Source organism: Sphingobium aromaticiconvertens (assembly GCF_037154075.1).
Classification (GTDB): Bacteria; Pseudomonadota; Alphaproteobacteria; order Sphingomonadales; family Sphingomonadaceae; genus Sphingobium; species Sphingobium aromaticiconvertens.
In genome coordinates, this window is sequence record NZ_JBANRJ010000001.1 from 1,469,894 (window position 1) to 1,585,236 (window position 115,343).

Annotated in this window: 104 protein-coding genes and 3 pseudogenes (1 of these 107 cut by a window edge); 71 read left to right on the top strand and 36 right to left on the bottom strand. The window is 60.8% G+C overall.

The window, feature by feature from the left end; genetic code table 11:
• The 7 genes in view from WFR25_RS06990 to WFR25_RS07020 are tightly spaced (at most 58 nt apart) and all read left to right on the top strand, a layout consistent with a single transcriptional unit that may run on beyond the window.
• Window positions 1-941, top strand: the 3' portion of a protein-coding gene (locus WFR25_RS06990) for an efflux RND transporter periplasmic adaptor subunit (RefSeq protein WP_336969716.1). Its footprint begins 235 nt before the window's first position; 941 of the gene's 1,176 nt are visible here — the last part of the coding sequence; its start codon lies off the left edge, out of view; its stop codon occupies window positions 939-941.
• 4 nt (window positions 942-945) lie between these two features.
• A complete protein-coding gene (locus tag WFR25_RS06995; RefSeq protein WP_043150805.1) occupies window positions 946-4,170 on the top strand; it encodes an efflux RND transporter permease subunit in 3,225 nt (1,074 codons plus the stop codon).
• A 58-nt stretch (window positions 4,171-4,228) separates the two neighbouring features.
• Window positions 4,229-4,723: an SRPBCC domain-containing protein gene (locus WFR25_RS07000; RefSeq protein WP_161774252.1), complete on the top strand. Its 495-nt coding sequence runs from the start codon at window positions 4,229-4,231 to the stop codon at window positions 4,721-4,723.
• A 44-nt stretch (window positions 4,724-4,767) separates the two neighbouring features.
• Window positions 4,768-5,100 carry a hypothetical protein gene (locus WFR25_RS07005; protein ID WP_336969718.1) on the top strand — a complete coding sequence of 111 codons (333 nt, stop codon included), beginning with the start codon at window positions 4,768-4,770 and terminating at the stop codon, window positions 5,098-5,100.
• A 31-nt stretch (window positions 5,101-5,131) separates the two neighbouring features.
• Window positions 5,132-5,815, top strand: coding sequence for a ZIP family metal transporter (locus tag WFR25_RS07010; RefSeq protein ID WP_043150809.1), 684 nt, complete (start codon window positions 5,132-5,134; stop codon window positions 5,813-5,815).
• Window positions 5,812-6,417: a cation efflux transmembrane domain-containing protein gene (locus WFR25_RS07015; RefSeq protein ID WP_043150811.1), complete on the top strand. Its 606-nt coding sequence runs from the start codon at window positions 5,812-5,814 to the stop codon at window positions 6,415-6,417. The genes WFR25_RS07010 and WFR25_RS07015 overlap by 4 nt, the downstream gene beginning before the upstream one ends.
• Window positions 6,414-8,942 (top strand): heavy metal translocating P-type ATPase, encoded by a 2,529-nt coding sequence (locus tag WFR25_RS07020; RefSeq protein WP_043150812.1) that lies wholly within the window; start codon window positions 6,414-6,416, stop codon window positions 8,940-8,942. Before WFR25_RS07015 ends, WFR25_RS07020 begins: the two co-directional genes overlap by 4 nt.
• Window positions 8,943-9,068: 126 nt before the next feature.
• On the opposite strand, the gene WFR25_RS07025 is transcribed toward WFR25_RS07020, so the two are convergent.
• The 7 genes from WFR25_RS07025 to WFR25_RS07055 form a co-directional block, all read right to left on the bottom strand.
• A complete protein-coding gene (locus tag WFR25_RS07025) occupies window positions 9,069-9,332 on the bottom strand; it encodes a zincin-like metallopeptidase domain-containing protein (RefSeq protein WP_336969720.1) in 264 nt (87 codons plus the stop codon).
• Window positions 9,333-9,658: 326 nt separating this feature from the next.
• Window positions 9,659-10,525 (bottom strand): ArdC family protein, encoded by an 867-nt coding sequence (locus tag WFR25_RS07030; protein ID WP_336969721.1) that lies wholly within the window; start codon window positions 10,523-10,525, stop codon window positions 9,659-9,661.
• Window positions 10,526-10,694: 169 nt separating this feature from the next.
• Window positions 10,695-12,857: an integrase gene (locus tag WFR25_RS07035; protein WP_336969722.1), complete on the bottom strand. Its 2,163-nt coding sequence runs from the start codon at window positions 12,855-12,857 to the stop codon at window positions 10,695-10,697.
• Window positions 12,854-14,641, bottom strand: a complete 1,788-nt coding sequence (locus WFR25_RS07040; protein WP_087573768.1) for a hypothetical protein — start codon at window positions 14,639-14,641, stop codon at window positions 12,854-12,856. The genes WFR25_RS07035 and WFR25_RS07040 overlap by 4 nt, the downstream gene beginning before the upstream one ends.
• Window positions 14,638-15,987 (bottom strand): tyrosine-type recombinase/integrase, encoded by a 1,350-nt coding sequence (locus WFR25_RS07045; protein ID WP_087573767.1) that lies wholly within the window; start codon window positions 15,985-15,987, stop codon window positions 14,638-14,640. The genes WFR25_RS07040 and WFR25_RS07045 overlap by 4 nt, the downstream gene beginning before the upstream one ends.
• A gap of 157 nt (window positions 15,988-16,144) precedes the next feature.
• Window positions 16,145-16,909: an ArdC family protein gene (locus tag WFR25_RS07050; RefSeq protein WP_336969725.1), complete on the bottom strand. Its 765-nt coding sequence runs from the start codon at window positions 16,907-16,909 to the stop codon at window positions 16,145-16,147.
• Between the two features lie 600 nt (window positions 16,910-17,509).
• Window positions 17,510-17,782 carry a type II toxin-antitoxin system RelB/DinJ family antitoxin gene (locus WFR25_RS07055; protein WP_043150816.1) on the bottom strand — a complete coding sequence of 91 codons (273 nt, stop codon included), beginning with the start codon at window positions 17,780-17,782 and terminating at the stop codon, window positions 17,510-17,512.
• A 394-nt stretch (window positions 17,783-18,176) separates the two neighbouring features.
• On the opposite strand from WFR25_RS07055, the gene WFR25_RS07060 reads away from it, so the two are divergent.
• A complete protein-coding gene (locus tag WFR25_RS07060) occupies window positions 18,177-18,794 on the top strand; it encodes a hypothetical protein (RefSeq protein ID WP_051519918.1) in 618 nt (205 codons plus the stop codon).
• Window positions 18,791-19,063, top strand: a complete 273-nt coding sequence (locus WFR25_RS07065) for a type II toxin-antitoxin system YafQ family toxin (RefSeq protein WP_043150818.1) — start codon at window positions 18,791-18,793, stop codon at window positions 19,061-19,063. Before WFR25_RS07060 ends, WFR25_RS07065 begins: the two co-directional genes overlap by 4 nt.
• A gap of 88 nt (window positions 19,064-19,151) precedes the next feature.
• Here WFR25_RS07065 and WFR25_RS07070 read toward each other — a convergent pair whose 3' ends face one another.
• Window positions 19,152-19,712: a recombinase family protein gene (locus tag WFR25_RS07070; RefSeq protein WP_004213255.1), complete on the bottom strand. Its 561-nt coding sequence runs from the start codon at window positions 19,710-19,712 to the stop codon at window positions 19,152-19,154.
• A gap of 170 nt (window positions 19,713-19,882) precedes the next feature.
• Entirely contained in the window at window positions 19,883-20,305 is a 423-nt protein-coding gene (locus tag WFR25_RS07075) for a MerR family transcriptional regulator (RefSeq protein ID WP_014072603.1), read from the bottom strand.
• A 76-nt stretch (window positions 20,306-20,381) separates the two neighbouring features.
• On the opposite strand from WFR25_RS07075, the gene WFR25_RS07080 reads away from it, so the two are divergent.
• From WFR25_RS07080 to WFR25_RS07095, 4 genes are all read left to right on the top strand, one after another.
• Complete coding sequence (locus WFR25_RS07080) at window positions 20,382-20,777, top strand: mercuric transporter MerT family protein (protein WP_014072602.1); 396 nt, start codon at window positions 20,382-20,384, stop codon at window positions 20,775-20,777.
• 12 nt (window positions 20,778-20,789) lie between these two features.
• Window positions 20,790-21,119, top strand: a complete 330-nt coding sequence (locus WFR25_RS07085) for a heavy-metal-associated domain-containing protein (RefSeq protein ID WP_004213249.1) — start codon at window positions 20,790-20,792, stop codon at window positions 21,117-21,119.
• 37 nt (window positions 21,120-21,156) lie between these two features.
• Window positions 21,157-22,575, top strand: a complete 1,419-nt coding sequence (merA, locus tag WFR25_RS07090; protein WP_004213247.1) for a mercury(II) reductase — start codon at window positions 21,157-21,159, stop codon at window positions 22,573-22,575.
• A gap of 91 nt (window positions 22,576-22,666) precedes the next feature.
• Window positions 22,667-25,636 (top strand): Tn3 family transposase, encoded by a 2,970-nt coding sequence (locus WFR25_RS07095; protein WP_014072601.1) that lies wholly within the window; start codon window positions 22,667-22,669, stop codon window positions 25,634-25,636.
• Window positions 25,637-25,726: 90 nt separating this feature from the next.
• On the opposite strand, the gene WFR25_RS07100 is transcribed toward WFR25_RS07095, so the two are convergent.
• On the bottom strand, window positions 25,727-27,151 hold the full coding sequence (locus WFR25_RS07100; protein ID WP_066488601.1) for an ISKra4 family transposase: 1,425 nt from the start codon (window positions 27,149-27,151) through the stop codon (window positions 25,727-25,729).
• A 172-nt stretch (window positions 27,152-27,323) separates the two neighbouring features.
• On the opposite strand from WFR25_RS07100, the gene WFR25_RS07105 reads away from it, so the two are divergent.
• Window positions 27,324-27,920, top strand: a complete 597-nt coding sequence (locus tag WFR25_RS07105; protein WP_061772305.1) for a recombinase family protein — start codon at window positions 27,324-27,326, stop codon at window positions 27,918-27,920.
• A gap of 3 nt (window positions 27,921-27,923) precedes the next feature.
• Here the strand turns inward: WFR25_RS07105 and WFR25_RS07110 are convergent, their stop codons facing one another.
• The 4 genes from WFR25_RS07110 to WFR25_RS07125 form a co-directional block, all read right to left on the bottom strand.
• On the bottom strand, window positions 27,924-28,616 hold the full coding sequence (locus WFR25_RS07110) for a plasmid pRiA4b ORF-3 family protein (RefSeq protein ID WP_066969391.1): 693 nt from the start codon (window positions 28,614-28,616) through the stop codon (window positions 27,924-27,926).
• A gap of 10 nt (window positions 28,617-28,626) precedes the next feature.
• Window positions 28,627-29,025 carry a PRC-barrel domain containing protein gene (locus tag WFR25_RS07115; RefSeq protein WP_336969731.1) on the bottom strand — a complete coding sequence of 133 codons (399 nt, stop codon included), beginning with the start codon at window positions 29,023-29,025 and terminating at the stop codon, window positions 28,627-28,629.
• A gap of 612 nt (window positions 29,026-29,637) precedes the next feature.
• Window positions 29,638-30,207, bottom strand: coding sequence for a Crp/Fnr family transcriptional regulator (locus tag WFR25_RS07120; RefSeq protein ID WP_336969733.1), 570 nt, complete (start codon window positions 30,205-30,207; stop codon window positions 29,638-29,640).
• A 141-nt stretch (window positions 30,208-30,348) separates the two neighbouring features.
• Window positions 30,349-31,109, bottom strand: a protein-coding gene (locus WFR25_RS07125) for an IS5 family transposase (RefSeq protein WP_156028742.1) whose coding sequence is annotated in 2 segments (ribosomal slippage) — window positions 30,349-30,776 and window positions 30,776-31,109 — 762 coding nt in all. Because the reading frame shifts where the segments join, the coding sequence is not laid out codon by codon here.
• Between the two features lie 483 nt (window positions 31,110-31,592).
• On the opposite strand from WFR25_RS07125, the gene WFR25_RS07130 reads away from it, so the two are divergent.
• Entirely contained in the window at window positions 31,593-32,414 is an 822-nt protein-coding gene (locus WFR25_RS07130; protein ID WP_336969734.1) for an IS5 family transposase, read from the top strand.
• Between the two features lie 95 nt (window positions 32,415-32,509).
• Here WFR25_RS07130 and WFR25_RS07135 read toward each other — a convergent pair whose 3' ends face one another.
• Window positions 32,510-32,686 (bottom strand): DUF3606 domain-containing protein, encoded by a 177-nt coding sequence (locus WFR25_RS07135; protein ID WP_336969736.1) that lies wholly within the window; start codon window positions 32,684-32,686, stop codon window positions 32,510-32,512.
• Between the two features lie 171 nt (window positions 32,687-32,857).
• Here WFR25_RS07135 and ligD (WFR25_RS07140) point away from each other — a divergent pair, with 171 nt between their 5' ends.
• The 8 genes from ligD (WFR25_RS07140) to WFR25_RS07170 all read left to right on the top strand — a co-directional run bounded on the left by ligD (WFR25_RS07140) (window position 32,858) and on the right by WFR25_RS07170 (window position 37,370).
• A complete protein-coding gene (ligD, locus tag WFR25_RS07140; RefSeq protein ID WP_336969738.1) occupies window positions 32,858-33,685 on the top strand; it encodes a non-homologous end-joining DNA ligase in 828 nt (275 codons plus the stop codon).
• The gene (gene ligD, locus WFR25_RS07145; RefSeq protein ID WP_336969740.1) at window positions 33,682-34,737 is read left to right on the top strand and encodes a non-homologous end-joining DNA ligase; all 1,056 of its coding nucleotides are present in this window, start codon (window positions 33,682-33,684) and stop codon (window positions 34,735-34,737) included. The genes ligD (WFR25_RS07140) and ligD (WFR25_RS07145) overlap by 4 nt, the downstream gene beginning before the upstream one ends.
• Window positions 34,734-35,543, top strand: coding sequence for an exodeoxyribonuclease III (gene xth, locus WFR25_RS07150; protein ID WP_336969741.1), 810 nt, complete (start codon window positions 34,734-34,736; stop codon window positions 35,541-35,543). The genes ligD (WFR25_RS07145) and xth overlap by 4 nt, the downstream gene beginning before the upstream one ends.
• A complete protein-coding gene (locus WFR25_RS07155) occupies window positions 35,540-36,040 on the top strand; it encodes a cupin domain-containing protein (RefSeq protein ID WP_336969744.1) in 501 nt (166 codons plus the stop codon). Before xth ends, WFR25_RS07155 begins: the two co-directional genes overlap by 4 nt.
• Window positions 36,037-36,495: a GFA family protein gene (locus WFR25_RS07160; protein WP_336969746.1), complete on the top strand. Its 459-nt coding sequence runs from the start codon at window positions 36,037-36,039 to the stop codon at window positions 36,493-36,495. The genes WFR25_RS07155 and WFR25_RS07160 overlap by 4 nt, the downstream gene beginning before the upstream one ends.
• A 256-nt stretch (window positions 36,496-36,751) precedes the next feature.
• The gene (locus WFR25_RS26590; protein ID WP_419723149.1) at window positions 36,752-36,880 is read left to right on the top strand and encodes a type II toxin-antitoxin system ParD family antitoxin; all 129 of its coding nucleotides are present in this window, start codon (window positions 36,752-36,754) and stop codon (window positions 36,878-36,880) included.
• A 53-nt stretch (window positions 36,881-36,933) separates the two neighbouring features.
• Window positions 36,934-37,092, top strand: a complete 159-nt coding sequence (locus WFR25_RS07165) for a hypothetical protein (protein WP_336969748.1) — start codon at window positions 36,934-36,936, stop codon at window positions 37,090-37,092.
• Between the two features lie 110 nt (window positions 37,093-37,202).
• Window positions 37,203-37,370, top strand: coding sequence for a hypothetical protein (locus WFR25_RS07170; RefSeq protein ID WP_336969749.1), 168 nt, complete (start codon window positions 37,203-37,205; stop codon window positions 37,368-37,370).
• Between the two features lie 94 nt (window positions 37,371-37,464).
• Here the strand turns inward: WFR25_RS07170 and WFR25_RS07175 are convergent.
• Together WFR25_RS07175 and WFR25_RS07180 are read right to left on the bottom strand one after the other, a co-directional pair.
• Window positions 37,465-38,535, bottom strand: a pseudogene (locus tag WFR25_RS07175) (IS5 family transposase).
• A 123-nt stretch (window positions 38,536-38,658) separates the two neighbouring features.
• Complete coding sequence (locus WFR25_RS07180; protein ID WP_336969750.1) at window positions 38,659-39,297, bottom strand: TetR/AcrR family transcriptional regulator; 639 nt, start codon at window positions 39,295-39,297, stop codon at window positions 38,659-38,661.
• Window positions 39,298-39,656: 359 nt separating this feature from the next.
• Here WFR25_RS07180 and WFR25_RS07185 point away from each other — a divergent pair, with 359 nt between their 5' ends.
• The 9 genes from WFR25_RS07185 to WFR25_RS07225 all read left to right on the top strand — a co-directional run bounded on the left by WFR25_RS07185 (window position 39,657) and on the right by WFR25_RS07225 (window position 48,693).
• The gene (locus tag WFR25_RS07185) at window positions 39,657-42,080 is read left to right on the top strand and encodes a TonB-dependent receptor (RefSeq protein ID WP_336969752.1); all 2,424 of its coding nucleotides are present in this window, start codon (window positions 39,657-39,659) and stop codon (window positions 42,078-42,080) included.
• A gap of 63 nt (window positions 42,081-42,143) precedes the next feature.
• Window positions 42,144-43,319, top strand: a complete 1,176-nt coding sequence (locus tag WFR25_RS07190; protein ID WP_336969754.1) for an acyl-CoA dehydrogenase family protein — start codon at window positions 42,144-42,146, stop codon at window positions 43,317-43,319.
• A 15-nt stretch (window positions 43,320-43,334) separates the two neighbouring features.
• Window positions 43,335-44,117 carry an SDR family NAD(P)-dependent oxidoreductase gene (locus WFR25_RS07195; RefSeq protein ID WP_336969757.1) on the top strand — a complete coding sequence of 261 codons (783 nt, stop codon included), beginning with the start codon at window positions 43,335-43,337 and terminating at the stop codon, window positions 44,115-44,117.
• Window positions 44,118-44,141: 24 nt separating this feature from the next.
• Complete coding sequence (locus WFR25_RS07200; RefSeq protein WP_336969759.1) at window positions 44,142-45,347, top strand: acetyl-CoA C-acetyltransferase; 1,206 nt, start codon at window positions 44,142-44,144, stop codon at window positions 45,345-45,347.
• 8 nt (window positions 45,348-45,355) lie between these two features.
• Window positions 45,356-46,309: an enoyl-CoA hydratase/isomerase family protein gene (locus tag WFR25_RS07205; RefSeq protein ID WP_336969761.1), complete on the top strand. Its 954-nt coding sequence runs from the start codon at window positions 45,356-45,358 to the stop codon at window positions 46,307-46,309.
• Window positions 46,296-46,613, top strand: coding sequence for a 2Fe-2S iron-sulfur cluster-binding protein (locus WFR25_RS07210; RefSeq protein WP_336969762.1), 318 nt, complete (start codon window positions 46,296-46,298; stop codon window positions 46,611-46,613). Before WFR25_RS07205 ends, WFR25_RS07210 begins: the two co-directional genes overlap by 14 nt.
• Window positions 46,614-46,615: 2 nt before the next feature.
• Window positions 46,616-47,332: a PaaI family thioesterase gene (locus WFR25_RS07215; RefSeq protein ID WP_336969763.1), complete on the top strand. Its 717-nt coding sequence runs from the start codon at window positions 46,616-46,618 to the stop codon at window positions 47,330-47,332.
• On the top strand, window positions 47,325-47,858 hold the full coding sequence (locus WFR25_RS07220) for a flavin reductase family protein (protein WP_336969764.1): 534 nt from the start codon (window positions 47,325-47,327) through the stop codon (window positions 47,856-47,858). The genes WFR25_RS07215 and WFR25_RS07220 overlap by 8 nt, the downstream gene beginning before the upstream one ends.
• 37 nt (window positions 47,859-47,895) lie before the next feature.
• Window positions 47,896-48,693, top strand: coding sequence for an enoyl-CoA hydratase/isomerase family protein (locus tag WFR25_RS07225; RefSeq protein ID WP_336969765.1), 798 nt, complete (start codon window positions 47,896-47,898; stop codon window positions 48,691-48,693).
• Between the two features lie 31 nt (window positions 48,694-48,724).
• Here the strand turns inward: WFR25_RS07225 and WFR25_RS07230 are convergent, their stop codons facing one another.
• The 3 genes from WFR25_RS07230 to WFR25_RS07240 are packed head-to-tail and all read right to left on the bottom strand — an operon-like array spanning window position 48,725 to window position 52,350.
• Window positions 48,725-49,459 carry an SDR family NAD(P)-dependent oxidoreductase gene (locus tag WFR25_RS07230; RefSeq protein ID WP_336969767.1) on the bottom strand — a complete coding sequence of 245 codons (735 nt, stop codon included), beginning with the start codon at window positions 49,457-49,459 and terminating at the stop codon, window positions 48,725-48,727.
• Window positions 49,460-49,483: 24 nt separating this feature from the next.
• Window positions 49,484-51,211: a thiolase C-terminal domain-containing protein gene (locus tag WFR25_RS07235; RefSeq protein ID WP_336969769.1), complete on the bottom strand. Its 1,728-nt coding sequence runs from the start codon at window positions 51,209-51,211 to the stop codon at window positions 49,484-49,486.
• Window positions 51,118-52,350 (bottom strand): cytochrome P450, encoded by a 1,233-nt coding sequence (locus WFR25_RS07240; protein WP_336969771.1) that lies wholly within the window; start codon window positions 52,348-52,350, stop codon window positions 51,118-51,120. The genes WFR25_RS07235 and WFR25_RS07240 overlap by 94 nt, the downstream gene beginning before the upstream one ends.
• A gap of 167 nt (window positions 52,351-52,517) precedes the next feature.
• Here WFR25_RS07240 and WFR25_RS07245 point away from each other — a divergent pair, with 167 nt between their 5' ends.
• The 4 genes from WFR25_RS07245 to WFR25_RS07260 are packed head-to-tail and all read left to right on the top strand — an operon-like array spanning window position 52,518 to window position 56,592.
• Window positions 52,518-54,038: a class I adenylate-forming enzyme family protein gene (locus WFR25_RS07245; RefSeq protein ID WP_336969772.1), complete on the top strand. Its 1,521-nt coding sequence runs from the start codon at window positions 52,518-52,520 to the stop codon at window positions 54,036-54,038.
• Window positions 54,039-54,064: 26 nt separating this feature from the next.
• Window positions 54,065-55,129: an LLM class flavin-dependent oxidoreductase gene (locus WFR25_RS07250; RefSeq protein WP_336969774.1), complete on the top strand. Its 1,065-nt coding sequence runs from the start codon at window positions 54,065-54,067 to the stop codon at window positions 55,127-55,129.
• Between the two features lie 48 nt (window positions 55,130-55,177).
• Window positions 55,178-56,296 carry an Rv3169 family protein gene (locus WFR25_RS07255; RefSeq protein WP_473829106.1) on the top strand — a complete coding sequence of 373 codons (1,119 nt, stop codon included), beginning with the start codon at window positions 55,178-55,180 and terminating at the stop codon, window positions 56,294-56,296.
• Entirely contained in the window at window positions 56,296-56,592 is a 297-nt protein-coding gene (locus tag WFR25_RS07260; RefSeq protein ID WP_336969778.1) for a hypothetical protein, read from the top strand. Before WFR25_RS07255 ends, WFR25_RS07260 begins: the two co-directional genes overlap by 1 nt.
• A 35-nt stretch (window positions 56,593-56,627) precedes the next feature.
• On the opposite strand, the gene WFR25_RS07265 is transcribed toward WFR25_RS07260, so the two are convergent.
• Window positions 56,628-57,991 (bottom strand): IS3 family transposase gene (locus WFR25_RS07265; RefSeq protein WP_336967452.1). Its coding sequence is split into 2 segments (ribosomal slippage): window positions 56,628-57,641 and window positions 57,644-57,991, totalling 1,362 coding nucleotides; the frame shifts between segments, so codons are not numbered across the junction.
• A gap of 88 nt (window positions 57,992-58,079) precedes the next feature.
• Between WFR25_RS07265 and WFR25_RS07270 the strand changes: the two genes are divergently transcribed.
• Both WFR25_RS07270 and ribB read left to right on the top strand, forming a co-directional pair.
• Window positions 58,080-58,667, top strand: a complete 588-nt coding sequence (locus WFR25_RS07270) for an SMP-30/gluconolactonase/LRE family protein (RefSeq protein WP_336969780.1) — start codon at window positions 58,080-58,082, stop codon at window positions 58,665-58,667.
• A gap of 27 nt (window positions 58,668-58,694) precedes the next feature.
• Window positions 58,695-59,867 carry a 3,4-dihydroxy-2-butanone-4-phosphate synthase gene (gene ribB / locus WFR25_RS07275; protein ID WP_336969782.1) on the top strand — a complete coding sequence of 391 codons (1,173 nt, stop codon included), beginning with the start codon at window positions 58,695-58,697 and terminating at the stop codon, window positions 59,865-59,867.
• 209 nt (window positions 59,868-60,076) lie between these two features.
• On the opposite strand, the gene WFR25_RS07280 is transcribed toward ribB, so the two are convergent.
• Window positions 60,077-61,108 carry an IS110 family RNA-guided transposase gene (locus WFR25_RS07280; RefSeq protein ID WP_006952422.1) on the bottom strand — a complete coding sequence of 344 codons (1,032 nt, stop codon included), beginning with the start codon at window positions 61,106-61,108 and terminating at the stop codon, window positions 60,077-60,079.
• A gap of 180 nt (window positions 61,109-61,288) precedes the next feature.
• Between WFR25_RS07280 and WFR25_RS07285 the strand changes: the two are divergent.
• Window positions 61,289-62,392, top strand: a pseudogene (locus WFR25_RS07285) (IS256 family transposase); the annotation flags it as partial.
• 261 nt (window positions 62,393-62,653) lie between these two features.
• Here WFR25_RS07285 and WFR25_RS07290 read toward each other — a convergent pair.
• The gene (locus WFR25_RS07290) at window positions 62,654-63,688 is read right to left on the bottom strand and encodes an IS110 family RNA-guided transposase (protein WP_336969784.1); all 1,035 of its coding nucleotides are present in this window, start codon (window positions 63,686-63,688) and stop codon (window positions 62,654-62,656) included.
• Between the two features lie 33 nt (window positions 63,689-63,721).
• Here WFR25_RS07290 and WFR25_RS07295 point away from each other — a divergent pair, with 33 nt between their 5' ends.
• The 7 genes from WFR25_RS07295 (at window position 63,722) to WFR25_RS07325 (ending at window position 69,191) form a co-directional block, all read left to right on the top strand.
• On the top strand, window positions 63,722-63,847 hold the full coding sequence (locus WFR25_RS07295; protein ID WP_336969786.1) for a hypothetical protein: 126 nt from the start codon (window positions 63,722-63,724) through the stop codon (window positions 63,845-63,847).
• Window positions 63,848-63,987: 140 nt separating this feature from the next.
• The gene (locus WFR25_RS07300) at window positions 63,988-65,019 is read left to right on the top strand and encodes an IS110 family RNA-guided transposase (protein WP_006952422.1); all 1,032 of its coding nucleotides are present in this window, start codon (window positions 63,988-63,990) and stop codon (window positions 65,017-65,019) included.
• Window positions 65,020-65,648: 629 nt separating this feature from the next.
• Complete coding sequence (locus tag WFR25_RS07305) at window positions 65,649-66,779, top strand: integrase (protein WP_336974751.1); 1,131 nt, start codon at window positions 65,649-65,651, stop codon at window positions 66,777-66,779.
• 109 nt (window positions 66,780-66,888) lie between these two features.
• The gene (locus WFR25_RS07310; RefSeq protein WP_336969787.1) at window positions 66,889-67,068 is read left to right on the top strand and encodes a hypothetical protein; all 180 of its coding nucleotides are present in this window, start codon (window positions 66,889-66,891) and stop codon (window positions 67,066-67,068) included.
• A gap of 52 nt (window positions 67,069-67,120) precedes the next feature.
• Entirely contained in the window at window positions 67,121-67,702 is a 582-nt protein-coding gene (locus tag WFR25_RS07315; RefSeq protein WP_336974753.1) for a recombinase family protein, read from the top strand.
• A 323-nt stretch (window positions 67,703-68,025) separates the two neighbouring features.
• Window positions 68,026-68,640, top strand: coding sequence for a uracil-DNA glycosylase family protein (locus WFR25_RS07320; protein WP_336969789.1), 615 nt, complete (start codon window positions 68,026-68,028; stop codon window positions 68,638-68,640).
• Window positions 68,637-69,191: a DUF488 domain-containing protein gene (locus tag WFR25_RS07325; RefSeq protein WP_336969790.1), complete on the top strand. Its 555-nt coding sequence runs from the start codon at window positions 68,637-68,639 to the stop codon at window positions 69,189-69,191. The genes WFR25_RS07320 and WFR25_RS07325 overlap by 4 nt, the downstream gene beginning before the upstream one ends.
• Before the next feature lie 150 nt (window positions 69,192-69,341).
• On the opposite strand, the gene WFR25_RS07330 is transcribed toward WFR25_RS07325, so the two are convergent.
• Window positions 69,342-70,076 (bottom strand): hypothetical protein, encoded by a 735-nt coding sequence (locus WFR25_RS07330; RefSeq protein WP_336969791.1) that lies wholly within the window; start codon window positions 70,074-70,076, stop codon window positions 69,342-69,344.
• A gap of 24 nt (window positions 70,077-70,100) precedes the next feature.
• Here WFR25_RS07330 and WFR25_RS07335 point away from each other — a divergent pair, with 24 nt between their 5' ends.
• Both WFR25_RS07335 and WFR25_RS07340 read left to right on the top strand, forming a co-directional pair.
• The gene (locus tag WFR25_RS07335; protein WP_336969793.1) at window positions 70,101-70,289 is read left to right on the top strand and encodes a hypothetical protein; all 189 of its coding nucleotides are present in this window, start codon (window positions 70,101-70,103) and stop codon (window positions 70,287-70,289) included.
• 91 nt (window positions 70,290-70,380) lie between these two features.
• Window positions 70,381-71,145: a hypothetical protein gene (locus WFR25_RS07340; protein ID WP_336969795.1), complete on the top strand. Its 765-nt coding sequence runs from the start codon at window positions 70,381-70,383 to the stop codon at window positions 71,143-71,145.
• Between the two features lie 77 nt (window positions 71,146-71,222).
• On the opposite strand, the gene WFR25_RS07345 is transcribed toward WFR25_RS07340, so the two are convergent.
• Both WFR25_RS07345 and WFR25_RS07350 read right to left on the bottom strand, forming a co-directional pair.
• Window positions 71,223-71,558, bottom strand: a complete 336-nt coding sequence (locus WFR25_RS07345) for a hypothetical protein (RefSeq protein ID WP_336969796.1) — start codon at window positions 71,556-71,558, stop codon at window positions 71,223-71,225.
• A 1,063-nt stretch (window positions 71,559-72,621) separates the two neighbouring features.
• Window positions 72,622-73,068, bottom strand: a complete 447-nt coding sequence (locus tag WFR25_RS07350) for a response regulator (RefSeq protein WP_336969798.1) — start codon at window positions 73,066-73,068, stop codon at window positions 72,622-72,624.
• Between the two features lie 537 nt (window positions 73,069-73,605).
• Here WFR25_RS07350 and pgaA point away from each other — a divergent pair.
• From pgaA to WFR25_RS07375, 5 genes are all read left to right on the top strand, one after another.
• Window positions 73,606-76,134 (top strand): poly-beta-1,6 N-acetyl-D-glucosamine export porin PgaA, encoded by a 2,529-nt coding sequence (gene pgaA, locus WFR25_RS07355; protein ID WP_336969800.1) that lies wholly within the window; start codon window positions 73,606-73,608, stop codon window positions 76,132-76,134.
• Window positions 76,135-76,143: 9 nt separating this feature from the next.
• Window positions 76,144-78,156 carry a poly-beta-1,6-N-acetyl-D-glucosamine N-deacetylase PgaB gene (pgaB, locus tag WFR25_RS07360; RefSeq protein ID WP_336969801.1) on the top strand — a complete coding sequence of 671 codons (2,013 nt, stop codon included), beginning with the start codon at window positions 76,144-76,146 and terminating at the stop codon, window positions 78,154-78,156.
• Window positions 78,153-79,472: a poly-beta-1,6-N-acetyl-D-glucosamine synthase gene (gene pgaC / locus WFR25_RS07365; RefSeq protein ID WP_336969803.1), complete on the top strand. Its 1,320-nt coding sequence runs from the start codon at window positions 78,153-78,155 to the stop codon at window positions 79,470-79,472. The genes pgaB and pgaC overlap by 4 nt, the downstream gene beginning before the upstream one ends.
• The gene (gene pgaD, locus WFR25_RS07370) at window positions 79,469-79,963 is read left to right on the top strand and encodes a poly-beta-1,6-N-acetyl-D-glucosamine biosynthesis protein PgaD (protein WP_336969804.1); all 495 of its coding nucleotides are present in this window, start codon (window positions 79,469-79,471) and stop codon (window positions 79,961-79,963) included. Before pgaC ends, pgaD begins: the two co-directional genes overlap by 4 nt.
• Before the next feature lie 108 nt (window positions 79,964-80,071).
• The gene (locus WFR25_RS07375; RefSeq protein ID WP_336969806.1) at window positions 80,072-80,518 is read left to right on the top strand and encodes a DUF4136 domain-containing protein; all 447 of its coding nucleotides are present in this window, start codon (window positions 80,072-80,074) and stop codon (window positions 80,516-80,518) included.
• On the opposite strand, the gene WFR25_RS07380 is transcribed toward WFR25_RS07375, so the two are convergent.
• On the bottom strand, window positions 80,484-81,986 hold the full coding sequence (locus WFR25_RS07380) for a sensor histidine kinase (protein ID WP_336969808.1): 1,503 nt from the start codon (window positions 81,984-81,986) through the stop codon (window positions 80,484-80,486). The genes WFR25_RS07375 and WFR25_RS07380 overlap by 35 nt on opposite strands.
• On the opposite strand from WFR25_RS07380, the gene WFR25_RS07385 reads away from it, so the two are divergent.
• Together WFR25_RS07385 and WFR25_RS07390 are read left to right on the top strand one after the other, a co-directional pair.
• A protein-coding gene (locus WFR25_RS07385) for an IS3 family transposase (RefSeq protein ID WP_336967452.1) occupies window positions 81,950-83,313 on the top strand; the annotation gives its coding sequence in 2 pieces (ribosomal slippage) (window positions 81,950-82,297 and window positions 82,300-83,313; 1,362 coding nt in all). The genes WFR25_RS07380 and WFR25_RS07385 overlap by 37 nt on opposite strands.
• Before the next feature lie 75 nt (window positions 83,314-83,388).
• Window positions 83,389-85,248 (top strand): acyl-CoA dehydrogenase, encoded by a 1,860-nt coding sequence (locus tag WFR25_RS07390; protein WP_336969809.1) that lies wholly within the window; start codon window positions 83,389-83,391, stop codon window positions 85,246-85,248.
• 198 nt (window positions 85,249-85,446) lie between these two features.
• Here the strand turns inward: WFR25_RS07390 and WFR25_RS07395 are convergent, their stop codons facing one another.
• Both WFR25_RS07395 and WFR25_RS07400 read right to left on the bottom strand, forming a co-directional pair.
• Window positions 85,447-85,905: a PA2169 family four-helix-bundle protein gene (locus WFR25_RS07395; RefSeq protein ID WP_336969811.1), complete on the bottom strand. Its 459-nt coding sequence runs from the start codon at window positions 85,903-85,905 to the stop codon at window positions 85,447-85,449.
• 143 nt (window positions 85,906-86,048) lie between these two features.
• Window positions 86,049-86,900: an SDR family oxidoreductase gene (locus WFR25_RS07400; protein WP_336969812.1), complete on the bottom strand. Its 852-nt coding sequence runs from the start codon at window positions 86,898-86,900 to the stop codon at window positions 86,049-86,051.
• Window positions 86,901-87,026: 126 nt separating this feature from the next.
• Between WFR25_RS07400 and WFR25_RS07405 the strand changes: the two genes are divergently transcribed.
• The 4 genes from WFR25_RS07405 to WFR25_RS07420 all read left to right on the top strand — a co-directional run bounded on the left by WFR25_RS07405 (window position 87,027) and on the right by WFR25_RS07420 (window position 91,013).
• Window positions 87,027-87,632, top strand: coding sequence for a flavodoxin family protein (locus tag WFR25_RS07405; RefSeq protein ID WP_336969813.1), 606 nt, complete (start codon window positions 87,027-87,029; stop codon window positions 87,630-87,632).
• Window positions 87,633-87,663: 31 nt separating this feature from the next.
• A complete protein-coding gene (locus WFR25_RS07410) occupies window positions 87,664-88,911 on the top strand; it encodes an NAD(P)/FAD-dependent oxidoreductase (protein WP_336969815.1) in 1,248 nt (415 codons plus the stop codon).
• A 433-nt stretch (window positions 88,912-89,344) separates the two neighbouring features.
• A complete protein-coding gene (locus tag WFR25_RS07415; RefSeq protein ID WP_336969817.1) occupies window positions 89,345-90,109 on the top strand; it encodes a histidine phosphatase family protein in 765 nt (254 codons plus the stop codon).
• Between the two features lie 4 nt (window positions 90,110-90,113).
• Window positions 90,114-91,013 carry an NAD(P)H-hydrate dehydratase gene (locus tag WFR25_RS07420; protein WP_336969818.1) on the top strand — a complete coding sequence of 300 codons (900 nt, stop codon included), beginning with the start codon at window positions 90,114-90,116 and terminating at the stop codon, window positions 91,011-91,013.
• 409 nt (window positions 91,014-91,422) lie between these two features.
• Here WFR25_RS07420 and WFR25_RS07425 read toward each other — a convergent pair whose 3' ends face one another.
• Complete coding sequence (locus tag WFR25_RS07425; protein ID WP_336969820.1) at window positions 91,423-92,373, bottom strand: LysR family transcriptional regulator; 951 nt, start codon at window positions 92,371-92,373, stop codon at window positions 91,423-91,425.
• Between the two features lie 85 nt (window positions 92,374-92,458).
• Here WFR25_RS07425 and WFR25_RS07430 point away from each other — a divergent pair, with 85 nt between their 5' ends.
• Together WFR25_RS07430 and WFR25_RS07435 are read left to right on the top strand one after the other, a co-directional pair.
• Window positions 92,459-93,481 (top strand): NAD(P)H-binding protein, encoded by a 1,023-nt coding sequence (locus tag WFR25_RS07430; RefSeq protein ID WP_336969822.1) that lies wholly within the window; start codon window positions 92,459-92,461, stop codon window positions 93,479-93,481.
• A gap of 23 nt (window positions 93,482-93,504) precedes the next feature.
• Window positions 93,505-93,993: a hypothetical protein gene (locus tag WFR25_RS07435; protein ID WP_336969824.1), complete on the top strand. Its 489-nt coding sequence runs from the start codon at window positions 93,505-93,507 to the stop codon at window positions 93,991-93,993.
• A gap of 593 nt (window positions 93,994-94,586) precedes the next feature.
• On the opposite strand, the gene WFR25_RS07440 is transcribed toward WFR25_RS07435, so the two are convergent.
• Both WFR25_RS07440 and WFR25_RS07445 read right to left on the bottom strand, forming a co-directional pair.
• Window positions 94,587-94,937 carry a DUF2200 domain-containing protein gene (locus tag WFR25_RS07440; protein WP_336969825.1) on the bottom strand — a complete coding sequence of 117 codons (351 nt, stop codon included), beginning with the start codon at window positions 94,935-94,937 and terminating at the stop codon, window positions 94,587-94,589.
• Window positions 94,934-95,314, bottom strand: a complete 381-nt coding sequence (locus WFR25_RS07445) for a hypothetical protein (protein WP_336969827.1) — start codon at window positions 95,312-95,314, stop codon at window positions 94,934-94,936. The genes WFR25_RS07440 and WFR25_RS07445 overlap by 4 nt, the downstream gene beginning before the upstream one ends.
• Before the next feature lie 668 nt (window positions 95,315-95,982).
• Between WFR25_RS07445 and WFR25_RS07450 the strand changes: the two genes are divergently transcribed.
• Window positions 95,983-96,417 carry a sulfatase-like hydrolase/transferase gene (locus WFR25_RS07450; protein WP_336969829.1) on the top strand — a complete coding sequence of 145 codons (435 nt, stop codon included), beginning with the start codon at window positions 95,983-95,985 and terminating at the stop codon, window positions 96,415-96,417.
• A 56-nt stretch (window positions 96,418-96,473) separates the two neighbouring features.
• On the opposite strand, the gene WFR25_RS07455 is transcribed toward WFR25_RS07450, so the two are convergent.
• The gene (locus tag WFR25_RS07455; protein ID WP_336969830.1) at window positions 96,474-97,037 is read right to left on the bottom strand and encodes a hypothetical protein; all 564 of its coding nucleotides are present in this window, start codon (window positions 97,035-97,037) and stop codon (window positions 96,474-96,476) included.
• A 5-nt stretch (window positions 97,038-97,042) separates the two neighbouring features.
• On the bottom strand, window positions 97,043-99,124 hold the full coding sequence (locus WFR25_RS07460; RefSeq protein WP_336969831.1) for a TonB-dependent siderophore receptor: 2,082 nt from the start codon (window positions 99,122-99,124) through the stop codon (window positions 97,043-97,045).
• A 181-nt stretch (window positions 99,125-99,305) separates the two neighbouring features.
• On the opposite strand from WFR25_RS07460, the gene WFR25_RS07465 reads away from it, so the two are divergent.
• The 7 genes and pseudogenes from WFR25_RS07465 to WFR25_RS07495 all read left to right on the top strand — a co-directional run bounded on the left by WFR25_RS07465 (window position 99,306) and on the right by WFR25_RS07495 (window position 107,190).
• Window positions 99,306-100,043, top strand: coding sequence for an ABC transporter ATP-binding protein (locus tag WFR25_RS07465; RefSeq protein WP_336969832.1), 738 nt, complete (start codon window positions 99,306-99,308; stop codon window positions 100,041-100,043).
• Window positions 100,040-101,497: an ABC transporter permease gene (locus WFR25_RS07470; RefSeq protein WP_336969834.1), complete on the top strand. Its 1,458-nt coding sequence runs from the start codon at window positions 100,040-100,042 to the stop codon at window positions 101,495-101,497. Before WFR25_RS07465 ends, WFR25_RS07470 begins: the two co-directional genes overlap by 4 nt.
• The gene (locus WFR25_RS07475; protein WP_336969836.1) at window positions 101,494-102,747 is read left to right on the top strand and encodes an ABC transporter permease; all 1,254 of its coding nucleotides are present in this window, start codon (window positions 101,494-101,496) and stop codon (window positions 102,745-102,747) included. Before WFR25_RS07470 ends, WFR25_RS07475 begins: the two co-directional genes overlap by 4 nt.
• A 91-nt stretch (window positions 102,748-102,838) precedes the next feature.
• Window positions 102,839-103,634 (top strand): annotated as a pseudogene (locus tag WFR25_RS07480) (UdgX family uracil-DNA binding protein); the annotation flags it as partial.
• Window positions 103,635-103,765: 131 nt separating this feature from the next.
• Entirely contained in the window at window positions 103,766-104,704 is a 939-nt protein-coding gene (gene kdgD, locus WFR25_RS07485) for a 5-dehydro-4-deoxyglucarate dehydratase (RefSeq protein WP_336969838.1), read from the top strand.
• Between the two features lie 42 nt (window positions 104,705-104,746).
• Window positions 104,747-105,640 (top strand): LysR family transcriptional regulator, encoded by an 894-nt coding sequence (locus tag WFR25_RS07490; RefSeq protein ID WP_336969840.1) that lies wholly within the window; start codon window positions 104,747-104,749, stop codon window positions 105,638-105,640.
• Entirely contained in the window at window positions 105,637-107,190 is a 1,554-nt protein-coding gene (locus tag WFR25_RS07495; protein WP_336969842.1) for a carboxylesterase/lipase family protein, read from the top strand. The genes WFR25_RS07490 and WFR25_RS07495 overlap by 4 nt, the downstream gene beginning before the upstream one ends.
• Before the next feature lie 3 nt (window positions 107,191-107,193).
• On the opposite strand, the gene WFR25_RS07500 is transcribed toward WFR25_RS07495, so the two are convergent.
• Window positions 107,194-109,026 carry a DUF8034 domain-containing protein gene (locus WFR25_RS07500; protein ID WP_336969843.1) on the bottom strand — a complete coding sequence of 611 codons (1,833 nt, stop codon included), beginning with the start codon at window positions 109,024-109,026 and terminating at the stop codon, window positions 107,194-107,196.
• Window positions 109,026-110,366 (bottom strand): MFS transporter, encoded by a 1,341-nt coding sequence (locus WFR25_RS07505; protein ID WP_336969845.1) that lies wholly within the window; start codon window positions 110,364-110,366, stop codon window positions 109,026-109,028. The genes WFR25_RS07500 and WFR25_RS07505 overlap by 1 nt, the downstream gene beginning before the upstream one ends.
• A gap of 288 nt (window positions 110,367-110,654) precedes the next feature.
• Here WFR25_RS07505 and WFR25_RS07510 point away from each other — a divergent pair, with 288 nt between their 5' ends.
• Window positions 110,655-113,459 (top strand): TonB-dependent receptor, encoded by a 2,805-nt coding sequence (locus tag WFR25_RS07510; RefSeq protein WP_336969847.1) that lies wholly within the window; start codon window positions 110,655-110,657, stop codon window positions 113,457-113,459.
• Window positions 113,460-114,393: 934 nt separating this feature from the next.
• Window positions 114,394-115,263, top strand: a complete 870-nt coding sequence (locus tag WFR25_RS07515; protein WP_336969849.1) for an OmpA family protein — start codon at window positions 114,394-114,396, stop codon at window positions 115,261-115,263.
• The last annotated feature ends 80 nt before the right edge of the window (window positions 115,264-115,343 follow it).

Genomic DNA, 115,343 nt, shown 5'->3' on the forward strand with positions numbered 1-115,343 from the left:
TCGAACTCCCTGCGACTATCGAAGGCGACCCGCAGGGCACGCAGGTCGTTTCGGCCGCGATCGGTGGCCGCATTGTGGCATTGACCCGCAATCTGGGCCAGTCGGTTGGCAGAGGGGAGACCATCGCGGTCATCGAAAGCCGGGAAGCCGCTCAGCTCAAGGGTGAAGTCGAAGCGTCGCGCGCCAGGCTGGCACTCGCCAATTCCAACCTTGCGCGTGAACAGCGCCTGTTCGCACAGCGCGTGTCACCCGAACAGGACCTGATAGCGGCACGAACGGCTGCAACCGAAGCACGGATTGCCTACCGCCAGGCCCAAAGTCAGGTCGCGGCCGCCGGCGGCGGCGCAGGCGGGGGCGGCCTCAACCGCCTCGGCATTACCGCCCCTATCGCCGGCCAGATCATCTCGCGTCCGATCGTGCTGGGCCAGACGGTCACTGCTGACGCGGAGCTTTACCGTATCGCCAATCTTGGCCGGGTATCGCTGGCGCTGAACCTCAAGCCCGAAGATGCGGGCAGGGTGAAGCCCGGCAACGTGGTGACGGTGACGGCGCCAGGCAGGCAGACGAGCGCCCGCATAACCTTCGTATCGCCCGCGCTTGATCCCCAGACCCGGCAGGTGCCGGTCATCGCAACGCTCGACAATCGCGGCGCGCAGTGGCGTGTCGGCGAGCCCGTCACTGCGGCGGTGCAGCTCAGCGGCAATGCCGGAAGCTCTGCGGTCCGCGTCCCGACGACGGCCATTCAGACCGTCGAAGGCAAATCGGTCGTCTTTGTCCGCACGGCCAAGGGCTTCCAGGCGACCCCGGTCACGCTGGGCGACGCTGCCGGCGATACCGTCATCGTCCGTTCTGGCCTCACCGGCCGCGAACAGATCGCCACTACAGGCAGCTTCACGCTCAAGGCCGAACTCGGCAAGGGCGAAGCGGCGCACGAGGATTGATGCCATGATCGCCCGTATCGTCACATGGGCGGTCGAGAAGCGCTGGCTCGTCCTGCTCCTCACCGCCGTCGCCACCGCCATCGGTGCCTATTCCCTCTATCGGCTCCCGATCGACGCGGTGCCGGACATCACCAATAATCAGGTCCAGATCAATGTCCGCGCCTCGGCGCTCTCGCCCGAGCTGGTAGAGAAGCAGGTCTCGTTTCCGATCGAGACCGCGCTTGCCGGCATTCCCGGCCTTGAAAACACACGCTCGCTCAGCCGCAATGGGTTCGCGCAGATAACTGCGGTCTTCGACGAGTCCACCGACATCTATTTCGCTCGCCAACAGGTTGGCGAGCGCCTGGCGGGCGTCGCGGAGAACCTGCCCGATGGCGTAAACCCCGAAATGGGGCCGATCGCAACGGGACTGGGCGAGGTCTATATGTGGACTGTCCGGCTTGATCATCGACAAGATGACAAGCACCGACCCGGCGAGCCGGGTCAGCAGCCCGACGGCAGTTACATCACGCCGGAAGGCGAACGGCTGACGAGCGAAGAAGACAAGGCAACCTATCTGCGCACCGCGCAGGACTGGATCGTCACGCCGCTCCTGAAGAATACGCCGGGTCTTGCCGGCGTCGACTCCATCGGCGGCTATGCCAAGCAGTATCTGGTCATCCCCGACGTCCAGAAGCTCGCTTCCCTGAACATCACGCTCACCGAGCTTGGCACCGCACTCGAGAAGAACAACACCAGCGTGGGCGGCGGCTTCGTCAACCGCAACGGAGAGGGTCTGGCGGTCCGTTCCGACGCGCTGGTGCGCAACGCGGCCGAACTGGCGCGCACCGTCATCGCAACCCGCGAAGGGGTGCCGATCACCCTCGACCAGGTTGCAACCGTTCGCACGGGTCAGGCGATCCGCATGGGCTCGGCCTCGGAGAACGGCACCGAAGTGGTCGTGGGCACCGCGATCATGCGGATTGGCGAGAACAGCCGCAACGTCGCCACGGCGGTCGCTGATCGGCTGAAGGAGATCAATGCCTCGCTGCCGCCCGATGTCGTGGTTCAACCCGTTCTGGACCGGACCGCGCTGGTCAATTCGACGATCAAGACGGTCGCCAAGAACCTCTCCGAAGGCGCGTTGCTCGTCATCGTCGTGCTGTTCCTTCTGCTCGGCAATTTCCGCGCCGCGCTCATTGCGGCGGCGGTGATCCCGGTGACAATGATGCTCACCGGGTTCGGCATGCTGCGTCTGGGTGTCTCGGCAAATCTGATGAGCCTGGGGGCGCTCGACTTTGGTCTCATCGTCGATGGCGCTGTCATCATCGTCGAGAACGCGCTGCGCCGCCTCGCGGAGCAACAGCACCATGAAGGCCGGCTGCTCAGCATGAAGGAGCGCCTCGAAGCCGTTGCCACGGCGGCGCGCGAGATGATCCGGCCCTCGGTCTACGGGCAGGCGATCATCATCCTTGTCTATGTGCCGCTGCTCACGCTCACGGGCGTGGAGGGCAAGACGTTCGTGCCGATGGCGCTGACGGTCATCATCGCCCTGCTTTTCGCCTTTGCCTTGTCGCTGACTTTCGTGCCGGCGGCGATTGCCATCTGGCTGTCCAAGCGGGTCGAGGAGAAGGATGGGCGCATCATCTCGTGGCTGAAAGCCCGTTACGAACCGGGTCTCGAGAAGGCCATGAAGCGCCCGTCGCTCACGATCGGCGCAAGCGTTGTGAGTCTCGTCGCGGCGGCGCTGGCTTTCACCACGCTGGGGCAAGTCTTCCTGCCCCAGCTCGATGAGGGCGATCTGCTCATCCAGGCGCTGCGTATCCCGGCGACCTCGGTTCAGCAGAGCCAGGCCATGCAGGTGCCGATCGAGCGTATTGTCGCCAAGCAGCCCGAGGTGCGCTTCGTCTTTTCCAAGACAGGTACGGCCGAGCTGGCATCGGACCCGATGCCGCCCAATGCGACCGATATGTTCGTCATCCTCAAGCCCCGCGATGAATGGCCTGATCCCAAGCTAGCAAAGGAGGAACTGGTCGAGCGACTGGAAGGCCTGCTCGGCAAGATTCCGGGCAACGCCTACGAGATCACGCAGCCGATCCAGATGCGGTTCAACGAGCTGATCGCCGGCGTGCGCGGCGACATCGCGGTCAAGGTGTTTGGCGACGACTTCGTTGCCATGAACCGCACCGCCGAACAGATCGCCGGTGTTCTGCGCAAGACGCAAGGGGCTGCGGACGTGAAGGTCGAGCAGACCACGGGTCTTCCAATGCTCGATATTCGCGTCAATCGCGACGCGATGGCGCGGGTCGGTGTCACCGCGCAGGACGTGCAGGACACGATAACCGCCACCATCGGCGGCCGCGAGTCCGGCATGATCTTTGAGGGTGATCGCCGGTTCCCGGTGGTCATCCGCTTGTCGGACGCGCAGCGCGCGGATCTGCGTCAGCTCGAACAGGTGCAGGTGCCGATTGCCGGGGGCGGCTATGTGCCGCTGTCCAGCGTCGCCAGTATCGGCGTCGTCGATGGGCCGAACCAGATCAGTCGCGAGAACGGCAAGCGCCGTGTCGTCGTGCAGGCCAATGTGCGTGGACGTGACGTCGGCAGCGTGGTTGCGGACGCACAGGCGGCCGTCGGGCAAAATGTGCGCTTGCCCGCTGGCAGCTATCTTGAATGGGGCGGGCAATTCGAAAATCTGGAGTCCGCCAGTCAGCGGCTTCAGCTCGTGATCCCGGCCTGCTTCATCTTAATCCTGCTGCTGCTCTACGGGGCATTGGGATCGGCGCGGGATGCCGCGATTGTGTTCACCGGCGTGCCCTTCGCCTTGGTCGGCGGCGTGCTGCTGCTGTTTGCCCGGGGTATGGACTTCTCGATCTCGGCTGCGGTGGGCTTCATCGCGCTGTCGGGTATCGCGGTCCTCAACGGCCTCGTCATGGTCAGTTCGGTGCAGGACCTGATCCGGTCCGGCATGGACCGGGCAGAAGCTGCACGGACAGGGGCGATCCAGCGGCTCCGTCCTGTGGTGATGACGGCCTTGGTCGCCAGTCTCGGCTTCGTGCCGATGGCGTTTGCGAGCGGGGCCGGCGCGGAAGTGCAAAAGCCGCTCGCGACCGTCGTCATCGGCGGTCTCATCTCCGCGACCTTTTTGACGCTGTTCGTGCTTCCCACGCTCTACGCGCGTTTCGGCCAGCAGGCGGTGAAGGGTGACGAGGGTGACGAGAGGGAAGAGGCTGCCCCGCCGCAGCATGCATGACCGCAAAGGGGAGGGCGAAACTTCGCCCTCCTCACCACGTTCAGAAAGGAGGCATCAGGTGTCAGTGATCGAAAATGTGATCAGCCTTAAGGCATCGCCGCTGCGCATCTGGTCGGTGCTCACCGACTTTCCAGCGCATTCCCGGTGGAACCCCTTCATTCGACTTTCCGGCGCTGCGGTCCAGGGCGGCGAGGCCGCCTACATTTTCCGCATCGGCAGGCTCGATAAGGAGCTGACCGCCAAGGCGAACATCATCCGCGCCGATAAGCCGCGCATGTTCACCTGGACCGCTGGCGTTCCCAAACTCCTAATGTTTGAGGAAAATTATACTCTTGAGAGCGAGGCCACGGGAACGCGTGTGCGGCATAGCCTGCGCTTCTCGGGCCTCCTTGGCGCGCCTCTGGCGGCGATGATGCGCCGCAAAATTCACGCCAGTCTCGCCCAGTCGGATGCCGGTCTGGAACGGCATCTGCGGCGGCTGTCGGCCCAACCGGCTGCGAAGGGGCGCACCTTGCCGGCTCGCAACGGCTTCAGAAGCAATCGGAGGCCATGATGGCATTCCCATATTCGCGCACGCTGGCCATCGCCGCTGCGCCAATGGCATTGGCTGCATGTTCGGAGCAGCCGACGACAAAGGCGCCGACAGAACAGGAAATCCACGCGAATGACAGCGCGGACGCAAGCGGCACTCCTGGCCGCCATCCGTATGAGTGCGACGACAAGCGCACGCTTCTCATCGACTTCAAAAACGAAGGGCTGACCCTTGAGATCCGGCGCAATGCCGATGCGGCACCCATCATCCTGACCGCACCAGCACAGGGCCTCCAATATGTTGGCGATACGGCCAGTGCGACCTTCCGAGGTAACGAGATCAGGATCGAAGAGACCGGAAAGCCAACTGCCGTGTGCACGAAGGCAACGAACCTGTGACCAATCCCCGCATCATCATGGAGCGCTGACGATGGCCGCGCTCAAATTCGCGCTCATTCCGATGGCTGCGATCATGTTCGGGGCGCTCATCGCCGGGTGGCGGTCCCCCGGCGAAAAGCTGGTCGCGGCCATGCAGCATCTGGCAGCCGGCGTCGTGTTCGCAGCCGCTGCCACAGAAATCCTGCCACTGGTTAAGCATGGCGGTTCCCCGACCGCGACGCTGATCGGCGGCGCACTCGGCGTCGCCGTCATGCTGAGCCTCAAGGCGGCGGAGAGCCGGTTCAAGGGACCTGTCGCGCTTCTCGCGGCGATAGGACTCGACCTTGCCATAGACGGCCTGGTTCTGGGGCTCGCTTTCATCGCCGGCGAAAAGGCAGGGGCGCTCCTCGCCGTCGCGCTGACGCTCGAGGTGCTGTTCCTTGCGCTTACCCTCACCAACGACCTTGCCGGCAAATATCGCAAGGCCAAGGCGATCGGCCTGACCTGCGCGCTGGCGTTGCTTTTGCCCTTCGGCGCCCTCGTCGCGCAGCCAGTGGCGTTGCTGACGCCGGTATGGATCACCGGGTTCCTGAGTTTCGGGCTCATGGCACTGCTCTACCTCGTGACCGAGGAACTGCTGGTCGAAGCCCATGAGAAGCCGGACTCACCGCTCATCAGCGCCATGTTCTTTGTCGGGTTTCTCGCGCTGCTGCTTATCGAGGAGATCATGGTATGACGCCCTCAGACCCACAGGCGCCAGATGAGCGCCGGACGTTATGGATAGTGCTGCTGCTCAACGCAGCGATTGCGATCGGCTTCTTCGCCTCCGGACTGATCGGTGATTCCAGCGCGCTGATCGCCAATGGCGTCGACAATCTTTCCGATACGGCCGTTTATGGGTTGAGCCTTGTTGCGTTAAGCCGCGGACAGACCTGGAAAACGCGAGCGGCGCGGGCATCGGGCGTGATGCTGCTGATCTTCGCGGGCGGCATTCTCCTCGATGTCGGACGCCGCTATCTTCAGGGCAGCGAGCCGATCGGACCCACGATGATGGTAATGTCGGCGGTCGCTGCGGTCGTGAACTATATCTGCCTGCGGATGCTCCAGCGTCTAAAGCAGAAGGACGTGAACCTTCGCGCCGCCACGACCTTCAGCTTCAACGACTTCATCTCCAACGGCGGCATCCTGATCGCCGGGGCATTGGTATTGTGGCTGGGGACGAATTGGCCCGATCTAATCGTCGGCCTGGCGACCGCGCTCATCGCGATCAAGGGCGGCATGGAAATCCTGCGCGATGCTCGTGCAGAAGCGAAAAACAGCGCGGAGACGGTGCGATGACCGACAAGCTCAAACTCGATATTCCCGTCCTGTTGCCGCAGATCCCTGACGCGGCCGATGCTTGCGTTGGCCGGCTTGTCGCGACACTCAAGGCGAAACCCGGCGTCGAAGAGGCGCATGTCCTTCCCGCCGATGGCGAGACCCCCGCAAAGCTGTGCATCCATTTCGATAGCGCGGCATTGCCGATGTCGCGTGTGCGCGAAATGGTGCGCGCAGCCGGCGCCGAGATCAGCGGACGATACGGTCATGCCAGGTGGCAGGTCGAGCGTATCGGCCACGAGCGCCGCGCGCGCACCATTAGCGAAACCCTGTGCCGGATGCCCGGCGTGCTGCAGGCCGACGCCAGCGCCTCGGGCAGCATCCGTGTCGAATATGACAAGGAGCGGGTCGACGAGGCGTTCATCCTCGCGGCGCTCGGCAAGCTCAAGGTCAGGCCGGTACAGCGGACTGGCTCGGAGCACGTCGGACACGGCCACAGCACCGGTGACCATACAGGCCACGACCATGGCGACGCCAGTCATGGTGAGGGCGCTGAGAAACATGGGCCGGGTGACGGGCATGATCACGCCCATGCCAATTTTCTTGGCCCCAATACCGAATTGATCTTTGCGCTCGCGTGCGGCGCACTGCTGGCGATCGGCTTCGCGGTCGAAAAGCTGGTAGCGGGCACGCCCGAATGGCTACCGACCGCCTTCTATGTGGGTGCCTATGGTTTTGGCGGATTCTTCACGCTGCGCGAGGCGATCGACAATCTGAAGCTCAGGAAATTCGAGATCGACACGCTGATGCTCGTGGCAGCCGCTGGCGCCGCGGCGCTCGGTGCCTGGGCGGAAGGCGCGCTCCTGCTGTTCCTGTTCAGCCTCGGCCATGCGCTCGAGCATTATGCGATGGGGCGCGCCAGGCGGGCCATCGAAGCGCTCGCCGAACTCGCGCCCGACAAGGCCACAGTGCGCCGCGACGGACAGACCACGGAGCTTGCCGTCGAGGAGCTGGTGATCGGTGATGTGGTGATTGTGCGCCCCAACGAGCGCCTGCCTGCTGACGGCTTCGTCATCAAGGGTTCGAGCGCGATCAACCAGGCCCCCGTGACTGGCGAGAGCATCCCGGTCGACAAGGAGCCTGTGGCCGACATCGAGGCGGCACGCGCGAAGCCCGATGCAGTCGAAGCGACGTCCCGGGTGTTCGCCGGTACGATCAACGGCGGTGCCGCGATCGAGATCGAGGTGACGCGGCGTTCCAACGAAAGCGCGCTCGCCAAGGTCGTGAAGATGGTGAGCGAAGCGGAGACGCAGAAGTCGCCGACGCAGCGTTTTACCGATCGGTTTGAGCGCATCTTCGTGCCGGCGGTCCTGGCCCTTTCGTTCATCCTCCTGTTCGCGTGGGTCGTGATCGACGAGCCATTCCGCGACAGCTTCTATCGGGCGATGGCGGTGCTGGTCGCCGCCAGCCCCTGTGCGCTCGCCATCGCGACCCCCAGCGCCGTGCTTTCGGGCGTTGCGCGCGCGGCACGCGGCGGCGTGCTGGTGAAGGGCGGTGCTCCGCTCGAAAACCTCGGTTCGTTGAAGGCGATCGCGTTCGACAAGACGGGCACCCTGACGGAAGGCCGCCCGCGCATCACCGATGTCGTGCCGGTGGACGGCGCGAGCGAGGAAGATCTGTTGACGCTCGCGGTCGCGGTCGAGGGTTTGAGCGATCACCCCTTGGCGCAGGCGATCGTCAAGGATGGGCGCGAACGCCTGGGCGGACGCCACCTTCCGACGGCGACCGACCTCAAGAGCCTGACCGGACGCGGCGTCACTGCGACCGTTGGTGGCGAGACGGTGTGGATCGGGAAGGCCGAGATGTTCGGCGTGGAGGGTATCCCTACGCTGAATGCGGCCGCTACTGACGCCATCGCGGCCCTGCGTGACGGGGGGCGCACCACGATGGTGGTGCGCAAGGGCGATCGGGACATCGGTGCGATCGGGCTGATGGACACGCCGCGCGAGGCGGCCAAGGTCGCGCTCAAACGCCTGCGGGACATGGGTATCACCCGAATGATCATGATCTCGGGCGATCACCAGAAGGTTGCCGACGCCGTCGCCAGGGATGTCGGGCTTGACGAGGCATGGGGCGACCTGATGCCGGAGGACAAGGTCGCCGCGATCAAGAAGCTCGCGGGTGAGGACAAGGTCGCGATGGTCGGCGACGGGGTCAATGATGCACCGGCAATGGCATCGGCGACCGTTGGCATTGCGATGGGCGCTGCCGGCTCGGATGTGGCGCTGGAGACGGCCGACGTGGCGTTAATGGCCGACGATCTGGCCCATCTCCCGTTCGCGGTGGGCCTAAGCCGCCACACACGCGGCATCATCCGGCAGAATGTGTTCGTCAGCCTGGGTGTCGTTGCATTGCTTGTGCCAGCAACGATCCTTGGCCTTGGCATCGGTCCGGCAGTTGCGATGCACGAAGGCTCCACGCTTCTTGTCGTCTTCAATGCACTGCGCCTGCTCGCCTATCGCGATGTGGTGAAGCAAACAGCATGACCTGCTGATCGGCGGCAACGATCTTGCACAAACGACGGCGCCTCGTCCGCTCGCGAGCGGGCGAGGCGCGATTTTCTTACCGGAACCAGCCCCGCGCCTACTCAGAGCGGGGGCTGGTCTGGCCGTTCAGACGCTCTCTTCCAGCGTGGAGGGGCTTTCCGCGCCCATCCGGCTCAGCAGCCAGTCGGCTGCATCCTGCGCTTGGCGCGCGGCGGTGAAGATGCACCGCTTGTCATTGCGAAGGGCAGACAGCCAGCTTGCCAGATAGGCCGCATGATCCTCGCGGTCGTGGAGTTTGATGCCGATCGCGCCGCTGACGAACGCGGCCCCTAGCTCGGCGCAATATCCTGACAGTCCAGCGAAAAATGGCGGTTGGAAGGTGAAAACCATCGGTGCCTCGAGCACTGCCCAAAAACCCCATGGCTCCCCCGAGGCGGGGGTGGGCGGCGAGAACGACCGGAGAGGCCCGCGCAAGCGGCGGGCCGCACCCGGAGGGGCGAAATGAAATGGAGCAGCTCGGCGAAGCCGGGCTTGCGGCGCGCCGTGGCGGGCCTAGCAGGGAGCGCCGACCAGACCCGCATCGAGGGAGCCCGAAAAATCAGCGCCGCCGCGCCAGCGGCGTCCGCTGGTGAGCGGGCGAAGCCCGCGCATCGCCATGCGCGACGAAGCGGCCGAGCCCGCGAGGGATCGGCCGCTCAGCGTTGGTCGCTGCTGGATCATGGCTGCCGGGTGTGCATCCAGTCGGCCGCCGCCTGCGCCTTGCTCGCCGCGGTGAAGATCGCCCGGGGCTCGTCCTTGAGCAGTTGCAGCCAGGAGGCGATGTAGGCCGCGTGATCGGGTCGCGGTTCGTGCGCGATCCCGAGATCGGCGAGCAGGAACGATGCGGTCAGCTCGGCGGTCGCTTCCTCCATGGCGAGCGCGTGCTTGGTCCACTTGGTGCTGAAACCCCGGTCGAGCCGATGGGCTGCGCCACTGGCATGAGCTGCCTCGTGAATATGGGTGGCGTAGAAGCCGTGGGCGTCGTGGAAGGCGCTGAAATCCGGCATGTGGATGCGGTCTTCGGCGATGTGATAATAGGCGCTGGCCGAGCCGTAGACGGTATCGATGCCGAGCGCGGCGATGAAGGCTTCGGCGGCGGCGAGGCGTTCGCTCTCGGGCAGGACCGGCCCCGGTTCGGGCGCATAGCCATCGATCTGATCGGCGTTGAACAGGCTGAACGCCTTGGCGAAAAGCCGTCGGTGGTCGCCATCATCGTCGCTGGCTTCGTCACCCTTCGCGCGAAACTCCTTCCAGAGGACGCCGAGGCTGGCGTGCTCGCCCTTGCGGACCTGCGCGCCGAGCGCCTGCCACTGGCGATAGGTGCCCCAGACCCCGCTCGCATAGCCGCTGCCATAGGCGGCCGCCCAGAGCGAGACCGTATTTATGCCGCGATAGGGCTTGCCGCTGGCGACGTTGGTCGGGCGGGTGACGTCGGCGCCGGAATGATGCCACGGCATGCGCCAGGTGCCGGTGCCGGCTTCGATGGCGTCGACGATCGCTTGCGTGACGCGAGCGTAGACGTCTGAGCGTGGTGAGGCTGACATGATCTGTTCTCCGTTCTCGCGCCGGGGACCATCCCCGGCGGCGGAGGCCCGTTCGCGCCGGGCACAGGGGGGCTCGCGCACCCGTCAGGGCCGCAGCGAAGCGAAGGACGGCGAAGCCGTTGCGCGGGCGCGCCGACCGGCGCAGGACTCCGCCAACAGCCGGGGTGGTCTACGGCGCGGGAGGATCGATCCCGGCAATCACCGCGGTCAGGCGATCGAGCTCGCGCTGGAGAGCTTGACGCTGGAGATCGGAGATGCGCCGTTCGCGTAGATGCGCCCTGGCATCGGCCGCCGCGCGTTCCCAGGCCGGCCTGTGGCGGACGGTGATGCAGGCGTTGGGACAGCGGGTCGGCTCGCACAGGGCGGTGAGTGGCTGCGCGGGATCGGGGGTCGTCACGCGCTTGAGGCAGAGCGCGGTCGCGGGATCGAAGAAGCAATCCGCGAGCGGGCCGACATGGAAGGTGCGCGCGACGCTGGCGAGCATGACGCGCAGGCGGGCGCGATCGGCGATCATGGCGGGCAATGGCCCGAGTTGAACGGCGGCATCGTCGAGCGTCCGCCCGATACGCGGTCCCGCCGGCCCTCCAAGCGATGCGCCGCCCTGACGCCGGTCGAAATAGTCCAGCAGGTCATCAGTCCGACCGAGCCGGCGCTGCGCCTCGACCTCGGCGCGAAACCCCGAAGCGCTGGTCCCGGCATAGCCTTCGAACGCGGCGACCGAGGCGTGCTTGTACTGGATCATGCCGGCGATGGTGCCGAACGGACGGTTGGCGATGTGCCACGCGATCGTGCGCCGGAACTGCCGCGTCGTGATGCGCCACGGCTTGCCATCGGGACCGGGCGGGATGACCGGCATATCGGGGCTGCCGAAGGCGGTGTTGAGGTGATCGCGGAAGGTGTTGAGCTGACGGACCACCTCGCTCGACAGATGCGTCTTGGAGACGGCGCTCGCGCGCAGCACCGGCCAGAGCGTATCGCTGCCGCTGGCGCGCGCCGGTCCTGCCGACAGGCGTTCGAGCACCGTGATCGCATCGGCGACCGGCTCGATCGTCACCCAGCTCGCCGCCTCGCCCACGGCCGCCCGGCGCTTGTAGATGGTCGATCGGATGCGATGCCGCTCGATCAGGCCGTCCTCACTGCGCGCGATAGAGAGACACCCGCGCCGCATCGCCTGCACCTCGCAGTCGCGCATGCCGGTCAGGTAGGCGCACACGATATAGGCGGCGGCCTGGAGCACCCGTTCCTCGTGTGCGAGAGTCTTCGCGTCGAAGCGCTCGCGCCATGGCCGACCGCTCTCGGGATCGATCGAGATCGGCGTGTCCATGCCGCCGACCTCTACCCCCAGCTCGGCCGCCACTGCGTCGATCAACCTCGCTTCACCGCCGGTCAGCAGGAGATGCGCGCCTGGCTCGGCCTGCACGTCGATCCCGGCATGGAGATGCAGGAGATGGGCGTTGATCGGTGGGGTCACGGCGCCGGTGTTGGGGTCGACGCGCAGCTTGCCGTTATGAGCGGTGCCCCAGATCGGTGCGCCGCGCCCCTCGCGGCGTCGGCGACCGAAATAGGCCTTCAGGCGGGTGCGGCGACGTTGCCGGCGATCAGCGTCCGGGAGGCCGGAGTCGGCGGCGACGAGACGATCCCGGCGCGCTTCGAGCCGATCAAGCTCGCGACGGGCTGCGAGAATGTCGTCAGCGAAGACGGTGACGTAGCGCAACGACCATGCGAGCAGCGCGGCGATGACCTCTTCCGGGAACCGCGGCGTGCGGTTCTCCCGGACATGCCGGTAGCCCGCGACGCGGGCGGGCGCCTGTCCGGCCCAGGGCTCGAATGCAAGGCCTCCGCCAGCGAGGTGGTCACGATAGTGATAGAGATCGGGGACCACTTCGAGGAGGTGGCCGACGATGACGGGTCGCCGGGCCGGATCGGCACGAAGGTGCCGGGCATAGGCATCGACCAATGCCTGATCGATACGGGAAACGTCGAGCCGTCCGAGCCGCTCACGGGCGAAAGCGAAGAACCGGCGGGCACGGTTGAATGCCTGGCGAATGCTCGCCGGCGGCAGCTTCGGGCGGTAGCCGGGAAGATCGACGTTGAGACGGGCGTAGAGATAGGCGCGCATCGCCGCCTGCACATCGGCATGTTCGAGCACGTCGAAATGCACGGTGACGTGGCAGCGCCGGGCGTTCTCGCGGAATACGGCGAGACCGAGATCCCAGCTCGGGTCGCCGACGCGAGACAGCTCCTCGCGGGCGTGGCCCTCCTTGAGCGGCGCGCTCGCCAGCACGGGGCGATCGTCGAAGGCAGGCTCTTGGGCATGGGCGGGTATGGTCATGCGCGTGCCTCCGGCGGCAGATAAAGCCGCTCGCTCTCCATCTGCCGGCGCGCATCGGCGATGACGGCATCGGAGAAGGCCGGCACGACCTGGGCGGTGATGCGGGCATGGACGCGGCCGAACTTGGCCGCCCAGTCGGTCGCGGGCAGGCTCAGCCGCTGCTCTTCGACGAAGACGAGGAAAGCCAGGATCGCGGGGAGCTTGCGCGCGGTGATGACGGCGTTAGGGCAATCAAGGCAGCCCCAGAAGGGCTGCGCACAGGGCGAACCGGCCTCGGCGAAGGGACTGTTATGGAAGCCCGCGCAGGCGGCGAGCCAGACATCCTGTTCGCCGTCGAGCAACGGACCCACGGTAGCCAGCGGCATCAGCGGCTCGGCCTGATCGGGCGCTTTGCGCAACGCCTGCTCGGCGGTGGGCGGAAGCACGGTCGGCATCGCGGCGGCGACCGCTGCGCGGAAGGCGTCGGCGACGGCCGTCTCGTGCAGGGGCCGGAGCGACGGCAGATCAGCATAGTGGCGCGCCGCTACCTCGCGCGAGTGGCCGACCGCGAAGCGGGCCATATGCCCCTCGGTCTTGGTGTACCATAGCGCCTTGTGGGTCTTGCGGAGCCGGGAGAGCAGCAGGTGGAGCGGCTTGCCGTCGTCATCGACAATATCGTTCTGCGCCACCCAGGCATCGATCCGTTCCGTCGGGTGGCGGATACCTGCCCGCAGGCCGCCAGCGTTGTGATAAACCCAAATACGATCGTCGTTTAGATGCGTGCGGGCAGTCGCCGTGACCTCGATCAGGCGACGAATAAGACCGCCAGGCGTGCCACCACCGCCGTCGCGGACGCGCATGCTCTTATGCTCGGCGCCGCGAGCGCGGCGCTTGAGATAGCGCAGCTCCACCGTGCCGGCATGGGGGTTGGTGAGACAATCCACGGTCAGCGTCTTCAGGCACTCGGGCTCGAGGCCGGTATCGAGCGTGAGCAACACGAGCAGCGCCGGCAGATCGCGCGCAAGCAGGTGATGGCGGCCATGCAGGTCGTCGATGAGCGTGCTGATCGGCAATGCGCGCCGCATGCGCATGAAATAGAGGCTCTTCAGCGCGGGCTGGTCTGCGACGATAAAGCCCTGCCGCGCGATGATCGCTTCGACATCGGCGCGCGCGCTGGCGATGACCGGGTCGCCCTCATCGGTCCGGTCGTCGGCGCCGAGACGGCGGAACATCGCTTCGACATCGGTCCTCGCGGCGTCGCGCAACGCGCGGGCGACGAAGGGGCTATAAGCATCGCGCGGGGTCGAGCGGCCCGCCGATGTGGCCAGCGTGTAGCGCAGCCGCTCATGCAGGTCGGACGCGATCCGATCGGGCCGGTCTGCCTCGATCGCGCGCAATGTGTTGATGATCTTGCCGACCGTTATGTGCCGGTGGATCGCGCCCATCCCGCGCTGTTCGAGCGCGGAGGCGAACCCATCGATATGGACTGCGCGCAGGTCGCTGACGCCAGCCACGTTCAGCGCGTCATCGCCAAGCCAGGCGAAGAACAGGCGGTAGGCATTTACATACTGCTTGATGACGCTGGCCGCACCGATGGGGCCGCCGAGCGCCGCTGACCGACGTAGCGCGCCCGCGAAGGCGATGGCGAGTGGGCGAGGAACGAGCCCAGTCATATCGATCAGGACCGTTCCGCCATGCCGTGCCTCGATCGTGAACTTGAGGCCGAGCACAGGATCGGGCTGCACGGACTCCGGCGTGATCGGCGCGAAAGCGACAGGCCGGCCCTTGCGGGGATGCCCGCTCATGCGCCCTGCGGTCCCGGCAGCAGCGCGAGCAGCTCCTCGACGGCCGCGTCCACCGTATCGGCGCGCGTCGCGATATGATCGAGGTAGATATAGGTGGTGGTGAGGCTCGCGTGGCCGAGCAGGCGTTGCACCTGTTGCAGCGGGTCGCCGAGGATCAGCCGATAGCTCTCCGCCGGCCCCGCCGGCAATGCCGCTTCGCGCAGTCGCTGCTGGATCAACAAGGCGAGCATATGAACTGCGAATGTGTGGCGAAGCTGGTGTGGGCTGATCGACAGCGGCAAACCGTTCTCTGCGCACCGGTTGCAGGCACGGGTGAAGATCACCTCCCACGAGTTGGGGCGAACCGGCTGCCCGACCTCGGTCAGCCATAGCGCCGCCGGCTCGTGGGGCGGTCCATCCTCGTCGCACAGGATCAGGCGGCATCGTTCCTCCGGGGTGCAGACATCGCGCATGCGGTCGAGACCAGCACGGGTAACAGGGATAGGTCGTTCGAGCTTGGTCGCGCCGTCGCGCACGGCGAACTTGGCCACGCCCGCCGCGCGCTCGACGGCGACATAGGCGGCGATCTGACGAAGCAGCCGACGCGGGATCAGAACGCTCCGTCCTCGGTCGCCCTTGGTGAGCGGCGGCGGAAGAGGCAGCCAAAGCTGTCGGGCCTCGCCGTCCTCGCGGTCGATCGCCGCGAGCTCGGCAGCGAGCAGGCCCGACGCCTCTTCGAGGCGCAGGCCGGTGGTGACGAGAAGATCGGCGAACAGCGCGTTGCGCAGCCCGTTGCGATCGCGAGCGCCGGGGCGCTCAGTGCCGTCAGGGGTGAGCCCGCGCAGGCCGACCTCGCGAAAAATGCGATAGTCGTCCATCGTGACGAACCGAACATCCGATCGCCTGGCAACACGTTCATAGGCGTCGTTGCGCGCCGCGATCATGCCGCGACCGCCGCCCTGCGCCGGTTGCCACACGGCGCGGCGGCTGAACGGCGCATCGGCGATCCACCCTTGCTGCTCGCCCCAGCGGTAGAGGCGATCGAGGCTGGCGACGGCGCGGTTCCAGCTTGCCGCTGTGATCCGGTGATCGGCCTCATCGCGGCGTCGCTCACGGTGATAGGCGTCTACATCGTCGCGGGTCGCGGCCCACACGGTCTTGCCGCAGGCATCGAGAAAGCGAAGCCAGACTACGACATCATAGGCATAGGCGCGAAGCGAGTGCCGCGATCGAACACCCGACAGCGGCAGGTCGAGAAAGAAGCGATCCAGATCGGGATCATAGAGCGCATCGTCCCGCAGGATCAGCGGCACATGCGCATCGAGGCCCTTGGCCTCGCGGCGCTCGCAAACAGTAATGATCGACACCGGCGCGAAACCCTCCCCCCGGACCCCCCACCCGGAAGCTGACCTTCACACCGGTGCGCCTGATGGCCCGGCAGCAATCAGGCTGGCCTCCGCCAGCTCTTGGGTCAGCGCTACGGCCAGCCTGATTACTGCCTACCGTGGGCGTCCATCGCCGACCTTACTGCAATGTTGCGGGCGGCGCAGACTGTCCAGATAAGGCCACCAGCTCTTCACGCGCATAGTCTTCGCGCTTGGTGGAAATGAGGGTGGGACGGGCAAGCCGATCCACATGGCCGCTGGCGTGACAAAGTTCGTGTGCAAGGGTCGAATAATAATCGTCGCTGGTATGGAAGTCGACGAATGCCGGCATGACGACCTGATCGCCGGTCGGCTGATAATAGGGCTGCGAACCATGAGGGCGCACGGTAACAGGCACCCGGCCAAAGAGCGTATCCAGCTCGGCGTCCCGGTCGTGGGGATTGGTGGCGGTGATGATCGGTTCGGGCATGGGATATTGCGTCTCGATGCCGTCGATCTGCTCCGAATTGAAAACCGTGTAGCGTTTCAGGAACGCGACCTGCCGCCTGCCGTCCTCGCTCTGTTCGTTGCTCGCTTCGCCGCCCTTGCCGTCGCCCACCACGATCTTGTTGGCATAGACCACGGTTGATCCCTTCTCGCCCTTGCGGACACATCCGCCCAGCGCCAGCGCCTGTTTGAAGGTCAGCCAATGCGGGGAGGCATAGCCCTTGGTCATGGAGGCCACCCACAAGGTCAGGACGTTGATGCCGCGATAAGGAACCCCGGTGGAGCGCAGCGGGATATTGGGAGCCGTGCTGCCGTTCCATGATTTGGACCAAGGCCGGGTGCCAGCCTCGATCATGACAATCATCTGGTCGGTGATCTCCTGATAGACGTCGGCCCGGTTGTCGGTGATGCGTCCCATGATTTCGTCCTTTCCTCTTGAGGCTGAAAGCCGCTTGCTCTGCGGCATGCGGCTCTGCCTTTCCGGCGAGGAACGGGACGGGGAGGGAGGGCGAGAATCTTGCTCCTGGCGCGGGCGAGCCGCCCTAGCGCGGCCGATGCCTTCAGGGCGTCGGGTGCCGCGCTTGGCGGATTACACGGGGGGCATGATTGTCGTTCGGGGACGAAAGGGCAGTAGCCCTTGGTGTTCCCCTAAGCGCGCGGGCCTGCGGGGGAGGGCCGCAAGCGCCCTATGAAGGCAATACCGCGCCATGGTGCGGCAACAGGGGTGCGCCACGTGGCACACCCCTTACGCGAGGATCGTCACCCGAATGGGATGAGACGCCCACGGCGGCTCGGTCGGCGCTGTAAGGGACGATAGAGCCGTGCCCGCGAGGGCCGCGCCCTGTGGGATGCTCCTACGCTCGAAGCGATCCCGGTGAGATAAGAGAAGGTCCCTCTGCACCCTGAAACACGAAGGCCGCCCCTTGCTGCCAGAGCGACAGCGGGAACGGCCATGATGTTTTTTCACTTTTACGCATGAACCCACCGCAGCTCGCGGCGCTGGTTCAGTGCAACGAACCTAGTCCTCGTCATCGTCCTCATTGAGCGCGCCCATCAGATCCGCAACGGTAGCGAACCGCTCCACCCGGCCTTCGGACGCATCGCGCATCGCGGCCTGGGTGGCGGCGTTGGGAACGCGGATGTCAAAAGGCAGGTTCTTGTCAGAGGCAACGCGCACCAGCATCAGCCGAATGGCATCGGACACAGACAGGCCCATCCCCGCAAGAATTGCGCTGGCTTCTTTCTTCAGGTCGGAATCAATCCGAGCACGGACTACGTCTGCCGCTGCCACTTCACTTACCCCATATAATCATCCGAGCCACAATGTAGCTACAAATCCTAAATGGTCTCCTAACACCGGGGTGTCAATAGCACTACCCCTCTCTGCACTCTCCCGGGAGCACGTGAAGCACATGCAGCACGTGGGAGTACCATAAGCACCCATGAGCACAGTGGAGTCAGGTCATAACCACCTGAAAACACGCCAAAAAATGCGATCTGAAAAAAACATATGTTGCACAACCAAGTTTCAGTTGCAGCATATCGGGTGATTTCGCATGGTCTAAGTGCAACGAGCGCACATCCGATGTTGCGCGAGTAAACACCTACATCATTGAAATATAACGATAAATCTAGCATAACCTGTTTGTCGCCGCGATCAGGCGGCGACATGAGGAGTTAAATACATGACGACGATCAGGGAGGCGAGTGCAATCACGAAAAAGCAGCTTGCCCTGCGCGAGCTGCATTGGCCGGGCAAGGAGGACATGCTGTGGCATCGCCTCGCCAACAAGGGGTTCGCAACGATCCCCAAGACGATGCCTATGATCCTCAAGATCATGGACGACATGACCAAGGGGGCGCCGGTGTCCTCTACCTATCTGACGTTGTGGTGCCACACGTGGGACAACTCATTCGTCGTGCTGAACAAGCACGGCGACATGTCGACCGCGTCAGGCTTCGGCGGACAGCGCGGCGAACACACCTGGGCTAACCGGATGAAGAAACTTCAGGAACTGAAGTTCATCGACATCAAGCCGGGCAAGTCCGGGGCGATGGGCAATGCGATCATCTGGAATCCGCACCTCGTTTTGCGGTGGCACAATTCGATTAAGACGCCGGGCCTGACGCAGACAAGCTATGCAGCGCTGGTAGAAATGGCGTTGGAAATCGGCGCAAAGGACATGCTCGACCCGTGGACGCCGGCGCCACCTGACGCCCCGGCTCCGCCCCCCCCGCCGCCACCTCCGGCTCCTGCAGCCCCAGCGCCGCAAGCGACGCCAGCCACGGGAGAGCCAAAATGAGACCAGTAGAGATCACGGGTCGTTTCAAGCGCGATTACAAGCGTGAGAAGCGATCCGACGCGACCCTCGATGCCATTTTCCAGCCGGTCATCGACATGCTGGTGATGGATGAAGTGCTGCCGCCCAATCTGTCCGATCATTCGCTGACCGGCGAGTGGAAGGGATACCGGGATTGCCACATCAAGCCCGACCTGGTGCTGATCTACCGCAAGACCGAAGAAGCACTCGTCCTGGCCCGTATCGGTTCGCACAGCGAACTGTTCGGATGACCCGAGCGCCGATCCGGGGCGAAGGCGGCGTCACCTCAAGCTTTGTACGCTGAACAACGATTTTCCGGACATAATGTGAACATTGGTGTCAGGCAGCGGCGCGAAGGTACTGGTAGAGGGTTTCGCGGCTGATGCCCATGTCGCGCGCTATGGTCGCCTTGCGTTCACCGGCGGCAACGCGGCGGTGCAGATCGGCAATCATCTCATCCGAGAGCGACCGTTTCCGCCCCCGATAGGCGCCGCGCTGCCGAGCGATCGCAATGCCTTCGCGTTGCCGTTCGCGGATCAGAGCGCGCTCGAACTCAGCAAACGCACCCATGACCGAGAGCATCAGATTGGCCATCGGGGAGTCCTCCCCCGAGAAGGACAGGCTTTCCTTCTCAAACTCGATCCGGATACCTCGCTTGGTGAGGCCCTGGACCAGCTTGCGCAGGTCATCCAGATTGCGGGCCAACCGATCCATGCTGTGGACGACGACGGTATCGCCTTCGCGGGCGAAAGTGAGCAGAGCCTCAAGCTGGGGGCGGTTGACGTCCTTGCCCGATGCCTTGTCGGTGAAGGTCCGATCGAGCGACTGACCTTCCAATTGGCGATCCACATTCTGATCGAACGTGCTGACCCGGACATAGCCGATCCGTTGCCCCTTCACTGCGCACTCTCTCCATCAAAATGTCAGGTTGAAATCTATGATACGTAACGAAATTCGTCAACAAATTCCGTTTATCACCCTAATCTGACAGAAACCGCAGTACCGCCCTGACGTCCAGTTAGGCTATACTCCAAGCTGACATCACGAAATCAAATCCCTCAAAGATGGCGTCAATTGCCTTGATGGGGTAAAAACTGGAGTGCTTCCAGGATGGGACATTCGGCAACGTCATCTCCAGTGCATCTGGCTAACGTGGTCGCCAGCGTCACCTCTATCTTCTGCAAATCTGCAATGCGGCGGCGGACATCTTCAAGGTGGAGTTCGGTTCTCGCCATAACCTCCGCGCAGGTTTGTGCACCGGTATCGGTGAGCGACAACAATGACCGTATCTCATCCATTGCATAGCCAAGGTCGCGCGCGCGCAGGATGAACTGCAACCTTTGCACCAGTTCCGGCGAATAGACGCGGTAGCCGTTGGAACTGCGAGGCGGCCCCGGCAGCAATCCCACCTTCTCGTAATAGCGGATGGTTTCGAGATTGCAGCCTGTTTTCCGGGCAAGCTGGGCACGCAAGATGCCGACCTGTTGCTCCATGAAAATACCTCTTGAGTCTGTAGTGGCTACAGAGCCTACACTGCGAATCACTCAGTTGGAACAAGGGATTCAAGCCATGGTCTCAACGCCGGAAGCGGGACAGCCAGCCCTCACCGAAAACCACGAGCCGAAGCAGGCAAACTGGGTTGCGGCGGGCGCATTGATCGGCGCGGGGCTCGCCTCGGCTTGCTGCGTCGTCCCGCTACTGTTGGTTATGCTCGGAATTTCCGGCGCGTGGATCGCCAACCTGACGGCGCTCGAACCTTACAAGCCCTATGTCGCAGGCGTAACGCTCGCGCTGCTCGGCTACGGCTTCTGGCATGTCTATTTCAAGCCGAAACCGCCCTGTGAAGACGGTTCCTACTGCGCTCGTCCACAATCGGCTTGGACCACCAAGGCGGTGCTGTGGCTGGGCCTTGCCGTCGCCATCCTGGCGCTCACCATCGACTGGTGGGCACCCTGGTTCTATTGAAAGGAAATACCCATGAAAAAGACAGTATGTATCGCTATGGCCGTGCTGGCTATGGCTGGCGGCGGGGTCGCCTATGCAGTTAGTGGCACGGCGCAAGATCGCCCCGCGGCTACCGCAACCGCTCAGAAGCAAACCACCTTTGCCATAGAGAACATGACCTGCGCCACCTGCCCGATCACCGTGAAGAAGGCGATGGAAGGCGTCGCCGGGGTAACGGCGGTCACGGTCGATTTCGCAGCCAAGACCGCGCGCGCAACCTATAACCCGCGCCGCACCAATGCTGCTGCGATTGCCGCTGCATCAACCAACGCGGGTTATCCGGCGCGCGCTATTCAAAACTGAGCGGGGCGCCGCCAGCGCCTCAAGAAAGCGATAAGCAATGAACGACTGTTGCAACCGCCCCGGGCAGGAAGGATTTGACGTGGCCGTCATCGGCGCGGGTTCTGCCGGGTTCTCCGCCGCGATCGCCGCTGCCGATCTGGGCGCGAAAGTGGCGCTCGTCGGTCACGGCACGATTGGCGGCACCTGTGTCAATGTTGGCTGCGTTCCTTCCAAGACGCTGATCCGCGCCGCCGAAGCGGTGCATGGTGGGCTTGCCGCCGCGCGCTTTCCCGGCCTTGGGGGCGCTGTCCAGATGGATGACTGGTCCGTATTGGCGGCGTCGAAGGACGATCTTGTCACGACGCTGCGCCAAAAAAAATATGTCGATCTGCTGCCCGCCTATGACGGTGTGAGCTATATCGAGGGCAAGGCACGCTTTGCCGATGGTGCGCTGATTGTCGGCGATGCGCCCATGAAGGTCGGCAAGGTCATATTGGCGATGGGTGCGCACGCCGCCGTGCCGCCGATTCCGGGGATGGACAGCGTGCCCTACCTAACCAGCACATCGGCGCTGGCGCTGGATCGCTTGCCCAAATCGCTGCTGGTGATCGGTGGCGGGGTGATCGGGGTAGAACTGGGACAGATGTTTTCGCGTCTGGGCGTTGATGTCACCATCTGCTGCCGAAGCCGCCTGCTCCCCGAAATGGACCCGGAAGTGAGTGCCGCGCTGAAAAACTATTTGGAAGCCGAGGGCGTGCGGGTTTGCGCAGGTGTCGGCTATCAGCGTATCGCCCAAACACAGAGCGGGGTCGAATTGACCTGCGAGGGGCATTGTGACACCGTCGCGGCGGAACAGGTGCTCATCGCCACCGGACGCCGACCCAATAGCGACGGGCTTGGGCTGGAGGAGCGCGGCATAGTGCTTGCCCGTAATGGTGGAATCGTCGTCGATGACCACCTCGAAACGTCGGTTCCAGGCATTTACGCGGCGGGCGATGTAACGGGACGGGACCAGTTCGTCTACATGGCCGCCTATGGCGCAAAACTGGCCGCGCGCAACGCGGTGACGGGCAACCAATACCGCTACGACAATTCCTCCATGCCATCCGTCGTCTTCACCGACCCGCAAGTCGCCAGCGCCGGCCTCACTGAAACGACAGCACGGGCGCAAGGCCTGGACATCAAGGTTTCGCTGCTCCCGCTCGATGCTGTGCCAAGGGCACTGGCAGCACGCGATACGCGGGGTCTCATCAAACTGATTGCCGACAAGGCGAACGACCGTTTGCTGGGCGGCCAGATCATGGCACCCGAAGGCGCGGATTCGATCCAGACACTGGTGCTGGCGATCAAACACGGCATGACCACCCTGGAATTGGGTGCAACGATATTTCCTTACCTGACCACTGTGGAAGGCCTCAAACTGGCGGCCCAAACGTTTGATAAGGATGTCGCCAAACTGTCTTGCTGCGCCGGGTGATTGTTCGGGGATCAACCGGCAACGAATGGCCTCCCTCCAGTGCAAGCCGCTTTGGTGTCAATTTTGTTATTCGCCTCAGCGGGAGAGCAAAATGGCACGACGCCGACTTCTGACCGGAGACGAGCGCCGGCGCCTGTTCGATCCTCCTGTCCAAGAAACCGCGATCATTGGGCATTATACCCTTTCTGCGGAAGATGTTGAATTGGTTGGGCGCCGCTATGGTCCAGCAAATCGCCTCGGTCTGGCTGCACAAATCGCTTTGATGCGACATCCCGGCTTTGGTCTGCAACCCGAGATCGGGCTTCCCGACGTCATTCTTCAGTACCTCGCGGCACAGTTATTCGTCGATCCTTCCTCCTTCTCTGCATATGGTCAGCGCGCGCAAACCCGTACCGATCATGCCGATCTCGTGGCGCGTTATCTTGGCATACGCCCGTTTCGACGCGGCGACCTGGCACTTGCCCTGAATCTTGCCGCGCAAGCCGCCGAGTATACAGACAGAGGTGAACCGATTGTTCGCGCCCTCATGGTTGGCCTGAAGGGTGAGCGGTTCATTCTTCCGTCAGGCGACACACTGGAACGCGCCGGTCTTGCTGGCCGGGCACGCGCACGCAAAGCTGCCGCAGCCGCAATCGTCGAAGGCCTCAGCTCTGCTGAACTGACACGGCTAGACGAACTCGTAATCAACAACCCGGATTTCGGCATGACACCGCTGGCGTGGTTGCGTAATTTCGAAGAAGCCCCGACTGCGGCCAATATCAATGGCTTGCTTGAGCGCCTGCGCTATGTTCGCGGCATAGGTATCCACCCGGTAGTTGGGGGCGCCATTCCGGAATTCCGCTTTGCCCAATTTGTCCGCGAGGGCGGCGTGGCACCGGCATTCCTGCTTTCGGATTACAGCGTCAATCGCAGGCGGGCGACGTTGACGGCCGCAGTGATCGACCTTGAGGCCAGACTTGCCGATGCCGCGATCCAAATGTTTGACCGACTTATCGGCGGCATGTTCACGCGCGCGCGGCGTGGGCGCGAGCGTCGCTACCAAGATAGTATTCAGTCGGTGGGGCAACTCATGCGGCTGTTTGGCGCCACGATTACAGCACTTGATGAGGCTGTCCAGAATGGCGGCGATCCGCTCGAATTGATTGACGAAGCGGTGGGCTGGCACCGGCTTGTTGCGGCAAAGGCCCAAGTAGATGCCCTTGCTGATCTTGCCGGCGAGGACGCACTGGTAACGGCAACCGAGCGTTACGCCACGCTACGGCGTTTCAGCCCGGCATTTCTGGACGCCTTCACCTTCAAGGCGTCTGGAACAGGGACGGCACTGATCAAAGCCATCGATGTCATTCGCGATGCGAACACACGAAAGTCGCGCGACCTTCCCGATGGCGTTCCACTGCCATTCCCCAATCGGCAGTGGAAGCGTCTCATCACCGAAAGCGGCCGTATCGACCGCCGACGTTATGAAATTGCGATCATGGCAACCTTGCGTGATCGTTTGCGCGCCGGTGATGTATGGATCGAGGGAACCCGCAACTATCAGCGCTTCGATGCCTATTTGCTGGGTCGGCGCGACGCCGCCAAAGTGGCGGATGTGCTTCCGTTCGATTCAAATGCTGCATCCTACCTCGCTGACCGGGCACGAAATCTTGACTGGCGGCTGCGCCGATTTGCCAAGCAGTTGAAAACAAACAAGCTTGAGGGAGTGTCGCTCGAACGAGACCGGCTCAAGCTTCAGCAAATGCCGCCTGTCACCCCACCGGAAGCTGAAGCCCTCGATCGCAAGCTCGATACCCTGCTTCCCCGCGTGCGCATCACCGAGCTGCTGCTTGAAGTCGCCGAACGCACTGGTTTTTTGAACGCATTCCGTGACCTGCGCTCAGGCAAGGAGCACGACAACCCCAGCACGGTACTCGCCGCAATTCTGGCTGATGGCACCAACCTCGGGCTGGAGCGGATGGCCAATGCCAGCGAAGGCGTCAGCTATGCCCAACTCGCATGGACCCACAACTGGTATCTTTCACCCGAGAACTATCAGGCCGCGCTGGCCATGATCATCTCAGCCCATCACGAATTACCCTTCGCGCGGCATTGGGGCGCTGGCACCAGTTCGTCGTCCGATGGCCAGTTCTTCCGGTCGGGGCGGAGCCGTTCAGGGGCGGCGGACGTCAATGCCAAATATGGCGCCGAACCTGGCGTGAAAATCTATTCTCACCTTTCCGATCACTTCGCATCATTCGGATCACGGATCATGTCCGCGACGGCAGGTGAAGCGCCTTACGTGCTCGACGGGCTTGTCCTGGGCGCCGGCAACCTTCCGTTGCATGAGCACTATACCGATACCGGCGGCGCCACCGATCATGTTTTCGCACTCTGCCACCTACTCGGGTTCCGCTTCGCGCCCCGGCTGCGCGATATTGGCGACCGCAAGCTGGGTTCGATCGCTGCGCCATCGACATACAAGGGCATCGAAAATCTGATGGGCCGCACCATCAAAACGGCAGCGATCGAGGCCGATTGGGATGACATCGTCAGGATTGTCGCCTCAATCAAGGATGGCACGGTGGCGCCGTCAGTAATCTTGCGAAAACTTGCCGCCTACAAACGCCAGAACAGGCTGGATTTTGCATTGGCTGAACTGGGCCGTATCGAGCGCACTTTGTTCACGCTCGATTGGCTTGAACAACCGGAACTGCGACGTGCCTGTCAGGCCGGTCTCAACAAAGGCGAGGCGAGGCACACGCTTGCCGCCGCCATCTATACCAACCGGCAGGGTCGGTTCACCGATCGCTCGCTGGAAAATCAGGAATTTCGCGCATCTGGGCTGAACCTGCTGATTGCGGCGATTTCCTACTGGAACACGGTCTATCTCGACCGGGCCGCCCAGCACCTCAACGCTGTCGGCACGACGTTCGATGCGGCACTGCTTGCGCACCTTTCTCCGATGGGCTGGGCGCACATCAGTCTGACCGGCGATTACCTCTGGGAGCAGGCCAGGCGACTTCCAGCAGGTGAATTCCACCCACTCAACGAGCCAATGGCGCGGTTGAAGCGTGTAGCGTAGCCCATGTTCCGCTTATGTCCGAGAAATCGTTGTCTGGCGAACAAACCTTGAGGTGACGCCATGAGGTGGGGAGCATGAGAAAGTTGGGGGTCATGCCGCCTTCCGTTCGTCCCTCCACCTCTGAAAGTCATTGGCCAACGTGCCATCAAGGGTACGGACGCGGAGTTGCACAAGCAGATGCACCCCTCTGGGCGTCCACTGCATCTGTTGCTTCTTTGCGAAGCGCTTTGCGACGACCTGGTTGACGGTCGATTCCACGAAGGCGGTCGAGACTGCTTCGCCATATCGTCGTCGCTCGCCATAGTTCGGGATCATGCTGGCATTGGCGCTGATATAGCTTTCGAACTCCCGCAAATGCTTGAGGAGATTGCGAGCTTGCGGCGAGACCTGTGGGTGGCTCATCGGCTCGTCGGTGACATCCGGATCTGTCGCACCAAGCATTCTGGTCTCGACGTCGCCGATTAGGTCGAGAGCACGGCGCCAGTTGCCGTGCCAGAGGAAGTGCCGAACTCGCTCGAGAGTGGCGACGGCCACGTCTTTATCCGTCTCGGATGGGGGCGGCAATCCGCGCGCGATCTGCTGCATGACCGTCACCCGCATGGCGATGTGGAAATAGTCGAGGACATGCTCGGCGTTCGGCCGCATGTCCCATTGAAGATTGCGGACGTTCCTGCCACCATCGGACATGAAGGTGATCTCACGGTCCATCCCGACGCCTTGCTCCAGCAGCAATTCATGAAGGCGACGACGCGGCCTGTCGTCATGTCCGACCACGAAGCCGAACCGGCGCGTTGGCTCGCTAATTTCGCCATCCTCGCCCGGATCGACGACGGACTTACCCACGATCACCTCGAAATTGTTCGGCCGATCGTACCATGATCGTACATAGCCTCCATCGATCCCGACAGTGACAGGCGGTCCTGGCAGCGGACCATCGGTCCAGTCCGCCTCGCAGCCTTCGATGAAACAGCGTCGCTCGGTGCCAAGCTCGGCTTCCAAACGCTCCGCGACGCGTAGGGTGTCCTGCCGGATCGTCGTCGCGTTGATCGCGTCACCGATCGGAAGGACGTCGGCAAGGCGTTCCGCGGTGATGCCGTAGGACGCGAGCGAAGCCCAGCGCGCCTCTAGCTCGAGAAGGTCCGGCGTGACGCGTTCGGGCAGCGCCGCCACGATCGGCGCCGCGATACCCGCTGTGGGTTTACATGTACATCGCCGGAACCTGGTACTTGGCACGGCGATCTTTCCGAACGGCGTGCGCACCATGATCGAACGATGATCCTTGATTTGCCTTGCTGATCCGCAGCACGGACAAGCGCGCTGGCGGCGACACCAGTCGAGCGCCTGGGTCTGAACCACAGCGAGCTGCAGCGCGGCCAGCAGTCGCTTGCTCTCCGCGATCCTGAGACCGAGATCATCGATCGTAAGCGTGTCGTCGTCGCGTTCGATGACGGCGATGGATATGCCGCTGGTTGGCCTGTCGTCCGTTGCTGCGGTGAGGGTGATGGTGAAGCGCATGAGCTCATTCCTCCATGAAGAAGGGAACTCATTGGCCGGCACATCGGTGCCGCCGTCCGAAACCGACCGGTTACGGTCACCTACAGCTAACCCTGTCCATAAAATAGCCTTACCATCTTGCGGACACACCAATTTTACTGGACACCCCTTCCGGACAATCGAGGCCGGATCCATGTCACGCACCTTTGCCTATCTGCGCGTTTCGACCGTCGACCAGACGACCGACAACCAGTTGCACGAGATTGAGGCCGCTGGCTTTGCAGCGCAGCCGCGGCGGATCGTCGCCGAAACCATCTCCGGGTCGGTTGCGGCGAAAGAACGCAAGGGTTTTGCCCGGTTGCTTGACCGGCTAGAGGATGGCGACGTCCTCGTCGTCACCAAGCTCGACCGGCTCGGCCGCAACGCGATGGATGTGGCGAGCACCGTCGCCGATCTCGATCGCATGGGCGTTCGCGTCCACTGCCTGGCGCTGGGCGGCGTCGATCTCACCTCGTCGACAGGCAAGCTCACGATGGGCGTTATCAACGCGGTCGCCGAATTCGAGCGCGACCTGCTGATCGAACGCACCCAGGCCGGGCTACGCCGCGCGCGGGCGGAGGGCAAGGCCATCGGACGGCCTGCGAGCCTTACAACAGACGAGCGCGCCGAGGTCGAGCGCCGCCTTGAAAGCGGCGAAACCGTGTCCGCGCTCAGCAAGGCGTTCTCGACAAGCCGGCAGACGATCATGCGGGTACGCGATGACAGACGCGCTCAAGCCGAGCTTGCCTGAGCATCAGTCCACAGACATTGGCCGGTCCTTGCCGACAAACTCAGCCTTCAACGCGAGATTGATGGCGCGGCGATCGATGGAATCTGGATCGTAGCGCAGCAGCGGATCATCTGGACCGTCGAACCCGGCGCGGTCAGCTGGCGTCCACTCTTCGCCGTCATCTTCCTCGCCGTCGCTGGTATCGTTTTCATCCAGAAAGTCATCCAGGCCATTTCCCTGATCGAAGCGCAATTCATCGAGACGTTCGAGCAATCGCTCATATCCACCCGGTCCGCCGATATCCTCAGGCGGACCGGCGCGAGCACCATCGGTGCAGACCGGCCAGGGCTTGTCTGCGCTCGGTTGTTCACGCGCTTCGACGCGGATCTCGTGCTCCCAGAAATCGCCGAAGTCGTATTCGTACATCATGCGTTGCCGCACTCGCAGCGACAGGTCGGCAAGTGTCAGTTCCCTCAGAATTTTCCCGTCCTCGACAAGGTGGTGACGCTCACCCGTCCTTTGCGTGCCGAAACGGCGCCCATGCACCTTGAAAGCATGGAGATGATAATCTTCCCAACCAAACGCGATCTGGATTACCCGGTGCAGACCAAAAAGCGTCAGATCGCTGCGAACCAGCAAGCGTCGCCAAATCATCGGCGATATATCCCGGAGGCCGACCTTCAGACGGTAAGCGACAAGCGGAGCCGGTTTCGACATGCTCCTAAAGCTACCGGATCAGCACCGTCACCCCCAGCTTTTTTATGCCCCCCATGAGGTGCGAAAAGTGGCCGGTCGAACAGGCCGCCAGCGCATCGACGGCATGGGCTACGGTCGATCCGTCCGAACCGATGACGAGCATGCCTTCCAGTTTTGAGAAAGCGAGCAGGGTCTCCCCGCTTTCGGTCTCGCTGCGGCTCTGCTCCGCTTCGACCGTGTCGCTGATCCGCGTCTGCCAGCCTAGCCAGCGCCAGATACCGAACAGGTCCACCACCCCAAGAAAGATATTGCTCCAGAGCAACTGGGTCTGGTCCGTGGCCACGCCAACTACGATCCACGCGATCGCGCCGAACGTGAAGACAACAAACCCCCATCCAGTCACACGCGGTCCGAGGTTCGATGCTGTCATGAGGGCCGCCAGGCATGTTGCGCCAAGTGCGATCCATCCCGCTATGTCACCCATTCATTCTTTTCCTTTCGTATTGCCCGAACGCTACCGCCGGCCTGCTGCCCTGTTACCCATCAAACGCCTGGACGAGCGGGAAGGCGCGGCTGCCGCGCTATTATCCTGAACAAGCCTGTGGGATTGCCGTGAGAGCGCGCCGTATCTTGAAGGGTCATCGGATTGACCATCGTAGTCGTGGCCGTCGGCGCGAGACGGTCGATATACGAACTCCCCACCGTAAGGGATTGCGTGAGTAGATCGCTGGTCAGCTGGGCGCGCATATTCCTGGAATTCGGGCTTTCAACAGATTGTTGAAAAGCACTTCCGGTGAATCCCGTCGAGGCGCAGTTAAGGTCTAGCCGGGCAGGGGGGGTGACTTCGGCGCTTCCAGACACGGGGTTGTTGCACTACTCGTGTAAATGCGATCGGCGGTGAGCGGTTTAACGGGTAAGCTGTGCCGGGAGCCAAGTGCGGGCCGCCAGAAGGACTTTACCCTGATTGAAGTAGCCGAGCGCGCAGCGATGATCGTTGCATCGTCAGCTGGTCCGGGATCCTTGTTGACCATATACTAGTGGTTTAGCGAAGTGGTTCGATTAGTCGCTCATACTCGGCTTCTGGTTTCCCGTAAGCCGTTCCGGCAAAATCTTCGAGATCGGATCGATTGCGGACGGTGACCAGACCTCGCGTCGATCTTATAAACCCCAGGCCCTCGAGCGAATGCAGAGCGATCGTAACGCTCGGTCGACGGACTCCCAGCATCAGCGCCATAAATTCATGGGTGAGCACGATTTCATCATTATCCTGGCGGTCGTGGCTCATCAGCAACCACCGAGCCAGCCGTTCCTCAACTGTATGAAGTGCATTTGACAAAGCCGTGTAGGCGGTTTGAACCGCGAAGGCCTGAACATAGCGCGAGAGCAGCTTTCGCAGGTCGAGACTTGCATCCAAGGCGCGTTGGAACGCGCTGACAGAAATGGCGTATCCGTCCCCACTCACCTGCATGAAGACCCGATGAGGCGTGCGATCACTATCAAGAACGATTGAGGTACCGATCATACCATCACGGCCGGTAAGACCGATTTCGATGCTTTGGACTTCTGATGATATCGCAGCGCGTGAAGAGCTGAACATCGCGGATCGGTACATCAAGCATTCTCCCTGTTGATCCGGACAGGAACCGACAGAGTAAAAAGAAGTTTCCGAAAACTTCTGGATAAACGCTTATTGCCGACCGGACTAACTTAAATCAAAAGAATAGATCAAAAGGCTCTAACCTAGGGTCAGGACTCATTGATTGATCCAGAATATAACGGTCGCGGCGATGCAGATGGCGGACATGAAGGTATGGGCGCAACGATCGTAGCGCGTGTGGATGCGCCGCCAGTCCTTGATCCTGCCGAACATATTCTCGACTTTGTGCCGCTGTCTATAGAGCGCCGTGTCGTGTGGAATGGGCACTTTCCGGTTCCCCTTTGACGGGATGCAGGCCGTGATCTTGCGGTCGGCCAGTGCCGCGCGGAACCAGTCGGCGTCATAGCCCTTGTCGCCCAGCAGGACCTTTGCCTTCGGGAAGGCATCGATCATCAGTGCAGCGCCCTTATAATCGCTCATCTGCCCTTCACTGAGCAGCATGATGAGCGGTCGGCCTTTGCCATCGCATACGGCATGTAGCTTGGAGTTCAGGCCGCCTTTGGTGCGTCCGATACGTCGGGGAACATCCCCTTTTTAAGCAGGCTTGCCGCCGTCCGGTGTGCTTTCAGGTGGGTTGCATCGATCATCAACTGGTCGGGCTTGCCGCCCTTTGCTGCCAAGCCAGCGAAGATTTTGTTGAACACGCCGAGCCTGCTCCAGCGGATGAAACGATTGTAGATCGTCTTGTGTGGGCCATACTCCTTGGGCGCGTCGCGCCACATCAGCCCGTGCTTGATGACGTAAATGATCCCAGACACTATCCGCCGATCATCCACTCTTGGCACCCCATGAGACAAGGGAAAATACGGCTCGATCCGGCGCATCTGCGCCTCACTCAGCAGAAACGGAACATCCATCGGCAGCGCCTCCTAACGCTGCTATTGAATCAACCCATCACCCAATGCGCAAGCAATTTAACAGGTCCTGACCCTATGTTAGATATAACGCCGGAGTCCTAACCCATGTATTACCGGATCGAGATCTTTCTCTCAATAGGTCCATAGTATCCGCAGTGAGCGTCATGCGCTGTCGCTTGGACTAACAAATAATCGACGAGATCATCGAAATCTTGCCCAATGAGCCTAACTAGGCGGACGGTGCCACCCCCATTGAGCCGATCGCTCCGATATATCTCCGCACTTCCGTCAGGCGCGGCAATCGGTGATCTGTCACAGCGGCCGGCAACCCTCTGTTCCAATACGACCAGGCGATGCGTTGTTTTTACTATGCGTCACTTAGAGCCCGATCCGAAACTAAGTTGAGTGGTATCAGCGGGTTAGCTTGACGCTTGCCGCAGTCGTTGATTCAGGGGTTTTGCAACAAACTTCCGGAGATTAACGATGTGGACCGATACCACTCGGGCGCAATATGCCCGCGCGGGACTGACTTTGCCAAGCGATTTGACCGATGCCGAATGGTCGGTGCTCGAACCTTTCTTGCCGCCACCCTCCCACGTAGGCCGTCCGCGCAAATGGCCGCTGCGACGGATCGTCGAGGCGATCCTGTATCTGCTGCGTGGGGGGCTGCCGTGGCGAATGCTGCCGCCCTGCTTTCCGCCGGTCTCGACAGTTCGGCGCTGGTTTTACCTGTGGCGCGATAACAAACTGTGGCTCTCGCTCAATCATACCCTGCTGTTGATGGCGCGTGAAGCGACGGGCCGCGAGGCTTCGCCCAGTGCTGGCGTGATCGATAGTCAGAGCGTGAAAACAACGGAAAGTGGTGGCCCTCGCGGCTTTGACGCGGGCAAGAAAACCAAGGGGCGCAAGCGCCACATCCTCACCGACACCGAGGGCCATTTGGTTCATGCGGTGATCCATACCGCCGACATTCAGGACCGCGACGGCGCGCCGCTGGTCCTGCGTGAAATCATCCACCGCTTTCCATGGCTGCGCCATGTCTTTGCCGATGGCGGCTATGCTGGCGACAAGCTCAGGGAAGCGCTCCGGCGTACCGGCAAATGGACTGTCGAGATCGTCAAGCGATCCGATGTAGCAAAAGGCTTCGTGGTTCTTCCGCGCCGCTGGGTCGTCGAGCGAACACTCGCTTGGCTGAACCGCAACCGTCGGCTCGCCAAGGACTTTGAACAGACCATCGCATCGGCAACTGCGTGGCTGTTCATAGCTTCCATCCAGCTATTCGCGCGTCGCATCGCAAGACTATGAAATTTCATCGGATAATTATGAATCAGGCTCTTAGGCTGCGGTCATCGACCGCATTGACGGCATTACCGAGGTAGGCCGTCACCGGATGGTTGGGGCTATTGCTTCAGATGCTGCCCGACGGCTTCAGCGCTGTTACCAACTGCCTTCACTGCATCCGCCAACTTCTCGCGGCTGACTCCGAATTTATCGGTCCAGTATGCGACCTCATAGTCTTCGCCCATCGCGATCCGCGAGCTGTCCTGGGGGCTCCGCAATGTCTTGTCGTCGGCCATCCTGTCTCTCCTGCAAGCGGTTTATCTGGTTCTCCCAACGCCGCGCCGTAGATCTGGTTTCCCGGCGCCGACTGACCGCTGGTCTCGAGCGATGAAGCGAGTCTTGCCAGCGCCGGAACGAGTCGCGGCCGCAGGGATTACTGAAGGTATGCGAGTCAAAGACATTCCATCATGGCGCGGGTGAGCGCAGCGCGCAGCGCCAAGACGGTGCCGCATGCCGCCGGGCGGGGCGCTGCCACCGGTCCACCGCCATTTCAGCCGGTCCAACTGGCGACCCTTGTCGACACCGTGCCAACCGGAACACGCTGGCTCCACGAGATGAAATATGACGGCTACCGCGTGCTGCTCGCGGTGGGCGGGGGCACAGCGGTTGCCTATACACGCTCGGGGCTCGACTGGTCGGAGAAATTCGCAGGATTGGTCGAGGCGGCCAGCAAACTCAAGGTCGCCTCCGGGCTGATCGACGGCGAGGCCGTCGTGCTTGATGCCGATGGCCGGTCGAGCTTTCAGGCGCTGCAGAATGCTCTGAAAGGGGCGCCTGCGGATATCGATTATTTTGCATTCGACTTGCTCGAACTTGATGGCGAGGATCTCACGCAATTGCCGCTCACAGAGCGCAAGGCGCGGCTCGAGAAGATCCTGCCCAAGGGTGGCGACCGTCTGCGCTATTCCGACCATATCGTCGGCGATGGCGAGAAGCTGCTCCACCAGTTCTGCGATGCCAATCTCGAAGGCGTGATCTCGAAAAAGATCGATGGTCGCTATGTCGGATCGCGCTCGGGCGGGTGGCTCAAGACCAAGTGCATCCGCCGCCAGGAATTCGTCGTGGTCGGCTGGACCCCATCGGATAAATCTCGGCTGTTTCGCTCGCTGATCCTGGGCGTTCATGAAGACGGCGTGCTGCGCTATGCCGGCAAGGTCGGTACCGGCTTCGACACCCAGGAAATCATCGACCTGATGGCGGTCATGGGTCCGCTCGGGCAGGACGCACCGACGTGAAGGCGCCGCGCGCGGAGGTCCGCGGAGCGCATTGGATCAAGCCCCGGCTGGTCGCCGAGATCGCCTTTACGGAGATGACCGATGAGGGGACGCTGCGGCATCCCTCCTATCTCGGCATGCGCGAAGACAAGAAGCCCGAAGCGGTCGTTATCGAGACCGAGGCGCCCGTTGAAACGGTCGCCATGGCGAGCTCTTCCGTGACGATCAGCAGTCGCGAACGGGTGATCTTCCCTGAGGGGAAGCTCACCAAGGGCCAGCTGGCCGACTATTATGCGCAGGTCGCGCCGATCATGCTGCCCTGGGCCGGCTCGCGACCGATCAGTCTGGTGCGCTGCCCACAGGGCCGGGCCAAGAAATGCTTCTTCCAGAAGCATGACGCGGGCAGCTTCGGAGATGCGGTCAGGCATGTCGCAATTCGTGAGAAGGACGGGCATGACGAGCCCTATCTGTATATCGACACCGCCGATGGTCTGCTGACCTGCGTGCAGATGGGCACAATCGAGTTTCATGGCTGGGGTGCGCGGATCGAGGATGTCGAAAAGGCCGACCGGCTTGTATTCGATCTCGATCCTGATGTCGGGCTCGACTTCGAGGCAGTGCGCACCGCGGCTTTCCACTTCCGCGACATCCTCAAATCGATCGGCCTCGCAACTTTCCCGATGCTGACCGGCGGCAAAGGCGTGCATGTGATCGCGCCTTTGGTGCCACAGGCCGAGTGGCCTGAGGTCAAGGATTTTGCCCACCGACTGGCGCAGGCGGTCGCACAGTCAGACCCCAAGAATTTCACCGCGGCCTTGCCAAAGGCGCAGCGCAAGGGGCGCATTTTCGTCGATTATCTGCGCAACCAGCGGGGGGCAACCGCAGTCATGCCCTATGCCGCCCGCGCCCGCGAGGGCGCCCCGGTCGCAGTGCCGATCACATGGAAGGAAATGGAGACGATCGACAAACCCTCGCATTGGTCGATCCTTGATGGGATCGAACTGGTCAAGCGCGCCGGCTCGAAGGCGCTCGCTGGCTGGGGGCGCGCCGATCAGGTGTTGCCGGACCTGTGAAGATCGCGACCTATAATGTGAACGGCGTCAACGGCCGGCTGCCGGTGCTGCTGCGCTGGCTTGCAGAAGCCGAGCCCGACATCGTCGTGCTGCAGGAACTCAAGGCGCCGCAGGAGCGGTTCCCCGAAAGTGCGATCCGTGACCTTGACTATGACGCAATCTGGCTTGGGCAGAAATCGTGGAACGGCGTCGCGCTGCTCAGCCGGGTCGGCGAGATCCATGAGACGCGTCGCGGACTTCCCGGTGATCCCGATCCAGCCCAGAGCCGCTATATCGAGGCTGCGGTCAACGGCATCCTGATCGGCGGACCATATTTGCCGAACGGCAATCCCCGACCGGGACCCAAGTTCGACTATAAACTGCGCTGGTTCGATCAATTGATCGAGCATGCCGCCGGGCTCCTCACCAGCGGCCTGCCGGTCATACTGATGGGCGATTTCAATGTCATGCCCACCGACCTCGACGTCTACAAACCCGAGCGATGGCTCGACGACGCGCTGTTCGCGCCTGAAGTGCGCGAGGCCTATTTCCGTCTATTGGGACAGGGATGGACCGACGCCTTGCGCACCATGCACCCGGACGAAGTGATCTACACGTTCTGGGATTATTTCCGCAACGCCTATGGCCGCAATACCGGCCTCAGGATCGATCATCTGCTGCTCAGCCCGCTGCTCGCCGACCGGCTGACCGATGCGCAAGTCGACGCCTATGTCCGCGGTTGGGAGAAGACCAGCGATCATGCGCCGGTGTGGATCGAGCTCGCCGACAAGCCCAAGCGCAAGCGCGCGAAGAAGGGCGCCGATTGAAGCACATCGAGACCTTCATGCTCACTAGGCATGGCTGGGTGCCCAACAACGCGAGGCTGCCTGTTATCCTCTATCGGAACGCGTTGGACGGTGAGGGCAGTGCGCTGGCCGAAGCGTTCGAACTTCTGTTTGCGAAGCATGGCTGGCCGCCGGACTGGCGCGACGGCATCTTCGACTATCATCATTATCATTCGACTGCGCACGAGGCGCTTGGCGTGTTCGCCGGGCAGGCGACGCTTGAGCTGGGAGGACCCGGTGGCAAACGCGTCGCGGTGTCCGCTGGCGATGCCGTGATGCTCCCGGCCGGCACCGGGCATCGCGCCATCGAGGCGAGCGACGATTTTCAGGTGGTCGGCGCCTATCCCGAGGGGCAGGCGTGGGACATTTGTCGCGCCGCGCCTGACGACGCGGCGCGTGCCCGGATGGAAGCCTTGCCCGATCCCAGGCGTGATCCGGTGACCGGCGGGACCGGGGCGCGTACAGGAACGGACGCATGAGCGCCTGGACCGGCGGCTGTGCATGTGGCGAAGTGCGCTACACGCTTGCGTTCGAGCCATTCGATGCCGGCTACTGCCATTGCCGAATCTTTCAGCTCACGAGTGGCGCGCCGGTGATGGCGTTCGCGACCGTCTCCCTGGATGGCTTTGCAATCACGCACGGCGCGTTGAAGATACGCCGCTCCTCTGATTTCGGGGCGCGCGGCTTTTGCGGCGACTGCGGGAGTCCGCTGACGATGCAGGTCGATCACCAGCCCGACACGATCGACTTTACAATCGCGACGCTCGACCAGCCGGACTCTGTCGCTCCTGGTTTCCACATCTGGCATCGGAACCACATCGGCTGGTTTGAGACCGCCGATAGGCTGCACCGCCATGAGCGGTTCCGACCGGATACGGTCGGCCTGACGGGCGCGACCACTGCTGGAGCGCCGGACAGAACGAATATTCGCTAGACTGCCCATATTCACTGCGCAGCGAATTTCCAACAAACAAATCAGCTCGATCAAGCGCGCTCTGGCCGCTCCTCAGTGATCGATGCGGCGCTTTCGCAACGAGACCGTCAACTCATAGCGGCGATGCTTTGGACGATTACGGCGTACTTAAGTTGATGCAATCACTGAAAGCTGTCGGATGCCCTCGCATTGCAGATATTTGCGGAACCAAATGCCGCGTGAAGTTGTATGTCTTTGTCATACAATGAGGAACGACATGTCAGGTCGTCAGATCCGAACCATATCACTCAGCCACGAACTCGATCAGTTCGTCGCCTCGCAGGTCGCATCCGGCCAATATAGCAGTGCGAGCGAGGTGGTAAGAGCTGGCCTTCGTGCCTCGTAGTTATCACATAAGCGGATTCCGCGGCTCCTCATAAGGGGGCTGGGGAAGTCGGCATGACAGCATCCGAAGCAGGCAGGCTGGATAGCCCTGAGACTGACCATACTGCCCGGCCGAAGGTGTGGAGAGGCCGGCCCGACCATATCCCAGATCGCCTGGAGGGCGATGCAGATGCGAGCCGGATCACCATCAACGAAGAGCTGCTTGCCGCCTAGCAGCGGCGAGCTCGCCGCGTTCGATCCGCGCGTCCAGGTCTGACCTCGAGGCATTCGATCTGCGTTGCCGGCTGACAAACCGGATCGCGTTTGCCAGCATCGCCGAGATCGTGGCCGCCTATCTGGATGAGCGGGCAGGGAAGGGCGCCGAACCCGAGTCGCTCTGCCGCTACAGAGAGTCGATCGCCAAAATCCACCAAATGCTCGACCTGAAGGATCCGACACAGGCGGAGCTGGACACCCCAAAAACCGGCACTTTGATGCTTCCGTTGCGGTGATGGCGGCATGACCGGGGCACAGGGCGCTTTGGCGGGCGGCTTTTCGGTCGCCGGATGGGACATTTCATGACCTTTTCCGGGGTGCAGGGCAGACTCATGCTGTGACGGCGCGTCGTTCGTGGAAGATCAGGCGGTCGAAGTTATAGGCCAGATTTGCCAAGGTGAGTTTCGCCTCTGCTCGCTTGATGCCGATCGTGCGGATGAACAGCCCAAACCGGTTTTCTGATGCGCGAACACATGCTCGATCCTGGCACGGATCGCGGACTTTGCGGCATTGGCGCGGGCGGTAGCCTTGGGCATGGACTTTCCTTCGAGCTTGCGACGGTGGATGCGACTGGTCAGCATGCGATCGGACAGCCATGTTTCGTTCGTCCTGGAGCGGTATGCTGTATCGGCCCAGACCTCGCTGCTGGTATTTTCCGCGATGATTTGGCGCAGCATGCGCCCATCGGCATGGGCTGCCGAGGTCACCTCACCCGCGCGAATGAACCCATAGCGGCGGTCTATGCTGATATGGCTTTTGTACCCGAACACCGGCAAGGCGATCATCGGCAACGGCTTGCCATCCCTGTAGCGCACCTTTCCGCCGATCTTGAGCGTCCAGCGCGCGTCTGTGTCCTTCTGTGCCGCCTTTGCCGGGTCATCAGGCCAGATGTCCTGCGCCGATTTGCCATCCTTGATGGCCTGCCGCTCGTCATCGGTGTTGCGCTGCTTGGGCGCTGGCACCAGGCTGGCATCGATGATCTGGCCCGACATAGGGATGTAGCCCTTCTTGTGCAGTTGCCATTCGAAGGCCTTCATCACCCGCTTGAGCGTCCCGGTCTCCGTCATCCGGTTGCGAAAGTGCCGGATCGTGTTCTCGTCGGGGGTGCGGTCACCCAGCGCAAAGCCCAGAAACCGCATCCAGCTCAGCCGGTCCCGGATCATATACTCCATCCGCATCGGACAGATTATGCTGGGTCTGCAGGATCAGGATTTTAAACATGGCAACGGGATCGAACGGCGGGCGACCGCCCTTGCTGCCATCGCAATAACCCAGTCCCTCGACCAGCCAGACCCGGAAATACTCAAAATCCACCGTCCGTTCCAGGATCTCAAGCGGATCGCCGTGGCGGCTCAGCATCTCAAGAAGGTCGTTCAGGCTGAAAAGAGACTTGGGGTCCATGGCTCATCACCTCCAATGGCTACCCAATCAATGAATCACGAATAACCTAAATCCGCCAGAATTTTTGCGGGTGTCCAGCTGGTCAATCTTCTTTTGCAAGCGATCCGGTGCGAGACACCTCATTTATGTGATGTGTTCTGCGTCGGCCGATGATCCCTCTGCAATCTCGAGGAAAGAGATAAGCGTTCCCCTAATTTTCTGATCTACCAAACCGGCTAAGCTGGCTACAACGCCGTAGATTGCATGATCAAGAAATTGTTTATCGTCGATGTCGTGGTGTACCCAAAGTTCTAAAAGCCCAAGAAATTGAGCTTGAAGCGATATCGTGGCAAATTCTTTTTGCCGTGGCGCATTCAGCAACCCGCCAGCTGGTAAAGTCTCTACAGCTATCCGCCAGAAGCCAAGAGATCTATTCATGAAATCTGGGCGATGAACTTCATCATCCACACCAAGCAGGACCCGATAGAGCGGACGCATGTAATCTGGATCTTTTACGAAGATATTAACCGCGCTTGTCGTCGCTTCGACCACATGATTAAGTCGATTAGGGCTTTTGAAGGAAAGGCCTTCTGTGATGATCGCGTCGAGGCTTCGGAACAGCAAAGCGTAAAGGAGCCCCTCCTTTGACCCGAACAAGTTGAACGGGGTAGCGGGAGCGACTTCGGCGGCCGCCGCAATAGTCCGAACCGAAAATTCGGTACCTCCCGTGTCACGAATGAGCCTTTCGGTGGTATCAAGGATGCGCTTTCGGCGTTCCTCCATCTGTTTTTCTCGAAGTCTCATCTCTCCCCGATACCATTGAGATTTTTTCCATGCAACGGCGGCGCGGCCAAGAAACGAGTGGTAAGTCTTGGGTCTTGCGAACGGGCTATTGCACGCGGAGGCGCTTGCTCAGAAGGCGCTTGCATAGATCGTGAGCCAATGTTAGAGCGTGGTATATCGAACGGGTGGTCTTACATTGATACGCATCCTGAACAGAGGCCTTTAGAGCCGAGAAGAGGATGACTGGTCGGCCAATCCACTAGCTGGTTGGCGCTCGTCGTAGACGCCCTTCGTGCGGAGGCGCAACGAACAAAACGATAATCGCGCTTTGACGCGGCAGGTGTGGGAGGATGTTTAGAATGAAGCACTTTCAAAATTCAGATACGGTTGCGGCTCGGAAAGTCGCTCTGCGAAACTTCGCGAGCCTGGCGGTGATCGCTGCCGCCGTTACGGCTAGTCCGCTCGCGGCGCAGGTTACAGATGCAGCGCAGGTGCCAACGATAACGGAGGCTGCGCCTCAGGCGGCGGCCGAGCCAGCCACCACCGGGGCTCAATCAAGCCGGGGCAGCATATCGGACGACATCGTCGTCACTGCACGCCGCACTGAGGAGCGACTTCAGAACGTTCCCGTAGCGGTGACCGCCTTTGGGACAGAGCAGCTTACCGAGCGCAGAATCTTGACGGAGAGTGATCTTCAATCCGTCACGCCCGGCCTCACCGTTCGGCAGAGCAGCTCGTCGAACCAACTGAGCCTTTCGCTTCGGGGTCAGTCGATTGACGCCTACTCTTATTCTGCTCCAGCCGTACTTACCTACTTCAATGAGGTCCAACAGGGCGGCGTCACCGCTACATCGTTTTTCGATCTTCAATCTATTCAGGTCGTCAAAGGGCCGCAGGGCACGCTGTTCGGCCGCAATGCGACTGGTGGCGCGGTCTTGTATCAGACGCAGGCGCCGACCAGAAATTTTGAGGGCTACGGCCGCGCAGGCTATGGCAATTACGACAATCGGGAATTGGAAGGCGCGATCAACGTACCGCTGGGTACGTTCGGTGCCTTCCGTGTCTCCGGCAAGCTGCAGAAGCGAGACGGGTTCCAGCACAACCTCTACAATGGCGGCAGGCTCAACAGCGTCGACAGTCAAGTGATCCGCGGCAGCCTGCTGATTGCGCCCGAGGGATCAGGATTTGAGAACAAGACGGTATATCAGCACGGATTCTTCGGCGGCAATTCGGGCGGGATCAAGCTTCAGAACTTCTATACGCCCGGGCAAACGAACAACGGCAACGCTTTGAACGCGACTGCTGCGGCCTTGTACCCGGCCGGCTTCATCAACTTCACGACGGATGCGCGCGTCCGGCAGCTTGGGTTCGATGGCATCGCAGATTATCTGCAGAAGCAACAAAAGATCGGTTTCTACGATTTCTATAACGACGCGGACGGGCGACACCGCGCCAAGCAGGATACCGTGTCAAATACGACGAGCTTCGATTTATCCGATAATTTGGTCATCAAAAACATCTTCGGATATAACAATGTGGTTTCGCGGGACAAATCGGATGTCGACGGGTCACCCTTCCAGATCGTGACGCTCGGCGCCGCCGATACGATGCGCTTCAACTATGTTTTCCGTACGCGTCAGGTCTCGGACGAGTTGCAGCTGCAAGGCAAGGCGTTTGACGAGAAGCTGAGCTACATCTTTGGTCTCTTTGGGTCGAAGGAGACGCAAGGACAGCAGGCACTTTACAACATCGGTGGAGATTATCCGCAGCCCGGCCCGGCCGGCGCTCCGTTCCAGTACAACTTCAAGAGTATCGACAAGTCGAGAGCCGTCTTTGGCCAAGCGACATATGCTGTTGCTCCTGAGTTAAATGTCACGCTTGGCGGGCGATACACGTGGGAAAAAATCCGCATCGAGCAGCTTCCCGGCGACCTGTACCAATCCATTGGCATCGGCCCCAGAAGCGAGAAGTTTTCAAAGCCGAGCTGGAATGTTGGCATCGACTACCACATCACTGACAGCCTGATGGTCTACGCGAACCATCGTGGCAGCTGGCGCACCGGTGGATTTAATGGCACGAGCCTCGATACGATCGACGGCGTGATGGTTCCGAATGCGTTCAAGCCAGAAACGACCTACGATTTTGAGATTGGCGCGAAATTTGCTGGCCAGATCGGCGGTTTGCCTGCTCGCTTTAACGTCGCCCTTTACGATCAATATGTGAAGAATGTTCAGCGGACTGTGTATATCGCGGTCACGGCTGTCAGCGGCAATGTTGCCAAGGCTCGGGTGACTGGAGCGGAGTTGGACGGCCAGATCACCTTGGCATCCTGGCTGCAGGTTGGCGGCGCATTCAATTACACGAACGCGCGTTATACGGACCCCGACGCCACTGTCGGAAACTTCACACTCGCCTTCGGTCCCTACGGAGACACGCCGAAATACTCGGGTTCAGCTTATGTTCGGGCCTCGGCAGATCTGCCAAACGGTAACGGAGAAGTGGTGGCCCGTGGGGATCTCTACGCCCAGTCCGGAAACTTCTACACCAACCTCAACGACAGTCTTTCCCCCGGGACGCGGATACCATCCTATGCCCTGTTGAATGGGCGTTTGGAGTGGAACGACATCGCCGGAAGCAGAATCTCGGCGGCTGCGTATATTCGCAACATTACTGACAAGAAATATTATGCGGGCGGGCTTGGCCTTGGCGCTGTCGTTGGCACGAACGGCACTTTGACCGGCATGCCGCGCATGTATGGGGCCGAAGTCTCCTTCAAATTCTAGGAACGTCGCCGCGTCGTCTTTTTCCACAGGAGGCGGCGCGGCCCTTGCAATAAGAGACCAGTCTTGCTCGAGCGCCAGTTCACCGACGACCAGCGGCAGTTCCGCGATGCTTATCGACGTTTCCTTGCGGACGAGATCGCGCCGCACATGGAGCAATGGCGCGAGAATGGCATTGTTGACCGTGCAGCGTTCCGGAAGGCCGGGGCTCTGGGATTCCTTATGATCTGGCCCGACGAGGAACTGGGCGGCCTCGGGGATACTGATTTTCGGTTCGAGCAGATCATCATCGAAGAACAACATTACGCACTGGTCGCCGACTGGTTTGCACCTTTGCATAGCCGGCTGGTTGGCCCCTATTTTACCCGATTCGGGTCTCCCGAGCAGCAGCGACGGTTTTTACCGCGATGCGCTTCGGGCGAGCACATCCTGGCGATCGCAATGACGGAACCCGGGACAGGGAGCAATGTCGCAGGTATCAAGACGACCGCCGTAGATGACGGAGACAGCTTCGTTCTGAACGGCAGCAAGACCTATATTTCCAACGGAATCAATGCGGACATCGTCATCGTGGCAGCGAAGACGGGTGCCGCTCAGTCCCGAGACATCGGTCTCTTCGTCGTCGAGCGAGGAATGCCAGGGTTCGAGCGTGGGCGTATGCTCAAAAAAATGGGAAATAAGGCTCAGGACACCGCAGAATTGTTCTTCGAAAATGTCGTTGTTCCCAAGTCGAATGTGCTTGGCGATCCGACGCAGGGTTTTCGGTATCTGATGGAAGGGCTCGCTGAAGAGCGCCTGATTGGCGCGGTCGGCTTTCTGGCCGCAGCGCAAAAGGCCTTCGACCTGACCGTCGAATTCGTAAGCGATCGAAAGGTCTTCGGGAAATCCGTCAGCGAGTTCCAGAACACCCAGTTCAAATTGGCTGACCTGCGTACCAAACTGGATATTCAACAGGTCTATGTTGACCAGCAAGTTGCGGCACTCAACGCTGGCAAGCTCACAGCCGTCGACGCGGCGAAATCCAAGCTCGCCACCAGCGAGTTACTTGCAGATGTCGTTGACGCAGGTGTGCAATTTCACGGGGGAGCCGGCTTCATGGACGAATATCCCATCAGCCGGATGTACTGCGATGCCAGAGGCGCGCGCATTTATGCCGGCACGTCCGAAATCATGAAGCTGATCATCAGCCGCAGCATTTTCTCGGACCGGCTCGAACCCTTTGTCGACCGTTCGGCATACTGATCGTCAGGAGACGTCATGAATATCAATCAGAATTCCGCTGCGGTTGTCACAGGCGGCGCTTCCGGTCTCGGAGAGGCGACGGCGAGGCGGCTCGCTGCGGCAGGGGCGAAGGTCGCGCTGTTCGACGTCAATGAAGAGAGGGGCGCCATTGTCGCGCAAGCGATCGGCGGCATATATTGCCGAACGGACGTAACGTCCGACGATTCCGTCGCTGAAGCCTTCGCTAAAGCGCGCGCCGCTCATGGCCAGGAGCAGATCCTCGTCAATTGCGCCGGCATCGCAACGGTCCGTAAGACCGTTGGCCGCAAGCGCGAGACCGGGGACGTTCAGCACTACCCGTTGGCGGAGTTTGAGCGAGTGATTGCTATCAATCTCGTCGGCACGTTTCGATGCATCGCTCAGTCGTCAGCTGGTATGCTGTCGCTCGAACTTGGGGAAGATGGCGAACGCGGAGTCATCATCAATACCGCCAGCGTGGCAGCGCAAGACGGTCAGATGGGCCAGGTTGCCTATACAGCGTCCAAAGCCGCGGTGCTCGGTATGGCGCTGCCGATTGCACGGGACCTGATGGGCGAAGGCATTCGGGTTAATACGATCGTGCCCGGAATTTTTGAGACGCCGATGATGGCGTCCCTGCCCGAAGCGGCGCGCGTCTCACTTGCAGCATCGGTGCCGTTTCCAAAACGGCTGGGCCGTCCCGAAGAATTCGCCGAGATGGCTTATGTCATGATCACCAGCGGCTATCTCAATGCCGAGGCAGTCCGGCTCGACGGTGCGATCCGAATGGGACCGCGCTAACAACATTGGAACAGGAGCCACCAGATGGCTGAAGCCTATATTTACGATGCGGTGCGGACTCCGCGAGGGCGGGGCAGGCCTGATGGAGCACTTCACGAGATTACCGCGCTCTCCCTTGCCAGCCAGGTTCTTGACGCGATCCGTGACCGGAACGGGCTCGACACCGGCCTGGTGGACGATGTCATCCTCGGTTGCGTGATGCCGGTGGGCGAACAGGGTAGCGACATAGCCAGGATTGCCACGCTGACGGCAGGCTATGCCCAGCAGGTCCCGGGCGTCCAGATCAACCGTTTCTGCGCGTCGGGCCTCGAAGCGTGCAACATGGCGGCAGCGAAAGTGGCTTTTGGCGAGGCACGCTTCGTGATCGCCGGCGGCGTTGAGTCGATGTCACGTGTTGCGCTCGGTGCTGATGGCGGGGCGATGATGGTCGATCCAAGCTTCGCATACGACCATTATTATGCGCCGCAGGGGATTGGGGCGGATATGATCGCGACGACCAACGGGTTCACGCGCCATGATGTGGATAGCTACGCTGTCAGCAGCCAGCGTCGAGCGGCTGTAGCCTGGCGAGAGGGACGCTTCGAGAAATCGATCGTCCCTGTCCTCGATCAAGCTGGCGCGGTCAGGCTTGCGCATGACGAGCATATGCGACCGGACACGGACGTGCAATCACTTAGTGTCCTCAAACCAGCTTTCGCCCGCTCGGCCGAGGCTGGCTACGCAGCGGCCGCACGGGCTCGTTACCCAGATATGCCGCCAATTGCGCACGTGCACCACGGGGGAAATTCGTCCGGCATCGTCGATGGCGCGTCAGCGGTACTGATCGGCACCAAGGCGGCGGGCGAGGCTGCAGGATTGAAGCCGCGCGCGCGGATCGTAAAAACTGCGTCCATCGGCAGCGAGCCGACGATTATGCTTACTGGGCCCGAATTTGTCACCGCCAAGATTCTCGAACGAGCCGGTATGTCGATCGGCGACATCGACCTGTTCGAACTGAACGAGGCCTTCGCGGCCGTCGTCCTGCGCTATCAACTCGCCCTGGGCATCGATCCGGAGCGACTGAACGTCAACGGCGGTGCGATCGCGATGGGGCATCCTCTGGGCGCTACTGGCGCGATGATCCTGGGAACCGCCCTTGATGAACTTGAGAGGACGGGCAGGGGCACCGCGCTGATAAACTTGTGTGTGGGTGCCGGCATGGGCACCGCAACCATTATAGAGCGGGTGTGAGAAGGATCATGGAGAACTTCGCAATTACGGTTGACGATACGGGGATCGCTACCCTTTCCTTCGATGTGCCCGGCAAGTCGCTCAACACCATCACCGCCTCGGTCCAGACGGATCTCGATAGGATCGTTGAGCGATTGAGGGGCGATCCTGCCATCGTTGGCGCGATCCTGCGTTCGGGTAAGGCGACAGGCTTCTGTGCAGGTGCCGACCTGAAAGAGATGCTCGGCGACATCGAGCGCTGGCGTGGCTGCGACACGCCTGAGGAGCGCGCTGTCGGCGTTGCTGATGCAGGAGGCCTCAGCCGCCGTATCCGGGCGTTGGAAACATGCGGAAAGCCGATCGTGGGGATCGTCGAGGGTCTGGCGCTGGGTGGGGGACTGGAACTGGTGCTGGGTTGCCATCATCGGCTTGTCGTTGACAATCCGGACCTGAAGCTCTCGTTTCCCGAGGTCGGGATCGGGTTGCTTCCGGGCGCAGGGGGCACGCAGCGATTGCCACGCCTCATCGGATTGTTGGCCGCTATGCCGTATCTGCTTGACGCTGCCCCAATATCGCTCGCGGATGCGATTGCGGGCGGTATCTTCCATCGGGCGCTGCCGGCAGACGCGCTGACGGACGCGGCACGACGCTGGATCCTGGACGGTGGCAGCGCCGTCGCTCCCTGGGATGAAAAGGGCTTCAAGCTTCCGGGCGGCGGTCCCAACACGCCGTCAGGCTATGCGCAGTTCGGCCCAGCAATCGCAGCAAGATTGGCCGGGGGGCACGCGACGGCTCCGGCGGCCATCCTCAAATGCCTTTACGAAGGGGTTCAGGTGCCGATCGACGCGGGCCTTCGTATCGAGAACAGATATTTCTTCAATACTGCCCGGTCTGAAGAGGCGGCAGAGCGAATCCAGTCGTTCCTGCAAAGCAGATCGTCCCGCCCCAAGCCTGTCGAAGGGAACGCTCGTGGTACAGATTGAGGTAGAGGATCGGGAAGGCACGGTCCATGTCCTTGCCGCCGATGCAGGCATCAGTCTCATGGAGGCTATTCGCAATGCCGGGATCGATGAATTGGTCGCGCTGTGCGGGGGGTGCTGTTCATGTGCGACGTGCCACGTCTTTGTGGATCCGGCCACTTTTGCGCGCCTCCCGGCAATGTCGGGGGACGAGGACGATCTGTTGGACAGCTCAGACGCAAGATTGCCGCTCTCACGGCTGAGCTGCCAGATCATCCTTGATGAAACGGTAGTCGATCTTCGCGCGACCATCGCGCCGTCGGATTGACGATGTCGACAGGGGCCGTGGATGCATCGGAATCGGGCGATGGAAACCCACCGCCCACCGGAAGCTGGCTGACCGATGCCGATGATGCTGAATTACTCGCGCACGACGCGCGATGGACCATTCGGCGACGGGCATCCGCTGCGCTTCGATCGCTCGGCTATATCGTCGCGCGGGGTGATCTCGACGTTGCGGCGCTTGAGGCGATTGAAGATGTCGTCGAGCGTCAGCTCGCGGCCGTTGCCGGTGTGCCGGATATGGGCGACCGGACCGAGTATATGCGAGCGAGCGGAATCGAGGGGCCGCGCAATCGCCTGGCGCTTGAAATGAGCGCGGTTGCGGGCCGGTCGAATCCGTCGAGCCTTCCGCTCACCTTGTCCTATGGCGATCAAAACCAACTCATCGGCACGTTCACACCATTTGCCTGTCATGAAGGACCGCCTGGTTTCCTGCATGGTGGCCTCATCGCCGCACTTTTCGACGAATTTCTCGGACTTTCGCAAACAGAGTTGCAACGACCCCCGGCGATGACCGGGACGCTGACGGTTCGGTACATCAAGCCGACACCACTGGCGCGGCCTCTCCATATGACGTTGAGCGAGATCGTGTCTGACGGCAGAAAGCGCTTTGCTAAAAGCGAGCTTTGGGCGGGTGCGGAACGCACCGCCATTTGCGAAGCGATTTTCATTGAGACGCATGACGAGGCGAGTGCTGATGGCTAGGGAGAATGTTCTGCAGGGACATCCGGAAGCGGTGGCGTCCGCTTTCAAGGCGGGGCTGAGGCGTCTCGCAACGACTGTTTCCTTGGTGACCGTGAATCAGGATGGTGGCTGGGGAGGTATGGCGGCGACCGCCGTCATGCCGATGTGTGCTGAACCGCCTACTCTCTTGGTCGCAGTCAATCGCAGCGCGTCGATCCACCCCTTTATCTCTGAACGCCGGCATTTCTGCGTTAATTTGCTGGCGCAGCGGCACGCCGAGTTGGTCTCCATTTTCAGTGGCGGTGCGAAGGGCGCGGACCGTTTCAAGACAGGTAACTGGGAAAACGGACCGGGCGGCCTGCCCATTCTTACGGACGCGCTCGCGCGTTTCATCTGCCGGACGCAAACCATGGTTGATGTCGGCTCGCACACGCTCCTGACGGCACTGGTCGAGGACGTGGACATGCAGGGGGAAGTTCATCCCTTGCTGTGGATCGACGGTGATCTTGGCGCGGTCATGGTAGCAAGCAAGGTGATCACATCCTGACCCGCTTCAATCTTCCTCATTCCATAGGAAATGGCCGATGACCACCACCATACAGTCTCCTGTGGCGCTAGTCAGGAATGGAAATGTCGCGCGTATCATACTCAATCGGCCAGAGGCCGCCAACGCCATCGACATTGCGACGGCGAATGCGCTGCTCGACACGGTGCTTCGCGTCGAGGAGGATGATACGGTCCGCTGCGTTGTCCTGACAGGGGCCGGCAAATTATTCTGCGGTGGAGGGGACGTCGCGTCCTTTGCCAGCGCGGGCGGGGAATTGCCAACACTGCTCAAGCAGCTGACTGGCCCGCTGCACGCTGCAATAAACCGCATGCTGCGGATGCCAAAACCCCTGGTTGTTGCTGTAAATGGTACGTCGGCAGGAGCCGGACTGGGGCTTTCGCTCATTGGCGATATAGTCATCGCGGTGCAGAGCGCGAAGTTCGTGCCTGCCTATGGCGCCATCGGTCTGACGGCCGATGGTGGACTGACCTGGCTTCTGCCGCGGCTGATCGGAATGCGGCGCGCGCAGGAAATGATGATGACGAACCGGTCGGTCAGTGCAGAAGAGGCCGTGCGCTGGGGCCTGATCACCCGCGCCGTCGAGGCCGAAGTTTTCGAGCAGGACATTCAGGAAACGGCCGAACGGCTTGCGGCCTCGCCGGTCCGTGCCATCGGCCGGCTTCGATCGCTACTCCTGTCTAGCCACACAAACGCGGTCGAAACCCAGATGGAACTCGAAGCTGCAACGATGGCTCAATGCGGGCGCGATGTGGAGGCACAGGAGGGGATCGCCGCGATGCTACAGAAGCGAAAAGCCGACTTCTCGCTTCTCTGATCCGAACATGCACCCGCTGGCGCACCGGCGGTCACAACAAAGTGAAGCCGCCGTCGATATTGATCGAGCATCCCGTCAGAAACGCCGACTCGCCGCTCGCCAGGAAAACCGCCATCCGGCCAACCTCGCCCGGATCGGCGATGCGACCCATCGGGGTCGCCTGTTCCAGGCCGCGGATGAAGTCAGCGGGCAGTGCTTCTAACATGGCGGTCCTGATGACGCCGGGGCATATGGTATTCACCTGGATGCCGTAAGGTGCGCATTCGACCGCGGCCACCTTGGTTAGCTGCATCACGCCCGCCTTGGCCGCGCAATAGGCGGGCATATTCGGCATGACCACCGAGCCGGCGATTGAGGCGGTATTGACGATCGCGCCGCCGCGTTCCTTCAAATGGGGGATCACGTGCTTGATGCCGAGAAATGTTCCGCGCAGATTGACCGCCACAACGCGGTCGAATTCCATGTCGTCATAATCCTCGATGGACGTCTGTTCGCCATCGAGACCGGCATTGTTGCACAGAATGTCGATCTGACCGAATGTATCAATGGCAGCCTGCAGCATGGCGTGCACGTCCGAGGATACCGAAACGTCAGCCGAAATGCCCAATGTCATCGAACCGAGTTCTGCCGAGGCATCCTGAGCACGATTGCCAAGATCGGCGATAACGACCCGGGCACCCTCCTCGATGAACGCCTCGACGATCGCTCTCCCGATGCCCGACGCACCGCCGGTGACGACGGCGACTTTACCCTGTAATCTGTTCATCTTATTTTTCCTCTCCGCTAAGTTCTAACGCCTTAGGATCATGCAACTGGCGGGAATTCCTCCACCGCTCGAAACGAGCGCGACGTTGCAGTTGGGTATTTGCCGTTCCCCGGCTCCGCCGCGCAATTGAAGCATGGCTTCCTGCAAATGACCGTATCCGTTGGTTCGTCCGGCCGACAGATGCCCGCCATGCGGGTTAAGCGGCAATCCGCCACCTGGCGCGATGCACTTGCCGCCGTCGAGAAACGCGGTCGCCTCGCCGATGCCACAGAAGCCGAGCGCTTCGATCCAGGACACGACATTGAAGGTGAACCCGTCGTAGAGCAGCGCAACGTCGATATCCTCCGGCCGCATATCCGTGCGGCTCCATAGATGCGCCGCCGGGCCGAAGACATTGGGCTGATGGGTCAGCGTTCCCTGATCCCAGGACTGAACCTCGGTGATTCTCGTGCCCACTGCCTCAATTCTAGTGGCCGGATTGGGCAGGTCATCTGCGACAGCGGCTGACGAAACGACGAAGGCGATCGCGCCGTCGCACGGGATGTCGCAGTCGAGCAGGCCAAAGGGTGTCGAAATCAGCCTCGCTGCGGCATAGTCCGCCATCGTAATTGGATCGCGATAGATGGCGTCGGGGTTCCGCATGGCAGCCTGGCGCGCATTGACTGCGATCCAGCCCAGCATGTCGCGGTCGGCCCCGAATCGCGCCATGTACCGCGACGCGTATAGCGCGATCCAGTTTGCGGGTGATGCGGCCCCGAATGGCACCCGCCATGACAGTTCGCCAGCAATGCGCCCGGACGGCCCGCGAACTGAAGGTCGGGCGGCTTCGGCGAATGTCGTGAAGCAAAGAACATGTCGGCATAGTCCTGACGCTACTGCAAGCATCGCGTCGATGATCGTGCCGGCCTGCCCCGGTATTTCTCTGGCACCGCAATGCCAGACCGGACGGATGCGGAGAGCCTGTTCGAGCGCACGAAATCCTCCGGACGAAATGCCGGGAAGGCCGTCGCTGCCAGGATATGCACATACGCCGTCTATGTCGGCAATCGACAGGCCAGCATCGACGATGGCGGACGTACACGCTTCCACACATAGCGACAGCGCAGATCGGTCGAGCCGTCGCGCGATGGGCGAACTACCGTATCCGCTCAACACAACGCTGTCTTCGAAACGCTTCCCGATCATCGGAGGAGCGGCGATTGTTTCGGGTAGATCGGATGTGGGAGCAGCCGGCTCCGTCTCCGGTGTTGGATCGGGGACGAATACCGGGATCCAGATATCGTCCTGCTGCAGGAAACGCACCGAGACGCGGTCACCGATCCTCACCGTGTCGAGGTCGGCGTCCACGATGTTGGTGGTCAGGCGAACATCCGGGTCCTCGACCAGACCGACGATGGCGATGATGTATGGCGGATCATAACCTGGCAGCCATTTTTGGTGATTGATTGTCAGGGCGAGCACCGTTGCTGAACCCGAGAGCGACTTATATTCATGGATCGCCGCCTGGCAGGCATCGCAAAACGCAAGGGACGGGTGGCGAAGTCGCCCGCAGTGCATACACCAGCCAACCCGCAACTCTCCTGTTGCGCCACCCTGCCAAAAATCGGCTTCGTGTCGGTCTGGGACGGGTAGGACGCGATACGCGGTGGCGATCTCCATCACGCGGTGACGCGTACGGGGAGCGCCTTCAGGCCGCGCGAGAGGAGCTGCGGATGCCAGTCGAGTTCGCCGTCCAGCTCTATGCTGCTCCATTTTTTCAGGATGGCCGGAATCGCGATAGCCGTTTCCAGCCTTGCGAGTTGCAGCCCCATGCAACTGTGCAGACCAAAGCCAAAGGCGATGTGTTTGCGATCCCATGCGCGCGTGAGATTGAGCGTATCTGCATCGTCGAAATAGGCAGGGTCGCGATTGGCTGCCGCAAGGATGAGAAAGACCCGCTGACGGGCCTTCATCGGAATGCCGAGCACGTCTGTATCCGTTCGAACCACTCTCGTGACCGCCTTGCCTGATCCGTCATAGCGCAGGAATTCCTCGACCGCGTTCGTGATCTCGACATCCCCACTGCGAATCGCAGCCATCTGACCGGGGTTGCGAAGTAACGCCAGTATAGCGTTGCTCATCAAGTTGGCGGTCGTTTCGGAGCCCGCGAAGATCACCAATATGCAGGTTGCGATAATCTCATCCTCCGTCAGCCCGTCGTCCTTATCGCGCGCTTTGATCAATTCACTCAGCAGATTGTCTTCCGGTGTTTCGCGATACCGCGTAATCAGGTCGCGCACGAAAGCAGAGAGGTCAGCAACCCCTTCAGCGAGGCTCTCATATTTGCCCGGATCCTCAAGGCTCGCGCCGACCACGGGGCCAAACAGTCGATGCCAGTCGGCAAAACGACCACGATCCTCCTCGGGAATGCCGATGATTTCCGAGATGACGGATGCCGAGAAGGGACCTGCTACGTCTTCCAAAAGATCGATGTGGCCATTGTCGGGAGCCTGATCGATCACGCGATCGAATAAGGTCTGAAAGCGATCGGTAAGCCGCGCCATCGCTTTGCTCATGAAAGCTTGGTTGACGAGCATGCGGAGACGAAGATGCTTTGGCTTATCATTAAAGACCAGCCAGTCGGCCAGTATCTCGAACGCACGACGTACCGCAGCGGGCGTGTCGGGGCCGGTTAATTTCCGATCGATGAAGGGCCGAATGCGGTCTGACGAAAAATTCTTGTCATCGCGCAATGCAGCCGTGACCTGTTGGTAGCCGGTGACGATCCAGGACCGCGAGCGCGTATCCCAAACAATCGAATTGGCATCGCGCACCTTGCCAAAATAGCTGTGCGGGTCGCGCACTGCCTCAGCTCCCACGATATCAAGCTCGGCTGTTGGGATGTCGTTCACTTGTCCACTCCTTATCCGACTGGTCGCCGCCATGTCGTTTGATGAAAGAATATAGCTTGCGTCTCGTTAGATCAAGGTCTAACAATAGTCCATGATCAAAGCGACTGGAAAGGTCGCTAATAGGCCCCGACAGACGGGAGAGGGCAAGCATGAATGTCAGGGATCTTATGGCGCAGGCCGTGCGCTGCAATCGTGAACGGATCGCGCTGATTCACGGCGATCGCCGTTTGACGTTTGGTGAGGCGTGGGAGCGCGGTATTCGCCTCGCAAACCTTTTGCTTTCCCGAGGCGCCCTTCCTGGAGATCGCATCGGATCGCTTGAGGACAATGGGATTAGCGCCGCCGATCTGATCCAGGCGTGCGCCATCGCGAACCTCACGCGGGTGCCTTTATATGCGAGGAACTCTGCTGAGGCGCATGTTCATATGCTTGCCAATACGCAGTGCAAACTCGTCATCGTCGATGCGCATTATGCCGGCGAAATGCTGAGCATAAGGGGGCAGCTACCGGATCTTGTGGATGTGATCGTTCGCGATGCAGAATTCGATGGATTGCTCGCGGAAAGCTCCAGCGAGATGCCCAGCATCACTATCGATCCCGACGACTATTATGTCATTCGTCATACCGGGGGGACGACGGGCAAGCCAAAAGCTGTCGCTTACTCGCATCGCAGTTGGCTGGCGGCGTGCCGTGACTGGTTCTACATATTTCCACAAGTGTTGGCGGGAGATCGTTGCCTCCATGTGGGGCCAATCTCCCATGGGTCTGGCTACCAATATCTGCCAATATGGTTTGCCGGTGGCTGTAACGTGCTGATGGATCACTTCTCCGCTGAGGCAATGGTGGAGATCATCGAGCGTGAGCGCGTCGCTTTCTGTCAGGTTGCCGCAACGATGCTGCGGGCCATTCTCGATCATCCAGGGTCAGTGGGCCGCGACTATTCCAGTTTGAAATGCATGCTGGTCGGCACTGCTCCGATCCACGAACGAACGGCCCGAGCCGCTCGCGAGTTGATGGGTGATATACTCTATCAAGGCTATGGACAGACCGAGGTTCTACCGGTTGCTTTCATGGGGCCTGCACAGTGGTTCGCAGACGTTCCGGGATCACAGCCGATAAATGCGTGCGGCATGGTGATGCCCTTCGCGTTGGTCGAGGTCTGGGACGAGAATAATCACCCTGTCCCGACGGGGGACATTGGAGAGATTGTCGCTAAGGCGGACGGCCAGATGACCTCCTTCTGGAATAATCCCGAGGAGACTGCTGAGCGCATTGTCGATGGCTGGATCAAGACGGGCGACATCGGACGGCTCGATGCCAACGGGTATCTGTACTTAGTCGATCGAGCCACGGACATGATCGTGTCGGGCGGCTACAATATCTGGCCGCTGGATTTGGAACGCGTGATCGCGGCGCATCCCGACATTATCGAGGTCGCTGTGTTCGGCGTGCCGCATGCGAAATGGGGCGAGACACCCTTGGCGGTTTGCGTCGTGCGTGATGGATATGCCGTGTCGGAACAGCATCTGATCACCCGCGTCGCTGAAGAACTCGGCAGCTACATGAAGCCGTCTCGCGTGGTTTTTCAGTTGGAACCATTGGTTCGTAGCGCCGTCGGCAAAGTCAACCGCAAGGCGCTGCGTGAGCCTTACTGGATGGATGTCGATCGACGCGTCTCGGGAAGCTAACTTTATTTCTGTATAGGAGAGTTTACATGCAAGTCGGATACATGATGTTCTTGTCGAACCTGCATGACAACATGCCGGACGACGTGATGGTTCGGAACGAGCTCGAGATCGCCGAATTGGCCGAGGGACTCGGCTACGATACGATCTACTGTCCGGAGCATCATTTCGAAGATTATTCAATGGCGGTGGATAGTCATCAGATACTAAGTTACCTGGCCGCTCGCACCGAAAGCATCAAGTTGGGCAGCGCGTGCATTGTGCTGCCCTGGTGGACCCAGCCTGCGCGAGTGCTTGGCCGGATCACGACGATGGATGCTCTTACGAACGGGCGTTACGTCCTCGGCTTCGCCCGCGGACTTGCCCGCAAGGAGTTTGAGGTATTCGGAATCCCCATGGAAGAATCCCGCGGCCGTTTCGACGAGATGGCTTCCATGATCGTCAAGGGAATGGAAACCGGCATCGTTCAGGGCGATGGTCCTTTCTTCCCCACTCCGGAGACTGAAATCCGTCCGCGCCCTTCGATAGCTCTGAAGGATCGACTGTTTTCGGTCGCGATGTCTCCGGACTCGGCGAAGCAGATCGCGGTCAATGACACGCGCATGATGACGTTTGTACAATTCGCAATGGAAAAGCATCTTGGCAACATCAACATCTTCCGGGAGGAGTACCGGAAGAACCATAATAAGGAGCCCGGTCCGACGCTTTTGGTCGACTTCACATATTGCCACGAAGACGCCGGTCACGTCGAGAAGATGATGCAGAAGTATATGGCGGCAAACTATGTATCACTTCTTAAACATTACGAATTCATGGCCGACTATCACAAAGAACTCAAAGGCTACGAAGCCTATGGAGAATCAGCTAAGTTCCTGAACAGCCTTGGTCTTGAGGACGCGGTGCAGGATTATATCAAGCATCAGGCATGGGGTACGCCCCAGCAGATCCTTGACAAGCTGGAGGCGCGCAAGGCGATCATCGGCGATTTCGAGTGGAACTCGATCACTAGCTATGCCGGTCTCCCATATTCTGAGGTCAGGAGCTCCATGCAGCTGCTGGGTGAGAAAGTTATCCCTGAACTTAAGACTTGGTGACATCGCCGGAACCTCGAGAATCATTCTCGCTTTTAGAAGGAACATGCCGTGATTGGCCCCGCAGACGACTTTCCCGTTCATCAGACTCATGAGCCGATACGATTCGCAGGTACGAGCGATCGGCGATTTTATGACCGCTATTTCTTTACCGGTCACCGCTGCGCACCCGACTTGTTTTTCATGATCGGAGTCGGCGTCTATCCAAACCTGGGTGTAATCGACGCCTTCGGATCCGTCGCTTTGGGGTCGATGCAATATTCTACCCGCGGGTCGCGCGAGTTGGGCGACGATCGGATGAACATGTCCAATATCGGTCCTTTCAATGTCGAGGTTATTGAAGGCCTTAAAAAGCTCAGGATCTGGTGTGAGCCTCGGCCGGACCAGGCCGTTCACTTCGACCTTGAATGGAACGGCGCCGTTCCAGCCTTCGAGGAGCCGCCGATCCTGCAACGGGTGCTAGGCCGGGTGATGGAGCAGGCGACACGACTGATCCAGACCGGATCATGGACGGGCTACATCGTCTGCAACGGCGAACGTATCGAGCTTGACCCGGAAACGAGTTGGGGCGCGCGCGATCGTAGCTGGGGTGTGCGATCGATCGGCCTTGAACGGGAACCCAAAGGCATTCAGCAGGCGAAAAATGCGAGCAGCGAGCGCACCTCTTTGTGGATGTGGGCGCCGATGCAGTTTAACGATCATACGATCCATTTCAGCCTGTCGGAGTTTGCCGATGGGCGGCGGGAGATCGAAACAGTTCGTCGCATGAAGTCGTTCGGCAAGGATGGTGTCGCCGCGCCCGCCGAATTTTTGCTGGGTGCCGAGCATGACCTTCGCTTCGACCACGAAACGCGCGAATTGCTCGATGGGTCAGTCAGCTTCCTTGAACCCGACGGCTCGAGGCGACATGTGAAACTGACGCCCCTTCGGCGGGCCTATCTGCGCGCCGGCACGGGATATGGCGGCCCTGACCCGTGGCGCCATGGCAAATATATGGGTGAAAACTGGTCCGATTCGGTCAGCTACGATCTTACGGACGAAGAACTGACAGCGAAGATCGGCCCAACGCACGTCCTGTGCCGGATGGAAACGGACGACGGACATGTCGGCTACGGCACGTTCGAGACGCAGGTATACGGCGCCTATCCGCGCTATGGGTTCCACTCCTGATGACACAGGCCAGCGCGAGCATCCCGGCTACCGCTTTGCCGACCAGCCTCGTGGCTGGCCTGTGTCAGGCGGTGCCTGGTCTGACGGCAGCGACCGGATTGCGCCGCCTCACCGGTGGCTCCTCCCACGAGACCTGGTCCTTTGATGGCGTTTTTGCGGGTGAAAGCGGTCCGATGCCGCTGATCCTGCGGCGCGAGTTCAGTCATTCGCTCTTCGAGATGACCTCTCAGACTGAATTTGCTCTCATGAACCAGTTATGTCCGTCGTCAGAACATTTGGCACACGTCGCGTCGTAAATTAGCGGAGTGCGGGCCTCGTCTTGGGGTTGATGTTAAGCGGCGAGCCTGCGGTGTTGCAAGCGCCGATATTCGATGGTCTTTCGCTTGATCCTTTCGCGCTGTTTGATGATGGCGGGAGCCCTGCCGAGGTAGGCGTCGGCGGGCGTCACGTTGTTCAGGCTCTCGTGGTAACGCTGGTTGTTGTAATGCTCGACGAAGGCCTCGATCTGGGCCTCAAGGTCGCCGGGCAGGAAGTAGTTTTCCAGCAGGATGCGGTTTTTCAGGGTTTGGTGCCAGCGCTCGATCTTGCCTTGGGTCTGGGGGTGCATCGGAGCGCCGCGTACATGGCTCATCTTCTGGGCATCGATGTATTCCGCCAGTTCGCCCGCGATGTAGCTGGGGCCGTTATCGCTGAGCAGCCTGGGCTTGTGCAGCACGGTGGCGCTGTCGCAGCCGGAAGCCTTAAGGGCCAGGTCCAGCGTGTCGGTGACATCCTCGGCGCGCATGTTGGTGCACAGTTTCCAGGCGATAATGTAGCGCGAGAAGTCGTCGAGCACGGTCGACAGGTACATCCAGCCCCACCCGATGATCTTGAAGTAGGTAAAATCGGTCTGCCACATCTCGTTCGGACGCGTGGTCTGGGTATGGAAGCGATCGGCGGCCTTGATCACCACATAGGCCGGACTGGTAATCAGATCGTGGGCCTTCAACAGGCGGTAAACGGTGGCCTCCGACACGAAGTAGCGCTTCTCGTCGGTGAAGCGCACCGCCAGTTCGCGCGGTGACAGCTCGCTGTAATCCAGCGCCATCTCGACGATCTGGCCCTGGATATCGTCGCCGATGCGGTTCCACACCCGACTCGGCGCCGATGGCCGATCTTCCAGCGCCTCCGGCCCGCCTTCGACGAAGCGATCGTACCAGCGGTAGAACGTCCGGCGGGGGATGCCGAGTTTGTCCAGCGTGTGCTTGGCGGGCAGGTGCGACTGCTCGACGATCCGGATGATCTCGAGCTTTTCGGATGCGGGATACCTCATTCGTCGTCGCCCCCATCCGCGATCATGCTTTTTTTAAGCAGGCGGTTTTCCAGCGTCAGGTCGGCCACGCATTCCTTCAGGGCACGGGCCTCGCGGCGCAGATCCTGCACCTCGCCAGTGGTCGCAGCACGGGCGGTGTCACCGGCCAGGCGCCGCTTGCCCGCTTCCATGAACTCCTTCGACCAGGTGTAATACAGGCTTTGGGCAATGCCTTCCTTGCGGCACAACTCGGCGATGCTGTCCTCGCCGCGCAGACCGTCCAGCACAATACGGATCTTGTCTTCGGCTGAGAAATGGCGCCGGGTCTGCCGCCGGATATCCTTCACAACACGCTCAGCAGGGGCCTTTGTCGGCGAATTTTTCAAGGAGGGTTTGGGCTTCATCTTCGTTCCTTCGTCACTACGACGAAGCCCAAACCCTCCTTAATTTACAACCTCAAATCTGTGCCATTGGTGCTGACGGCGGACAGACATGATCGTTGATGCGACCGGTCGTGCATATGTCACCCATTTCGGGTTCGATTTGTTCCTGGGTGCTCCGCCTGCGCCTTCGACGTTGTTATGCGTCGAACCAACTGGTGAAGTGCGCGTCGTTGCCAGCGATCTCCTTTTTCCCAACGGGGTTGCGATTACGTCAGACGGCGGCACGCTGATCGTCGCAGAGACGTTTGGCGGTCGGCTGACCGCGTTCTCCATCCTGGCGGATGGATCGCTTACCGACCGCCGGTGCCTGGCTCAGCTGGGAAATGAGCCATCCTGGGAAAGCGTTCACACGTTGCTGGAAACGAATTTCGCTCCTGACGGATGCGCGATCGATAAGGAAAACTGCATCTGGGTCGCCGATGCAGTCGGCGGCCGCGTCGCGCGGGTGTCCAGCGACGGTCGGATACTGGAGGAACGCAGGCCGCCTCAAGGGCTGGGCGTCTATTCCTGCGCATTGGGCGGCAGCGATGGCAAGACCTTGCTTCTTTGCACCGCACCCGATTTCGACGACGTCAAACGCAAGGCGACGCCGCAAGCGAAGCTCTTCACCACTACCGTGTCCGTTCCACGCGCCTGACGCAGACCGGCAACCGAGTTTCTTCACATGGATGGACATACATATATCAGCCCGGTCAATGAGATCATCGACGAGGCGCGAAACGGACGGATGTTCATTCTGGTCGATGACGAAGATCGGGAAAATGAAGGCGATCTGGTGATCCCCGCGCAGATGGCGACGCCGGACGCTATCAATTTCATGGCTACGCACGGACGGGGCCTGATCTGCCTGGCGCTCACGCGCGAGCGCGTCGACGCTTTGCAACTTTCTCCGATGAGCCGCTCCAACAGCACGCCCTATGAGACGGCCTTCACTATTTCGATCGAAGCAAAAAGCGGCGTAACGACTGGCATTTCTGCAGCTGACAGGGCCCGTACCATATCGACCGCTATCGACGCGGCGAACGGTCCCGGCGAACTCGTAAGTCCGGGACATGTGTTCCCGCTGACTGCCAGGGACGGCGGCGTCCTTATCCGTGCTGGCCATACTGAAGCCGCCGTAGACGTCGCAAAGCTCGCTGGCCTCAACCCCTCAGGAGTGATCTGCGAGATTATGAACGATAACGGGTCGATGGCGCGCATGCCCGACCTTGTCGAGTTCGCGCGACGGCATAAACTTAAAATCGGTACGATCCGTGATCTTATCGCCTATCGTTTGCGCCACGATCACCTTGTACGGAAAGTTGCAGAAGTCCGGTTTGACAGCCCTCACGGAAGGGATTGGAAGGCGATCACCTATCGCAACCAGGCAACCGGCCTCGATACGCTGACATTGCTGAAGGGCGCTGTCGATGCGTCAACCCCGACGTTGGTGCGGATGCATACGTTGAATATTTTCTCTGACGTTCTTGGCGTGGGTGATCGGCGGACCGATCAGCTCAAGGCGATCATGAGGGCAATGGACAGTGCTGGCTCCGGCATTGTGGTGGTTTTTAATTCTCCGGCTGCTTCAATAATATCTTCTCTCGCGCAAGCCCATATCGAATTTCCGATCGATGACAGTTCCGAGCCGGAAATTTTACGAGACTATGGGACAGGCGCGCAGATTCTTGCCGAATTGGCCGTTGGAGAGATGATATTATTTTCCAACACCCCGCACGCTTTAGCAGCGCTTTCTGGTTATGGGTTGACCGTCGTGGAAGAACGAAGAATTTGTGATGAAGTCTTAACAGAAGGTCGTGTCCCACGGGGTTCTCTAATCGCCACTGTCAACAGCTGACCTCTTTGCGGTTCGTCACGCGCGCTGGGCTCCAGGGTTCTCTCCGCGGTCGTCGCGCTGGACGCCGCATGTTAGCGTTCAAAGTAGGGTGAATCTAAGTGGTGTGCGCGGTCCGTGCCGCACTCGCGGGAACGATCTCACCCTCGCTAAGCGTCCCAGCGGGACGCGTTCTGTCGCGCTTGAGTTCAGCGTATTGCTTCGGATTTGGATCAGGCCATGGCCGCCTCCCGGAAGGTCGTGTTGGTACGCCACATTGCGTGCAATGTTACCGCCAGCTTCCTGGCCAGGGCGACTTTCGCTTTGCGAGGCCCGGTTCGGCCTGCGATCGCCTGTGCCCACTCACGCAGGCGAGGGCCGCCAAGCTTTCGAGACAAGATCGCATTTGCTGCTTCGTACAGGCATTTTCGAGCGAACCTGTCACCGCTTTTCGAGATGCGCCCGTTCCGGCTGATTTCGCCAGATTCGTAGCGCCTTGGCGTCAGACCGAGATAAGCGCCCGCGCTGGAAGATCGGTTGAAGCGTTCGGCGTCGTCGAATGCTGCAGTTACCGCCATCGCGGTGATCGGTCCGACTCCCGGCGCTGTCATCAAAAGACGTACCGTACCATGCTGTTTGGCTACCGCCCGGATTTTGCCATCGAGAGCGGCAATACGGGCTAGAATTTCACTCCGGGCGTGCATCAACGCTTCAAAGATAGGTATGAGCTCCGGTGCGACTGCCAGCTCGCCTGTGATGATCTCCGTCGCACGGCGTTTGAAGCCCCCAACCCGTTTTCCGAACATCACGCCAAACGTTTTCAGCAACCCTCTGATCTCATTTTCAAGCTTCACACGCATGCCAACCAGCGTATCGCGCGCTGTCAGCATCGCCCGGTTAACATAGGCCTCATGACTCTTTATCCGGGCAGCCTTGAACCAACCTGTGCGGACAATCTGAGCCAAGCCGCGAGCATCATGTCTGTCGGTTTTATTTGGCATCATTTTGAGGACCGCATTAGCGTGACGCGCATCCAGGCAAATGATCGGGACACGCCGCTTCGTCAGCGCGTTCCAGAGCCAGACGGCAAGGGGACCTGTCTCCATTCCCACCCGTTCGACATCCGCGGCGCGCTTCGCTAGCCAGTCGGCTATCGCGTCAGGGCAGGTCGGCACCTTCGCCTCCGCGAGAATCTCACCTTCCGCCCCAACCAGGCAAATCGCCGTCTCCTCCTGTGACACATCCAGTGCTGCAAAAACTCCCATAACGTCCTCCACGTTCGACTCCGGCCGAGCGCCGAAGCGGCAATGACATCCTACCGCAACAAAGCGGAGGTCGAGTGTGGCGATTACGTTAAGTGGTGTAGGAAGGTTTCCCTGAGAGGGTGGCCACCGTCGATCTTCTGGTAGGGTTCGGATGCGAACTCGAACCTGGAGAAGAAGACGATGACCGATGACAGAATGGCCCTTGTTGAGCTGATCGAGCAAGGGGCTGACAGCGATTTGGTGCGCGAGATGCTGGCTTTTGCCGCTGAGCGCATGATGGATCTGGAGATTGAGGCCAGAACCGGTGCGCCCGCCGGCAGTCGCAGCCAGTCGCGACTGAACCACCGCAACGGCTACCGCGAACGGGGATGGGACACCCGTGCCGGTCGGATCGATCTGGCGATCCCGAAGCTGCGCAAAGGCAGCTACTTTCCGAGCTTCCTGGAGCCGCGCCGCACCGCCGAGAAGGCCTTGGCAGCGGTGATCCAGGAGGCCTATGTGCACGGCGTCTCGACCCGTTCGGTCGACGATCTGGTTAAGGCGATGGGCGCCAGCGGCGTATCGAAGAGCCAGGTCAGCCGCCTGGTTGCCGAGATTGACGAGCGGGTGAACGCCTTCCTCACCCGCCCGATCGAGGGCGAGTGGCCCTATTTGTGGATCGACGCCACCTACCTCAAGGTGCGTGAGGGCGGACGGATCGTCTCGACGGCGACGATAATCGCCGTTGGCGTCAACACCGATGGCCGCCGTGAAGTTCTGGGCGTCGCCACCGGCCCTTCGGAGGCGGAGCCCTTCTGGAAAGCCTTCCTGCGTTCGCTGGCGGATCGCGGACTGCGCGGGGTGAAGCTGGTCATCGCCGATGATCACAAGGGACTGCGCGCTTCCGCCAGCAAGGTGTTTGCCGCGAGCCAGCAACGCTGCCGGGTGCACTGGATGCGCAACGCGCTGGCCCATGCCGCGCCCAAACAGCGGCCCGCCGTGATTGCCATGATCAAGACGATCTTCGCGCAGGAGACGACCGAAGCGGCGCACCAGCAGTGGGAGCAGGTCGCCGATGCCCTGCGCGAGAAGTTCCCGAAGCTGGCCGACATGATGGACGCATCGCGCGAGGATGTGCTTGCCTACATGGCGTTCCCGAAGGATCACTGGGCGCAGATCGCGTCCACCAACCCGCTGGAAAGGGTGAACAAGGAGATTAAGCGAAGGGCCGATGTCATCGGCATCTTTCCCAATGATGCCTCGGTCATACGCCTCGTCGGCGCGCTGATGCTGGAGCAGAATGATGTGTATGGACCACCCCCACCTTGCAAGGCTTTTCAACAGATTTCGACGATTTCGGATCTTGCGGTCGTGTATCCGGCCTTGTTGTGCGGCATAACACGCCGCAGGCCCCTATGGTTTCCGCGGATCGACGGCCGGACAAATGGACGAACTCAAATTGGTTCGCATCATTTCAGTGACCTTTGTCGATCCCCGGTGATACCGGTTCGCCATACTTTGTCGTTGCCCTCGCAAGTCGGCACCATCACATCGGCGCCGAACTGGTTAGGCCGCCATCGGCAAAGGCGATGGACGGCGGTATACCTCATTCCTGGTCAACATGGCCCAGATCGAGCGAGCCGTCTTGTGAGCGACGGCTGTTGAGGCTACATTCACGGGCCTCCTGTCGACCAAAGCTTTAAGCCAGGGCCGAGGTGTCACGTCCTTGCGGAACGTTGTTCCTACAACGGCCCGAACTCCATGGATCAAGAGCGTTCGGAGATATCGATCGCCGCCTTTGCTGATCCGACCAATCTTCTCTTTTCCCCCGCTCGCTCGAATCCGTGGCGTCAGGCCAAGCCAAGCTGCAAAATGACGGGAAGACTTGAACTGACTGCCATCGCCGACGGCTGCCACAATCGCTGTCGCCGTAATTGGGCCCACGCCCGGAGCAGTAGCCAGACGCTGGCTGTCCGGGTTTGATTTGTGCCAGGCGACGATCCGCTTCTCCATCTCGCCAAGCTTATCGGTTAATGTGTCGATGTGCCGGAAAAGACATCGCAACGCTTCTCGCGCTTCGTCCGGGACGACGGTCTTGTCCGAGGTTGCAAGACGCTCGCTCAATATCGCGAGCTGTCGCACGCCCTTGCCCGCGATAAGCCCGTATTCGCCCAGCAGTCCGCGCAGTGCATTGATCGTCGCCGTTCGCTGTCGGACCAACAGGCTGCGGACACGATGCAAAGCCAGAACCGCCTGTTGCTGCTTCGTCTTGATAGGAACAAACCGCATGTTCGGCTTGGCGACGGCCTCGCATATGGCCTCCGCGTCGGCGGCGTCCGTCTTGTTCCGCTTCACGTACGGCTTAACGTACTGAGGTGGAATGAGCTTGACCGTGTGGCCGATCTCCACAAGCAAGCGCGCCCAGTGATGCGCGCTAGAACACGCTTCCATTCCGACTAGGCACGGCGGCTGCTTTTTGAAGAAGGCCGCCATATCGGCCCGAGAGAGCTTTCGGCGAAGCACGGTTAAGCCGGCCTCATCTACACCGTGAACTTGGAAAACCGTTTTGGCCAGATCAAGGCCAATCGTAACAACTGACATCGCGCTTCCTCCACTTTAATGGCACCATATAATATGATCGTTTGCATGGGGGTGGTCCATGCCATCAAATGGGCGGTGTCACGCCGCTACATGACGCTGGAAACAATCGGCGCGGTGAGCCATAACCCCATTGTCAGCCTGCCAGCTCTGGCTGCCTGACCCGAACCCGATCCCGATCCTGCCGTGGATTGACGGTTCCTACACCACTTAACGTAATCGCCACACTCGACCTCCGCTTTGTTGCGGTAGGATGTCATTGCCGCTTCGGCGCTCGGCCGGAGTCGAACGTGGAGGACGTTATGGGAGTTTTTGCAGCACTGGATGTGTCACAGGAGGAGACGGCGATTTGCCTGGTTGGGGCGGAAGGTGAGATTCTCGCGGAGGCGAAGGTGCCGACCTGCCCTGACGCGATAGCCGACTGGCTAGCGAAGCGCGCCGCGGATGTCGAACGGGTGGGAATGGAGACAGGTCCCCTTGCCGTCTGGCTCTGGAACGCGCTGACGAAGCGGCGTGTCCCGATCATTTGCCTGGATGCGCGTCACGCTAATGCGGTCCTCAAAATGATGCCAAATAAAACCGACAGACATGATGCTCGCGGCTTGGCTCAGATTGTCCGCACAGGTTGGTTCAAGGCTGCCCGGATAAAGAGTCATGAGGCCTATGTTAACCGGGCGATGCTGACAGCGCGCGATACGCTGGTTGGCATGCGTGTGAAGCTTGAAAATGAGATCAGAGGGTTGCTGAAAACGTTTGGCGTGATGTTCGGAAAACGGGTTGGGGGCTTCAAACGCCGTGCGACGGAGATCATCACAGGCGAGCTGGCAGTCGCACCGGAGCTCATACCTATCTTTGAAGCGTTGATGCACGCCCGGAGTGAAATTCTAGCCCGTATTGCCGCTCTCGATGGCAAAATCCGGGCGGTAGCCAAACAGCATGGTACGGTACGTCTTTTGATGACAGCGCCGGGAGTCGGACCGATCACCGCGATGGCGGTAACTGCAGCATTCGACGACGCCGAACGCTTCAACCGATCTTCCAGCGCGGGCGCTTATCTCGGTCTGACGCCAAGGCGCTACGAATCTGGCGAAATCAGCCGGAACGGGCGCATCTCGAAAAGCGGTGACAGGTTCGCTCGAAAATGCCTGTACGAAGCAGCAAATGCGATCTTGTCTCGAAAGCTTGGCGGCCCTCGCCTGCGTGAGTGGGCACAGGCGATCGCAGGCCGAACCGGGCCTCGCAAAGCGAAAGTCGCCCTGGCCAGGAAGCTGGCGGTAACATTGCACGCAATGTGGCGTACCAACACGACCTTCCGGGAGGCGGCCATGGCCTGATCCAAATCCGAAGCAATACGCTGAACTCAAGCGCGACAGAACGCGTCCCGCTGGGACGCTTAGCGAGGGTGAGATCGTTCCCGCGAGTGCGGCACGGACCGCGCACACCACTTAGATTCACCCTACTTTGAACGCTAACATGCGGCGTCCAGCGCGACGACCGCGGAGAGAACCCTGGAGCCCAGCGCGCGTGACGAACCGCAAAGAGGTCAGCTGTTGACAGTGGCGATTAGAGAACCTCCTGGGACACGACCTTAACAGAAAGGAACTTTTCTGTAGAATTGCTCGCACCAACATGCGATTTTTGTTTACCCATCAGATAAAATACTTCGCTGAGTATGGGTTTCGCGTCGTATCAGCAAAACTTAAAGCTGGTTAGCAACCAGCCGACATGACCTGCTTAAGCCATGAAGTGGGTTGCCCTTGGGTGTATCCTTCGAAGCTTGTTGTTCCGGACATACTGATGTTACAATTATCGCATGTCCGTGTTTGACGCCTCTTCATAAGGTCGGCTAGAAATCACGCCGATGGACCACCCGGCACCCCTCGACAACAACGCCCTGATCGGGGGGGAAGCGGCGCCAGCTCCAACGGCGTCGGTCGATGATCTCTCGTGGGCGGTGGTGAAGATGCGCGCGGTCGAGCGCATTGTGGTCAACGAGCCGCTGATCGCCGCCTACCAGGCTGCATCCTCGCCACACAGCATCCGTGCGCTGAAATGCGATCTCGACGCGTTCGACCTGTGGTGCCGGCGCCACAATCGGGTCGCGCTACCGGCGACCCCGGAAACCGTGGCCGATTATCTCGACGCGCGGGCGGGGCAGGGGAGCAAGCCGGCGTCGCTCGGCCGCTACAAGGCGTCGATCGCCAAGATCCACCAATTGCTCGATCTGAAAGATCCGACACCCGCGCCGCTGATCAAGCTGCGGCTGCAGGCTGTACGCCGCGAGAAAGGCGTCGCGCAGAAGCAGGCGCGGCCGCTGCGGTTCAAGGGGCCGGTCCGCAACGTCGAGCGTGACGTGCCCCGTGGACTGAATGTGCGGGCGCTACTCGAAAGCTGCGCCGAGGATTTGCCGGGTTTGCGCGATCGCGCGCTGCTTTCGGCCGGCTATGACACCGGGCTGCGCGCCTCCGAGCTCGTCGCGATTGAGGTCGAGCACATCATCGAGGCGATCGACCAAGAGGCTCGCCTGCTCAGCATTCCACGTAGCAAAGGGGACCAGGAAGGGGAGGGAGCAACCGCCTATCTTACCCCTCGTACCGTTCGCGCGATCGCGGCTTGGCTCGAGGCGGCTGGAATTGAGGCAGGGCCGCTGTTCCGGCGCGTCAACGTGCGGCGCTACAAGGCGAGAGCGGCGGTACGAGGGAGGCCGATCGACAGCATCTCCGGACGAGAATCCTGGGACCTGCGCAAGACCCTGCCCAAGCGCGCGGTGCCGGCGCGGGTCGAGTATGATGTGGGGGCGGGGGCGCTCCATCCCGCCTCGGTCGGCCCGATCTGGCGCGCGATGATCCAGCGGGCCTTCGATGCCGGCGCGCTGGCCGATCTCACCGCCGACGATCTGGCGCGGCTGTTGAAGGGGATCAGCGCGCATTCGACGCGGGTCGGGCTCAACCAGGATTTGTTTGTCAGCGGCGAGGATCTCGCCGGGATCATGGACGCGCTGCGCTGGAAAAGCCCGCGGATGCCGTTGGCCTATAATCGCAATCTGGCCGCCGAGCAGGGGGCGACGGGGCGGCTGATGGCGAAGATCGAATAGGTTTAGGCAACGGCCGGAACGCCGGGAAGATGCTGCAAAGCGAGACGGCGAGCTACGCCAGGCCAACGAAATTCTGATCAACGTGAGTGCATATTTGGCTTCGGGAACAATGAAAGCCGCGGCCTTGGCCCAGGCGGCGGAGCCCTGGACGGGTCCGCTCGATAGAGACATCTACGGCGATGCTCGCAACGTCGCGCCGGGGTGGCACATCCACTATCTCGAACGCGAGTGGCGCAACTGGCTCGGGGAAAATGAGATTATACCCAAAAACCCCGACGGCATTTCCTAAATTCTGCCGGACCTGGTTCGTGAAGCGCGGCGACCCTCATCCCGACGCGAAGCTGCTTATTGGCTATGCCCGCGTTTCGACTGATGATCAGGATCTACAGCTGCAACGGATCGCGGTGAAGGACGCCGGCTGTCGCCGCATCTTTGAGGAGAAAGTGTCGGGGGCGAAGCGCAACCGGCCTGAGCTGGCGCGTATGATGGACCAGCTTCGCGATGAGGACGTGGCGGTGGTGACGCGGCTCGACCGGCTTGCCCGATCAACAAAGGATCTTCTCGACATATCCGAGAAACTAAACGGCGCTGGACTGCGCTCTCTAGCGGAGCCTTGGGCGGATACAACGTCGCCCGCTGGCCGTATGGTGCTGACGGTGTTCGCCGGCATTGCCGAGTTCGAACGAGAGCTGATCCGTCAGCGTACCAGTAGCGGAAGGGTCGCGGCGAAGGCGCGCGGAGTCCGTTTCGGTCGGTCTCCAAAGCTGATAGTGGACCAGATTTCGCTCGGCAAGCGGCTAGTAGGGGAGGGCACGTCCGTGCGCGAGACGGCCAAGCTACTCAAGTGCCATCATGCCACTCTCTACAGGGCACTTTCGGCAACGGTATCAGATGGTTTCCCGGATAGATTGGAGGCAATTTAGCGCCCTTGTCGTCGGCCTCTATACCCGAGGTCGTACTGGGTCGGTACATAGAACAGGAGGTAATCGCGGGATCGTACCGTGGACGCCATCACGACTTTGACGTGGATATCGGTGCCACCAACGTGCGACGCCATGATGAAGCGCAGGTTGGGAGAAAACCCTGATCCTGCCCGTAACGGAGAAAGCCGCGCGCACCAAGGTCCAAGCCTGACCGGTAGGTTTCCCACGACGAAAAGCCGTCATACGTCGCGGGATGGACCAGCTTCATCTCGTGTGCGCGCCACGAAAGGAACTCGTTCCTCCCGGTCGTGTTCATACTCACGATGTCTGCGCTCCCCGAGGACAGCCTGAAAGAGGCTCGCTTTCACATCTTGCTGGACGAGGCACGGCGCTGCCGGGTCTGTGCTGGCCTGCTTCCGTTCGAACCCCGCCCTGTCCTTCAGGCGTCGACAACGTCGCGCTTGCTGATCGTAAGCCAAGCACCGGGCAGTAAAGTCCAACAGTCCGGGATGCCGTTTTCGGATCGTTCGGGTGATCGCCTGCGCACATGGATGGGGATAACGCCCGAAACTTTCTACGATGCCAGCGTGGTAGCCCTTCTGCCCATGGGCTTCTGCTATCCAGGCCGCGGCAAGAGCGGCGACGCCCCGCCGCGGCGCGAGTGTGCTCCGCTATGGAGGAATCAGATTGTTGCATATCTGTCGGACGTGCGGCTGACCCTGCTGGTAGGGACCTATGCGCAAGCCGCTGTGCTGGGACCAGGCAGGATGTCGGATCGGGTGCGTGATTTTCGGGGATACCTGCCCTCGCTGCTCCCGCTGCCGCATCCCTCATGGCGCTCGCAGCTTTGGATCAATCAGAATCCGTGGTTCGTCTCCGAACTCCTTCCAACATTGCGGAGCGCAGTCGCAGCCGCATTGTCGAAGGAGCCAGTATGAGCCGCGAAGACCGCTTTCCGATCTACACAGTCGGTCATTCCACTCGGACCATCAGCCAGTTCGTCGAAATGCTGCGTGCCGCGCAGGTCACAGAACTCGTCGATGTGCGCTCAATTCCGCGATCCCGTACTAACCCGCAGTATAATCTCGACGCGCTTCCGATGGCGCTCGCCGAATATCAGATCAATCACACCTATATCGAGGAGCTTGGCGGACGGCGACCACGACAGTGGTCGATCGATCCTGAGCTGAATAGCTTCTGGCAGAACCAGAGCTTTCACAACTACGCCGATCACGCACTATCGAGCGACTTTCACGCCGGCTTTCGGCAGCTTCTCGAGCTGAGCCAGCGAAAGACCTGCGCGATCATGTGCTCCGAGGCGGTCTGGTGGCGCTGCCACCGCAGGATCGTCGCGGATTACCTTCTGGACGGAGGCAGGGAGGTCTTTCACCTGATGGGGAACGGCCGCATCGAACCTGCCAAGGTGACATCAGCGGCCACGAGGCAAGGCGGTCAACTCATCTACCCAGGTGCGGGCAGCGCGGCATGAAGATCAAAACGGCTAACAATATTCCGTTTCCGGGATGCCCAAAAGTGTAGATGCGTCTGACACCTTAAGCCTGACAGGAACATCATCCAAGGGTGAGATTTTGCGCGCCTTTTTGCCGACGCCGCCTCGATGCGGGATCTCGTGCCTTCCTCAGCGTCCGGGAAGTTCCGGAAGGGTCATTCTTCCGCGCTCGTCTCTGATATGGCGCAGCACCATCTGTTCAGACACTTCCCGGCTTTGAAAATCATAGCGCATGCGTACCGCGATATCGGTCTTGCAGGGGCCTTTGCCCGGTTCGTGCTTGCTGCACGCCAGAACATAGGTGCGGATCACGTCGAGACGTTGCGGATCGAGCTGTGTTTCCGAAAGGAAAGAAAGTTGGGGTACATGACCGCCCGCAGGGTCATCATCCAGGGTGCGGCGCGCGGCCTGGATAAGGCGAGCGCGCAGTACGTCGTCCTTCAGATAATGCGGGTTCAGCCGCAGCTTCGCGGCTGACAGATGTCCATCAGCCGGGCCGAGATTAGCCAGATAGCTGACCTCGTCAGCCCGATCGCTCGCCAGCCGCGTTTCAAAGGTAAGTGAGGTGGGCACTGTCCCAGTTGTTTTGATTGGGAGGATACGCAGCGCCAGACTGTGCTGCGCCGATGTGGCGTCGGGGGGCAAGGCTTGTCGGAACGCTGCGATGCATGGGGTCAGACGGTCCAACGACGGCTGCGGGGCTGCCGGGTCCATGTCCAGCTCGATGATCGTTCTGAAGGCCGGCGTGATATACGTTTCATCAATGCCCAGCGCGGTCACACTGCATTTCCGCAGCGCCTGATCCAGCGCTTTCAGTTTCGCGCCTGCGGCTACGCCATTTGCATAGGCACTACGCAGGCGCACCTCACAACGCGTCTCTGAGCTGCATTGCGCGGGGTCGCGATCGACACCGAAGCGGATGCGGGTAACCGGATCGTCCTTGATCGCGAGAACGACGTCATAATGATCCTTTTGCAGATGTGTGTTGTAAAGTTCGAGGCGGCCTGGATAGTTGATCTCGGCGAGCGCCAGGGCGGCATCGATCGATCCCTGGCGATCCCCGCACCCCGCCAATAAACATGCGAGCAGCGGCAGGCACCACCATGTACGGGGCCGCCAAGTCATTCTTCGCCGCCGCAGGGCCCGATGATGCGATCGACCCGCAGCGTTGGCCGCTCATCCTCGCCGGAGATCAGCTGCCCTGCAATCGCAAGGCAGCCACGATCATTCCATGCCTTTACGATTTTCGCCTGGTCAGCCTCTTCCCCGATCATCGGTAGCGGCGGGGTTTTCCGTCGAGATCGGCGTAGAGCAACCGACTACGGGCAGCGAAGCCGCGTTCGTCCGGCTCGAAAACACCACGGCTCGGGCACGGCAGGCGCACGCAGTCGATGCCGGTATCGCCGACGTGCAGACGCCTGGCCTCGTTGTGCTCATCATTCACAACAACAGGCGCGGTGGCGGCCGGAGCGGCCATCATGAGAACAATTGCGCCAATCATCTTTTCCGCTCCATTTCAATTCATGACCCGTTCAACGACCTCAAGCGTACTTATGCAGCAGCCAATCGCGATTATCCCGATATAGAGATGTGGAAGGCACCGATGTTGAAAAATAAAGTGTTGATGACGGCATTGGCTGGCTCATCCCTGTTTCTTGCCGACGCTGCCCATGCGCAATGGCTTGGTCCCACTCTGGATGCGCAGCGTATGGATAATCTGCGCAAGCATCAGCAACGGCAGCGCGCGAAGGCTGCTGGACAGCAAAACCAGGCGCAGCCCGCAGAACGGACCGCCCGCCCCCTCACGCGTGCCGAGCGCCAGGCTGCATGGTCCATCCACAAAGTCCATTATCAGCGCCGCGTAATTCGCGATGGTCAAGCCAGCGCCGACCGTTGGTTTGAGGCGCGGGCGCGTGCAATGCGCAGGCCTTAACTCTGGAAAAGTTGTTGATTGCGAGGATGTTGTCCGCGGCTGCGGCATCAGCCGCACCCTGTCCATCCGACGCGATATTATCTTTTCGAGCGATCGATACGCGTCTTCATCTCCAGCCAGCGATCAGCATTCTTTTTGCCGACGCTGCGAAGAAGTTCTTGATAATCTGAGCGATACGTCGCCATCGATTTTTCCAGGTCTAGCGGAGCAAGCGGATCCTTATAGGCGATGCCCGCCGAGTTGCGGGCATCATTGCCGGACCGCTTCTGGTCCATCCGTCGATCGAACTGTTTTCGTTCCCAAACCTGGCGGTCCCGTTGACCACTGCTGTAATCAATCTGCGCGACTGCCGGCGCGCAAATGGAGATCGCCGCCAACAGGCCAAGTGACGTCTGGTAAGGTTTCAAGCGCATATCTTCCTCATATACTCTCGTTATCCGATGATTCGAGAGAGGCACTGCACCACGTCGAAACCCTGATAGGGTTTGGCGATAAATTCGCAGCCCCCGGGAAGCTCAACCGCCATCCGAACAAGCGGCTCGTCTTCGACAATCAAGACGAGGGTGCAACTCACTGACCTTTGTCGTATCTTGCAGCACGGCACGCCCCGCCCCTAAATCAACATCTTCCGGAATCCGTTAGAACGCCGGCAGGGGAGCGAGAGTTTCCGCCTGGGGCGAAATTAGCGGCTTTGCAGGGCTTGGACTTCCTCACAATCTATTCCGCGCAAACGGCAACCCGGCTCATTGTCATCGGGCCTCCACCGAAACCCGGCGTCGCGCGATTGACCCAACGCACCTTCTTGCAATTGGTCTTGCTTGTGCGCGTTGTCGCCCTTGGGCGGGCGTCGACCGGCTGAGCACCCGCCTGTTCGTCCAGCCATCGGTTCGCTGCGACGGGACCGTCCCGCAACATTCTGCGACGATATTCGGCCTTGTTTCTGGAGGACGCGGCTTGCCGCTCAGCCTGCGAAACCTGCCTTGACGACGTGGTTCGCCTGGACGCTTTGGACCTTCTCTCGCCCGGCCTGTCCGTCACCATGTCCTGTTGGTGACGACGCAGCGTTTCTTCCCGAACCGTGTCGAGATGCGTACCTAGGTAATCCTGCGCTGCTACGGGGCCAGTGGTGGCAATTATAGCCAAGACGAGGGCGATGGTCCGCATTGAATTCTCCTGCAAAGGACGCCACGGCGCGACGTGCTAGGTCTTTACTGCCATCGACCGCCTCAGGTTCAACGAACGTCACCGGCGGCCAACTGTTTCCGCGTAGGACGAAATTAGCGGCTGCGACCCTTAGTCGGGGAGGGCGGTTGCTTCTGTGCTGCTCCACGGCCCCGAAACTCCGGCGCATTGGCGTCGAGCGGTTCACCGGATCGGATTACCGCCGCAATGGCCTTGCGCGTCGCCCCCGCGGCATCGATGGAGCGCGCGCTCTCGCCGCGTCCTTCTCGGCCGTGTTCTTCAGGAACGCATCCGCTAGCCGTTCGTGCACGGGAAAGTGGCCGGGTGGAAAGATTGGGCGCGAAGAACAACATGTCGACACCCACCGCCTTGATCCGGGGCAGCAATCAGGGATTGTACGATCCGCATGAAGTCGTGAGCCCGCGACGGCTTCTTCACGAATTCTGCCCGCCTCGGCAAAGCTCCGGCAGCTGGTTGCACGCGGCCCGAAGTGACAATCAGAGCGATTTCCGGCCAACGCTCGTGAACGATGTTGGCTAGGGCGACTCCATCCATCGAACCAGGCATCTCGATATCGGTAATCACCATTCCGAATTTTTCGCTCCCCCTGAGAAATTCTAATGCCTCATCGGCAGAGCACGCTTCAACAGTTTCATAATTTGCGACCGTCAAGCTCTCGACAATCAACCGGCGAAGCACCGGATTATCATCGACCACCAATATAAGATTGCCGCGGCGCATAAGGCTATACATCCCGCCGTTTTGCAGAAAACAGAATAGGACCTTGTTAACTCACAAACGAACGACATTCGACAGAAATGACTTCATTTTTACAATAATTTGCAATCTGCCGATGTGGGAATTGGGTGAGCCAAACGGAAGGCTGGAAAGACCGAGGCGGGAGGGTCAAAGGCAGAACAAATGTGAATGTAGCGCCGTAACCTGGCTCGGGGAACGCAGCGACTAGAGCCACGGTGCCACTTAGCGGCAGGCGCTTATTCGCTTTAATGTTCTACAACATTCTTGTAGATTATGCAGTACCGCATTACTCTCTTTTCCATTAGAGGCCAAATTATGGCGACATTCGATGTGGCAGAGAGAGCAAAAAACATAAAATTTCGTAGCTATTCGCGTAAATGCCTTACATTTTCTATGTAAATTAATTAATAATTTGTGAAGATACTTTCTCTAACTTCGAGACGTATATATTTACAATCGTTTACATTTCAGATTTCATCAATCATTGACCAACAGTACTTTATTGGTCAGTCAGCGGCCATGTATAAACCGCCGACAGCCACTAATATGTCTAAAACGATTGATCGTCATCCTCCGCCGAGAGCCAGATTTAGGGCAATGGGTGGTGAGGGCGGATTCCGGAAGGCATGCCTAGCAGCATTAGCGCTAGGCACCTCCCTAGCTTCTCCAGCAATGGCCGCTCCGCCGGATCCGGTGGAATACAACGCCGCGATCGAGCGTGCGCGTACTGGTGATCATGCGCCAGCGCTCGACATGCTGCGGGCGCGCGCATCCGCCGATCCCCAAGACGTTCGCGCAGCAAAGGACAGGGTCACTATTGCCAGCTGGGCAGGCCTGGATGCTGAAGTCATCAGCAGCTATCTGGCCCTTCCACAAGAGGCCCAGTCCGGCCTTGATATGATCGAGGCAGCCGCGCGTGCCTACCGCAACGAAAAGCAGTTTTCAGCGGCGCTCAGCCTGTTTCAAAAAGGCTTGCGAATCGCACCCGGACACCTGGCGTTTCTCATCGGCGAGACAATGGTCCTCGCGGATCTCTCCAAACCGGCTTCGATTGCCAAGGGCGAATTGCTCGTCCGCGATGTACCGCTCAATGCCGATGTCCATGCCGCACTAGGCTATGCTTACAGCCGGATTGGCCGTAACTTCGATGCCCTCAGGTCCTACAATCGGGCTCTGGAACTCGCCCCAGCCCGGGCCGATCTCCGCCGTGAACGCATTTTCGCCTATGGCAGGGTCGGTCTTGCTGCACCCGCTCTCGCGCTTTCCGATGCCGAGCCAGGTCTGCTCGATCCCGCGCAGCAACGGAAGGTTCAGGCTGCCGCGGCTGCCGAACTCGTGCGGCTTGCGCCCAGGCCTTCAAGAAATGAAAGTGAGCGCTTTCTTGTCGCCGACCGCGCCATCTCACGCCTGGATTCACTCATTGCGCTTTGGCGGGAGCAGGGACAAGGCGCCGAAGAAAGCATTCAGCAGGCGCGGCTCGATCGTATCGTGGCCTACCATGCCCGGTTCCGCATGCAGGACGCCAGCGCTGAATATCAGGCGCTGCGTGCAGAGGGTGTTACGGTTCCGCCCTATGTTCTTGCCGAAGTAGCGTCAGCCTATCTCTACCTGCGCAAGCCGGTGATCGCCCGCGATCTTTATCGTGACCTAATTGATGCTGGCGACCCTGATCTTACCCAGCGCGCCGAGATCGGTCTCTTCTATGCCTTGGTAGAGAATGAGGAAATAGAAGCGGCCCGCGCCCATATCGAAGCCGTCAATCAGGCGCGCCCAATATGGCATTACGAGAAGGGCCAGCCCGAAAAGTTACCCAACTCCGATCGGCTCGAAAGCGAGATGGCGGCAGCCATGGCCGGACTGTTCGCAGACGATCTGCCGGAGGCCGAGCGGCGCTTTTCCAGCATGACCGATGCCGCGCCTGCCAATGTCGGTCTGCGCACCGGTCGCGCTTCGGTCTGGCGTGTGCGTGGTCTGCCGCGTACCGCGGAGGCCGACCTCAAAATAGCGGAAACCCAGGCGCCGCGAGCGCTTGATGTCGAGGTTGAGCAGGGCCTGACGGCGCTTGATCTCAATGAATGGCGTCAGGCTGAACTCCTCAGCCGGGATATGCTCACTCGCTTTCCTGAAAATCTGCGCGCCCGGCGCCTCGATCGTCTATGGCAGGTGCACAACAAGGCGGAATTTCAGCTACGTACGGAATATGGGTTCGGGGGCGGCAACCCCCTGACTGGCAACCGGGATCGCGGTATCGAAGCTGTCCTCTATTCGCCACCGCTTGACTACAACTGGCGCGTTTTTGCCGGTTCGGGTCATGCCTCGGGCCGTTTCGAGGAAGGGAAAGGCAAGCGCGACAAGGTTTTCGCGGGTGTTGAGTATCGCACCCGCAACCTCGTGCTTGAAGCCGAAGCCTCGGGCCATCGCTACGGACATGGTTCCAAGCCTGGCATGCGGCTCGCGGCGTCCGTCGATATCAACGATAATTGGCAGATCGGCGCGACGGGGGAGGTTCTTTCGAGTGATACGCCGCTGCGCGCTCTGCATAATGGCATCAAGGCCGATGGCATCAGCGCTTTCCTTCGCTGGCGTGAGAATGAGCGGCGCGAGGTGCGCGGGAGCGCTCAGACATTGTGGTTCTCGGACGGAAACGACCGCGTTGCCGCGCTCGTCGAAGCAACCCAGCGTATCCATACACAGCCTCACTTTCGGGTCGACCTGGGCTTTGACCTGAGCTTTTCCGCCAACAGCCGCAGCAATGTACCCTATTTCAGCCCTTCGGCCGAAGCCGCCGCGATGCCGCATCTGACCCTCACTCACATAATTCACCGTCGGTACGAAACGGTGTGGGACCATGCTCTGACGCTTGGCGCGGGTGGCTATTGGCAGAAGCAATACGGGACGGGCGCGATCCTTTCAGCGGATTATCGCCATACCGTTCGTGCCAATGATGTGTTCGAGGCCTCCGCCGGAGTGGCGACGCTCTACCGTCCCTATGATGGCGACTACGAACCGGATCTGCGCGCTTCCGTCAATTTCACATTCCGCTTCTGAGGCACCGCCATGCGCCACCTTTACACTATTCCCGCAACTATCATTGGCCTGTCTCTGGGCAACCCGGTTGCGGCAGCTCCACCTTTCGTGGCTCCCGCCGAGCGCCCTGTCGAACAGGCCGCGCAGCCCTGGCTCAAGAACAAGCTGGCGGCGATCTCATGGCACGATGTGTCGGACGATGCTCCGGATCAGGAGCGGGTCGCCGTCCGTACAAGCCGGTTGATCGAGCAACTCTCCTGGCTGCGCGAGAATGGCTATGTTCCTGTTTCTGTTGACGCCGTGATCGCCGCGCATCGAGGCGGTGCGTCTCTACCGGATCGGGCTGCTCTCCTGACTTTCGATGATGGCTATGCGAGCTTCTATAAGCGCGTCTATCCGATCCTGAAGGCCTATGGTTGGCCGGCGGTGTTCGCGCCCGTCGGCAAATGGGTCAGCACCCCCGCAGGTCATGAAGTAGCCTTTGGTGACAAGAATGCGCCCCGCGATCAGTTCGTCACCTGGGAGCAGGTACGGGAAATGGCCGCGTCGGGCCTGGTCGAGATCGCCTCACACACTCATGACATGCATCGCGGTGTTCTTGCAAACCCGCAGGGGAATAGTGAGCCTGCCGCAGCCACGCGCATTTATGATGCTCAAAGCGGGCGTTATGAAAGTGACGAGGCATATCGTGCGCGGATTGCCGACGATGCCCGAACAATTTCCGACGAGATCAAAGAAGCTACCGGCAAGCGCCCCCGTGTTTGGGTATGGCCCTATGGTGCCTATAGCGGCACGGCTCTTTCGGTCATCGGCGAGCACGGCTTTGAATTGACGCTGTCTCTGAGCGACAACCTGATCCCAGTCGATCAGAGCAACACGCTGCCAAGATTGCTTCTCGCCAATGATCCCCGGACTGCGGACTTCGCGGCAGCAGTGGTCAATCTGGAGGAGCGCCAGAACCTCCGCGTTATCCATGTTGATCTCGATTATATTTATGATCCCGATCCGGCACAGATGGATCGCAATCTGGGTCTCCTTGTTCAGCGCGTCGCCGACATGGGTGTAAATACGGTTTTCCTTCAGGCGTTTGCTGACCCTGAGGGAGACGGGCTTATCCGGTCGCTCTATTTTCCCAACCGCTGGTTACCGATGCGTGCTGACCTGTTCAACCGGGTTGCCTGGCAGCTTCGCACCCGCGCAGCCGTAAATGTCTATGCCTGGATGCCGGTGCTGGGTTTCGACCTTGATCCGGCCCTTCCACGCGTGCTGCGCTGGAACGAGAAAACCGGCAAGACCGAGGTGGACCCCGATCAATATCGCCGCCTTTCTCCCTTCGACCCAGAGGTTCGTCGGCAGATTGGTGAGATTTACGAGGATCTTTCAAAACAGGCGTCTTTCGATGGAATATTGTTCCATGATGACGCGCTACTTTCTGATTTTGAGGATGTCAGCCCTGCCGCCCTGAAGGCATACGCCCAAGCGGGGTTACCAGAAGACATTAGTGCTATCCGCGCCGATCCTGCAGCTATGCAGCGGTGGACGCGCCTCAAGAGCCGCGCACTGATCGATTTCACTACAGAACTTGCAGGACGCGTCCGCGCAATTCGCGGCGATGACGTAAAGACAGCGCGCAGCATTTTCGCCCAGCCAGTTCTGGAGCCGGATAGCGAAGCGTGGTTTGCTCAGAACCTCGACGATTTTCTAGCGGCCTATGACTGGACCGCGCCCATGGCGATGCCGCTCATGGAAAAGATCCCGCCCGCTGATGTCGCCAAATGGATGGACGCGCTCGTTGACGCTGTAGCCGCTCGCCCCGGCGCGCTCGATCGCACCATTTTTGAATTGCAGGCTCGTGACTGGTCGGCGGACAAAAATGCGTCTGACAACCCGGTCGACCCGGCAGTGCTGGCCGACTGGATGAAGCGCCTCGAACGGCGCGGTGCTCGCAGCTTCGGCTACTATCCCGACGATTTCGTGGCCGGCAAGCCTGATATTGGCACCGTCCGACCCGCGATCTCCACAGCCTGGTATCCTTTCAAATGATCGAACGTCTTGGAGCTCTTGCCGTCTTCCTGCTGATGGTTGGCGGCATCACCGGAATTGCCTTCGTCACCAATGGAGGCTTTCTGCTCGATTTTGTCTTCCTCTACCCCTTGTTCATGTCCGCATTGTGGATGGCGGGGGGCATATATTATTGGCTTCATTGGGAAAGGCACTGGCCGCAGCATGAAAGCGCGCCAGAGCTTCCGGGAACACCTCTCATCTCGATCATCATTCCCTGCTTCAATGAGGAAAAGCAGATCGAAGAAACGATTGGAGCCGCCTTAGCCCAGGCTTATCTCAATATCGAAGTGATCGCGGTCAATGATGGATCGCGGGATGCAACCGGAGAGATCCTCGACAGGCTGGCGGCCTCCAACAAGAAGCTTCGCGTCATCCATCTTGCCGAGAACCAGGGCAAGGCCGTCGCGCTTCGAACCGGCGCGCTTGCGGCAGCCAGTGAGTATCTGGTTTGCATCGATGGAGACGCGATGCTTGAGCCGAACGCTGCAGCATGGCTCGTGAAGCCCATGCTCGAACAACCGCGAGTTGGAGCTGTCACGGGGAACCCCCGGATCCGTAATCGTTCAAGCCTGCTCGGGCGTGTCCAGGTCGGGGAATTCGCGTCCATCATCGGGCTCATCAAGCGCACGCAACGCGTCTACGGCCGCATCTTCACCGTCTCGGGTGTGGTCGCCGGCTTCCGCCGCCAGGCGCTTGATCGCGTCGGCTACTGGAGCCTCGATATGATCACCGAGGATATCGACATAAGCTGGAAGCTGCAGCGCGATCACTGGGCAATCTTTTATGAGCCCCGGGCTTTATGCTGGATCTTGATGCCGGAGACGTTGCGCGGTCTTTGGCGTCAGAGGTCGCGCTGGGCGCAGGGCGGGGCGGAAGTCTTTTTGAAGTTTCTGACCTCTCTCCTGAAATGGCGACAGCGGCGGCTTTGGCCTCTGGCAATCGAATATCTACTTTCGAGCAGCTGGGCTTTTATTTTCGCGCTAACCATTATCCTTTGGGCTTTGGGGAAGTTTTACCCTCTTCCGACTGGCATTCGTGTCGAAACACTTCTGCCGCCAGCATTCACCGGGATGGTGCTTGCCGCCACCTGCGTCCTGCAGTTTGCCGTGAGCATTCTGATCGAGCGTCGGTATGAGCGGGGACTTGGCCGCACCCTCTATTGGGTGATCTGGTACCCGGCAATCTATTGGATGCTGAGCCTGCTCACGACATTGGCCAGCTATCCCAAGGTCTTCATCAAAACAAATCGGGGACGCGCACGCTGGACGAGTCCTGATCGAGGATTGCATCAATGATCATCAATGTCAGTAATACCCGTTCCCGTCTTGCGCGCGTGATCGACCTCGTTGTGACGGCGATTGCATGGCTGGTCTTCGGATACCTTCTTTATCGTGGCCTGTTCGCCGGCTCGACCGGCGCTGGAGATGCCCCCCGCCCGATAGTTCCGGAAGCTCTCCAGACCCTGCACACGGTGACCCTTTACGTCATTGTTGCGCTGGTCAACGCAGCGATTCTATTTGCCTGGGCCATTTACAACCAGCTTCGTTTCCGCGGCCAGGATCGGCGCAGTGCGATCAGTCAGGCTTCCGATCATCAGCTCGCTCAAAGCTATCGGGTCGACACCGCCACTCTCCAGCAGCTTCGGACGAAAGGGCCGACAATCGTTTATCACGATGCACATGGGAGGATCGCCGATGTTTTACCTCGATCGGGGATGATGCCCCATATGTCTGGTAATGTTTCAGCTGAGCGCTCACGAAGGCCGATCGCCGCTGTGGCAAACTGAAGGGCTTCATTAAGTTCAGCGATGCGATACTCTTGGGGAATGAGAAAGATATTCAGGCTTTCGGCAACGCTGCTTGTGGCGAGTTGCGTATCTCCCTTGGGAGTCGAAGTGAGCGATGCAGGCCGATTGCCAGCGTCCGCTGGCAAGACGTTGCAGGTCAGCGCGTCTTCCGGCAATCCGTCGGCGGACACGATCACGCAGGTGCTGACGTCCCGCGGCTTCACGATCGCAGACCCCGCGGACTATCTCGTGCAGATCGTCAGCTCCGACCTCCCGGCGAAAACCGGCGCGTACCTCCCGGAGAGCACACCCGATGCGTCCGGAAGGCAGGCGTGGCTGACTGCACCTTCACATAGTCGCACTATACAAACCCGCCGAGTGACCATCACTCTCACCGATATCGCCACCGGTAGGGAGGCTTATCGCGCCTCCGGGGTGGAACGTTATCGTGCCAACCAGCCTGGCAGCAGTGACGCGCTGATAGAAGCGCTGGTGGACCGGATGACACAACAAACCGCCATCAGCACTGTTCCGCCAGAGGGAGGAGCAACGTAAACGTCGCTCCATGACCTGGCTCGCTGTCACACCGGATTTCTCCTTTGTGGCGCACCATGACAGTATGGACAAAGCTCAGCCCGAGGCCGACGCCGTCGATCCTGCTGCCGACGCCCAGCGGGCCACGATTAAAGCGCTCGAAAATCATCGTGCTGTGCCCGGGCGCTAAACCGGGCCCTTCGTCGGTGATAGCGCAGGCGGCCATGGGTTTTCCGTCTTTGCTGGAGACCCGGGAAAGACGGCAAATGACTCGTGTACCCGGATCGCTGTATTTCAGCGCATTGCCGATGATATTAATCAGCGCACGCGTCAGCAGCGAACGCTCCCCCAGAACGATCAGATTTTCCGCGTCGCTGAAGGTTTCAAGGCTGATGTCCTTGGCCACCGATTGCGGCCACAGATCGTCCACGGCATCCATCAGCATATCGAAGAGGTCGACCTCTTCGATGATATATTCCAGCGCTTCCGCACGAGCGAGCTGAACAAATCCATCGGCGAGACCCAGGGTGCGGTGCGCATAATTTCGAATACGTGCTGAAACTTCGGCATCGATCTGGTCTGGCGCAGCGGTTTCCAGCACCGCCACGATCGATGCCTGGGGCGAGCGCATGTCGTGGGTCAGAAGCTGTAAAATGTCTTCGCGCTGGCGCTGAGCGGCCTTGGCCTCGCTGATATCGCTGATGCGCACAACCCACCCGACAGGCTTGTCCGCCGTCGAACGCTGGAGGGCGAAACCCACGCTGAAGGTGTGACCGTCATCCGACGAAATCTCGCGGTTCAACCATTCCTGCTGCACTTCATGCTCTGCTTCAGGGTCAAGCATGGTAAACATTTCGCGATTCGGACCAACTCGGAACTGCCTGAAAATCGCAGTAAGCGTTTGCCGATCCTGTGCCGGCATGCCTAGCCTGTCGAACAATTCCCTGGCGGCGGAATTGGACAGGAGCAACTTGCCATCCATGTCCGCGATCAGCGTCGCATCGGGAAGCTGGTCAAGCCTGTCGAACATGAAATGGCGCATTTCTCGCGCATGGGCGATTGCGTGGTGCAGCATGGCGGTCGTGGAATTGGCTTCGTGCGAGCCTGATCGCGCCACGGCGTTTTGCAGGATCAGGTCTGGTTCCGCTTCGAAATGTTTGAGTTCGGCGTGCATGAATGCATCCGCCGATGCCAGCTGCCGCCATACCCAGAGCGGGTAAGCCATGCACAGACCGGCCACAGCTGCCCCCGGCGGCAACCACGTATGAAACATGAGCAAGGCGGTTCCTACAAACAGCAGGACGAGAAGAACCACCACGCCGGTGCAAATCAGCGCGGCAGAGCGCGGCAAAAGCCGAAATGCCAGCTGTCCGCCGTCAGCACCAATGGCACAGATTTGAGGTTGTAAATTAAGGAGGGTTTGGGCTTCGTCGTAGTGACGAAGGAACGAAGATGAAGCCCAAACCCTCCTTGAAAAATTCGCCGACAAAGGCCCCTGCTGAGCGTGTTGTGAAGGATATCCGGCGGCAGACCCGGCGCCATTTCTCAGCCGAAGACAAGATCCGTATTGTGCTGGACGGTCTGCGCGGCGAGGACAGCATCGCCGAGTTGTGCCGCAAGGAAGGCATTGCCCAAAGCCTGTATTACACCTGGTCGAAGGAGTTCATGGAAGCGGGCAAGCGGCGCCTGGCCGGTGACACCGCCCGTGCTGCGACCACTGGCGAGGTGCAGGATCTGCGCCGCGAGGCCCGTGCCCTGAAGGAATGCGTGGCCGACCTGACGCTGGAAAACCGCCTGCTTAAAAAAAGCATGATCGCGGATGGGGGCGACGACGAATGAGGTATCCCGCATCCGAAAAGCTCGAGATCATCCGGATCGTCGAGCAGTCGCACCTGCCCGCCAAGCACACGCTGGACAAACTCGGCATCCCCCGCCGGACGTTCTACCGCTGGTACGATCGCTTCGTCGAAGGCGGGCCGGAGGCGCTGGAAGATCGGCCATCGGCGCCGAGTCGGGTGTGGAACCGCATCGGCGACGATATCCAGGGCCAGATCGTCGAGATGGCGCTGGATTACAGCGAGCTGTCACCGCGCGAACTGGCGGTGCGCTTCACCGACGAGAAGCGCTACTTCGTGTCGGAGGCCACCGTTTACCGCCTGTTGAAGGCCCACGATCTGATTACCAGTCCGGCCTATGTGGTGATCAAGGCCGCCGATCGCTTCCATACCCAGACCACGCGTCCGAACGAGATGTGGCAGACCGATTTTACCTACTTCAAGATCATCGGGTGGGGCTGGATGTACCTGTCGACCGTGCTCGACGACTTCTCGCGCTACATTATCGCCTGGAAACTGTGCACCAACATGCGCGCCGAGGATGTCACCGACACGCTGGACCTGGCCCTTAAGGCTTCCGGCTGCGACAGCGCCACCGTGCTGCACAAGCCCAGGCTGCTCAGCGATAACGGCCCCAGCTACATCGCGGGCGAACTGGCGGAATACATCGATGCCCAGAAGATGAGCCATGTACGCGGCGCTCCGATGCACCCCCAGACCCAAGGCAAGATCGAGCGCTGGCACCAAACCCTGAAAAACCGCATCCTGCTGGAAAACTACTTCCTGCCCGGCGACCTTGAGGCCCAGATCGAGGCCTTCGTCGAGCATTACAACAACCAGCGTTACCACGAGAGCCTGAACAACGTGACGCCCGCCGACGCCTACCTCGGCAGGGCTCCCGCCATCATCAAACAGCGCGAAAGGATCAAGCGAAAGACCATCGAATATCGGCGCTTGCAACACCGCAGGCTCGCCGCTTAACATCAACCCCAAGACGAGGCCCGCACTCCGCTAATTTACGACGCGACGTGTGCCAAATGTTCTGACGACGGACACGTGCGTAAGATTGCGACGCGTTCAATTTCAGCCGCAGTGACAGCAATGGTGCCCAACTCCCTCGGCCCGGGCGAACTCATCATGCGTTTCGGCACCGACGAGCAGCGCGACTATTGGTTGCCGCGCCTTGCCGATGGGCAGGAGATCCCCGCCTTCGGCCTGACCAGCCCGGAGGCAGGGTCCGACGCTGCATCGATGATCGATGAGGGCGTGGTATGCATGGGCGAGTGGCAGGGCCAGCAAATACTTGGCATGCGGCTCAATTGGCACAAGCGCTATATCACGCTGGGGCCGGTGGCGACCATCCTCGGCCTCGCCTTCAAGCTGCGCGATCCCGATCATCTGCTGGGTGAACGGGACGACATTGGCATCACTCTCGCGCTGGTCCCTGCCGACCTGCCCGGTATCACCATCGGTCGGCGGCATATCCCTTCGATGCAGTCCTTTCAGAACGGTCCCAATGAAGGGCATGACGTCTTCGTGCCGCTGGAGAATATCATCGGTGGCGCGGACCGGGTCGGCCAGGGCTGGAAAATGTTGATGAGCGCGCTTGCTGCCGGGCGGAGCATTTCGCTTCCATCCTTGTCCGCGGCGGCCGGCGCCTTCGCGGCCCATACCACCGGCGCTTATGCGCGCATCCGGTCGCAGTTCAACCTGCCGATCGGCAAGTTCGAGGGGATACAGGAACGGCTCGCGCGGATCGGCGCCAATGCCTATCTGCTGGACGGCGCGCGGCGGCTGACCTGCGCGGGTCTGGATCAGGGCCATCACCCCGCCGTTATTTCCTCCATCCTGAAGCTCCACGCGACCGAACGGATGCGGATCGTCATCAACGACGCGATGGATGTTCATGGCGGCAAGGCGATCATCGACGGACCGCGCAATTATATGGGGAACCAGTATCGCGCTATTCCGGTTGGTATCACCGTGGAAGGCGCCAATATCCTGACCCGCAGCCTGATGGTCTTCGGTCAGGGCGCGATCCGCTCGCACCCCTATCTGCTCAAGGAAATTCGCGCGATAGGCGATGCCGATCGCAGCCGTGCCCTCGCCAGCTTTGATGCCGTGCTTTGGAAGCATGTCGGTCATGCGCTCAAGACCGCGATCCGCGCCTTCGTTCGTAGCTGGTCGGGCGGGCGGTTCGCGCCCGCGCCCAAGGCTGGAAAAGCAACGCGCTATTACCGGCAGATGAGCCGCTATGCCGCGGCTTTCGCCTTCATATCCGACATCGCCTTCCTGACACTGGGCGGCGAACTCAAGCGTCGCGAATTGCTTTCCGCGCGGCTGGGCGACATAATGTCCGAGCTTTATCTCCTCTCGGGCGCGCTGAAGCGCTGGGAAGACGAAGGACGGCAGAAAGACGACCTTCCGCTGCTCGCCTGGTGCATGGACAGCGGGTTCGCAACGATCGAACAACGGTTTGACGAGATCATCGCCAACTTCCCCGCGCGCCCGGTCGGCTGGATGCTGCGACTGTTCATCATGCCCTTCGGGCGCCGCCGTCATGGCCCTTCAGATCGCACGGTCCGCAAATGCGCGGACATATTGCTGGAGCCTTGCGCGGCGCGCGAACGGCTGATCGACAATGTCTTCATCGGTGGCCCGGAAGAGCCGGTCGCGCGCCTGACCGAGGCGTTCCGGCTGATGGTCGATACCCAGCCCATCCACGACCGGTTGCGCAAAAGCAGGATCAGGGACTGGAAAAAGGCAAGGGAACGGAACCTCATCAGCGAGGATGAACTTGCCCAGTTGGAGACGGCCGATCAGGCGGTAGCCGACGTCATTACGGTCGATGACTTCGCGCCGGAAGAGTTGGTCCGCAAGCCCGCCGGGAAATCCTATGCCGAGGCGGCAGAATAAGCACTAGGAGCGCTCCCCCGTTTATATAGTCGATGCGTGCGAATGCCTTCCTCAATGCGCGTGGCAGTCCTGGCCGTTTTGGCCTTCCAGTGCGGTCCCCCTGCTGTCGCGCCAGTCATTTGCGGCCAATGATTTCGATCATAGTGGCAACGGCAGGTTTGTCATGAGAAGCGGCGGGGAATTCCCCGCCGGTCCTGATCAGCCTTGCATCGAATGTTTGATATCGCGCATCTCGTCATGGCCGGTCTTCACGGAACTATAGCAGCTCTGGATAAGGTCGCGCACGGTAGGAGAAAGCTTCATGTCGCCAAGGGCGTCCTCGAACTTTGCCTTGATATGGTCCTCACCTGCTTCGACTTCGTTGATGATAGCCTTGTCGTCCTGGCCAGTGACGGCCGACTTGAGGTTGAGGAACATGCGATGGGCGCCCGCGAGGATAGTGCCGTCATCTTCAACATTGCCGCCCAGGCTGCTTACCTGCTGCTGAAGGCGTGATACGACCTCGCGACGTTCGTTGGCGCGACTGGTAAACAGCGCGCCGAAACGACCGCTTCCACTGTCCTTGGCTGCTTCGGTATAGCCATCAACGCTATCAATGGTCGTGGCGATAAGTCCGTTAAGCGTCGAAATATCATGGCTTGTGTCAGACATCATCATTCCAATCATGAAAGAAGAAGGCGGCCACAGGCTTGACCGCACTCTGTGACAACGATGGTTTTTGAGGAAAGTCGCATGGGAAAAACGTGCCTTTAACTTCCATCAGTACGATTCTGAGAGAGACTCTTATCTCATGGCGGATGTCAGCCGTTGATAATCGAGCCGCCATTGGGATGCAGGATCTGACCCGACATATAGCTGGCATCCTCACAGGCCAGAAACAGGAAGCTGGGTGCGACTTCATTGGGCTGGCCGGGACGCCCCATGGGCGTGCTTTCGCCAAAATGCTCCAGCTTTTCGGGACTGGCGCCTCCCATGGGATTAAGCGGCGTCCAGATTGGCCCCGGCGCAACGGCATTCACCCGGATGCCCTCACCCACCAGATTTTCCGAAAGACTTCGAGTAAAAGCCGTGATGGCGCCTTTCGTGCTGGAATAATCGAGCAGTTCCTTTGATCCCTGATACATGGTCACGCTGGTGCAATTGACGATTGCGGCGCCTTTTTTCAGATGCGGCCGGGCCGCCTGAACGAGAAAGAACATGCCAAAGATGTTCGTCTGGAACGTCCGGCGAAGCTGATCTTCGGTGATGTCGCGAATATCCTTGTCGGGATGCTGTTCGCCCGCATTGTTGACCACTATGTCGAGGCGACCAAAGCGCGCGATCACCTGATCGACCGCCGTTTCGCAAAAGGCCTTGTCCCCAACGTCCCCGGCAATCGCGATCCCCGTTCGCCCTTCCGCTTCAACGATCTCGACGGTTTTGCGCGCATCATCATGTTCGCACAGATAGACGATTCCGACATCAGCGCCCTCTCGTGCATACAGCGCCGCTACCGCTCGGCCAATCCCGCTGTCCGCCCCGGTGATGAGCGCGACCTTCCCCGCCAGGCGGCCCGATCCGGGATAGCGCGGCATCCAATCGGGCTTTGGCTGTAGACGGCTTTCATGGCCCGGCAGAGCGTCTTCGTGGATCATTCTTTCCTGTGCGGTCATGGCTACTCTCCTTGGTCACGATCAACGCGCCTGTGAGCATGGAGTTCAGCCCCTTGATCCAGATCAGACCATGGAACTGATGCCCCAATAGATCGTCGGATCAGCGTGCAACCGATGGAGATCGAGATGCTGAAAGTCCAACCGCTGAATTGTACGCTCAAGCGCGACATCCAGAAGCCCAGTTCAACCGATGCGATGATCGCAATATTGGCAAAGGAATTTAAGGCGCTGGATGTGCAGGTCGCCGCTACCATCCGCGTCGGCGCCCATAATGTGCTTGCCGGGGTTACATCCGATGAGGGCGAAGGCGACGATTGGCCCGACATCCGAAAGAAGATATTGGCGGCGGATATCCTGATCCTGGGAACGCCCATCTGGATGGGGCAGGCGGGCAGCGTCGCCAAGCGCGTTATGGAGCGGATGGACGCCTTTCTCAGTGAAACCGACGATCAGGGCCGGATGCCGAGCTATTCCAAGGTCGCGGTGGCGGCGATTGTTGGCAATGAGGATGGCGCCCATGCCGCATCTGCGCAGATTTTTCAGGCCTTGAACGATGTCGGCTGGACCATTCCCGCCGTTGCGGCCTGTTACTGGGTGGGCGAGGCCATGGGGGCGACCGATTTTCAGGATTTGAAATCCACGCCTAGAAAGGTGACGGAGACCGCGAAAATGGTGGCAGCCAACGCGACGCATCTGGCGGCGTTATTACAAAAATCGCCCTATCCCGGCTGAACTTGCGACGGGTCCGGCACGTTATCGCGCGATGAGCTTGACCGAACAGCATGATTTGCGTGGCGGAACACCCTCTTGGGATGACGGGGGCTGGGATGTGCCCCCAGCCGATGCCCTGCCGACCTCTCCCTGCGACATCGCCATTATCGGCGCGGGGATCATGGGATCGGTTCTGGCGGAGCGACTAAGCAGCCAGGGACTTTCGGTCGTCCTGCTGGATCGCCGCCCACCAGGCATGGGCAGCACGGCTGCATCCACGGCGGAACTGATGTGGGCCATGGATGTCCCCCTCTGCGAACTGGCGGCACAGATCGGTGAAGAGGTGGCGGCCCGGCGTTGGAAATGGGTGTATCGCACGGTACGTGGGCTGGCAGAGCGGATCGATGCTCTGGGCATCGATTGTGCCCGGCGGGATCGCCCGACTGTCTATCTGGCGGGCCAGAAGCTGGACGAAGAAGGTTTGAAGCAGGAGGGTGCGCTGCACCGGAAACATGGCCTTCCGACCCAATTCCTCGATAACGTCACAGTTAATCGCCGCTTTGGTATCCCGCCGCGATCCGCCCTGATATCGGACGGCGGCTTTGAGGTCGATCCGGTTCGCTTGACCCACGGGCTGCTTGATATCGCCAAACAGCGCGGCGCGCGCCTTTGCTATCCAGTCGATGTCACGTCCTTGACCGAGCAGGAGGACTGCATCGTCCTGACGCTTGCGGACGGCAAGACGATCAGCGCCGGTCAGGCGATATTGGCCGGCGGCTATGAGCGGGCGCCCCTGTTTCTGCCTCCCGCATTCTCCCTGCTGTCTACCTTCGTCATGGCGACCGCACCCGGTGTTGCGCCGCTGTGGCGGGGAAACGCCATGATATGGGAAGCGTCCGACCCCTATCTTTATATTCGCACCGACGCTGAGGGGCGCATCATCGCGGGGGGCGAGGATGAGGATTTCATCGATGCCAACCATCGCGACGCACTGATCGGGCAGAAGGCCGGGACGATCGCAGCCAAGGTGGGCCTGTTACTGGGATCGGCGCCGCTGGCTGTCGACCGTGCCTGGGCCGCGACTTTTGGCGCATCGCCTGACGGATTGCCCGCAATCGGTCGTGCCGCCAATATGCAACGAATATGGTTGGCGGCGGGATTTGGCGGAAACGGGATTGCCTTTGCCGCTCTGGCGTCCGAACTATTGGCCAGCGTTTTTGCGGGGCAGGACGATCCCGATGCTGACTATTTCGATCCCTATCGCTTTGCAATACCGCTCGCGCAGGCGGCTGGACATTAAATAGTTGGTGGATCGAGTGACCTATCGACCTTCAGTTGTCAGTCCTTGTCCAATGCCCTGGCGCTCTCCTGGAACCGGGTAAAATCAGAATCAGGCATCGAATTTCTCCATTCGAGGCATGGAAAGCATGGCCAGCGGATGAAGCGGCAAGTACGAAGGCCGCATTAGCTATGCTCCATCAGCTCCTGGGTGGTCAGTGGAAGAAGAACCAAAGCAGCAAAATGATGGGGATCGGAACGCCGATCAGCCAGAAAAGAATGCCTTTGCCCATTCTACGGTCCTTCATTTGAAGCTGCATAACAACGGGCGACCCGCAACGTCTGTTCCGGCACCTGGGAGTATGTGGTGGCGACACATGTTCTGATGAACAGATGACGCTGATGGACCCTGCCAATCACTGGGGCGTTCTCCTTGGCGAGGAGATACACCCACTATGTCACAACGCTGGCCTGAACGCTTATGGGTTGTTCGTCACGGACAAAGCGCGGGCAATGTCGCGCGCGATGCGGCCCATGAGGATGCGCTCGATCGGATTGTTCTGGAGGGACGCGATGTGGATGTGCCGCTCAGCCATCTTGGCGAGCAGCAGGCTATGGCGCTGGGTCACTGGTTTGCGAAATATGATCTCCATGATCGGCCAGATGTTCTCATCTCGTCCCCCTATCTGCGGACGCTGGATACAGCGCGGCGCTTTCGAGCAGCGGGGGGAGCGGGCAAGGACGAGCAAATCTGTTCGGATGAACGGCTACGCGAAAAGGAATTCGGCATTCTGGACGGTTTGACGACCATGGGGGTCGCAAACGTTTTCCCCGACCAGGCAGAGTTTCGACGCGTGCTTGGAAAATTCTATCATCGGCCGCCCGGCGGGGAGAGCTGGTGCGACGTCATTCTTCGCCTTCGTTCGCTGATGGACACGGTTTCACTTCATTATGCTGGTCGGCGCGTGATGATCTTCGCCCATCAAGTCGTCGTTCTATGTCTTCGCTATGTCATCGAAAATCTCGATGAAGCGGCTATTCTCGACATCGACAGGCAGGCTGATGTCGCCAATTGCGCGATTACTGAATATCGTTTCGAGCCGCAGGCGGGCAAAAACGGCAACCTCGTCCTCGCGCGCTACAATGTCACAGCCCCGATGGATGAAGGACATGCCCCCGTGACGCGCGCGCCCGACCCTCCGGTTGCGGCACGGGGATAATATCATGCAGAAGATCGATCGGGCCTGGCTGGACGCCCACCCTCTTCCCGATCCTGGTCGAGGGACGGACAAAGATGGTCGCGGGCGGGTTGTGCTGGTGGGCGGCGCGGAATTTGTCCCCGGAGGGTTACGACTTACCGGCGAAGCGGTGTTGCGAGCGGGCGCAGGAAAGCTTCAGATGGCCACGGTTGCCGCAGTCGCGACCGCGCTCGGCGTTCTCCTACCGGAAGCCGCCATGATAGCCCTCCCTGCCGACAAGGATGGAGAAATCGCCGTCGAAGGAGCACAGCGTCTTTTAGATCCTGTCAGCCAGGCCGACACGCTCATCATCGGCCCGGGCATGAGCGGAAGCGAGACAACAAGTCAGCTCGTGGCACAATTGCTCGAAAGCCCCCGGGCGGACCTTACAATCCTGCTTGATGCCGCAGCCATTACCTGTGCGGGCGCCCTGCAATCAACGCTCGTCAGACATGAGGGCCATATTGTCATGACGCCTCATCATGGCGAAATGGCATCCATGACCGGTCTCCACATCGAAGAGATCCGTTCATCCCCGGTTGCGGCAGCCCTCAATGCCGCCCGAACATGCAACGCTATTCTGGTGTTGAAGGCTGCCGACACGATCGTCGCGACGCCTGATGGATGCTTGCTGAGCTATTCGAGTGAATGCATCGGCCTGGCAACAGGCGGTTCGGGCGATGTCCTGGCTGGGATCATCGGCGGCCTGATGGCACGAGGCGCTTTGCCACTGCAAGCTGCGGCATGGGGGGTGTGGACACATGGTGAGGCGGGCAAGCTATTGGCCAGCCAGATTGCTCCGCTGGGCTTCCTGGCCCGCGATTTGCTGGAGAAAATACCGTCCCTGCTCAAGAGCGACGCCGATACGCGTCGCCTTTCCCGTTAGCGGCCATTCGACTTTCGCTTGAGGCAAGATGAAGACTTGGGACATCCGTCAAGCACCCGCTTGAACCGATCTGCAGCCCAACAGCAGTAGGCCAGTTTTCAACGCAGCAGGTTGATGAGCCGCCAGTCCGCACATAGGAACGGAAAAATGGCCTCTAAACGGCAACAGAGGTTCGGCTCGCGACCAACCGCCTGATCGACCCCGCATGAATGGGAATGCCTGCCCTTGGGACGAAGCCGTCGTTCCCAAGCGATGGGTCGAACGGCAGGTTTTGTCAGGAGGCGACACACGGCGTTTGTCTGACTGGCACGGCTTGCGGATGGAAGGGACGCCCGATGATGATGGGCACTATTCCTACGCTGTGGCGCTACGATAGCCCAAGCCAATCTATGAGGGCGAATGTCCAAATTTATGGCAGCACTATCGACAATTGGATGGGATTGTCCTCCTTCATAGCTGGTGATTCAACGCGCCGGCAGTCGCCATAGGCCTCAAACGCATCTACGAGATGATCGAACAGCGCCCCGACCCGCGGCAGGCGGCGCAGATTTTCATGCGTCACGATCCAGGTCGGCAATTCGGGAAGCGCGATATCGGGCAGGACGCGCTCGAGATCGGGATAGCGTAGCGCCGCAGGGACCTGCGCAACGGCAATGCCCAGGCCGGCACGTGCGAGCGCGAGTTGCGCGGGATGGCTGTCGGTCCGGGCGATCCAGCGAATCAGAGCAGGGTCACCGATCCGGGCTGCAACGGCCAGATCGTTACGGTTGCGGTCCGGCCCGATGAACAGATGGTCGGCGATCTTGGCTTGGCACACGGGACGACCATAGGCTTGGAGATAGTCGCGATGGGCGAACAGACCGAGCGGGATCGAAGGCACCTTTTTCGCCACGAGCGCGGATTGTTCCGGCGGATGCATCCGAACCGCCACATCCACCTGCTGGTCGAGCAGATCGGCACTGGCATTGCTCAGCTCGAACTCGACCGTGAGGTCCGGATGCTTGTCACGCAGGCTACGAAGCATCGGGGGCAGGACCTCCAGACCCACAAAGTCGGAGACGCTGAGCCGAACCCGGCCTGCAACCGTCCCTGAATCGGCGGATGCCGCGCGCAGCATGGCCTCCGATGCATGCGCCATCGCGCGCGCGGGCGCGGCCATCGCTTCGGCTGTCGGCGTAGGCACCAGCCCATGCACCGAACGGGTGAACAGCGCCGTGCCCAGCGCCGCCTCCAATCCCTCGATGCGCGCGCGCACCGTTGGCTGGGACAAGCCCAGCCGCCGTGCCGCTGCCGACAGGCTGCCAGTCTCTACCACCGCCAGGAAGGCGCGCTGATCGTCCCATCCAACAGTCTGGCTCATAAATTTCTTGTAGGCCGATGATCGAACATTGGCAATTTTCATGTGAGCCGATCGGGGCGATCTTCTGCTCGAAAGGAGATTACCGATGGTTCAGACTGTTTTGACGAGCGCCGCCCCCCGGAGGGCATTGATTCTTGGTGCTACGGGCGGGGTCGGTGGTGCGATTGCCGCCCAGCTTATTCGCGACGGATGGCAGGTGCGCGCGCTCTGCCGCGAGGCCGATCCGGCGACTTCGCGCTGGCGGTATGCGTGCCCCGCTCCGCATTTCGTGACGGGCGACGCCATGGACCAGGCCGCCGTGGTCCGTGCCGCCACGATGGCGGACGGCGTTGCGGTCATCGTGCATGCGGTCAATCCGCCGGGCTATCGCAATTGGTCGTCGCTCGTGCTGCCGATGATGGACAATACGCTGGCGGCGGCGCGCGCCGCCGGGGGCGCGCGGATCGTGCTGCCCGGCACGATGTATAATTATGATCCCGCGCATACGCTCTTCATAGACGAAATTACGCCGCAAAATGCACGCACCCGGAAAGGGAAGATCCGCATCGAGCTCGAAAACAAGCTGGCGGAGGCAGAGGTTCCGTCGCTGATCGTGCGCGCAGGCGACTTCTTCGGGCCGGCGGCAGGGGCAAGCTGGTTCGCGCAGGCGATGGTGAAGCCGGGGCAACCCGTGCGGAGCTTTACCAGCATGGCGCCGGGGGTTCCGCATGCCTATGCCTACCTCCCCGATCTTGCGACGGCCTTTGCCGGCCTGCTCGCAATGCCCGAGCGGCTGCGCCCCCATGAGAAGGTCCAGTTCGTCGGCCAATGGGATGCGACCGGCACACAAATGCGCGATGCGGTGCGCCGCCTCGTGGGCAAGGACCTGCCCGAGCGCGCCTTTCCCTGGTGGATGATGCGTCTTGCCGCCCCCTTTGGTGGCTTTCCCCGCGAAGCATTGGAGATCGAGCCGGTCTGGAAACATCCGATGCAGCTCGACAATCGCCGTCTCGTGGAGCTTCTCGGCGCAGAACCGCATACCCCGCTCGACCATGCCGTCTCGGTAACGCTCGCCGGCATGGGCTGCATCGACCGCACGTCGCACGCTGCCGACTTTGCATTGGCCTGACACCCCCCGAAAGGAGACCGACGATGAAGTGGAAAACCTATCTGATCGCGCAGGCGCTTGGCGTCGCGGCGTTCAATGCCGTCTGCAACGCGAGCTATGCCGCCTATCTTTGGCAAGCGCCCGTGCTGTCGCTCGACCGAATCGGCGTGGATCTTGCCATGACGCCGATCTGGATCGGCTTGCTTTCGGTGCTGTTCGGCACGCCGTTCGTCCGCAAGGCGCTCGCGGACGGCCGGATGATGCAGGAGGCAAAACTTCGCGCGCCGCTGCTGGCGATGCTGCTGCCGCGCAACCTGGTCCTGCGCGCCATCACCGCTGCGGCGCTATGTGCCGTGCTGTTTTCCTTCCCGCTGGCGCTGCTTCTGCCCTGGCTCGGCGACGGGCTGCTAACGCAAGCTGATGCCATTGGCGGCAAGGTGATCATCACGATCGCGTTCAGCCTGATCCTCGTACCCTTGGTCGCCTATGCCACGATCGCGGATATGCCCGCCACCGAGGCGGTGCGCGCTTGATCTGCCCTGGGTCGACAGGCTTCCATTCAAGCGATCCTGCACATCCCTGCTTCTTGCCCGGCTCCCACTTGGCTTGCGCCGGGCAAGTTGCTTGGGGCGTTGTCGCCTGGCGCTGCGCAGATAACGCCGACGCTCGCCCAAGCCGTCGTCGCCTCCCATCGCCGTCGCATCTCCTACGCTGGCGTACCAAGGCAGCTACGGGGAGCACACGGCGGCGTATGGTGTAGTTGCGGGCCAAGATGGATCGAACTACTACTCATCTTTGAAGCGCCGTAATTTGACCGCGTCCGCAATCATGAACATTCCAAAATCGCGTGATTGGCGGATTATAGGGCGCGTAGCTGCTGGGCTGCTTTACGCCAGGCGAACGGCGGGTCTTGGGACAGAATGACGTTCGCGCCCCTGCCGCAGAACGACGAGGTTTGGTCGACAGCTGCCGGAACAGCAGACCGTCGGCACCTGGGGAGCGAGAATTGACAGCTGAGCGGCCGATAAGGGTCGACGGCAGTATTTGCACCTTTCGTCCGGCTTGCGTCCATTCACCGGTTCTCAGTGCAGTCCTGACGCTTGCATCAGCGTTCGACCTTTTTACCTTATTTCCGGCGAATTTTCTCTATCGTCTTTCCCTTCGCAAGCTCGTCGATCAGCTTGTCGATGTAGCGGATTTCCTGCATCAACGGGTCTTCGATGTCTTCCACCCGAACACCGCAAATAACCCCCGTGATCAAGTTCCGCGCAGGGTTTAGTTGCGGCGCCTGACCAAAGAAATCCTCGAAACTGGTTTGCTTCTCCAACTCGGCGTCGAATCCCTGCTGCGAGTAACCCGTCAGCCAGCGGATGATCTCATCGACTTCGGCTTTGGTGCGGCCTTTCTTTTCCGCCTTAGCGACATAGTGCGGATACACGCTGGCAACGCTGATGGAATAGATTCGATGCTTCGTCATGCGGCCCCCTGTGCATCGGGATTGGGGCCGAGCAGCGGCATCACATCGACGCCGTCACACGGAAAGATCGTGAAGTGCGGATGGCCTTCGAACAGCATCGTCGCAGCCTCATGTGATGGGGCGCGCACGACGAGGAAAACAGTTAGCTCGTTGACGACGTCCGCCATGCCCGTTGGTGACATGCGCTTGGTCGGGCCGAGTGGCCCGCCCTCATAGATGATCGAGTCCCGGTGTGCCTCATCCCAGGCTTTCAGGGCAGCGAGTCCTTCCTCGCCCTTGGCGCGCCGTTCCTCGTCGGACATCGCATACCAAGCATGCCAGCGTTGGCTGGCCTTATTACTGGTGAAAATCGCGAGATAGGTGTCTTTCGCACTCATACCTGTGCCTCCCAGCATTTTTGCAGCCTAGACTAGAGGTCCGTGCGCTATTGGGGGACCGACCTGGCTCTCCCGCCGGGACAATGGCGGGTCTGTAACCATCGCGCATTATAGGGCCGCAGTCAGCACCCGTAAATGGCGACCTCGCTCGGTCATGCAAAACCGTCCGACGGCTTGAGGTCAGATTCGAATGGCCATTTAGCGAAAGCCGCTGGTCCGTACCCGAGGTAGCAAAATTAGGCGCTGAACGACCAGCTTGGGTCGACGGCTGAAACAGGGCCGTTCGCCCGACTTGCGCCATTCCGCCCCGTCAGTTGTGGGAAATGGATTGCTCCAAAGCTGTGATTCTTTTCAAGGGCTCGGCGCGGGGTCTGATGGACCGGTGAGTTTGACGTCTGGCTTGCCACGGCGAACAAGCATGGATCGGCATAGACCAAGGCAGCCACCGAGACCCAATGCTCACCAGCTACTCCATCACACACCCGTTATCGTCCCATGGGAGAGGCGCAGCCAATTGACTGAAAGAAAGTTACACCGAATGTAATTCCTTGCAATCGGGGAGGAGCGACATGAAGCGTGTCACGAGGTATCATGGGCCGCGCGTATATTCGGTATGTCTTTCCCTGGCCGCAGCGCTCTGGTCCGCTGCCTTGCCAGGGCAGCCGACGGTGCCGAAGTCAGCAATCCAGCCTGTCAACGCTCCAGAGTTCAACGGCAGAATCTCGACCTTCGCCAAAGACAGCGTTCCGGACTGGCCCGCTCCTCCCAGTGCGCCGCAAAATGCGCCCAATGTGCTTATCTGGATGTTGGACGATGTCGGCTTCGGACAGATCGGTGCCTTTGGCGGCCTTGCCAGCACGCCCAATATCGATCGCGTGGCCGCGCGCGGACTGGTTTATAACAATTTCCACGCAACATCACTATGCTCCCCCTCCAGGGCTGCGCTGCTCACCGGGCGTAACCATCATGCCGTTCACATCGGTTCGCACGCCGCAGCACCGTCGGGCTTCCCCGGCTATGATGACATCATTCCCAAAAGTGCCGCCACGACCGCTCGAATCCTGCGCGACTACGGATACAGTATGATGGCCATCGGCAAATGAATGGGGCGTGCGCTCCTCCATCTTTATATCGGCATCGTTGACAACGGCACATTCGTTTAGAAATCCATCGTGAGAACGGCCGCCGCACGCCTGCCGGTCAGCAGCGTATAGCCGCCGAAGCTGACGAACCATCCGTCGGCGCCGTTCACATATTTGTCGTCGTACAGGCCAAGGTCGAGGTTGAGATCAAATCTGTCGCTCAGCGGCAACGCAGCGTCGACCACCAGGTCAGTACCAAGATAGTCGCCGCCGTTGAGTTGGACGCTGACAACCGGCTTTTTCCCTACGCGGCGCAGGTCGCTGTCCACGATCCCGGTCGGGGCGGGGGAGGGATAACCGAATGAAGACAGGCCCACGCGCACGGTGGTGCCCCGCACGATGACGTTGCTGATCTGTCCCGCCTTGTCGAAATAAAGCCCCTCGATCCGCGCATTGCCAGCATCGCTAGCGGAAAAGCCGCGCACCTCGCCGCTGGCGTAGATGCCGGCCGAGTCACTGCCGACGCTTTTGCCGAAGCCGTCCTCCGCCTCCCGTACTGCATTTTCGTCGGCACGCTGCGCCGCAGCCGGATCGGCCAGCGACAGGGCGGACAGCAGCAGCGGGAAGCCTCTTTTTTGCATGGCGATCACAGGCTTAGCACTGCCCGGCCACGGATGGTTCGTGGCGCGCCGGGCGTGATCCAGACGTTGCTGTAGGAGCTTTCGAGATAATAGGCGTCGAACAGGTTCTCAGCATCGAGATGGACCGAAACCCCCTTTGAAAGCTGGTAGGACAGATTGAGCCGCGCCGTCAGATAATCAGGCAGGCGAAAGCCGCTGGCGACGTCGTCTCCGGGCCTGGACCCGACATAGGTGGCGCCGGCCCCGATGCCGACCGATCCGGGCTGGCTGCCCGCCGACTGCCAGTGGCCATAAAGCGCGCCGGAATGCTTCGGAATATTGAGCAGCCTGGTGCCGACCAGCCCCGGTCGCGTGTCTCGTACAACTTTCGCATCGGTATAGGCATAGACGGCAGTGACCGTCAGCCGGTCATCGATCGCCAGATTGGCGTCAAATTCTGCACCCTTGCTGCGTGCACGCCCGGCGGCGATGGAGAAGCCGCTGCTTGTGCCATCGCTGACCAGCACGTTATCCTTGGTGATCCGGTACAGTGAAAGGGTGCCGGTCAGCCGCTTGTCCAGCAGCGCATATTTGACGCCGCCCTCCAGCGCTTCCCCCCGTTCCGGCGCGAACGGATCGGCATTGGCATCGACGCCCTGATTAAAGCGGAAAGATCGCCCCCAACTGACATAGGCCGAGACGTTCTGGCTCGGCGCGAAGGTGAAGGCGGCGCGCGGCGAGGTGACGGACGGACTTTGCCGGTCCTGAGTGCCAGTGCGGTAGTTGATGTTGTGCTGGCGTATCCAGTCGTGCCGAACCCCCAGGAGCAGGCTGAACATACTGCCCAGCGTCATCAGGTCCTGCGCATAGAGGCTCTTGCCGCGAAGCCGTTCGAGCAGGTCCTGGTTCAGTGTCGCGGCGGGCTTGGGCTGCCCATAGACCGGGTTGAAGATGTCGATGTCATAGGGGTTTGCCGCAGTCGGGCTGAAGCGATGGAAGATACGGCGCTGGTCATAGTCGAAGGCGTCGCCGCCGATCCGAAGCTGATGCTCAACTCCCAGAAGGGAACCGTTAGCGCTCAGTTCGATCCGCCCCGACAGATCCTGCCAGCTATAGTCATGGATACGCAACTGCCGCCCCAGACGCGTGCCGATCAGCGCACTGTTATGCGTCGACTGCCCGGCCAGCATCCCGTCGCGATACTGCATGCCCGCCTCGATCGCGATGCCGTGCGCCAGGTCTATCGTCAGTGTTCCCTGATGTTGGCTGGTGCGCTGGCGCATCTGGCCATCATTCGGTTCGCCCAGAAAACGATCACGCGGCAATGCCTTGCCGTCACCATTGAACGCCACCAGCCCGCGATCATGGGTAAAGTGGACGAGGTTATATTCAAGCTGATAGAGAAAACGGACGCCATCCGCCGGTTGCCAGCCGATCGACGGCGCGATGAGCAGGCGGTCGCTGCGGTTATAGTCTCGAAAGCTGTCGCCCTGTTGATAGACGCCGATCATCCGGACGCCCAGCCCAGCCGCCGCTGGTCCGCCGAAATCGACACTGCCGCGCCTCGTGTCATAGCTGGCATGGGACAGGTCGGCTTCCGCGTGGAAATGATCCAGCGGTGCCTTTGTCACGATATTGATTGATCCGCCCGGCTCGCCCTTGCCGGACAGGGCGGAAGCGGGCCCTTTGAGTATCTGGAAGCTGTCCACCGTCGCCACGTCCCGTCGCGCATTAAAGCCGCGATTAGCGCTGAATCGGTTGACCAACAGGTCTGGTCCCTGATTGATGTCGCCGGAAAACCCCCGGATTGCATAGGCGTCCCATGCACCGCCAAAACTATTCTGCCGCGACATGCCACCTGCCAGATCGAATAGCTGCGACAGGTCGGTGAATCCGGCCTGATCGATCAGCCGGTCGTCCAGCAAACGAACATTCTGCGGCAGCAGCAGCGGATCGATGACCAGCCCACTGATGCTGGTGCTGGCCTGTCGCGACCCGGTGATGACAATGGCCTGCTCTTCTCCAGCCTCTTGCGCGCGGGCAATATCTGGCGCGAGCAGCGTGGCGGACGCGGCCAGAGCCATAGAAGCGAGCGATTGTCGTAGCATGCAAGTTTCCCCCCGGGCATAGATGCCGGCGGATGAACGAAATGAGATAATGTTACATCGCGCCGGCACGCCCCATAGAAACCGGGTTGCCCACTCGTCAATAAAATAATGTTATAACATTTCATTGACAGGGGCCATTGTTGTCGAACATGTTTATGGGATCAATCAGGGAGCTTCATTCATGCCACTGACCGCCGCCGGCCAGTTGATAGCCATTGACGATATTCGCCTGTCCTATGGATCGCACCAGATACTGCGCGGCCTGTCGCTGCATGTCGCTGCGGGGGAAATCTATGCCCTGCTTGGTGGTAATGGCGCGGGTAAGTCGACGACCCTGTCGACTTTGCTGGGCTTTGCGAAACCCGATAGCGGCACGGTTCGCATCTGCGGCTTCGATCCGGTCGTACAGGCTGACGATGCCCGCGAACAGATTGCCTATGTGCCGGAGAATGTGGCGCTCTATGATCATCTGAGCGCGCGGGAAAATGCACACTATCTGCTCGCCCTGTCGGGGCGTCAGCCAGCGCAGGCGGACATCGATGCGGCGTTCGCGGCGACCGGGCTTCAGCAGGCGGCGTGGAACAAGCGCCTGTCTGGTTTCTCCAAAGGGATGCGGCAGAAAGTAGCGATCTCGATCGCGCTCCTGCGCGAGGTGCCGGTGCTGTTGCTTGACGAGCCGTCCTCGGGCCTCGATCCGCGCGCTACCGCCGATTTCAATGCGCTGGTCCACGGCGTCGCGAAGAAGGGTGCAGCCGTTCTGATGGTGACGCATGATCTGCTGAGTGCGGTGGACATTGCCGACCGGATCGGCTTTCTGGAGGCCGGACGGATCGTCGATGAAGCGTCGGCCCAAGGCGAAGAGCGGTTCGACGTGCGCGAACTGCACCGCAAGTTCGCGCACGAGGCAGTCGCGGCATGAACCCCGTCGGCTCCTCTCCCATCCGTCTGGTCGCGGCCGATGAACTGCGCCTGATGTTGCGCAATCGCGTGGGCATGGTCGCCTTTTCGCTGCTCGTCCTGCTGACCCTCGTCGCGGCTTTCATTGCGTGGAGCCATCAGCGCGACATTGCCGAGATGCGGGCGCGGTTCCAGAACGAGGCGACGCAGGCGTTCGACGCCCAGCCCGATCGCCATCCGCATCGCGTCGTCCATTACGGCCATTTCGTCTATCGTCCGCTCGGGCCGCTGGCGGCGTTCGACCCAGGCGTCGACGCCTTCACCGGCAACAGCATGTTTCTGGAGGGACATCGCCAGAACACCGCCAATTTCGGCGACATCCGCCAGTCCTCGCTGCTCGTCCGCTTCGGCCAACTGACCCCGGCGTTCGTGCTGCAGGTCATCGCGCCGCTGCTGCTGATCTTCCTGGGTCATGGCGTGGTTGCACGCGAGCGGGAACGCGGCACGCTTCGGCAGTTGCTGGTGCAGGGCGTGTCGGCACGACAGGTGCTGGCAGGCAAGCTGCTGGCGCTCGGCCTCGTCGCCATGTTGATTGGCCTGCCAGCAATGATCGGCTTTGCCCTGATTGCCGGAAAGCCCGGTGCGCTCGCCGCGCCGATGGCGATCATCGCCGGGGGCTATGCCGCTTATCTTGCGCTGTGGTCGGTCATCGTCATCCTCGTCTCAGCACTTGCGGGACGCAGCCGTGATGCGTTGCTCGGGCTGATCGCGCTGTGGGCCGTGGTCGTTATCCTGTTGCCTCGCGTCGCGCCGGACATCGCCGGGCACGCATATCCGCTGCCGACGAAGCTGGAAACCGACATCGCGATCCAGCGCGACCTGCGCGCGCTGGGCGACAGCCACAATCCTGACGATCCTTTCTTCGCCGCCTTCAAGCAGAAGATACTCCGTCAATATGGGGTGAGCCGGGTCGAGGATCTTCCGGTCAACTACAAGGGCCTATTGGGAATGGAGGGCGAGAAACTGACCGCCGGCCTTTTCGAGCGTTATGCGACCGACAGCTTCGGCAAGCAGGTGGCGCAAAGCAGCCTGATGGACGGCTTTGGAATCGCCAGCCCGGCCGTCGCGCTGCGGCGATTGTCGATGGCGGCGGCGGGCACCGACCTCAACGGTCATCGTCGCTTCCTCGCTCAAGCAGAGGCCTATCGCTACGACATCGTCCAGCGTCTCAATCGCCTGCAGGCGGAAAATGTCCGCTACGCCGACGATACTGCTCAGGATGAGGGAGCCGACGACCGCAACCGCGTATCGTCTCAAAACTGGGGAATGATCCCAGCCTTCACCTTCAACCCCGCATCGGCGCGCGATCTGGTCCGGGCCAGCCTGCCCGGACTCTGGCTGATCCTGGCTTGGCTTGCCGTCGTAACCCTTGCCCTCTTTCCCCTTGCGAGCCGTCTGCAGAGGCATGCGAAATGAGTCTGTTATCTCACGAACTGCGGCTGCTCCTGCGGTCGCGCATGGCGATGGGCGCGCTCGCACTCGTCGCCTTCCTCTCAGTGGCCAGCATCATTGCTGGCATGGTGGAAGTCGCGCATCAGCGCGCTGTCATCGCCCGCATCGCCCCTCAGCAGGCGGAGGATATCGGCGCGATCGCCAAATGGGTTGATCATGACAAGGATGCCGGGAGCGCGGCCTATTACAGCTTCCATCCGACATGGGATGCGCCGTCGCCTTTGGCCTTTGCGGCGCTCGGTATGCGCGACGTGTCGCCCTATATCCTGCGTGTCCGCGCTCTGGGCCTGGAAGCGCAACTCTATGACGGCGAAGCGTTCAACCCCGAACTGGCGCTGCCGGGGCGGTTCGATTTCACTTTCGTCCTCGTCTATCTCGTCCCGCTGTTTGTGATCGCACTGTTCCATGATCTTGTGTCGAGCGAACGGGAGGCGGGCCGCCTGCGGATGCTAAAGTCGCTGCCCGGCAGAGGTGGCCACCTGTGGCTGCGGCGGGTCGGGCTTCGCTTCGTACTGGTTTATGGCGCGCTTGTCCTGCCACTGCTGGGGGGCGCGCTGCTGTCCGGCGTCGCGCCGCTGACGATGCTGGCGATCCTGCTGCTTGTCGCCGCCTATCTTGCCTTCTGGATCGCATTCACTCTGCTGGTCGATCGCATGGCGTGGAGTTCGGTCGCCAATGCGGCCGCGCTGGCGGGTGTCTGGCTGGTTCTCACGCTGGTCCTGCCGACCATCGCCCATGTCGCGATCAATCAGGCAATTCCGGTCGGCCAAGGTGTCGAGTTGACGCTCGCCCAGCGCGAGGCGGTGAACCGGGCATGGGACATTCCGCGCGAGGACACGATGCATCGCTTCTATGCCAGCCACCCGGAATGGCGGGGCAGCCCGCCCTTGCCGAAGGGGTTCCATTATAAATGGTACTTCGCCTTTCATCAGGTCGGCGACGAAAGCGTGGCCCCGCAGGTCGCGGCTTATCGCGCCGGCCTTGAAGCGCGTGATGCGGCTGCCGGTGCGCTCGGCTGGGTCCTGCCCTCTGTTGGCGTGCAAGCAATTCTGGCGCGGCTGGCGGAAACGGATCTTAAGGCGCAACTCGTCTATCAGGACAGGGTCAGGGCCTATCACGCCCGACTGCGGCAATATTATTACGGCTATCTGTTTACCGATCGGCCGTTCGGGAAGCAGGATTTCGACCGGGCACCCCGCTTTGCAGAAAGCTGATGGCCGGTTCGCGAGAATGTTTTGAATAACCGCTTCCGAGCTTACGCCCGAGCAAATCGAATGACATCAGGGGTGCTCGACCGCCGCCATCTACGCGGCTACCTTCAATCCCGCCCGCTTAAAGGTGAAGGTGATGCTGAAAGAAATGCCCCGCAAATATTGGGCGAATATGCCTGAAACAGCGTTGGTCAGTCAGTTGATTGCGGGCTTATGGCAGAGAGTTGGCTATGGTCGATCGGTCGCAGGATAAGACGGACCCCCCTATGAGTGTGCAGGCTTCGCCGCAACAACGATGGAGCATGCAGAAAGATGAGGCAAAACACTGCACTCGGTGCACTCTTTATCGATGTGCCACGCAGACGGTGTTTGGCGAAGGGCCAGTCAATGCGAAGCTGATGTTCGTAGGCGAACAGCCCGGCGATCAGGAGGATCTCGCGGAACGACCTTTTGTCGGTCCGGCTGGACAGATATTTGACCGGGCACTGGCCGACGCGGGCATCGATCGTGCACAGACTTACGTCACCAATGCGGTAAAGCATTTTAAATTCGAACAGCGGGGCAAGCGACGACTGCATGCGCGCCCAAATGCTGGCGAAATTCAGGCATGCCGCTGGTGGCTGGATCGGGAACGTGCTGTGGTTCGTCCAGCCCTGACCGTCGCGCTGGGCGCAACGGCGGCGCATTCGTTATTGGGGCGAGCAACGTCGATCGCGCCTCTGCGGGGAGCGCCCCAGACCGCGCTGGATGGCGGCGAAACCTGGGTAACTGTTCATCCCAGCTTTCTATTGCGTGTTCGCGCTGATCGGGAAACGGAATATGCGCGTTTCGTGCAGGATTTAACGACCATCGCTGCCCGGCTGGAAAAGATGGCAACGGCAGGTTCATAGTGGTGGGATCTAGCCAAGGCGCGCATTGATCATGCGCGCCTTTGGTTTGGACCCATCTGGCACGGCCAGCTATCTCCTTGCACGAACACAACGGGCGAGAACGTCCTTGCCCGGAGAGGAGACTATCCACCATGACTCACTTTAGCCCCCGCGACATGGCACAGCAGTTGGGCCAGGGGCTTCTGTCATTCCCCGTGACGCATTTCGATGCCGATGGCGCCTTTGAAGAGGCACCCTATCGCGCGCATTGCGCATGGATGCTGGAACATGAACTGACCGGCCTCTTCGCCGCTGGTGGGACCGGCGAGTTTTTCTCGCTCACCCCCAATGAGGTTGCCACTGTCGTTGCCGCAGCGGTCGCTGAAACGGCGGGCAAGATCCCTGTCATATCGGGCTGCGGCTATGGCACGGCGATCGCGGCCGGTATTGCGCGGGACGCGGAAAAGGCGGGCGCTGACGGCGTGCTGTTGCTGCCGCCCTATCTGATGAACAGCAAGCAGGAAGGCCTTGCCGCGCATATCGAGGCAGTCTGCCGCGCCACCGGTCTGGGCGTCATCGTCTATAACCGCGACAATGGCATCGTGGATGACGAAACGCTGGCACGGCTGTGTGAGCGTAATCCTAACCTCGTCGGCTTCAAGGATGGCGTGGGGGACATCGAACTGATGACCCGCATCTATGCCCGCATGGGCGATCGCTTGACCTATATCGGCGGATTGCCGACGGCGGAGACGTTCGCCACCCCCTATCTCACCATGGGTGTCACGACCTATTCATCGGCGATCTTCAATTTCATGCCTGCATGGGCGCTGGCCTTCTACAAGGCGGTGCGCGCAGGCGATCAGGCCTATGTGATGGAGCAGCTACGCCAGTTCGTGCTGCCCTATATCGCGCTGCGCAACAAGGGGCGCGGCTATGCCGTGTCGATCGTGAAGTCAGGCATGAAGATCATCGGCCGCGACGCAGGCCCGGTCCGTTCACCGCTCACTAACCTGTCGGCAGCCGAGGAAGCCGAACTGCGCGCGCTGATCGAAAAGGCATCGCCCGAGTTGCTGTCTGCCGCCGCGTAACGTGGAGAAGGTGACTTGGCCGGCGGGCACGGATAGTCTGGCATGATGTTTGAACTCAGCCAGCTTCGTTGCTTCGTCGCCGCCGCCGAAGAACTCCATTTCGGTCGCGCGGCCCAGCGCCTCAACATGACCCAGTCTCCACTCAGCCGCCAGATACAGTTGCTGGAGCGAATACTGGACGTGCAACTGCTGGAACGCACCAGCCGGCAGGTCAGTCTGACCCCGGCTGGCAGCGTCTTCCTGATCGAAGCGCGGCGGATCGTCCGGTTGGCCGACAGCGCCGCCCTGTCGGCGCGGCGCGTGGCGAAGGGCGACGCCGGGCGTGTCGCGATCGGCTTCACGGCGGTATCAGGTTATAATGTCGTGCCGCGCATCGTCGCGCAGGCCCGCGCCTCCCTGCCCAATATCGAACTGGAATTGCGTGAGATGGTGTCGAACGAACAAGTCGACGCCCTGCTGACCGGCCTCATCGACATCGGCTTCGTCCGTCCCCCGGTCGACCGGCACGAGTTCGAGACTAGCTGCGTGCTCAAGGAACCCCTGATCGTTGCTCTGCCCCCCGGTGATGCGCGCCAGTCGAAAGCTGCGCTGGCCCCCGCCGATTTCGACGGCCAGCCGCTCATCATGTATTCGCGTCAGGGTGCCAGCTATTTCCACAATATGCTGGTCAACCTGTTCGAGGAGGCACAGGTCGCCCCCCTCTATGTCCAGCATGTGACCCAGATTCATTCGATGCTGGGGCTGGTTCATGCGGGTCTGGCCGCTGCGATCGTGCCTGAAAGCGCGACCGGCCTGCACATGATGGACGTGCAGTTCCGGCGACTCATGACGCCGCAGGAGCGCCCCGTCGAGCTGCACATGGCCTGGCGGCGCGACAATCATAATCCGGCCCTACCAACGATGCGCCAGCTTTGCGCGGAAAGCACCGGCGGATGACAGGCGTCGACCGGCGCACGCTTCTCGCCGGGATGGCGATTGCGCCGCTGGCGACACGAGCCTCTGCGAAAATAGCCAGCCCGATTGCGCTCACCCGTTACGGCAGGGTGCGTGGTGCCATCGAGAAGAACGTCCTCGTCTTTCGCGGTATCCGTTATGGCGCGAACACCGCCCCGCGTCGCTTCCGTCGCGCCCTTCCGCCCAAACCTTGGTCCGGCATCACGGACGCCACACGCTATGGTGCCGCCGCCCCACAGACAAAGGCCAGCGAACCCACGAGCGAGGACTGCCTGTTCCTCAATGTCTGGACACCCGCGCTGGATGCAGGGAAGCGCCCGGTCATGGTCTATCTGCACGGCGGCGCGCATGCTCATGGGTCGGGCAGCGACCCGCTCTATGACGGCGGCAATCTGGTAAAGCGCGGCGATGTTGTCGTCGTGACACTCAACCATCGGCTGGCAGGGCTGGGCTACGCCTACCTGGCGGGACTGGGCGGCCCGGCGGAGTCGGGCAATGTCGGGAATCTCGACATCATATTGGCGCTTGAGTGGGTGCGCGACAACATCGCCAGCTTCGGCGGCGATCCGGGACGCGTCATGCTGTTCGGCCAGTCGGGTGGCGGGGCAAAGGTGGTGACGTTGATGGCCATGCCGGAAGCGCGTCCAATGTTTCACGCCGCCGCGACGATGAGCGGCCAGCATGTTACCGCCGCCGGACCGATGCACGCTACCACCCGTGCGCGCGCCTGGATGGCGAAGGCAGGAGCGCCCGATGTCGCCACTCTGCAACGCCTGCCGGTCGAACGGCTGGTCGACGCCATGGCGATGACCGACCCGCTGGAGGGCAGGGGCGAAATCAGTTTCGTTTCGACCCTCGATCATGGCGTGCTGCCGCGCCATCCTTTCATACCCGATGCCCCGCGCGAAGCGGCGCATATCCCCCTGATCGTCGGCAACACCCATGACGAAACCGCGCTCTGGATCGAAAAGACACTGCGCGCGGGCGACACGACATGGGACAACTTGCCCGAACGCTATGCGCTGGCAACGACCAAAGACCTCGCGCCCGATCATGTCATCCGCCGTTATCGCGAACTCTACCCCACCCGGACCCCCGGCCAGATATTGCTCGCCGCGACGACTGCCGGGCGGTCCTGGCCCGGCCATCTGATACAGGCGGAAGAGCGCGCAAAGATCGGCGCACCGACCTGGATGTATCAGCTCGATTTCCCTTGTCCCGAGGCTGGCGGTATTCTTGGCGCCTTCCACACGCTCGATATCCCGTTGGTGTTCGACAATGTCGATGCCCCCGGATCGCGCACGGGCGCCAGTTCCGACGCGCGACGGCTTGCCGGGCAGATGGCCGACGCCTTCATTGCGCTGGCCCGCACCGGCGATCCCAATGGCGGCACTCGTCCCCGCTGGCCGCACTATGATCTTGCCCGGCGATCAACGATGATCTTCGACCGCACCCTGCGGATAGAGGATGATCCGCGGCGGGAGGAGCGGCTGTTATTCGCGGTCGCGCCCTATATCAAACCGGGCGGCTGACCCTCATACCCGATCCCATGGGAAGTCCAGCGTCGGACGATTGGCATAGCGCGTCATGGCCAGCGTCAGTTGTGTGCCACAGCCTGGCTCCAGCCGGATAGTCACATCGCGACCGCCCGTGGCGATCCTCCGTCCGTCCAGCGTCACGCTGTCGACACGATGTTCGGCATAAGCGCCGCCCTGTACGGTCACGCTGCGCGCCTCACGCGGGTTGAGGTTGACCAGCATCACCTGCGTCGACCGACCGTCCATTGCCTGCACCAGTGCCGCCACATCCGCAGGCACACCGGCGCGGCGCGCCACCGGATCGAAATAGCGCAGGCGGCAATGCAGCGGCACGCCCCCCTGCGGCGGCGATGTTTTCGACCAGGGAGGACGGGCGATATGCAATCCGCCCGTCATCAACTGCACCAGGCTGGTAACGCTGGCGGGGTTGATGCCGATCGGCCAGTCCGCCAGCCGCGTCTGCGGCGTTGTCGTATCCGTTTCCCGCGTCTTCATCCGTTCGGCCACGCGCGCCAGATCGGCTGCCAGCGCCTGTTCGGGATAGGCGGGGTTGCGCCCCTCCAGATAATCCAGCCAAGGGTGCGCCCCCGCCGCCGCCCGATCGTCGGCGCGCTGCGACATATACCAGATCTCGAACCCGTTGCTGCGATAAGGGCCGGGCTTCCAACCATACCAGCTCTGCGCGCCATACATGGTCGGCGCGGACGATACGCCCTTCACGACCTGCATCTGCGCGTTGATCCGCGCATTCTGCCGTCGCCACAGGTCGATATAGCCAAGGTCGCCTGTCATCACGACTGCGCCCATGAAGGCGGTAATCGACCTCGGCACCCGGTTGCGATCCTCCCTCACGCCGGTCTGCGGCACAACTGGAGAAAAGCCCCAACCATAGACGCCCTTCCACCAATCCTCGCCAACAGTCCCGTCAGGCCGAACGTAACTGGGCAATATGTCGTCATTCTTTGTCGCCCGATCGACCCAGGCATCCAGATAGTCGAGTGCCCAGCGACGATAGCCCTCTCCACCACCTAGCGCATAGGCGTTGAGGCCCAGTGTCGTCGATTGCAGGTTCAGCGGATTATCGCCGACCACATCGCCATAGTCGGCATAATGATCCAGTGTCTCGCGATAGGTCGTCTCGCCATGCTCCATGTGGAAGGGGGCGGGATCGAACGGATCACCGACCCAGTCCAGCGGCGTGGCCTCACGCAGCATAGGCCCCTTGCTGCCGTTAAGCAGGCTCCGCATCATCCGCAGCTTTATATCGTAATTATGCACGGTCGGGTCGCGCCCGGTATAGAAATCGGCATAGCGGCGCGTTCGCTCCAGCAGCTTTGCATCGCGAGGCCGGGATAGCCCCATGACGTTGAAACTGGTCAGCCCTTCGGCATTATGCTGCCAATCCATCTGCACCGGGAATTCGCGATAATACATGCCTTCCCGCGCGATCGGGACATCGACCGTGCGTGCGGCGGTGAATTGTTTGAGATGCCCTTCCCAAAAGCGGCTGGCGAGCGTCGCGATCCGGTCGCTGCCACCCAGCGCGTGCAACAGGAACCAGTCATTGGTTGCTTCCGCCGCGTCATCCGGCCCGTCATTGGCGCCCCAGCGCTCAAACACCTTCAATCGATCGCTGTCATCCACATATTGGGCGTAGAAGGCCTCACAAGCCTCAGCATTCACATCGAGCAGACGCCGCTGCATCACCGCCCAGGTCGGGGCCGCCATCGGCTTTGCAACCACCAGTTGCGGGCGTGAACCTCGCGCCTGCGCGGGCACTGCAATTGCCGCGACACCTGTTGCCAGGAAACGCCGCCGATCGACCCGCATCAGGCGATCTCCAGCCGACGGATCGGCCCCACGATGACAAGGAAGGAAAAGATGGTGAGCAGGCAATGCGCGCCCACGAACACCAGCGCCAGGTCGAACGATCCGGTCATCGCCACGATATAGCCGACGACGATCGGCGTCACGATGCCAGCGACATTGCCGAACATGTTGAAGACGCCGCCTGATAGCCCGGCCAGCGATTTGGGGGCGACATCAGCCATAACTGCCCAGCCGAGCGAAGCTATGCCCTTGCCGAAGAAGGCGACCGCCATCAGCGTGACGACCAGCCATTCCGCCTCCACCCAGACGCAGGCAATGATCATCGTCGCCAGCAACATGCCCACCACCAGCGGCCCCTTGCGCGCCAGATCGAGATTGCCGGTGCGCTTCAATATCCGGTCGGAGGCAAAGCCGCCGATCAGTCCGCCCACAAAGCCGCACAATGCAGGCGCAGCCGCTGCGAACCCGGCCTCCATGATGTTAAGACCGCGTTCCTTCACCAGATAAATGGGGAACCATGTGACAAAGAAATAGGTCAGCACATTGATGCAATATTGGCCCAAATAGATGCCCAGCATCATGCGGTTGGCGAGCAACTGGCGAACATTGTGCCAGGTGAAGGTGGATGCCTTCGCCGCTTGTCCGACCCCATCCTCCATATGGATCAACCCGCCGCCCGTTTCGATATGCGCGAGTTCAGTCGCATTGATGGCCGGATGTTTGGCCGGACTGTGGATGAAGCGCACGAACATCGCGGTCGCAACCAGCCCCAGCGCGCCCATTACCCAAAAAACCGCCCGCCAGCCGAAATCATGGACCAGCCAGCCCATCAGCGGCGCGAAGGCAACCAGAGAGAAATATTGCGCGCTGTTAAAAATCGCCGAGGCCGTGCCGCGTTCCGCTCCGGGGAACCAGGCCGCGACCAGTCGCGCATTGCCGGGGAAGGAGGGGGCTTCCGCCACCCCAACCATGAAGCGCAGCGCGAACAGGGTTGCCACCACCGGCAGCCCGGCGATCAGCCCGACTGTGCCCTGCATAGCCGTGAAGATTGACCAGATCGCAATCGCGCCGGCATAGATGCGCTTGGTGCCGAACCGGTCGAGCAGCAGGCCGCCCGGTATCTGTCCCAGCACATAGGCCCAGGCGAAGGCCGACAGGATGAAACCCGTCTGTACCGGCGAAATGCCCAGCTCTCCCGCCGCCGCATTGCCAGCGATCGAGAATGTGGCCCGATCCGCATAGTTGATCGCGGTGATCAGAAAGATGAAAGCAATGATCTTATAGCGCACATAGGTTGGACGCTCGGCAGGCAAGGCGGCGGCAACGGTAGCTTGGGTCAATGGAAGGCTCTCCTTGTGGTCGCCACCCGTCTTACGAGGCGGTCGAAGCGCTGATCCGCACGCTAGCGTCACCATTCCGGCCGGTCCAAGTCCAAATAGGGCATGATCCAGCCATTTCTTGGCATGATTGAAAAGAGGCATCTATCATTAGTGCAAGCCGTGCATTGATCCATGCCGGATTGGGAATGGCGTCTTCATGACCGTCGGGGCTATCGACTGGGGACCGATCCGGCATTCAAGGCCGGGCAATGATAGCGCATCGCGCATCCTTAGGGGAGTGAGAAGGCCATGAACGCCACCCATCAGTTTAAGACGATTCTAAGCCTCTCGAGTGCGATCACCACGATCGCGCTCGCACCGCTCGGCCTGGCACAAACCGATGTTCCGGCTGCATCGCCACCTGCCACCGTTGCACAGGTTGACAACAGCGCGCCCGACATCGTCGTCACCGGCTTCCGCGCCAGCCTCAGCAGCGCGCTCAACGTCAAGCGCAATGAAACCGCGACGATCGATGCGATCAAGGCGGAAGACATCGCCGAATTCCCCGACCTCAATCTCGCCGAATCGCTTCAACGCATTCCCGGCGTCGCCATCAGTCGCGTCAACGGCGAAGGCCGCAACATCTCTGTTCGCGGCCTTGGCCCCGAATATACCCGTGTTCGCATCAACGGCATGGAAGCCATCGGCACCACCGGCGGCACGGACAATTCGGGCGGCGTCAATCGCGGCCGCGGTTTCGATTTCAATATCTTCTCGTCCGACCTGTTCAGCAACTTGTCGGTCCGCAAAACCGCGACCGCCGATGTCGAGGAAGGCTCGCTGGGCGGCGTCGTCGACCTCCAGACCGCCCGCCCGCTGGACTATCGCAAGCCGACCGCCGTTCTCTCGGCAGGCGTCAGCTATAACGATCTGCGCGAAAAGGCGACACCGCGCCTTTCGGGTCTGGTCGCCACGCAGACGAGCGACGGGCGCTTCGGGGTGTTGCTCTCGGTCGCATATGAGGAGCGTCGCCTGAAGGAAGAGGGCGCGAACATCACGCGCTGGACCTATGGCGGCTTCAACAACGGCTTTAACGCCGCCTCGACCCTGCCGGGCAAGACGATCGCCCAGATCAACGACCCCGATCCCGATACCGCATTGTTCCACCCGCGCATTCCGGGTCTGGTCAGCTACGACATCTCGCAAAAGCGCCTTGGCGCTGCCGGTTCGATCCAGTTCAAGCCGACCGACCGCACGATGATCGTGATCGACGGCCTCTATTCGCGGCTGGACGGCACCCGCAAGGAAGCCCAGCTCCAGGCGATCAGCTTCAGCCGCTCAGGCACCGGCAAGCCGCAGACTATCATCCGCGATGGCGTGGTGGACGGGAATAACAACATCATCAGTGGTCGGTTCGACAATGTCGATCTGCGTTCGCAGGCGCGTTACGATGTGCTGAAGACCGAATTTTATCAGATTGACGGCACGATCGACCAGGAAATCACCGACCGGCTGAAGGTCGGCGTGACGGCGGGCCATGCCAAGTCGGACTTCCGCAATCCAGTCCAGACGACCGTCACGATCGATGCGGTCAACACCGGCAATTTCCAATATGATTTCACAACCCGCTTCCCGAATATTTCGCCCGGCGTGGACGTCAGCAATCCGGCCAGCTTCGGCTTCATCAACGGCACATCCGAAGTCCGCATCCGGCCGCAGACCGTGACCAACGCCTTCACCACGGCCAAGGGCTTTGTCGAGTGGGAAGCCCATCCGATGGTGACGCTCAAGGTCGGAGCCGACTGGCGCAAATTTGAATATGACTCGACCGAGCGGCGGCGCCTGTCGGGCGAAACCGTGGTCGCGCCGCTGACGGCCGCGCAACTGGCCGGCATGACCACGCTCTTCTCCGGCTTTGGCAAGGGACTGAATGTCCCCACCGGAACGCCGACGGCCTGGGTCATCCCCAATCTCGACGCCTTCATCAGCCAGGGCAATATCCTGGGCAACCCGATCTATGCGACGGGGGGGATCGAGAACGCCACCGCGCGCGGCTCTTTCATCACTGTGAAGGAAGAGGATTTCGGAGCTTGGGGCATGGCCCGGTTCAACCTTGAGGATGCAGGCGTTCCCATTCGCGGCGACATTGGTGTGCGCTATGTGAAGACAGACCAGTTCTCGACCGGTTACGCCAGCCAGGGATCAGCGATCAATCTTGTCTCTGCTGACCGCAGCTACAAGCGCTGGCTGCCCTCGCTCAACCTTGTCGGCAACATCACCGACACCCTTCAGGTCCGGTTTGCTGCGGCCAAGACGCTGGCTCGCGCTGGCATCTCTTCCCTGACGCCCGGCGGCAACCTCAACGTATCAGGCGGCAATCGCAGCTTTTCAAGCGGCAACCCGGACCTGCGCCCGACATCGTCGAAGAATCTCGATGCGTCGATCGAATGGTATCCGGTGCAGGGCGCAATCTACGCCGTGTCCGCCTTCCGCAAGGATATCGGCACCTTCGTCCAGACATTGAGCCTTGGCCTTCCCTACAGCAGCCTTGGCCTGCCAGATTCGTTGCTGACCGGCACCACCGCCTCGCCCAGCGACATCTTCATCGTCAGCCAGCCTGTCAATTCGTCAGGCGGCATCCTCAAGGGGTTCGAGGTCAACATCCAGCAACCCTTGAGCTTTCTGCCGGGCTTCCTGTCGAACTTCGGCGTGCTGGCCAACTATACCTATGTCAAATCGAACATCGAATATCTGACTGCCGCCAATGGCAGTGCATCGGTGACAGCGCCGCTGGTCGGCCTGTCCAAACATGCCGCCAATGCCACCCTTTATTATGAGACGGAGAAATTCCAGATCCGCGGATCGCTGGCCTATCGCGACAAGTATCTGACCGCCGTGCCGGGGACTGAAGGGAACGCCTTTAACGGCACCAACAGCACCCTGAACGTCGATGCTCAGGTCAGCTACAATGTCACCGAAAAGCTGAAGCTCAGTCTGGAAGGCATCAATCTGACCGACGAGCAGAACGACCAGTTCGTTGACGAAACCAACCGCCTCAACGTGCTGACCCACAGCGGTCGCCAGTTCAACCTCGGAGTACGCTACGCCTTCTGACACCCTTCTGCGGCGTCGTGTTCTCCCTTGCCAGTTGCTCGCGTGAGCAACTGGCATTTTTCTTGCCGCTGCTGGCGAGGGGGTAGCTGTGGTGGCGCATGATCGCGGGCCATTACGCAGACGAATTTTCAGCGCCCATAGCAGATGTATGGCCGTGCGCGAGCTGCAAGCGCCTCAATCCCGTCCGCAGAGGATAAGTCGTTCTCTCGTGTCATGGCTGCGGTCGAACGCCTAAGGAGCCATGCGGCGAACGCGCTTCTATTTGCCGACCTAATCGCCGTCGTCGGCCCGCGATCCGATCCGGGAGAAGTCTATCGTTTTTTCAAAGAAGGCGGTACCCCAACGATAGCTGAATGTCTGCGGTGCTGGACCTCTACTTGGCCGATCCCTCGCTACCCCGGCCCCGCTTTATGAAGGGCAGCTATCGCCAAAGAGTTGCTCCGAAGCCGACTGTTCGGCAATCCCCAACCCGGTCATTTAAAAATGGCCCAAGGCTTGATGAAAGCAGATGCAAAGACGGCGACAAATGAATGTTTCAGAAGGATAAAAATCGACTGTCGAATTTATTCCTGTGAAATCAGATCAGCTCTTAGCGAAACAAATGATCATAAATTGAGACAATGCCCAAAAAATCTATTGGGCAACTTTACCAGATATGACCGTTCGTTTGTGCAGTACAGCCTGCATCGGTTCGTCGCACGACGCGCTCCAATTGTCTGCACAAGAGCCGGAGTGACCGGTCTGTTCATGTACTGGAAAGGTTGGTCTGAACAGGCAGAGCATCCATGGCGCTCCCCGCAGCGCCATGCGGCACATCTTACGAAGCTAAATGGAGAGGGTTCTGACAGCTGAATACGCCATCACGCGGACGGCAGTCGGACGAGAAGCTGCGGTCATGCAGGCCCGACTAGTCGAATTTTGAAGGAGGAGCGTGATGAATATCATTTCGAAAAGCCCAAAATATCTCTTAATGCTTGCCCTGCTTTCCGGAGCATCGTCGGGCAGCTTGGCTGCGCAGACGCAGGATCCGCCTGCGGCCGACGTCTCGGCGACCGCCTATTTGCCCCCGTCTGAGAAGACTGAAGGGCCGGAGATCGAGGGTATCATTTCCGCGCGCAGCGGCGACAGGATGCAGGTCACGGCCGCCGACGGCACCAAAACAATTATTGCCATCGACGATGCCACCCGGATCAGTGCCAGCAAGGGTTTTTTCGGCCTCAATCGCAACAAGCTGGCCGCAGCCTCGCTGCTCAACGGCGTGCCAGTTACCGTCAAGACGTTGCAATCAGGTGGGGGCCTGGTGGCGAGCCAGATCAAACTTAAGAACAAGGACCTCAAGACTGCATCAATGATCCAGGAAGGCACTGACCAGCGCTTTTCTGAACAGACTGCCGCAACAGAAGCTCTACGGGGTCGCATGGGCGATATCGACCAGTATAATGTCAAAAGCACGACGAACGTGAATTTCGACACTGGCAAGTCGGTATTGTCTGCTCAGGGGAAAGCCGATCTCTGCGCCGCGGCAACTGCAGCGCAGGGGATGGATAACGCCCTGCTGCTTGTTGTGGGGTACACCGATTCTACAGGAGGCCCCGACTTCAATCAGGAGCTCAGCGAAAAGCGGGCCGGTCGCGTCGTCAATTATCTTCAGCAGGCCTGCGGCTGGAAACCCTATCGCATGCTCACCCCCACCGGGATGTCTGAAGCAGACCCGTTGGCGGACAACAGCACGGTCGAAGGCAAGGCACAAAACCGCCGCGTTGCGGTGAATGTCCTGGTCAGCAAGGGCCTCGACGGCCTGTGAGACGTGCGGGGCGGGCCTTACCCGCCCCGGGTTTCGGTTCGGAAGCGCCAGTTCGGTCGTGACCAAACTCAAACTCGGAG

Coding starts and splice junctions, on each gene's coding strand:
- WFR25_RS07030 (WP_336969721.1), bottom strand. CDS start 10,525: ATGTCAGCCTCACCACGCTCAGACGTCTACGCTCGCGTCACGCAAGCG.
- WFR25_RS07120 (WP_336969733.1), bottom strand. CDS start 30,207: ATGTACCGATCCGCGATGTTCAGCTCTTCACGCGCTGCGATATCATCA.
- WFR25_RS07435 (WP_336969824.1), top strand. CDS start 93,505: ATGAAGTGGAAAACCTATCTGATCGCGCAGGCGCTTGGCGTCGCGGCG.
- WFR25_RS07295 (WP_336969786.1), top strand. CDS start 63,722: ATGATCGTTTGCATGGGGGTGGTCCATGCCATCAAATGGGCGGTGTCA.
- WFR25_RS07270 (WP_336969780.1), top strand. CDS start 58,080: ATGATCGTTGATGCGACCGGTCGTGCATATGTCACCCATTTCGGGTTC.
- WFR25_RS07010 (WP_043150809.1), top strand. CDS start 5,132: ATGGCCGCGCTCAAATTCGCGCTCATTCCGATGGCTGCGATCATGTTC.
- WFR25_RS07345 (WP_336969796.1), bottom strand. CDS start 71,558: ATGCGCTTGAAACCTTACCAGACGTCACTTGGCCTGTTGGCGGCGATC.
- WFR25_RS07405 (WP_336969813.1), top strand. CDS start 87,027: ATGCTGAAAGTCCAACCGCTGAATTGTACGCTCAAGCGCGACATCCAG.
- WFR25_RS07050 (WP_336969725.1), bottom strand. CDS start 16,909: ATGGGACGCATCACCGACAACCGGGCCGACGTCTATCAGGAGATCACC.
- WFR25_RS07400 (WP_336969812.1), bottom strand. CDS start 86,900: ATGACCGCACAGGAAAGAATGATCCACGAAGACGCTCTGCCGGGCCAT.
- pgaD (WP_336969804.1), top strand. CDS start 79,469: ATGATCATCAATGTCAGTAATACCCGTTCCCGTCTTGCGCGCGTGATC.
- WFR25_RS07410 (WP_336969815.1), top strand. CDS start 87,664: ATGAGCTTGACCGAACAGCATGATTTGCGTGGCGGAACACCCTCTTGG.
- WFR25_RS07300 (WP_006952422.1), top strand. CDS start 63,988: ATGGGAGTTTTTGCAGCACTGGATGTGTCACAGGAGGAGACGGCGATT.
- WFR25_RS07080 (WP_014072602.1), top strand. CDS start 20,382: ATGGTCTCAACGCCGGAAGCGGGACAGCCAGCCCTCACCGAAAACCAC.
- WFR25_RS07075 (WP_014072603.1), bottom strand. CDS start 20,305: ATGGAGCAACAGGTCGGCATCTTGCGTGCCCAGCTTGCCCGGAAAACA.
- WFR25_RS07325 (WP_336969790.1), top strand. CDS start 68,637: ATGAGCCGCGAAGACCGCTTTCCGATCTACACAGTCGGTCATTCCACT.
- WFR25_RS07455 (WP_336969830.1), bottom strand. CDS start 97,037: ATGCAAAAAAGAGGCTTCCCGCTGCTGCTGTCCGCCCTGTCGCTGGCC.
- WFR25_RS07230 (WP_336969767.1), bottom strand. CDS start 49,459: ATGAACAGATTACAGGGTAAAGTCGCCGTCGTCACCGGCGGTGCGTCG.
- WFR25_RS07135 (WP_336969736.1), bottom strand. CDS start 32,686: ATGGCCGACGACAAGACATTGCGGAGCCCCCAGGACAGCTCGCGGATC.
- WFR25_RS07490 (WP_336969840.1), top strand. CDS start 104,747: ATGATGTTTGAACTCAGCCAGCTTCGTTGCTTCGTCGCCGCCGCCGAA.
- WFR25_RS07195 (WP_336969757.1), top strand. CDS start 43,335: ATGAATATCAATCAGAATTCCGCTGCGGTTGTCACAGGCGGCGCTTCC.
- merA (WP_004213247.1), top strand. CDS start 21,157: ATGAACGACTGTTGCAACCGCCCCGGGCAGGAAGGATTTGACGTGGCC.
- WFR25_RS07425 (WP_336969820.1), bottom strand. CDS start 92,373: ATGAGCCAGACTGTTGGATGGGACGATCAGCGCGCCTTCCTGGCGGTG.
- WFR25_RS07260 (WP_336969778.1), top strand. CDS start 56,296: ATGACACAGGCCAGCGCGAGCATCCCGGCTACCGCTTTGCCGACCAGC.
- WFR25_RS07395 (WP_336969811.1), bottom strand. CDS start 85,905: ATGATGATGTCTGACACAAGCCATGATATTTCGACGCTTAACGGACTT.
- WFR25_RS07130 (WP_336969734.1), top strand. CDS start 31,593: ATGTGGACCGATACCACTCGGGCGCAATATGCCCGCGCGGGACTGACT.
- WFR25_RS07200 (WP_336969759.1), top strand. CDS start 44,142: ATGGCTGAAGCCTATATTTACGATGCGGTGCGGACTCCGCGAGGGCGG.
- WFR25_RS07115 (WP_336969731.1), bottom strand. CDS start 29,025: ATGACAGCATCGAACCTCGGACCGCGTGTGACTGGATGGGGGTTTGTT.
- WFR25_RS07415 (WP_336969817.1), top strand. CDS start 89,345: ATGTCACAACGCTGGCCTGAACGCTTATGGGTTGTTCGTCACGGACAA.
- WFR25_RS07085 (WP_004213249.1), top strand. CDS start 20,790: ATGAAAAAGACAGTATGTATCGCTATGGCCGTGCTGGCTATGGCTGGC.
- ribB (WP_336969782.1), top strand. CDS start 58,695: ATGGATGGACATACATATATCAGCCCGGTCAATGAGATCATCGACGAG.
- WFR25_RS07440 (WP_336969825.1), bottom strand. CDS start 94,937: ATGACGAAGCATCGAATCTATTCCATCAGCGTTGCCAGCGTGTATCCG.
- WFR25_RS07005 (WP_336969718.1), top strand. CDS start 4,768: ATGGCATTGGCTGCATGTTCGGAGCAGCCGACGACAAAGGCGCCGACA.
- pgaA (WP_336969800.1), top strand. CDS start 73,606: ATGTATAAACCGCCGACAGCCACTAATATGTCTAAAACGATTGATCGT.
- WFR25_RS07110 (WP_066969391.1), bottom strand. CDS start 28,616: ATGTCGAAACCGGCTCCGCTTGTCGCTTACCGTCTGAAGGTCGGCCTC.
- WFR25_RS07020 (WP_043150812.1), top strand. CDS start 6,414: ATGACCGACAAGCTCAAACTCGATATTCCCGTCCTGTTGCCGCAGATC.
- WFR25_RS07420 (WP_336969818.1), top strand. CDS start 90,114: ATGCAGAAGATCGATCGGGCCTGGCTGGACGCCCACCCTCTTCCCGAT.
- WFR25_RS07215 (WP_336969763.1), top strand. CDS start 46,616: ATGTCGACAGGGGCCGTGGATGCATCGGAATCGGGCGATGGAAACCCA.
- WFR25_RS07475 (WP_336969836.1), top strand. CDS start 101,494: ATGAGTCTGTTATCTCACGAACTGCGGCTGCTCCTGCGGTCGCGCATG.
- WFR25_RS07245 (WP_336969772.1), top strand. CDS start 52,518: ATGGCGCAGGCCGTGCGCTGCAATCGTGAACGGATCGCGCTGATTCAC.
- WFR25_RS07235 (WP_336969769.1), bottom strand. CDS start 51,211: ATGGAGCAGCATAGAGCTGGACGGCGAACTCGACTGGCATCCGCAGCT.
- WFR25_RS07225 (WP_336969765.1), top strand. CDS start 47,896: ATGACCACCACCATACAGTCTCCTGTGGCGCTAGTCAGGAATGGAAAT.
- WFR25_RS07100 (WP_066488601.1), bottom strand. CDS start 27,151: ATGCGCTTCACCATCACCCTCACCGCAGCAACGGACGACAGGCCAACC.
- WFR25_RS07510 (WP_336969847.1), top strand. CDS start 110,655: ATGAACGCCACCCATCAGTTTAAGACGATTCTAAGCCTCTCGAGTGCG.
- WFR25_RS07515 (WP_336969849.1), top strand. CDS start 114,394: ATGAATATCATTTCGAAAAGCCCAAAATATCTCTTAATGCTTGCCCTG.
- WFR25_RS07015 (WP_043150811.1), top strand. CDS start 5,812: ATGACGCCCTCAGACCCACAGGCGCCAGATGAGCGCCGGACGTTATGG.
- WFR25_RS07180 (WP_336969750.1), bottom strand. CDS start 39,297: ATGGAGGAACGCCGAAAGCGCATCCTTGATACCACCGAAAGGCTCATT.
- WFR25_RS07060 (WP_051519918.1), top strand. CDS start 18,177: ATGACGACGATCAGGGAGGCGAGTGCAATCACGAAAAAGCAGCTTGCC.
- WFR25_RS07205 (WP_336969761.1), top strand. CDS start 45,356: ATGGAGAACTTCGCAATTACGGTTGACGATACGGGGATCGCTACCCTT.
- pgaB (WP_336969801.1), top strand. CDS start 76,144: ATGCGCCACCTTTACACTATTCCCGCAACTATCATTGGCCTGTCTCTG.
- WFR25_RS07305 (WP_336974751.1), top strand. CDS start 65,649: ATGCGCGCGGTCGAGCGCATTGTGGTCAACGAGCCGCTGATCGCCGCC.
- kdgD (WP_336969838.1), top strand. CDS start 103,766: ATGACTCACTTTAGCCCCCGCGACATGGCACAGCAGTTGGGCCAGGGG.
- WFR25_RS07185 (WP_336969752.1), top strand. CDS start 39,657: ATGAAGCACTTTCAAAATTCAGATACGGTTGCGGCTCGGAAAGTCGCT.
- WFR25_RS07430 (WP_336969822.1), top strand. CDS start 92,459: ATGGTTCAGACTGTTTTGACGAGCGCCGCCCCCCGGAGGGCATTGATT.
- WFR25_RS07495 (WP_336969842.1), top strand. CDS start 105,637: ATGACAGGCGTCGACCGGCGCACGCTTCTCGCCGGGATGGCGATTGCG.
- WFR25_RS07280 (WP_006952422.1), bottom strand. CDS start 61,108: ATGGGAGTTTTTGCAGCACTGGATGTGTCACAGGAGGAGACGGCGATT.
- WFR25_RS07465 (WP_336969832.1), top strand. CDS start 99,306: ATGCCACTGACCGCCGCCGGCCAGTTGATAGCCATTGACGATATTCGC.
- pgaC (WP_336969803.1), top strand. CDS start 78,153: ATGATCGAACGTCTTGGAGCTCTTGCCGTCTTCCTGCTGATGGTTGGC.
- WFR25_RS07025 (WP_336969720.1), bottom strand. CDS start 9,332: ATGGTTTTCACCTTCCAACCGCCATTTTTCGCTGGACTGTCAGGATAT.
- ligD (WP_336969738.1), top strand. CDS start 32,858: ATGGCGCGGGTGAGCGCAGCGCGCAGCGCCAAGACGGTGCCGCATGCC.
- WFR25_RS07065 (WP_043150818.1), top strand. CDS start 18,791: ATGAGACCAGTAGAGATCACGGGTCGTTTCAAGCGCGATTACAAGCGT.
- WFR25_RS07220 (WP_336969764.1), top strand. CDS start 47,325: ATGGCTAGGGAGAATGTTCTGCAGGGACATCCGGAAGCGGTGGCGTCC.
- WFR25_RS07500 (WP_336969843.1), bottom strand. CDS start 109,026: ATGCGGGTCGATCGGCGGCGTTTCCTGGCAACAGGTGTCGCGGCAATT.
- WFR25_RS07460 (WP_336969831.1), bottom strand. CDS start 99,124: ATGCTACGACAATCGCTCGCTTCTATGGCTCTGGCCGCGTCCGCCACG.
- WFR25_RS07320 (WP_336969789.1), top strand. CDS start 68,026: ATGTCTGCGCTCCCCGAGGACAGCCTGAAAGAGGCTCGCTTTCACATC.
- WFR25_RS07445 (WP_336969827.1), bottom strand. CDS start 95,314: ATGAGTGCGAAAGACACCTATCTCGCGATTTTCACCAGTAATAAGGCC.
- WFR25_RS07035 (WP_336969722.1), bottom strand. CDS start 12,857: ATGACCATACCCGCCCATGCCCAAGAGCCTGCCTTCGACGATCGCCCC.
- WFR25_RS26590 (WP_419723149.1), top strand. CDS start 36,752: ATGTCAGGTCGTCAGATCCGAACCATATCACTCAGCCACGAACTCGAT.
- WFR25_RS07310 (WP_336969787.1), top strand. CDS start 66,889: ATGAAAGCCGCGGCCTTGGCCCAGGCGGCGGAGCCCTGGACGGGTCCG.
- WFR25_RS07350 (WP_336969798.1), bottom strand. CDS start 73,068: ATGCGCCGCGGCAATCTTATATTGGTGGTCGATGATAATCCGGTGCTT.
- WFR25_RS07040 (WP_087573768.1), bottom strand. CDS start 14,641: ATGAGCGGGCATCCCCGCAAGGGCCGGCCTGTCGCTTTCGCGCCGATC.
- WFR25_RS07095 (WP_014072601.1), top strand. CDS start 22,667: ATGGCACGACGCCGACTTCTGACCGGAGACGAGCGCCGGCGCCTGTTC.
- WFR25_RS07165 (WP_336969748.1), top strand. CDS start 36,934: ATGACAGCATCCGAAGCAGGCAGGCTGGATAGCCCTGAGACTGACCAT.
- WFR25_RS07470 (WP_336969834.1), top strand. CDS start 100,040: ATGAACCCCGTCGGCTCCTCTCCCATCCGTCTGGTCGCGGCCGATGAA.
- WFR25_RS07160 (WP_336969746.1), top strand. CDS start 36,037: ATGAGCGCCTGGACCGGCGGCTGTGCATGTGGCGAAGTGCGCTACACG.
- WFR25_RS06995 (WP_043150805.1), top strand. CDS start 946: ATGATCGCCCGTATCGTCACATGGGCGGTCGAGAAGCGCTGGCTCGTC.
- WFR25_RS07250 (WP_336969774.1), top strand. CDS start 54,065: ATGCAAGTCGGATACATGATGTTCTTGTCGAACCTGCATGACAACATG.
- WFR25_RS07290 (WP_336969784.1), bottom strand. CDS start 63,688: ATGTCAGTTGTTACGATTGGCCTTGATCTGGCCAAAACGGTTTTCCAA.
- WFR25_RS07105 (WP_061772305.1), top strand. CDS start 27,324: ATGTCACGCACCTTTGCCTATCTGCGCGTTTCGACCGTCGACCAGACG.